General features: G+C 61.0%; 111 protein-coding genes, 6 tRNA genes and 1 pseudogene (1 of these 118 running past the window's edge). 46 read left to right on the top strand and 72 right to left on the bottom strand.

The annotated features are described in order from the left end of the window. Positions 1-388: 388 nt before the first annotated feature. The 4 genes from rlmB to ACWICV_RS16670 form a co-directional block, all read right to left on the bottom strand. Positions 389-1336 carry a 23S rRNA (guanosine(2251)-2'-O)-methyltransferase RlmB gene (gene rlmB / locus ACWICV_RS16685; protein ID WP_105658780.1) on the bottom strand — a complete coding sequence of 316 codons (948 nt, stop codon included), beginning with the start codon at positions 1334-1336 and terminating at the stop codon, positions 389-391. A gap of 50 nt (positions 1337-1386) precedes the next feature. Beyond that, a complete protein-coding gene (cysS, locus tag ACWICV_RS16680) occupies positions 1387-2838 on the bottom strand; it encodes a cysteine--tRNA ligase (protein WP_332499016.1) in 1452 nt (483 codons plus the stop codon). An 87-nt stretch (positions 2839-2925) separates the two neighbouring features. Continuing rightward, positions 2926-4167: a 2-C-methyl-D-erythritol 4-phosphate cytidylyltransferase gene (gene ispD, locus ACWICV_RS16675; RefSeq protein WP_454091366.1), complete on the bottom strand. Its 1242-nt coding sequence runs from the start codon at positions 4165-4167 to the stop codon at positions 2926-2928. A gap of 104 nt (positions 4168-4271) precedes the next feature. Next, the gene (locus tag ACWICV_RS16670; RefSeq protein ID WP_038993823.1) at positions 4272-4757 is read right to left on the bottom strand and encodes a CarD family transcriptional regulator; all 486 of its coding nucleotides are present in this window, start codon (positions 4755-4757) and stop codon (positions 4272-4274) included. A 353-nt stretch (positions 4758-5110) separates the two neighbouring features. On the opposite strand from ACWICV_RS16670, the gene ACWICV_RS16665 reads away from it, so the two are divergent. Then, complete coding sequence (locus ACWICV_RS16665; RefSeq protein ID WP_332488239.1) at positions 5111-5650, top strand: hypothetical protein; 540 nt, start codon at positions 5111-5113, stop codon at positions 5648-5650. 83 nt (positions 5651-5733) lie between these two features. On the opposite strand, the gene ACWICV_RS16660 is transcribed toward ACWICV_RS16665, so the two are convergent. Both ACWICV_RS16660 and ACWICV_RS16655 read right to left on the bottom strand, forming a co-directional pair. Continuing rightward, positions 5734-6414, bottom strand: a complete 681-nt coding sequence (locus ACWICV_RS16660) for a response regulator transcription factor (RefSeq protein ID WP_105658784.1) — start codon at positions 6412-6414, stop codon at positions 5734-5736. After that, the gene (locus ACWICV_RS16655; RefSeq protein WP_388024205.1) at positions 6411-7625 is read right to left on the bottom strand and encodes a sensor histidine kinase; all 1215 of its coding nucleotides are present in this window, start codon (positions 7623-7625) and stop codon (positions 6411-6413) included. The genes ACWICV_RS16660 and ACWICV_RS16655 overlap by 4 nt, the downstream gene beginning before the upstream one ends. 227 nt (positions 7626-7852) lie before the next feature. Here ACWICV_RS16655 and phoU point away from each other — a divergent pair, with 227 nt between their 5' ends. Beyond that, entirely contained in the window at positions 7853-8506 is a 654-nt protein-coding gene (phoU, locus tag ACWICV_RS16650) for a phosphate signaling complex protein PhoU (protein ID WP_133835063.1), read from the top strand. Between the two features lie 425 nt (positions 8507-8931). Here phoU and ACWICV_RS16645 read toward each other — a convergent pair whose 3' ends face one another. The 4 genes from ACWICV_RS16645 to ACWICV_RS16630 all read right to left on the bottom strand — a co-directional run bounded on the left by ACWICV_RS16645 (position 8932) and on the right by ACWICV_RS16630 (position 11853). Beyond that, on the bottom strand, positions 8932-9234 hold the full coding sequence (locus ACWICV_RS16645; RefSeq protein WP_038993831.1) for a DUF4193 domain-containing protein: 303 nt from the start codon (positions 9232-9234) through the stop codon (positions 8932-8934). Between the two features lie 198 nt (positions 9235-9432). Continuing rightward, entirely contained in the window at positions 9433-10179 is a 747-nt protein-coding gene (locus ACWICV_RS16640) for a phosphoglyceromutase (protein ID WP_332488251.1), read from the bottom strand. A 128-nt stretch (positions 10180-10307) separates the two neighbouring features. Further along, on the bottom strand, positions 10308-10625 hold the full coding sequence (locus ACWICV_RS16635; RefSeq protein ID WP_454091365.1) for a DUF2516 family protein: 318 nt from the start codon (positions 10623-10625) through the stop codon (positions 10308-10310). 70 nt (positions 10626-10695) lie between these two features. After that, positions 10696-11853 (bottom strand): trans-sulfuration enzyme family protein, encoded by a 1158-nt coding sequence (locus ACWICV_RS16630; protein ID WP_332727722.1) that lies wholly within the window; start codon positions 11851-11853, stop codon positions 10696-10698. Between the two features lie 147 nt (positions 11854-12000). On the opposite strand from ACWICV_RS16630, the gene tmk reads away from it, so the two are divergent. The 5 genes from tmk (at position 12001) to ACWICV_RS16605 (ending at position 16542) form a co-directional block, all read left to right on the top strand. Then, on the top strand, positions 12001-12654 hold the full coding sequence (gene tmk, locus ACWICV_RS16625; RefSeq protein WP_400291617.1) for a dTMP kinase: 654 nt from the start codon (positions 12001-12003) through the stop codon (positions 12652-12654). Next, complete coding sequence (locus tag ACWICV_RS16620) at positions 12651-13805, top strand: DNA polymerase III subunit delta' (protein WP_400291616.1); 1155 nt, start codon at positions 12651-12653, stop codon at positions 13803-13805. The genes tmk and ACWICV_RS16620 overlap by 4 nt, the downstream gene beginning before the upstream one ends. A gap of 23 nt (positions 13806-13828) precedes the next feature. After that, positions 13829-15364, top strand: coding sequence for an alpha/beta hydrolase (locus tag ACWICV_RS16615; protein ID WP_454091364.1), 1536 nt, complete (start codon positions 13829-13831; stop codon positions 15362-15364). Between the two features lie 82 nt (positions 15365-15446). Next, positions 15447-15518, top strand: a tRNA-Thr gene (locus ACWICV_RS16610). A 271-nt stretch (positions 15519-15789) separates the two neighbouring features. Further along, entirely contained in the window at positions 15790-16542 is a 753-nt protein-coding gene (locus tag ACWICV_RS16605) for a YqjF family protein (protein ID WP_400291612.1), read from the top strand. Between the two features lie 79 nt (positions 16543-16621). On the opposite strand, the gene ACWICV_RS16600 is transcribed toward ACWICV_RS16605, so the two are convergent. The 5 genes from ACWICV_RS16600 to ACWICV_RS16580 form a co-directional block, all read right to left on the bottom strand. After that, the gene (locus tag ACWICV_RS16600) at positions 16622-17464 is read right to left on the bottom strand and encodes an aldo/keto reductase (protein WP_105662502.1); all 843 of its coding nucleotides are present in this window, start codon (positions 17462-17464) and stop codon (positions 16622-16624) included. A 68-nt stretch (positions 17465-17532) separates the two neighbouring features. Further along, a complete protein-coding gene (locus ACWICV_RS16595; RefSeq protein WP_105662501.1) occupies positions 17533-17982 on the bottom strand; it encodes a hypothetical protein in 450 nt (149 codons plus the stop codon). A 153-nt stretch (positions 17983-18135) separates the two neighbouring features. Then, positions 18136-18327, bottom strand: coding sequence for a YbdD/YjiX family protein (locus ACWICV_RS16590; RefSeq protein WP_073707480.1), 192 nt, complete (start codon positions 18325-18327; stop codon positions 18136-18138). Between the two features lie 2 nt (positions 18328-18329). Then, positions 18330-20564, bottom strand: a complete 2235-nt coding sequence (locus ACWICV_RS16585; protein ID WP_454091363.1) for a carbon starvation CstA family protein — start codon at positions 20562-20564, stop codon at positions 18330-18332. Positions 20565-20673: 109 nt separating this feature from the next. Further along, complete coding sequence (locus ACWICV_RS16580) at positions 20674-21651, bottom strand: NAD(P)H-quinone oxidoreductase (protein ID WP_400291626.1); 978 nt, start codon at positions 21649-21651, stop codon at positions 20674-20676. Between the two features lie 62 nt (positions 21652-21713). Between ACWICV_RS16580 and ACWICV_RS16575 the strand changes: the two genes are divergently transcribed. Further along, a tRNA-Ser gene (locus ACWICV_RS16575) sits at positions 21714-21801 on the top strand. 49 nt (positions 21802-21850) lie between these two features. On the opposite strand, the gene ACWICV_RS16570 is transcribed toward ACWICV_RS16575, so the two are convergent. Continuing rightward, positions 21851-23866, bottom strand: a complete 2016-nt coding sequence (locus ACWICV_RS16570; protein ID WP_454091362.1) for an FAD/NAD(P)-binding protein — start codon at positions 23864-23866, stop codon at positions 21851-21853. A 56-nt stretch (positions 23867-23922) separates the two neighbouring features. Here ACWICV_RS16570 and ACWICV_RS16565 point away from each other — a divergent pair, with 56 nt between their 5' ends. Both ACWICV_RS16565 and ACWICV_RS16560 read left to right on the top strand, forming a co-directional pair. Beyond that, positions 23923-26010 (top strand): prolyl oligopeptidase family serine peptidase, encoded by a 2088-nt coding sequence (locus tag ACWICV_RS16565; RefSeq protein ID WP_454091361.1) that lies wholly within the window; start codon positions 23923-23925, stop codon positions 26008-26010. Positions 26011-26073: 63 nt separating this feature from the next. Beyond that, a tRNA-Ser gene (locus tag ACWICV_RS16560) sits at positions 26074-26165 on the top strand. A gap of 144 nt (positions 26166-26309) precedes the next feature. Here the strand turns inward: ACWICV_RS16560 and ACWICV_RS16555 are convergent. Next, positions 26310-27227 carry a hypothetical protein gene (locus tag ACWICV_RS16555; RefSeq protein WP_332498833.1) on the bottom strand — a complete coding sequence of 306 codons (918 nt, stop codon included), beginning with the start codon at positions 27225-27227 and terminating at the stop codon, positions 26310-26312. Positions 27228-27257: 30 nt separating this feature from the next. Next, positions 27258-29378: a RecQ family ATP-dependent DNA helicase gene (locus ACWICV_RS16550; protein ID WP_332498832.1), complete on the bottom strand. Its 2121-nt coding sequence runs from the start codon at positions 29376-29378 to the stop codon at positions 27258-27260. Positions 29379-29545: 167 nt separating this feature from the next. Between ACWICV_RS16550 and ACWICV_RS16545 the strand changes: the two genes are divergently transcribed. From ACWICV_RS16545 to ACWICV_RS16530, 4 genes are all read left to right on the top strand, one after another. Continuing rightward, complete coding sequence (locus ACWICV_RS16545; RefSeq protein ID WP_166650881.1) at positions 29546-30979, top strand: phosphomannomutase/phosphoglucomutase; 1434 nt, start codon at positions 29546-29548, stop codon at positions 30977-30979. A gap of 12 nt (positions 30980-30991) precedes the next feature. Next, positions 30992-31462, top strand: coding sequence for a hypothetical protein (locus tag ACWICV_RS16540; RefSeq protein ID WP_105658802.1), 471 nt, complete (start codon positions 30992-30994; stop codon positions 31460-31462). 77 nt (positions 31463-31539) lie between these two features. Beyond that, the gene (locus tag ACWICV_RS16535; RefSeq protein WP_105662496.1) at positions 31540-31998 is read left to right on the top strand and encodes an RrF2 family transcriptional regulator; all 459 of its coding nucleotides are present in this window, start codon (positions 31540-31542) and stop codon (positions 31996-31998) included. Positions 31999-32144: 146 nt separating this feature from the next. Continuing rightward, positions 32145-33320 carry a globin domain-containing protein gene (locus tag ACWICV_RS16530; protein ID WP_454091360.1) on the top strand — a complete coding sequence of 392 codons (1176 nt, stop codon included), beginning with the start codon at positions 32145-32147 and terminating at the stop codon, positions 33318-33320. A gap of 67 nt (positions 33321-33387) precedes the next feature. On the opposite strand, the gene ACWICV_RS16525 is transcribed toward ACWICV_RS16530, so the two are convergent. The 3 genes from ACWICV_RS16525 to ACWICV_RS16515 form a co-directional block, all read right to left on the bottom strand. Further along, positions 33388-34470: an alpha/beta fold hydrolase gene (locus tag ACWICV_RS16525; protein WP_454091359.1), complete on the bottom strand. Its 1083-nt coding sequence runs from the start codon at positions 34468-34470 to the stop codon at positions 33388-33390. Then, on the bottom strand, positions 34467-34994 hold the full coding sequence (locus ACWICV_RS16520) for a PadR family transcriptional regulator (RefSeq protein ID WP_105658806.1): 528 nt from the start codon (positions 34992-34994) through the stop codon (positions 34467-34469). Before ACWICV_RS16520 ends, ACWICV_RS16525 begins: the two co-directional genes overlap by 4 nt. 168 nt (positions 34995-35162) lie before the next feature. After that, entirely contained in the window at positions 35163-36995 is a 1833-nt protein-coding gene (locus ACWICV_RS16515; RefSeq protein ID WP_105658807.1) for a phosphoenolpyruvate carboxykinase (GTP), read from the bottom strand. A 317-nt stretch (positions 36996-37312) separates the two neighbouring features. Between ACWICV_RS16515 and ACWICV_RS16510 the strand changes: the two genes are divergently transcribed. The 3 genes from ACWICV_RS16510 (at position 37313) to ACWICV_RS16500 (ending at position 38202) form a co-directional block, all read left to right on the top strand. Further along, a tRNA-Arg gene (locus ACWICV_RS16510) sits at positions 37313-37389 on the top strand. 59 nt (positions 37390-37448) lie between these two features. Beyond that, positions 37449-38024 (top strand): GNAT family N-acetyltransferase, encoded by a 576-nt coding sequence (locus ACWICV_RS16505; protein WP_332488285.1) that lies wholly within the window; start codon positions 37449-37451, stop codon positions 38022-38024. Positions 38025-38125: 101 nt separating this feature from the next. After that, positions 38126-38202 (top strand) — tRNA-Arg (locus ACWICV_RS16500). Between the two features lie 77 nt (positions 38203-38279). Here ACWICV_RS16500 and ACWICV_RS16495 read toward each other — a convergent pair. The 6 genes from ACWICV_RS16495 to ACWICV_RS16470 all read right to left on the bottom strand — a co-directional run bounded on the left by ACWICV_RS16495 (position 38280) and on the right by ACWICV_RS16470 (position 46525). Beyond that, positions 38280-39293, bottom strand: a complete 1014-nt coding sequence (locus ACWICV_RS16495) for a LacI family DNA-binding transcriptional regulator (RefSeq protein WP_454091358.1) — start codon at positions 39291-39293, stop codon at positions 38280-38282. 100 nt (positions 39294-39393) lie between these two features. Continuing rightward, the gene (locus tag ACWICV_RS16490; protein ID WP_454091357.1) at positions 39394-40812 is read right to left on the bottom strand and encodes a GH1 family beta-glucosidase; all 1419 of its coding nucleotides are present in this window, start codon (positions 40810-40812) and stop codon (positions 39394-39396) included. Then, complete coding sequence (locus tag ACWICV_RS16485; protein WP_041648380.1) at positions 40812-41699, bottom strand: carbohydrate ABC transporter permease; 888 nt, start codon at positions 41697-41699, stop codon at positions 40812-40814. Before ACWICV_RS16485 ends, ACWICV_RS16490 begins: the two co-directional genes overlap by 1 nt. Further along, positions 41692-42855, bottom strand: a complete 1164-nt coding sequence (locus tag ACWICV_RS16480; RefSeq protein ID WP_454091356.1) for a carbohydrate ABC transporter permease — start codon at positions 42853-42855, stop codon at positions 41692-41694. The genes ACWICV_RS16485 and ACWICV_RS16480 overlap by 8 nt, the downstream gene beginning before the upstream one ends. A 96-nt stretch (positions 42856-42951) precedes the next feature. Further along, positions 42952-44280, bottom strand: coding sequence for an ABC transporter substrate-binding protein (locus tag ACWICV_RS16475; RefSeq protein ID WP_133835076.1), 1329 nt, complete (start codon positions 44278-44280; stop codon positions 42952-42954). A gap of 328 nt (positions 44281-44608) precedes the next feature. Further along, positions 44609-46525 carry an ExeM/NucH family extracellular endonuclease gene (locus ACWICV_RS16470; RefSeq protein ID WP_454091355.1) on the bottom strand — a complete coding sequence of 639 codons (1917 nt, stop codon included), beginning with the start codon at positions 46523-46525 and terminating at the stop codon, positions 44609-44611. Positions 46526-46746: 221 nt separating this feature from the next. Between ACWICV_RS16470 and ACWICV_RS16465 the strand changes: the two genes are divergently transcribed. The 3 genes from ACWICV_RS16465 to ACWICV_RS16455 are packed head-to-tail and all read left to right on the top strand — an operon-like array spanning position 46747 to position 50471. Next, positions 46747-47529, top strand: a complete 783-nt coding sequence (locus ACWICV_RS16465) for an ABC transporter ATP-binding protein (protein WP_454091354.1) — start codon at positions 46747-46749, stop codon at positions 47527-47529. A gap of 3 nt (positions 47530-47532) precedes the next feature. Then, positions 47533-49863, top strand: coding sequence for a YhgE/Pip family protein (locus tag ACWICV_RS16460; RefSeq protein ID WP_454091353.1), 2331 nt, complete (start codon positions 47533-47535; stop codon positions 49861-49863). Continuing rightward, the gene (locus tag ACWICV_RS16455; RefSeq protein ID WP_400291237.1) at positions 49860-50471 is read left to right on the top strand and encodes a TetR/AcrR family transcriptional regulator; all 612 of its coding nucleotides are present in this window, start codon (positions 49860-49862) and stop codon (positions 50469-50471) included. Before ACWICV_RS16460 ends, ACWICV_RS16455 begins: the two co-directional genes overlap by 4 nt. Here the strand turns inward: ACWICV_RS16455 and ACWICV_RS16450 are convergent. From ACWICV_RS16450 to ACWICV_RS16435, 4 genes are all read right to left on the bottom strand, one after another. After that, a complete protein-coding gene (locus ACWICV_RS16450) occupies positions 50468-52081 on the bottom strand; it encodes an ABC transporter transmembrane domain-containing protein (RefSeq protein ID WP_105658816.1) in 1614 nt (537 codons plus the stop codon). The genes ACWICV_RS16455 and ACWICV_RS16450 overlap by 4 nt on opposite strands. A gap of 8 nt (positions 52082-52089) precedes the next feature. After that, on the bottom strand, positions 52090-53217 hold the full coding sequence (locus ACWICV_RS16445) for a DUF1611 domain-containing protein (RefSeq protein WP_454091352.1): 1128 nt from the start codon (positions 53215-53217) through the stop codon (positions 52090-52092). Positions 53218-53444: 227 nt separating this feature from the next. Next, a complete protein-coding gene (locus tag ACWICV_RS16440; RefSeq protein WP_454091351.1) occupies positions 53445-53972 on the bottom strand; it encodes a SixA phosphatase family protein in 528 nt (175 codons plus the stop codon). A 69-nt stretch (positions 53973-54041) separates the two neighbouring features. After that, positions 54042-54827, bottom strand: a complete 786-nt coding sequence (locus ACWICV_RS16435; protein WP_105658819.1) for a winged helix-turn-helix domain-containing protein — start codon at positions 54825-54827, stop codon at positions 54042-54044. A 614-nt stretch (positions 54828-55441) separates the two neighbouring features. Between ACWICV_RS16435 and ACWICV_RS16430 the strand changes: the two genes are divergently transcribed. Next, positions 55442-56182 (top strand): response regulator transcription factor, encoded by a 741-nt coding sequence (locus ACWICV_RS16430; protein WP_105658820.1) that lies wholly within the window; start codon positions 55442-55444, stop codon positions 56180-56182. Next, positions 56179-57690: a sensor histidine kinase gene (locus ACWICV_RS16425; protein ID WP_105662484.1), complete on the top strand. Its 1512-nt coding sequence runs from the start codon at positions 56179-56181 to the stop codon at positions 57688-57690. The genes ACWICV_RS16430 and ACWICV_RS16425 overlap by 4 nt, the downstream gene beginning before the upstream one ends. Before the next feature lie 35 nt (positions 57691-57725). Here the strand turns inward: ACWICV_RS16425 and upp are convergent, their stop codons facing one another. Then, positions 57726-58373, bottom strand: coding sequence for a uracil phosphoribosyltransferase (gene upp, locus ACWICV_RS16420; protein WP_105658822.1), 648 nt, complete (start codon positions 58371-58373; stop codon positions 57726-57728). A gap of 169 nt (positions 58374-58542) precedes the next feature. On the opposite strand from upp, the gene tadA reads away from it, so the two are divergent. After that, on the top strand, positions 58543-59019 hold the full coding sequence (gene tadA / locus ACWICV_RS16415) for a tRNA adenosine(34) deaminase TadA (RefSeq protein WP_105658823.1): 477 nt from the start codon (positions 58543-58545) through the stop codon (positions 59017-59019). 94 nt (positions 59020-59113) lie between these two features. Beyond that, positions 59114-59204: transfer RNA gene (locus ACWICV_RS16410), tRNA-Ser, on the top strand. Positions 59205-59590: 386 nt separating this feature from the next. On the opposite strand, the gene ACWICV_RS16405 is transcribed toward ACWICV_RS16410, so the two are convergent. From ACWICV_RS16405 to ACWICV_RS16370, 8 genes and pseudogenes are all read right to left on the bottom strand, one after another. Then, positions 59591-59806 carry a hypothetical protein gene (locus tag ACWICV_RS16405; RefSeq protein ID WP_133835086.1) on the bottom strand — a complete coding sequence of 72 codons (216 nt, stop codon included), beginning with the start codon at positions 59804-59806 and terminating at the stop codon, positions 59591-59593. Positions 59807-59827: 21 nt separating this feature from the next. Next, positions 59828-60520 (bottom strand): hypothetical protein, encoded by a 693-nt coding sequence (locus ACWICV_RS16400; protein WP_402473632.1) that lies wholly within the window; start codon positions 60518-60520, stop codon positions 59828-59830. Positions 60521-60561: 41 nt separating this feature from the next. Further along, positions 60562-60999, bottom strand: coding sequence for a hypothetical protein (locus ACWICV_RS16395; protein ID WP_402473633.1), 438 nt, complete (start codon positions 60997-60999; stop codon positions 60562-60564). Positions 61000-61401: 402 nt separating this feature from the next. Next, positions 61402-61512 (bottom strand): annotated as a pseudogene (locus tag ACWICV_RS16390) (helix-turn-helix domain-containing protein); the annotation flags it as partial. A 331-nt stretch (positions 61513-61843) separates the two neighbouring features. Next, positions 61844-63046, bottom strand: coding sequence for a glycerophosphodiester phosphodiesterase family protein (locus ACWICV_RS16385; RefSeq protein ID WP_402473634.1), 1203 nt, complete (start codon positions 63044-63046; stop codon positions 61844-61846). 97 nt (positions 63047-63143) lie between these two features. Next, positions 63144-63686 (bottom strand): YaeQ family protein, encoded by a 543-nt coding sequence (locus tag ACWICV_RS16380; protein WP_402473635.1) that lies wholly within the window; start codon positions 63684-63686, stop codon positions 63144-63146. Positions 63687-63739: 53 nt separating this feature from the next. Continuing rightward, on the bottom strand, positions 63740-63895 hold the full coding sequence (locus ACWICV_RS16375) for a hypothetical protein (protein ID WP_365943103.1): 156 nt from the start codon (positions 63893-63895) through the stop codon (positions 63740-63742). Between the two features lie 461 nt (positions 63896-64356). Beyond that, positions 64357-64488 (bottom strand): hypothetical protein, encoded by a 132-nt coding sequence (locus ACWICV_RS16370; RefSeq protein WP_365943102.1) that lies wholly within the window; start codon positions 64486-64488, stop codon positions 64357-64359. A 43-nt stretch (positions 64489-64531) separates the two neighbouring features. Here ACWICV_RS16370 and ACWICV_RS16365 point away from each other — a divergent pair, with 43 nt between their 5' ends. Both ACWICV_RS16365 and ACWICV_RS16360 read left to right on the top strand, forming a co-directional pair. Further along, a complete protein-coding gene (locus ACWICV_RS16365; protein ID WP_454091350.1) occupies positions 64532-64840 on the top strand; it encodes a hypothetical protein in 309 nt (102 codons plus the stop codon). Positions 64841-64930: 90 nt separating this feature from the next. Beyond that, positions 64931-65686 (top strand): CPBP family intramembrane glutamic endopeptidase, encoded by a 756-nt coding sequence (locus ACWICV_RS16360; RefSeq protein WP_454091349.1) that lies wholly within the window; start codon positions 64931-64933, stop codon positions 65684-65686. Positions 65687-65769: 83 nt separating this feature from the next. Here the strand turns inward: ACWICV_RS16360 and ACWICV_RS16355 are convergent, their stop codons facing one another. The 3 genes from ACWICV_RS16355 to ACWICV_RS16345 form a co-directional block, all read right to left on the bottom strand. After that, positions 65770-66498, bottom strand: coding sequence for a glycosyltransferase family 2 protein (locus tag ACWICV_RS16355; RefSeq protein ID WP_402473637.1), 729 nt, complete (start codon positions 66496-66498; stop codon positions 65770-65772). Continuing rightward, positions 66483-67061, bottom strand: coding sequence for a hypothetical protein (locus ACWICV_RS16350; protein WP_365943098.1), 579 nt, complete (start codon positions 67059-67061; stop codon positions 66483-66485). The genes ACWICV_RS16355 and ACWICV_RS16350 overlap by 16 nt, the downstream gene beginning before the upstream one ends. A gap of 319 nt (positions 67062-67380) precedes the next feature. Further along, positions 67381-68496 carry a glycosyltransferase family protein gene (locus ACWICV_RS16345; RefSeq protein WP_402473638.1) on the bottom strand — a complete coding sequence of 372 codons (1116 nt, stop codon included), beginning with the start codon at positions 68494-68496 and terminating at the stop codon, positions 67381-67383. A 75-nt stretch (positions 68497-68571) separates the two neighbouring features. Between ACWICV_RS16345 and ACWICV_RS16340 the strand changes: the two genes are divergently transcribed. Continuing rightward, complete coding sequence (locus ACWICV_RS16340; RefSeq protein WP_454091348.1) at positions 68572-69429, top strand: glycosyltransferase family 2 protein; 858 nt, start codon at positions 68572-68574, stop codon at positions 69427-69429. Here the strand turns inward: ACWICV_RS16340 and ACWICV_RS16335 are convergent. From ACWICV_RS16335 to modA, 9 genes are all read right to left on the bottom strand, one after another. Beyond that, positions 69426-70370, bottom strand: coding sequence for a hypothetical protein (locus tag ACWICV_RS16335; protein WP_402473639.1), 945 nt, complete (start codon positions 70368-70370; stop codon positions 69426-69428). The genes ACWICV_RS16340 and ACWICV_RS16335 overlap by 4 nt on opposite strands. Before the next feature lie 116 nt (positions 70371-70486). Beyond that, positions 70487-71521, bottom strand: coding sequence for a glycosyltransferase (locus tag ACWICV_RS16330; RefSeq protein WP_402473640.1), 1035 nt, complete (start codon positions 71519-71521; stop codon positions 70487-70489). An 848-nt stretch (positions 71522-72369) separates the two neighbouring features. Further along, on the bottom strand, positions 72370-72807 hold the full coding sequence (locus ACWICV_RS16325) for an NUDIX domain-containing protein (protein ID WP_402473641.1): 438 nt from the start codon (positions 72805-72807) through the stop codon (positions 72370-72372). A gap of 133 nt (positions 72808-72940) precedes the next feature. Then, complete coding sequence (locus tag ACWICV_RS16320; RefSeq protein WP_365943092.1) at positions 72941-73528, bottom strand: DinB family protein; 588 nt, start codon at positions 73526-73528, stop codon at positions 72941-72943. An 87-nt stretch (positions 73529-73615) separates the two neighbouring features. After that, positions 73616-74494: an NTP transferase domain-containing protein gene (locus tag ACWICV_RS16315; RefSeq protein WP_365943091.1), complete on the bottom strand. Its 879-nt coding sequence runs from the start codon at positions 74492-74494 to the stop codon at positions 73616-73618. Further along, positions 74491-75738, bottom strand: coding sequence for a molybdopterin molybdotransferase MoeA (locus tag ACWICV_RS16310; RefSeq protein ID WP_454091346.1), 1248 nt, complete (start codon positions 75736-75738; stop codon positions 74491-74493). The genes ACWICV_RS16315 and ACWICV_RS16310 overlap by 4 nt, the downstream gene beginning before the upstream one ends. Next, on the bottom strand, positions 75735-76487 hold the full coding sequence (locus ACWICV_RS16305) for an ATP-binding cassette domain-containing protein (protein ID WP_102598590.1): 753 nt from the start codon (positions 76485-76487) through the stop codon (positions 75735-75737). Before ACWICV_RS16305 ends, ACWICV_RS16310 begins: the two co-directional genes overlap by 4 nt. Next, positions 76484-77290 carry an ABC transporter permease gene (locus ACWICV_RS16300; protein ID WP_400291220.1) on the bottom strand — a complete coding sequence of 269 codons (807 nt, stop codon included), beginning with the start codon at positions 77288-77290 and terminating at the stop codon, positions 76484-76486. Before ACWICV_RS16300 ends, ACWICV_RS16305 begins: the two co-directional genes overlap by 4 nt. Then, positions 77283-78053 carry a molybdate ABC transporter substrate-binding protein gene (modA, locus tag ACWICV_RS16295; RefSeq protein WP_454091345.1) on the bottom strand — a complete coding sequence of 257 codons (771 nt, stop codon included), beginning with the start codon at positions 78051-78053 and terminating at the stop codon, positions 77283-77285. Before modA ends, ACWICV_RS16300 begins: the two co-directional genes overlap by 8 nt. Positions 78054-78185: 132 nt before the next feature. Here modA and moaA point away from each other — a divergent pair, with 132 nt between their 5' ends. Further along, a complete protein-coding gene (moaA, locus tag ACWICV_RS16290; RefSeq protein WP_454091344.1) occupies positions 78186-79226 on the top strand; it encodes a GTP 3',8-cyclase MoaA in 1041 nt (346 codons plus the stop codon). Here moaA and ACWICV_RS16285 read toward each other — a convergent pair. Then, positions 79223-79768 carry a DinB family protein gene (locus ACWICV_RS16285; protein WP_365943086.1) on the bottom strand — a complete coding sequence of 182 codons (546 nt, stop codon included), beginning with the start codon at positions 79766-79768 and terminating at the stop codon, positions 79223-79225. The two genes, moaA and ACWICV_RS16285, sit on opposite strands and share 4 nt — an antisense overlap. Before the next feature lie 104 nt (positions 79769-79872). On the opposite strand from ACWICV_RS16285, the gene ACWICV_RS16280 reads away from it, so the two are divergent. Next, complete coding sequence (locus tag ACWICV_RS16280) at positions 79873-80835, top strand: helix-turn-helix transcriptional regulator (RefSeq protein ID WP_365943085.1); 963 nt, start codon at positions 79873-79875, stop codon at positions 80833-80835. A 330-nt stretch (positions 80836-81165) separates the two neighbouring features. On the opposite strand, the gene ACWICV_RS16275 is transcribed toward ACWICV_RS16280, so the two are convergent. From ACWICV_RS16275 to ACWICV_RS16255, 5 genes are all read right to left on the bottom strand, one after another. Then, positions 81166-81465 carry a hypothetical protein gene (locus ACWICV_RS16275; RefSeq protein ID WP_146041000.1) on the bottom strand — a complete coding sequence of 100 codons (300 nt, stop codon included), beginning with the start codon at positions 81463-81465 and terminating at the stop codon, positions 81166-81168. Positions 81466-81637: 172 nt separating this feature from the next. Next, positions 81638-82585, bottom strand: a complete 948-nt coding sequence (locus tag ACWICV_RS16270) for a DUF1963 domain-containing protein (protein ID WP_365943084.1) — start codon at positions 82583-82585, stop codon at positions 81638-81640. An 886-nt stretch (positions 82586-83471) separates the two neighbouring features. Then, entirely contained in the window at positions 83472-83888 is a 417-nt protein-coding gene (locus tag ACWICV_RS16265; RefSeq protein WP_454091343.1) for a hypothetical protein, read from the bottom strand. A gap of 48 nt (positions 83889-83936) precedes the next feature. Then, complete coding sequence (locus tag ACWICV_RS16260; protein WP_365943082.1) at positions 83937-84344, bottom strand: molybdenum cofactor biosynthesis protein MoaE; 408 nt, start codon at positions 84342-84344, stop codon at positions 83937-83939. Beyond that, positions 84341-85522 (bottom strand): ThiF family adenylyltransferase, encoded by a 1182-nt coding sequence (locus ACWICV_RS16255; protein WP_454091342.1) that lies wholly within the window; start codon positions 85520-85522, stop codon positions 84341-84343. Before ACWICV_RS16255 ends, ACWICV_RS16260 begins: the two co-directional genes overlap by 4 nt. Before the next feature lie 37 nt (positions 85523-85559). Between ACWICV_RS16255 and ACWICV_RS16250 the strand changes: the two genes are divergently transcribed. From ACWICV_RS16250 to ACWICV_RS16230, 5 genes are read left to right on the top strand one after another with little or no spacing between them, the layout of a single operon-like run. After that, entirely contained in the window at positions 85560-85811 is a 252-nt protein-coding gene (locus ACWICV_RS16250; protein WP_105658553.1) for a MoaD/ThiS family protein, read from the top strand. Positions 85812-85814: 3 nt separating this feature from the next. After that, complete coding sequence (locus ACWICV_RS16245) at positions 85815-87047, top strand: molybdopterin molybdotransferase MoeA (RefSeq protein ID WP_454091341.1); 1233 nt, start codon at positions 85815-85817, stop codon at positions 87045-87047. Continuing rightward, positions 87040-87516 carry a cyclic pyranopterin monophosphate synthase MoaC gene (gene moaC, locus ACWICV_RS16240; RefSeq protein WP_332487502.1) on the top strand — a complete coding sequence of 159 codons (477 nt, stop codon included), beginning with the start codon at positions 87040-87042 and terminating at the stop codon, positions 87514-87516. Before ACWICV_RS16245 ends, moaC begins: the two co-directional genes overlap by 8 nt. A 4-nt stretch (positions 87517-87520) precedes the next feature. After that, the gene (locus ACWICV_RS16235) at positions 87521-87997 is read left to right on the top strand and encodes a MogA/MoaB family molybdenum cofactor biosynthesis protein (RefSeq protein ID WP_286134334.1); all 477 of its coding nucleotides are present in this window, start codon (positions 87521-87523) and stop codon (positions 87995-87997) included. A gap of 38 nt (positions 87998-88035) precedes the next feature. Next, the gene (locus ACWICV_RS16230) at positions 88036-88245 is read left to right on the top strand and encodes a DUF1653 domain-containing protein (protein ID WP_013347838.1); all 210 of its coding nucleotides are present in this window, start codon (positions 88036-88038) and stop codon (positions 88243-88245) included. A 24-nt stretch (positions 88246-88269) separates the two neighbouring features. On the opposite strand, the gene ACWICV_RS16225 is transcribed toward ACWICV_RS16230, so the two are convergent. Then, the gene (locus ACWICV_RS16225; protein ID WP_133834408.1) at positions 88270-88701 is read right to left on the bottom strand and encodes a MarR family winged helix-turn-helix transcriptional regulator; all 432 of its coding nucleotides are present in this window, start codon (positions 88699-88701) and stop codon (positions 88270-88272) included. A 78-nt stretch (positions 88702-88779) separates the two neighbouring features. Between ACWICV_RS16225 and ACWICV_RS16220 the strand changes: the two genes are divergently transcribed. Next, positions 88780-89880: a hypothetical protein gene (locus ACWICV_RS16220; RefSeq protein WP_402473655.1), complete on the top strand. Its 1101-nt coding sequence runs from the start codon at positions 88780-88782 to the stop codon at positions 89878-89880. Between the two features lie 41 nt (positions 89881-89921). On the opposite strand, the gene ACWICV_RS16215 is transcribed toward ACWICV_RS16220, so the two are convergent. The 4 genes from ACWICV_RS16215 to ACWICV_RS16200 form a co-directional block, all read right to left on the bottom strand. Next, a complete protein-coding gene (locus tag ACWICV_RS16215; protein WP_133834406.1) occupies positions 89922-90215 on the bottom strand; it encodes a DUF6966 domain-containing protein in 294 nt (97 codons plus the stop codon). A 49-nt stretch (positions 90216-90264) separates the two neighbouring features. Further along, positions 90265-90915 carry an alpha/beta hydrolase gene (locus ACWICV_RS16210; protein WP_402697351.1) on the bottom strand — a complete coding sequence of 217 codons (651 nt, stop codon included), beginning with the start codon at positions 90913-90915 and terminating at the stop codon, positions 90265-90267. A 554-nt stretch (positions 90916-91469) separates the two neighbouring features. After that, positions 91470-91760: a hypothetical protein gene (locus tag ACWICV_RS16205; RefSeq protein WP_332487489.1), complete on the bottom strand. Its 291-nt coding sequence runs from the start codon at positions 91758-91760 to the stop codon at positions 91470-91472. A gap of 11 nt (positions 91761-91771) precedes the next feature. After that, on the bottom strand, positions 91772-92416 hold the full coding sequence (locus ACWICV_RS16200; RefSeq protein ID WP_454091340.1) for a hypothetical protein: 645 nt from the start codon (positions 92414-92416) through the stop codon (positions 91772-91774). Between the two features lie 510 nt (positions 92417-92926). On the opposite strand from ACWICV_RS16200, the gene ACWICV_RS16195 reads away from it, so the two are divergent. Continuing rightward, entirely contained in the window at positions 92927-93448 is a 522-nt protein-coding gene (locus tag ACWICV_RS16195; protein ID WP_402473657.1) for a CHAD domain-containing protein, read from the top strand. Between the two features lie 138 nt (positions 93449-93586). Next, complete coding sequence (locus tag ACWICV_RS16190) at positions 93587-94186, top strand: cysteine hydrolase family protein (protein WP_402697349.1); 600 nt, start codon at positions 93587-93589, stop codon at positions 94184-94186. A 13-nt stretch (positions 94187-94199) separates the two neighbouring features. On the opposite strand, the gene ACWICV_RS16185 is transcribed toward ACWICV_RS16190, so the two are convergent. The 5 genes from ACWICV_RS16185 to ACWICV_RS16165 all read right to left on the bottom strand — a co-directional run bounded on the left by ACWICV_RS16185 (position 94200) and on the right by ACWICV_RS16165 (position 98447). Then, positions 94200-94982: an IclR family transcriptional regulator domain-containing protein gene (locus tag ACWICV_RS16185; protein WP_454091339.1), complete on the bottom strand. Its 783-nt coding sequence runs from the start codon at positions 94980-94982 to the stop codon at positions 94200-94202. Between the two features lie 80 nt (positions 94983-95062). Beyond that, positions 95063-95719 (bottom strand): 3-oxoacid CoA-transferase subunit B, encoded by a 657-nt coding sequence (locus ACWICV_RS16180; protein ID WP_105658562.1) that lies wholly within the window; start codon positions 95717-95719, stop codon positions 95063-95065. Then, on the bottom strand, positions 95719-96390 hold the full coding sequence (locus ACWICV_RS16175; RefSeq protein WP_402473660.1) for a 3-oxoacid CoA-transferase subunit A: 672 nt from the start codon (positions 96388-96390) through the stop codon (positions 95719-95721). Before ACWICV_RS16175 ends, ACWICV_RS16180 begins: the two co-directional genes overlap by 1 nt. Before the next feature lie 19 nt (positions 96391-96409). Beyond that, complete coding sequence (locus ACWICV_RS16170; protein ID WP_402473661.1) at positions 96410-97621, bottom strand: thiolase family protein; 1212 nt, start codon at positions 97619-97621, stop codon at positions 96410-96412. Positions 97622-97796: 175 nt separating this feature from the next. Continuing rightward, a complete protein-coding gene (locus tag ACWICV_RS16165; RefSeq protein ID WP_454091338.1) occupies positions 97797-98447 on the bottom strand; it encodes a DUF6318 family protein in 651 nt (216 codons plus the stop codon). Between the two features lie 266 nt (positions 98448-98713). On the opposite strand from ACWICV_RS16165, the gene ACWICV_RS16160 reads away from it, so the two are divergent. The 7 genes from ACWICV_RS16160 (at position 98714) to pcaC (ending at position 105099) form a co-directional block, all read left to right on the top strand. Further along, on the top strand, positions 98714-99460 hold the full coding sequence (locus tag ACWICV_RS16160) for an IclR family transcriptional regulator (RefSeq protein ID WP_365943068.1): 747 nt from the start codon (positions 98714-98716) through the stop codon (positions 99458-99460). A gap of 218 nt (positions 99461-99678) precedes the next feature. Next, positions 99679-100875 carry a 4-hydroxybenzoate 3-monooxygenase gene (locus ACWICV_RS16155; protein ID WP_365943067.1) on the top strand — a complete coding sequence of 399 codons (1197 nt, stop codon included), beginning with the start codon at positions 99679-99681 and terminating at the stop codon, positions 100873-100875. Between the two features lie 40 nt (positions 100876-100915). Continuing rightward, on the top strand, positions 100916-101764 hold the full coding sequence (pcaH, locus tag ACWICV_RS16150; protein WP_454091337.1) for a protocatechuate 3,4-dioxygenase subunit beta: 849 nt from the start codon (positions 100916-100918) through the stop codon (positions 101762-101764). Position 101765: 1 nt separating this feature from the next. Next, on the top strand, positions 101766-102344 hold the full coding sequence (pcaG, locus tag ACWICV_RS16145; RefSeq protein ID WP_454091336.1) for a protocatechuate 3,4-dioxygenase subunit alpha: 579 nt from the start codon (positions 101766-101768) through the stop codon (positions 102342-102344). Positions 102345-102487: 143 nt separating this feature from the next. Beyond that, a complete protein-coding gene (locus ACWICV_RS16140) occupies positions 102488-103894 on the top strand; it encodes a lyase family protein (RefSeq protein WP_454091335.1) in 1407 nt (468 codons plus the stop codon). Beyond that, positions 103876-104673, top strand: a complete 798-nt coding sequence (locus ACWICV_RS16135) for an alpha/beta fold hydrolase (RefSeq protein WP_365943064.1) — start codon at positions 103876-103878, stop codon at positions 104671-104673. The genes ACWICV_RS16140 and ACWICV_RS16135 overlap by 19 nt, the downstream gene beginning before the upstream one ends. A gap of 18 nt (positions 104674-104691) precedes the next feature. Continuing rightward, on the top strand, positions 104692-105099 hold the full coding sequence (pcaC, locus tag ACWICV_RS16130; RefSeq protein WP_365943063.1) for a 4-carboxymuconolactone decarboxylase: 408 nt from the start codon (positions 104692-104694) through the stop codon (positions 105097-105099). Positions 105100-105115: 16 nt separating this feature from the next. Here the strand turns inward: pcaC and ACWICV_RS16125 are convergent, their stop codons facing one another. Both ACWICV_RS16125 and ACWICV_RS16120 read right to left on the bottom strand, forming a co-directional pair. Then, complete coding sequence (locus ACWICV_RS16125; RefSeq protein WP_332498987.1) at positions 105116-105907, bottom strand: aspartate dehydrogenase domain-containing protein; 792 nt, start codon at positions 105905-105907, stop codon at positions 105116-105118. A gap of 101 nt (positions 105908-106008) precedes the next feature. After that, a complete protein-coding gene (locus ACWICV_RS16120; RefSeq protein ID WP_454091334.1) occupies positions 106009-107304 on the bottom strand; it encodes a benzoate/H(+) symporter BenE family transporter in 1296 nt (431 codons plus the stop codon). Positions 107305-107495: 191 nt separating this feature from the next. On the opposite strand from ACWICV_RS16120, the gene ACWICV_RS16115 reads away from it, so the two are divergent. Next, on the top strand, positions 107496-108347 hold the full coding sequence (locus ACWICV_RS16115; protein WP_365943061.1) for a helix-turn-helix transcriptional regulator: 852 nt from the start codon (positions 107496-107498) through the stop codon (positions 108345-108347). On the opposite strand, the gene ACWICV_RS16110 is transcribed toward ACWICV_RS16115, so the two are convergent. Both ACWICV_RS16110 and ACWICV_RS16105 read right to left on the bottom strand, forming a co-directional pair. Continuing rightward, positions 108344-108775: an acyl-CoA thioesterase gene (locus ACWICV_RS16110; RefSeq protein ID WP_365943060.1), complete on the bottom strand. Its 432-nt coding sequence runs from the start codon at positions 108773-108775 to the stop codon at positions 108344-108346. The genes ACWICV_RS16115 and ACWICV_RS16110 overlap by 4 nt on opposite strands. A 49-nt stretch (positions 108776-108824) precedes the next feature. Then, positions 108825-109952, bottom strand: a complete 1128-nt coding sequence (locus tag ACWICV_RS16105) for a hypothetical protein (RefSeq protein WP_454091333.1) — start codon at positions 109950-109952, stop codon at positions 108825-108827. Between the two features lie 179 nt (positions 109953-110131). On the opposite strand from ACWICV_RS16105, the gene ACWICV_RS16100 reads away from it, so the two are divergent. Further along, positions 110132-110174, top strand: the 5' portion of a protein-coding gene (locus ACWICV_RS16100) for a calcineurin-like phosphoesterase family protein (RefSeq protein ID WP_365943058.1). Its footprint extends 1805 nt past the window's final position; 43 of the gene's 1848 nt are visible here — the first part of the coding sequence; its start codon is at positions 110132-110134; its stop codon lies beyond the right edge, outside the window.

Here is a 110174-nt window from a genome sequence, read left to right as displayed (position 1 = left end):
TTCTCAAACAACAAACACTCTCGACACCACAACCACCAATCCTTCGATGACTGCTTCGCTCCGGAGCAACTTTACAAGCTTACCACCAAGTTGACCGTTGTCAACTCGACATTTCAGTCTTGTTCACCCGCCGTTTCCGTTTCGCCCTTTCAGGCTGTCCGGATCAGCGGCGCGAGATAAAACTCTACACGGGTTCAGCCACGACGCAAAATCGGCCAGTTTCCATGCTTTTCTGCGCAGAATCCCCGGAATCATGCGGATTCCCTGCGGTCCAAGGTGAATATCGGCTAAAAACAACGGAAAATTGTTGTTATGAAGCAGGTCACCCCAATGAAAAGGGGCCATAACTTGCCTTGGCAAGTTATGGCCCCTTCACGGTGCTTGGAGACTACTTGGACTGTCCAGCGCGCAAACGCGATACCTCGTAGAGCGAGATGCCAACAGCCATCGAAGCATTCAGCGATTCCATTGCCGAGTCGATTGGAATCGAAACGATGGCGTCGCAGTTTTCGCGGACCAGCCGGGACAGGCCCTTGCCTTCGGAACCAACCACGATGCACAGCGGGCCGGTAGCCAATTCGAAGTTCGGAAGCTCCATGTCGCCACCGGCGTCGAGGCCGATCACGAAAATGCCAGCAGCCTTGATTTCTTTCAGTGCGCTGGTCAGGTTGCTGCACTTGGCTACTGGTACGCGTACAGCTGCACCGGCGCTGGTCTTCCATGCCGAAGCGGTCATGCCGACGCTGCGGCGCTCTGGAATGATCACGCCGTCTGCGCCGAAGGCCGAAGCCGAACGGACAATCGCACCCAGGTTACGCGGGTCGGTGATGCCATCCAGTGCCAGGAACAGCGGCTGGGTCCGGGTGTATCCCTTGTCGAAGTCCTTGATGGCCTTGGTAGCCAGCTGGACTGCATCCTTGTATTCGTATGGCGGGATCTGCAGGGCCATGCCCTGGTGGATCGCGTCATCGGTCATGCGGTCGAGCTCGGGCTTGGATGCTTCCATCAGCGGGATGCCCAGCTCGGCAGCCAGCTTCAGGGATTCGCGGACGCGGTCATCGACGTCGATGCGGATGGCAACGTGCAGCGCCTTGGCAGGGATGCCGGCGCGCAGCGCCTCAACGACGGAGTTGCGGCCGGTGACGAACTCGGCGTTGACCTTGATGCGGTCGGTTCGACGGCCGGTGCTGCGCTTGGCGGCCGAGCGCTCAGAGAGCTGCTTGGCACGGTAAGCCTTGTGGTACGGGCGGTCCTCCGCTTTGGGGGTCGGGCCCTTGCCCTCGAGGGAACGACGTCCCTTGCCACCACTACCCTTGGTTGGGCCCTTTTTGTTCATTGGTTCATGTCCTTTAGTTTTGAGTTCGTTGGTGCCGCGCGTGTTCGCGACTAGTTGTCCAGAGTCCAGCGAGCGCCATCGGCCGAGTCCGCCACGGTAATGCCAGCGGATGCCAGCGCATCGCGGATGGCGTCGGAGCGTGCCCAGTCCTTGGCAGCGCGTGCTTCGGCGCGTTCAGCCAACTGGGCCTGGATCAGCTGATCCAGGGCTGCGTGCTCTGCAGAAGATTTCGAGCTTTCATTGCTGCCGGCATCATCCAGGCCCAATACCTGGGTCATGGCCAAGACCTGGCCCAAGGCCTTGGCAGTGGCAGCGTCGTCACGGCTATCCAAGGATGCATTGCCCAGCCGCACGGTTTCATGCAGCGCGGCCAGCGCCATTGGAACGTTCAGGTCATCATCCATCGCGGTGCCGAAAGCTTCCGGAACCCCGGTGGCCACGATCGACTCGGCGACGGCACCCAGGCGGTAGCGCGCATTGGAGATGAAGGTGTCGATGCGTTCGACCGCTGCCCCCGCTTCGGTCAGCGAGTCCGGGCGGTAGTCGAGCATCGAACGGTACTGCGCCTGGCCCAGGAAGTAGCGCACCACGCGGGCGTCGGCCAGCGCGAGCATTTCTTCCGGGGAAATGGTGTTCCCAATGGACTTGGACATCTTCTCACCCTCATAGGTGACCATGCCGTTGTGCATCCAGAAGTTTGCAAAGCCGTGGCCAGCCGCGTTGGACTGGGCCATTTCGTTCTCGTGGTGCGGGAAGCGCAGATCCAGTCCGCCGCCATGGATGTCGAATTCGCTGCCCAGGTACTTGCCAGCCATCGCCGAGCATTCCAGGTGCCAGCCTGGGCGGCCGCGTCCCCAGGGGCTTGGCCAGGAAGCCGTCAGCGGATCGGTGCCCTTGTAGCCCTTCCACAGCGCGAAGTCGCGTGGATCCTTCTTGCCGCGCGGATCCGAATCCGGCGCGTCCTGCATATCGTCGATCTTCTGGCGGGTCAGTGCGCCGTACTGCTCATAGGAGCGCACGTCGAAATAGACATCTCCGGAGCTGTCGGCCGCCGGGTAGGCATGGCCGCGTTCGATCAGCTGTGCAATCAGCTCATGCATTTCGGTGATGTGGCCGGTCGCGCGGGGCTCGTAAGTCGGGCGTTGGACACCCAGAGCCTCGTAGGCCCGTGCGAATTCCTGCTCGAAGCGGTACGCCAGGGCGAACCATTCTTCGCGCGGCTTGTAATGGGCATCCGCCTCGAAGTCCTCGGCGAAGGATTTCGCCGACTTCTCCAGGATCTTGTCATCGATGTCGGTCACGTTGCGGACGGTGGTGACGGCAAAGCCGCGGTATTCGAGCCAGCGCACCAACAGGTCGAAGACAATGGCGCTGCGGACGTGGCCCACGTGCGGCATGCCCTGCACGGTGGCGCCACAGTAGTACAGCTTGACTTCGCCTTCCGCCAATGGCTGGAAGTCGCGTACGGATGCTGTTTTGGTGTCATAGAATCGCAGGCTCACGCCTTTAAGGTTATCCGATGGATGCACCCTTTGTACTTCACTTGTGACACTCTCGATGATCGAAGCCCCGCGGTTGCGCCAAGGGGCCTAGCCCGATACCGGGTAGACCAGTGCGGTGGCATAGGCTGTCACGCCCTTGCCTTCCCCCTCGTAGCCCAGCCCGTCGCTGGTGGTCGCAATGACGCTGACTGGGGCGCCGATAGCCTCGCTCAGCACTTTGCTGGCTTCTTCGCGGCGCGCGGCAAAGCGCGGGCGGCGGCCAACGAACTGCACCGCGACATTGCCGATTTCGAATCCCGCCTCCCGCACCAGGCGGGCGGCTTCTGCAATCAGGCTCACACCGCTGGCCCCGGCGAATTCCGGTCGGTCCACCCCGAAGTGCGTGCCCAGATCGCCAATGCCCGCAGCGGAGAACAGCGCATCGCAGGCCGCGTGCGCTACCGCGTCGCCATCGGAGTGGCCCGAAAGCCCGGTGTCTTCCGGGAAGTGCAGTCCTGCCAGCCACATTTCGCGAGTCGGGTCTTCGCTGACCGCGTGAACATCGATGCCGTTGCCGACTCGTGGCAGGATCATGGTTTCTTCCTTTGCGCTTGGGGTGGCCGCGGGCTGGTTCGCCGCGAGCTTGCCTGCCGCGTCGAGATCTCCGGGATAGGTGACCTTCATGGCTTGCTGCGATCCCGGCACCACATGGACTTCGGCTCCGAAAGCCCGCACGATCGACGCGTCGTCGGTAACCTGCTCCAGTTCTGCCTCGGTGCAGCCATCCAGTTGGGCGTGGGCATCGCGCAACAGCTGCGCGTCAAAGCCCTGCGGGGTTTGCACCGCGCGCAGGATGGAACGTGCCGGGGTTTCCTTGATGATTTCGTGCTCGCCGGCGGCATCGAGCTCCACCACGCAGATGGTGTCGGTGACGTTCAGCGCCGGGATGACGGCGTTGCACTGCTCGTCGGCCAGAGCGCCAAGCACTTGTTCATGCAGCTTCGCCGGGGCAAAAGCGCGGGCGGCGTCATGCACCAGAATGTTGGTGGCGGCGGAACTGGCTTCAGCCAGGCCGGCGCGGACCGACGCGGCGCGGCTGGCGCCACCGGGCACGGTGCGCACCTTGTCCCCGTACTGCGCCATGGCCGCGGCCAGGCGTTCGTCCTGCGGCGGGGTCACCACGATGATTTCGGTGATCTGCGGAATTCCCAGCGCCCGGTCCACGGCATGTTCAGCCAGGGATTTTCCGGCCACCTGGACCATCGCCTTGGGAAGGCCAGCGCCGAGGCGGGTTCCCATTCCAGCAGCCACGAGGATCAGGCTTGAGTTCTGCACTTCGCTTTGCTTCACAGCGCCCAGCTTATCGTGCCGCGCGGTTCGGCCTTGGCCGCTTTAACGCCAAAAGCCGTGAAACGCTTGGGAGCGTTTCACGGCGATGCGTTACCGGAACGGGGCTAGGCCGAAGCCAGAACCTCGTCCAAGAGGCCTTCTGCCTTGGCCTCGTCCAGATCCTTGGCCAAGGCCAATTCACTGATCAATACCTGGCGAGCTTTTGCCAGCATGCGCTTTTCGCCTGCCGACAGACCACGGTCATTTTCTCGGCGCCACAAGTCGCGAACTACTTCTGCAACTTTGATGACATCGCCGGAAGCGAGCTTCTCGACATTTGCCTTGTAGCGGCGCGACCAGTTGGTCGGCTCTTCGGTAAATTCAGCACGAAGGACATCGAACACATGGTCCAAGCCTTCCTGACCTACCACGTCACGTACGCCAACAAGATCAACGTTCTCAGCAGGAACCTCAATGGTCAGGTCGCCCTGAGCCACCTTGAGCTTGAGATACATTTTCTCTTCGCCCTTGATCTTGCGCATCTTGATCTCTTCGATCATCGCGGCACCGTGGTGCGGGTAGACAACAGTCTCGCCAACCTCAAAAACCATGTGGATAAACCCCTTTCCCACGCCCTAGTCTACCATGTTTGCTATTCCGGATCCTGCGACTGTGCCCCATATAACCGCGAATTCACGCGGAAATGCCTCTTCCACTTGCAAGAGAAACATGCTATGAAGAAGATAGGGCAGTCGACTGCGCACCACCCCCCTTCCCCGCATCGGTTGTCTACAACTTGTCGAAATGCGTGTGTTGCACGTCGCTAAATCGCGTCTTTGCGTGAAAAACAGCTAGGCTTAGAGGTAATCGTGGTCCAATTTTCGATTGCCCCTGCCCTAGGTGCATTCGATTAAGCAGGCCACGAACCGAAGCAACTCATTTTTCTCACCGAGGAGTTAGTGTCGTGATCACCGCACGCATGACCGCTGGACGTCGCATTGCCGCGTCCCTCGCTGTGGCTGCCCTGGCATTCGGTGTCACCAGCTGTGGCGCCATCAACGAGCAGGCCACCAACACCGACTACGCCGCCAGCGATGGCGTCAACGTCGATGTCGCAGACGCAAAGGTCCGCAACCTGATGTTCGTCACCAACAGCGACGACACTGAAGCCCGCCTGATCGGCTCCGTAGTCAACGCCGGCGATTCCGCGCTGACCCTGTCGGTCAAGGCTGACAACGCAGCACCTGTCTCCATCCAGGTTCCTGCAGACGGCACCATCAAGCTTGAAGAAGACAAGAACCAGCAGATCATCAAGAACATGGGCATTGCAGCTGGCGAACACGCCGACTCGGTCTTCACCGTTGCCGGTGAGAACGTGGAATTTAGCGTTCCAGTTGTCGATGGCACCCTGGCTGAATACCGCGACTTCGTACCAGGCGGTGCTGATCAGTCGGTTACCGAGCACCTGACTCCAGAAGAGACCCACTCCACTTCGGGCCACTAAGCTTCGCGCAAGACAAAACAAGAGCCTCGGACAGAATCGAAAGATTCTGTCCGAGGCTCTTGGCGTATCCTGGCTCTTTGGCTTTAGACCACGAACTTGTAGCCCAGCCCGCGCACGGTCACCAGGCGTTCGGGCACCGCCGGGTCGACCTCGATCTTGGAGCGCAGGCGCTTGACGTGCACATCCAAAGTCTTGGTGTCCCCCACGTAGTCGCTGCCCCAGACGCGGTCAATCAGCTGGCCTCGGGTGAGCACTCGACCGGCGTTGCGCAACAGCATTTCCAGCAGCTCGAATTCCTTCAGCGGCATGGATACCTCGGTGTTGTCGACCGAGACCACGTGGCGTTCCACGTCCATTCGCACCGGACCGGCGGTGACCACATTGCTGATCAGTTCTTCGCCTTCGCCCTGGCGGCGCAGCACAGCACGGATGCGGGCCAGCAATTCGCGGGAGGAGTACGGCTTGGTGACGTAGTCGTCGGCGCCGAGCTCCAGGCCGACGACCTTATCGATCTCCGAGTCCTTTGCGGTGAGCATGATGACCGGGACCTGGCTGTTCAGGCGGATCTGGCGGATCACTTCGGTTCCGGGCTGGCCCGGGAGCATCAGATCCAGCAGCACCAGGTCTGCGCCATGGCGTTCGAACTCGGTCACGGCCTTCAGACCGTCGTCGGCGATCCGGACTTCGAAACCTTCGCGTTCCAGCAGGTAGGACAGCGGGTCAGAGAGCGATTCCTCGTCCTCAACGATCAATATGCGGGTCATCGGCGTCCTCCTTCACGATCGGACGCATTCGTCTCGATCGTTCGTTCCTTCATCGTCTGGCCGGCAAGCACATTGCTGGTCGCCGGTTCTTCGTCCGCTAGGGGAAGTCTTAGGGTAAATGTGGATCCGTGGCCCGGCTGCGACCACAGCGACACTTCGCCGCCGTGGTTGGCCAGCACGTGCTTGACGATGCTCAGCCCCAGGCCGGTGCCCCCGGTCTGCCTCGAACGTGCGGAGTCCACGCGGTAGAAGCGCTCGAAAACGCGTTCCTGCTCTTCGGCCGAAATCCCGGGTCCCTGGTCGGTGACCGAGATCTGCGCATAGCCATCACGCTGCCGGATGCCCACGCCTACCGTGGTGTTCTCCGGGGAGTAGCGGATGGCATTATCGATCAGGTTGCGGATCGCAGTCATCAGCAGGTCCGCATCGCCCAGGATCGGCTCCTCGAGATGTCCGCCTACGGTAATGGCGATGCCCTTTTCCTCGGCAATCAGGTGGCTGCGGTCAACTGCCTCGGCCACGACGCTGTCGATATTCACTTCCTGGCCCTGCACGATGGCATCGGATGCCTGCAGGCGGGAGAGCTCGATAATGTCCTGGACCAGGGCGGCCAGGCGCCGCGATTCCTTGTCCATCCGGGTGGAGAAGCGGCGTACCGCCTTGGGGTCATCGGCAGCCTCGGTAATGGCCTCGGCCAGCAGGCCGATCGCGCCGACAGGAGTCTTCAGCTCGTGGGAAACGTTGGCCACGAAGTCGTTGCGCATCGCTTCGGTACGGGTGATTTCGGTACGGTCGTCGGCCAGCAGGAGAATGTACTCGTCGCCCAGCGGTGCCACGCGCACATGGACAATCAGCTGCCCGGCACCCAGCGTGGAGCGTTGCAGCTCGTACTGGCTTTCGGCAATCACGCCGTCGGCGCGAACCTGCCGCACCAGCGAGAGCAGTTCGTTGTGGACGAGCGTGTGTCCTCGCACCAGTCCGTAGGCGTAGGAAGCGGGGTTGGCTCGAACCACCCCGTCGACGTCATCAAGGATTACGAAGGCGCGTCCAATGACCGACAGGACGGCGGCGGCTCCCTCGGGGAGCACGGGTTCGTCGACCTGCGGCAGCTTCGAGGAGCGGTTCTGGGAAAGCCGGAAGGCGATGACGCCAACGATCCCCAGAGCCAGGCCGAGGACGCCGGCTATAAGAGTCGAGATCACTTCGTTCACATCTTTAGACTAGCTTCACCTTTGGGTGGCACCGGCCCTAAATGACGTGATTTAGTCGATTTCGGCGCGCTGTTCACCAAACGTTCACCTTTCGTGGCATATTCGTTAATCACCCGCTGACAAGCTGGAGCAAGACCCTCCACCATGCCACAAAACTGTTTCGGGGCGGTTGGCTGCCACGGCAGTCCACCATCCGGCATGGATACCGACACTCGAAAGGAACTGCTGTGCGTAAGGTATTTCAAGCAGACCTGCAGCAAATTGGCGAAGAACTCATTGAGATGGCCAACCAGGTCGCAACCGCAATGGATCGAGCTTGGGATTCGCTAGCCAACGTCGACGTCGATCTGGCCCAGGAAGTCATCGCAGCGGACGCGAAGATCGACTTCCTGCAGAACCAGCTCGATGAGCGCGCTATCGATACCTTGGCTTTGCAGGGACCGGTAGCCAGCGATCTGCGCATGATCGTCGGTTCGCTGCGCATGAGTGCTTCGCTGGAGCGCATGGGCGACTTGGCACGCCACTTGGCGCAGCTGGCCCGCCTGCGCTTCCCCAACCCGGCAATCCCAGCCAGGATTTCCGACACCTTTGCCCAGATGGCAAAGATCGATATTGACATCGCCAAGGCCGTTGCGCGTTTGCTCGACACCCGCGATCTGCAGATCGCTACCGAAATTATCGAGCTGAACCACCAGCTGGATCGCTTGCACTCCAGCGTCTTCACCCTGGTCGCGGCCGACGACTGGGATGCCAATGCACCCACCACCGTGGACGTATCGCTGACCAGCCGCTACCTTGAGCGCTTCGGCGATCATGGTGTGTCCGTAGCTCGCAAGGTCACCTATCTGGTGACCGGCGAATGGGACCCCACCGAGATCTAGGTCCGCGGACCTAAGCTATAAGGCTGCGCCTTGGCGCCTGCCATCCGGTACCACCGGATGGCAGGCGCCATTTTTGCTCTCCAGCTCATTCAGCACTGAAACTGGGTGTCCGGGGTCCGGGAAGCCTTCGCATCGCGGCGCGAACTGGGTACCGTGCCGTGGCCCGCGGCCCCGTTGGCATGGCAGTGCTGCGCCTCGTCCGGCCATGCAGCTCCACGCGCTCACGGTGAGCGCACGTCCAGCCATTGCCCCGGCAGGATGCCAGCGGACGCACGACGCAGCGCTGGGCACCCCAGGGACCGCCGTTGGAGTCCGGTCCCATCCGGGGAATCCAGCCCGTTAAACCAGCAGAGGGCAGTCCACCGATCGGTGGACTGCCCTCGCAGGTTGTTGGCGCGCAAGTGGCGCCAGCGTCTAGCGGGCTTCTAGCCTTCGCACTCGACGCAGAAGCCTACATTGCCCTCTTCGCGCACCAGCTGCGAACGGTGGCGAATCAAGAAGCACGAGCCGCAAATGAACTCGTCGTCTTTCTGCGGAATGACCGTAACGGTCAATTCCTCGTTGGATAGATCCGCACCTGGCAGATCCATGCCATCGGTGTGGTCGGTCTCATCGAGCTCGCGCACCACCGACTTGGCGTCCGGTGCGTTTGCGGACTTCACCGCATCCAGAGAAGCCTTACGTGCCTCAGCAACGTCTGGGCGGACTTCATCGTAATCAGTTGCCACGAATTGCATTCCTAACGTGAGCCATTGAGCCTATTCGAAATAGGAGATTACAGCATACTAATGCCAAAAATACAATCGTGCGCAGTTGTTTCGCTCACAGCCGGATGCTTGGCGTTACCTCGGCGTTAACAAGCGGACGGCGGCATCGCGAACTACTGGCGAGTAGCCAGCAGCCTCGATGCCGCCGAAAAGCGTGTCCTACTTGCGGCCTTGGTTGGCAACGGCCTCGATGGCGTCCGCAGCGGCTGCTGGATCCAGGTAGGTTCCGCCCTTGGTGATTGGCTGGAAGTTGTCATCCAGCTCATAGACCAGCGGGATGCCGGTTGGGATGTTCAGGCCAGCAATGTCTTCATCGCTGATGCCATCCAGATGCTTGACCAGCGCACGCAGCGAATTGCCGTGGGCGGTGACCATGACGGTCTTGCCTGCCGACAGGTCGGCCTTGATGTTGTTCTCCCAGTAGGGAAGCATGCGATCCAGCACGTCCTTGAGGCACTCGGTGCGTGGGGCGGAGTCGCCCAACGCCGCATAGCGCTCGTCGTTGATCTGGCTGAACTCCGAGGAATCATCCAGTGCTGGTGGCGGGGTGTCGTAGCTGCGACGCCATTCCATGAACTGCTCTTCACCGAACTCGGCCAAGGTCTGCGCCTTGTCCTTGCCCTGCAGCGCACCGTAGTGGCGCTCGTTCAGGCGCCAGTCGCGGTTCACCGGGATCCACGAACGGCCAGCGGCCTCCAGGGCCAGGTTCGCGGTAACAATGGCGCGGGTCAGCAAGGAGGTGTGAAGCACCTCCGGCTTGTAGCCAGCTTCGGTCAGCAGCTGGCCGCCGCGGGCAGCTTCAGCACGGCCCTTCTCAGTCAGCGATACGTCGTACCAACCGGTGAACAGGTTCTTTTCGTTCCATTCGCTCTGTCCGTGGCGAAGCAAAATCAAAGTGTGGCTCATGTAATCCATCCTAACCAATGCGCAAGCCTGCTCGTGCGAAAGTTAAGGCCCGTGATTAAAGTGCGAAGACCTGCAGTCCGCCAAGATGCGGATGCAGGTCTTCGGGAAAACTTGGTGCCTTGGCACGCCTAGTAGTTGTACCAGCCGCCGCCTTTGCCGCTGACGGCAGGCTTGACGTCCGCGAGGTACACGCAGGCGATGCAGGCGCCGATCAGCTGCAGGAAGCCGATTCCGCCCTGGCTGAAGATGCCAAGCAGTGCCACGGCGGTGCTGGCGACGGTCAGTCCAAGCCAGAACCCCTTGGTGCGCTTGCCTTCCTGGGCGAAACGATCTGCGCCATGACGCAGGCAATCAACCAAAGCCCAGACGGCGATCGCAACGATGACAATGCTCAAAGCGATCATCATGTAGTACTCGATTATTTGGGCCATGCGCAACATGTTCATGCTTGTACTCTACCTTTTTGGCGCAAATGATGGGCGCTGTGCCACGCGCGAAAATCAGCGCCCGCGGGCATCAAAGCCGGTCCAGCGCTTGCTGCAGATCGGCCCAGAGGTCTTCCACCTCTTCAATGCCTACTGACAGTCGGATCAGGCTGGCCGGGACGCTGGCCGGCTCCGAAGCGTGGCGGGCCCGGCGCTCAGCTAGGGATTCCACGCCTCCAAGCGAGGTGGCGCCGGTGATGAGCTGGAAGGCTTCCAGCACCCGGTCCGCTTCTTCGGCGGTGCTTCCCGCTTCAAAGGCGATCACCGATCCGAACCCACCCATGAGGTCCGCGGCGCGCGCGTGGCCCGGGTCGTTGGGCAGTCCCGGGTAGCGTACGGCCTGCACCTTGGGATGTGCCGCGAGGCGTTCTGCCAGCACCTGGCTGTTTGACTGCGAACGCTGAAGGCGCACGGCCATGGTGCGCACCCCGCGTAATGCGAGGAAGGTATCCATCGGGCCGGCGATCGCGCCATGCAAGGTCCGGTACCCATGCAGGCGGCTGTGGAGCTGCTCGTCGCTGGTGACCAGCGCGCCCATGATCACGTCCGAGTGGCCCGACAGGTACTTGGTCACCGAGTGAACTACAAGGTCGGCACCGTGGACCAGCGGCTGCTGGAGCAGTGGGGTGGCAAAGGTGTTATCCACGATGCTCACGACGTTCTTCGCTTTGGCGGCAGCCAGCAGGGTCGGCAGGTCGGCGACTTCCAGCATCGGGTTGGTTGGCGATTCCACCCAGAGCACATCGGCCCCATCCAAGGCAGCGAGCACTTCTTCGGTGTTGGCAATATCCACCGGGCGAATGCGCAGCCGTCCCGCATCTTGCAGCTCTGCGCTCAACGCCAGCGAACCGTTATAGGAATGCTGCGGCATCACCAGCACGCCGGCCTCTGGCACGATGCTCAATGCGGCGGCAATAGCTGCCATGCCCGAGGAGAACACCAGGGCAGGCAGCGTTGCCGCTTCGAGCTGGCCCAGTACTTCTTCAAACGGATCCCAGGTCGGATTGGAGAAGCGCGCATATACGCGTTCACCCGGCGCCGCCTGGCCTTTGGAATGGTAAGTCGAGGTGAAGGTTACCGGGTGGTTGACTGGAGCATCGTAGCCATGGGCCGGACGCCCGCCGGCAACGAGCAAAGTTTTCGGATCCCAGGCCGGATTGGCGCCTGATTCTGCGGTGCGGGGGTTCATGGAAAAAACTCTACGCTTCCTTTGACGCTGCCAGCCGGTGGATTTCACTACATTTCATCTGACTGATCCCCCACACTGGGCGCATTTTCGTTGCACATCCTGCCGTTGCAGCGCACATCTTTAAATGTCCTTGGATAGGCTAGTGGGGTGAGTATCGAATCGAGTACCCCAACCCGTGGCTTGTTCATCGTTTTTGAAGGCGGTGACGGCGCTGGGAAGTCCACGCAGGTCGCCCTGGCCCAGCAATGGCTGGAGTCCCGTGGCGCCAAGGTCACCACTACCCGTGAGCCAGGCGGAACCCAGATCAGCGAAGAGCTGCGTTCCTTGGTGCTCGAACATGGCCACGGCGAGATCGATGCCCGTACCGAGGCCCTGATTTACTCGGCGGCGCGTGCCGCCCATGTCCAGCAGGTCATCTCCCCCGCGCTGGATGCCGGAACCCACGTCATCTGCGACCGGTTTGTTGATTCCTCGCTGGCTTACCAGGGCATGGGCCGTGCCCTCGGCTTTGATGCCGTCGCATCGATTAACGACTTCGCAACCGGCGGACTGAAGCCTGATGCCACCATCATTCTTGATATCTCCGCCGCGCAAGGACGTGCCCGGCGCATTGCGGCCAGCGGCGGCGTGGAGGATTCGGATCGCTTGGAATCCGAGCCGGATGATTTCCATGAACGCATCCGCAACGCCTTCCTCGACTTGGCGGCCCGTGATCCGCAACGCTATCTGGTCCTGGATGCCACCGCCAGCGTGGAGAAGCTGCACCAGTCGGTTGCGCAGCATTTGGCAGGCTTGCTGTGACCCGGCCGGTCTTCGCAGAACTTGCCGGGCAGGAACGTGTCATTGCCACGTTGACCGCTGAGGTTGATCGCGGCAACCCGACCCATGCCTGGCTGGTCACCGGTCCCCCGGGTTCGGGCCGCACCACCGCGGGGCGGGCTTTCGCGGCAGCTTTGCAGTGCACCCAGGCCCCGGCCGGCTGCGGGCAGTGCGCCAACTGCAAAATGGTCATGAATTCGGAGCACCCGGATGTGTCCTTCGTATCCACCGACAAATTCGAGTACCAGATCGCTGACGTCCGCCATCTGATTACCCGTGCACAGGAAAGTGCTGGCACCGGCCGCTGGCGCATCATCATCATCGAAGATGCCGACCGCATGTCCGAGCGCAGCACCAACGTGCTGCTCAAGGCCATTGAAGAACCGCCCGCCAAGATGATCTGGATCCTGAGCGCCCCGTCTCCTGCAGATGTTCTGGTGACCATTCGATCACGGTGCCGCGCGGTAAATCTCTCCGTGCCGTCCACCCAGGATGTTGCCGATCTTCTGGTGCGCCGTGACGGCCTGGAACCGGAACAGGCGCTGTTCGCTGCCCGTGTCTCGCAGTCCCACATTGGCGTAGCCCGTTTGCTGGCCCGTGACGAGCAAGCACGCATCCAGCGTGAAAAAGTCGTTACCTTGCCGTTGCGCACCACCACCTTGCCGCAGGCGATGGCCGCTGCCGCAGAAATTTCCAAACTGGCCAGCGAGCGTGCCGAGAACATTACCGGCACCGATCTGCAGAACAAGATTGCCCAGCTGCGCCACGCCAACGGCTTGGGTCCAGAGGAGAACATCCCCGCTGGATTGCGTGGACAGTTCAAGGCGCTGGAGGATGATGCCAAGCGATTCGCTCGGCGTGCGGCTTTCGATGCCTTGGACCGTACCCTGACAGACCTGACCACATTCTTCCGCGATGTTTTGAGCATCCAGCTGAAAACCGGAATTGAGCTGATCAACGAGCACCTGCGCGAGCAGCTCGAACGTTTCGCAGCGGAACAGTCCAGCGAGAAGTCCTTGGCCCAGCTTGATGCCATCAATGAAACGCGCAGCCGCTTGGCTGCCAACGTCAACCAGCTCATGGCCCTGGAAGCACTCATGACCCGTTTGCTGCCTCAGCCGGGACGCCGTTAACCCATCACAAGGAGACACTAAAAGTGCCTGCACGCTCACCGATGATGCGCTTGGCCGCAGTGGGGACCGCTCTGGCTTTGACCCTGGCCGGCTGCTCTTCCACTACAGCGGATTCGCAGTCCGGCGCATCGGATGCGTCGCAGTCCGCGCCCAACGCCAGTACACCGGAAGGATTGGAATCCTTCTACAGCCAAGACCTCGATTGGGAAGAATGCGGCAGCATCATCGAATGCGCCACCATAGAGGTTCCGCTGGACTATGCCGATCCCGAAGGCGAGAGCATTGATCTGGCGTTGAACCGCCGCGCAGTGGACGGAGCGACAGGCAATCTGCTGGTAAACCCCGGCGGCCCAGGCGGATCCGGCCTGGATCTGGTGGCGTCCTCGGTACCAGGCATGTTCAGCGCTGACCTGCAGCGCACCTACAACGTCATCGGATTCGATCCGCGAGGCGTGGGAGAAAGCTCCCCGGTCACCTGCCAAAGCGGTGCCGAGACCGATGAGGGACGCCAGGAAAACCTGCGGGCTTGGGTTCCTGAAGACCAGGACGAAATTGTCGAGGATACCGAGGACTACGCAGCTGACTGCGCGTCCAATACCGGCGATCTCCTAGGCCACGTCGATACCGTTTCGGCAGCGAAGGACATGGACGTGATCCGTGCTGTGCTCGGTGATGCACAGCTGGACTACCTCGGTTTCTCCTATGGAACCTTCCTCGGAGCAACCTACGCTGATTTGTTCCCTCGGAATGTGGGTCGCTTCGTACTCGATGGCGCCATGGATCCAACCAGCACAGCTTCGGACCTCACCTTGGCCCAGGCCGTTGGCTTCGAGAAGGAGATCGACGCGTGGCTCGCCAATTGCCTTGAAAGCGGTGAGTGCCCGTTCACTGGAACCGTTGAAGAGGCCAAGGTGCAGCTGCAGCAGTTCTTTGCGCAGGTGGAGAACGAACCAATGACTGCCAGCGACGGGCGTGCAGTGCCGATCATCGACTTCATCAACGGCTTCATCTTGCCGCTGTATGACGATTCCAGCTGGCCCATTTTGACCGATGCGATGAACGCTGCCGTCAACGACGCGGATGTGGATATGATCCTCGGCTTCGCGGATCTCTCGGCGGACCGCGAGGGCGACGGCACGTATGCATCGAATTCCACCGATGCTTTCACCGCCATCAATTGCCTGGACCGTCCAATGGACGCCAGTCCAGAAGCGATGCAGGCCGAAGCAACAGAGTTGATGCGTGCGGCCCCGACCTTGGGCAAGTATCTCGCCTACGGCGGCATCACCTGCGAGGCCTGGGACCACGACGCCACTGGCAAGCCTGAGGTCCTCGACGCGGAAGGCTCGAATGAGATCCTCGTCATTGGCACCGTCGGCGATCCAGCTACCCCCTACGCATGGTCTGAGGCATTGGCGCAGCAGCTGGATAACGCGACCCTGCTGACCTATGAAGGCCATGGCCACACCGCATATGGACGCTCCAATGAATGCATTACCAAAGCGGTGGATGAGTACCTGATTGACGGCAAAGTCCCCGAAGCCGGCACCCGGTGCTGATTGGGCTTGATGATGTCGTCGCCGTTTTGACGTTCAGACAATTCCTCGGATAAAGTGACGTGGTGCCTGTTTGCAGGTACAGGCCTCCTTAGCTCAGGGGTAGAGCAGCTCCCTCGTAAAGAGCAGGTCGCCGGTTCAAATCCGGCAGGGGGCTCGTTGTGAAGAAAACCCCGGAATCGCGCTTGCCGCATGATTCCGGGGTTTTCGCAATTTTCAATGGATTTTCATGACTGGTCCCGGGGTCTTCGATTCCCACGCAGTCCATTCTTATCCCGCATCTTGCCCAACGGCGCTTTTGGATATTCAATTAGGCCAGAGCCGGCAAACGATTCTTCACTCCGCGATCAGCAGATCATCGATCCTGGTTCGCGACCGGCAATAGCGGTATAAGCCTTCGACAGCAATTTCCAAGGAATTCCAAACTGATGCAATCCTTGCAGTACTCCCCTGAACCGCCATCGCTAGGCGGCAACGCGATCATGCGCCAACGGTGGAGCGAAGTAGCGTTCCTGCATTGGCGGGTTAGCCCGGATGAGGTGGCGCCGTACATGCCCGAAGGATGCCGGCCAGATATTGTCGCCGGCAGCGCTTGGGTGGGCCTCGTCGCTTTCCAGATGTCGCGCAGTGCGTTCTTCTCCGGTCCTGCGATTCCGTGGTTGGGTGACTTCCCGGAGATCAATGTGCGCCTCTATTCCGTTGACAATCAAGGACGCCGCGCAGTGGTATTCCTGAGCCTTGAAGCATCACGCCTGCTACCTGTGCTCATGGCGCGGGCAGTCTTCGGGTTGAAGTACCAGTGGTCGTCCATGAAAATCCTGAAGAAGGCCGGCACGATCAGCTATGCAACACGGCGCATCGGAAATCCGAGCGCACGTTCCCGCATCGTCGTGCGTCCGGTAGAAGCTTCTGCCAGTGCCGGTCCAATTACCCCGGGTTCGCAGACCGCCATCGCGCTATCGGCACAGTGGGCGTTCCACCAGCGGCATCTTGGGCGCACCTTGCACTGCCGGAACCACCATGAACCGTGGCCGCTGCAACCTGCACAACTCGTTGAATTCGACGATGGCCTGCTGCGTGCCGCCGGTTTCGCCACTCTCGCTGATCGAGCTCCTGACTCGGTTCTGTACGCCGAAGGCGTCGATACGCTGTTCGCTGCACCAACCGTACTGGACTGCTAGAGGCCAGGCACAAGGCAGTTGCGGCAGAAGGCTCCCGGTTTCGGAAGAAACCGGGAGCCTTCTGTTCTGCCTAGCTTTTTTACTCGAAATCGGCGGTTGCCGGGTCAGCCGAGATACGGCCTTCCGCTCCGCGGTCCAGGGTAGCGATGGCAGCCAGATCTTCCTCGTCCAGATGCACGTTCAGCGATTCGAAGTTCTCGACGATGCGCGATTCGGTGGTCGACTTCGGGATGACCACGTTGCCTACCGCCAGGTGCCACGCGATGACTACCTGTGCCACCGATGCTTCATGCTTCTTGGCGATCTCCACCAGCACTGGGTCGCTGAGCAGTTCGCCGCCGTGGCCCAGCGGGGACCAGGACTGGTGCAGGATGCCGTGCTCGGCCTCGTAGGCGCGCAGCTCGCCCTGCGGGAAGTACGGATGGGTTTCGACCTGGTTGATCACCGGGCGGACGCCGGTTTCGGTGTAGAGCTCTTCCAGTGCTTCCTTGGTGAAGTTGCAAACGCCGATGGACTTGGCCTTGCCGTCCTTCTGCAACTGGATCAGTGCCTTCCAGGTGTCCACGTAGGTGCCGCGCTTGGGCTGCAGCCAGTGGATCAGGTACAGGTCGACGTATTCCAGGCCGAGCCGTTCCAGCGAGGCATCCGCTGCGGCGAGGGTCTTCTCGAAACCCTGGTCCGAGTTCCAGACCTTGGTGGTGATGAAGAGGTCTTCGCGTGGCACGGTGCTGGCTGCAACTGCGCGGCCGACGCCAGCTTCGTTGCCATAGATGCGTGCGGTGTCGATGTGGCGGTAGCCGGCGTCGATGGCCTGGCCAACGACTGCTTCCGCGTCCTCGTCGGCGACCTTCCAGACGCCGTAGCCAAGCTGGTCGATGGTGTTTCCGTCAAGGAACTTCAGTTCAGGAATTGTTTGGGTCATGCAACTAATTTAGTCCACTGATGCGCCCTGCGCGGTGGAACACCACGCGAGCGATCGGGAAAACCCAATTATTCGCTGGAAGCGAGCAATTGCACGGCCCGGCTGACGTCTTCTTTCACCAGCATGGCACGATGGCGCACGGCTTCGATATCGATCGGCTTGCCGGCTTCGGCCTGCATGCGCATCATCGCTACGACCTGTGCGGTCGTCGCCAAATCATTGGCGGCCTTAGTCAGCGAACGATGCGCCGCAGAGGTCAGCTGCGGGATCGTGTCGTCATTGCTCGGGGTGATCCGATGCGCCGCACAGCAAAGCTGGCGTACGGTCGGCAACAGCACAGCCATCTCATTGGCTTCTCGGACCAGCTGATTGTAAACCTGGTCATCGTTGATGCCCTCTACCACCTGGAAGACCCGGTCCAATGACCGCTGGAAACGGTCATGGGCGCGACGCCAGACGCCCTCGCCAAGTTCGCGAGCAGCAGCACGCTCAGCGCGCAGTCGTGAAAAGAACGCCATTACACTTCTCTGCCGGTGGATTCCGATGAATTACTGGTTCTAGCCTACCGGGATCACCGCAGTGTTCCCGGCAGCGGGGTCGACATAAAACGAAACCGGCCGCGAGCCCCATCCGCTTTCGCCAATGGTTCTCACGGCCGGTACCAGTCGCGTTCAGCAGCAACGCCCTTCAGGATTCTTTTCCTGCCAGTCGGTGTAGTCCTTCCAGAATTCGCGCTCGGTCATTGGCTTGGCGCCAGGATGATTGCGTTCGTGGTGTTCCAGGTAGTGCTGGTACTTGTCGGCCCCGAGCACCCCGTCGACAAACTTCTTGGCTTGCCCCAGGCGTTCCAACAGCGTCGCCATCGCTAGTGGCCGCCTCGCTGGACTTGGGCTTCGGCAGGGATTTGCTTCCAAGCCTTTTCAAGTTCCTTTTCGGCAGGCGACGAGATCAAGCCGGCGGGTGCGTACATCTTCGATGGCACGGCAGGATCCTCGGTGCTGTTGCCACCACCGCTCTGCTTGGCCTTGGCGGTTGCGACAACAGCCGATACCAGCACGATGGCGGTCAGTACCAGGAAGACCACGGACAGCCAGCCCTGGACACCGGTGTTGCGGACCACGGCCTCCATGGCTTCAACGCTGCCCGCCGAGCCGAGGGAAGTCTCGCCATTGGCCAGAGCTTCCTTGTAGGCGTTGTGGTTGGCGAAGTAGCCCACCTTGGTATCTGCGGAGAAGATCTTCTGCCAGCTCGCGACGAAGGTGATCACCACGGTGAAGGCCAGCGGCAGAGCCACGACCCATAGGTACTTGAAGTTGTTCTGCTTGGCGATGATGGTCATCACCACGGCCAGCGCTATCGCAGCCAGCAACTGATTGGCGATGCCGAACAGCGGGAAGAAGGTGTTGATGCCTCCCAGTGGATCTGTCACGCCGAGGATGAGGATGTAGCCCCAGCCGGCAACCATGATCAATGTGCACAGCCACACGCCCGGACGCCACGAGGTGTCCTTGAACTTCGGGAAGAAGTTGCCGATGGTGTCCTGCAGCATGAAGCGCGCAACACGGGTACCGGCGTCAACCGCGGTCAGGATGAACAGTGCCTCGAACATGATCGCGAAGTGGTACCAGAAGCCCATCATCGCGGTGCCGCCGAACCACTGGTGCATGATGTGCGCAATGCCCACAGCCAGGGTCGGAGCGCCACCGGTACGCGAGACAACCGAGCTCTCGCCCACGTTATTGGCAAGTTCGGTCAGCTGGTTTGGATCCAGGCTAACGCCGGCCAAACCCAGCGAGTTCACGAATGCCGCCGCGGTTTCCACCGTGCCGCCGGTAGCGGCAGCCGAGGAGTTCATCGCGAAGTAGATGCCGCGGTCGATGGAAATCGCTGCAACCAGCGCCATGATGGCCACCATGGATTCCATGAGCATGCCGCCGTAGCCCAGGAAGCGGGTTTGCTTTTCCTTCTCGACCAGCTTCGGGGTGGTGCCCGAGGCGATCAGTGCGTGGAAGCCCGACAGCGCACCGCAGGCAATGGTCACGAACAGGAATGGGAAGATGTGCCCGGCAACGACCGGGCCATCGGCACGGCCAGCGAACTCGGAGAAGGCCGGAACATCGATTTCCGGACGGACGACGATGATCGCCACGGCCAGCAGGCCGATGACGCCGATCTTCATGAAAGTCGACAGGTAGTCGCGAGGAGCCAGCAGCAGCCATACCGGGAGCACCGCGGCGATGATGCCGTAGATGATGATGGCCCAGGCGATGGTGGTGCGATCCAGGTGGAAGAACTCGGCACCCCACGCAGACTCGGCAATCCAGCGGCCGGAGATGATCGCGAACATCAGCAGCACGAAGCCGATGATGGAGATTTCCAGGACCTTGCCCGGGCGGATGAACCGCAGGTAGATGCCCATGAACAAGGCGATAGGGATGGTCAGGCCCACCGAGTAGACACCCCACGCGGATTCGCCCAGTGCATTGACGACCACCAGCGCCAAGATGGCGGTAATGATGATCATGATAGCCAGGGTGGCGATCAGGGCAGCGGTGCCGCCGATCAGGCCCAGCTCTTCGCGGGCCATCTGGCCCAGCGAGCGTCCGCCACGGCGCATGGAGAAGAACATGACGAGATAGTCCTGGACCGCTCCGGCCAGCACCACGCCCACGATAATCCAGATGGTGCCAGGCAAATAGCCCATCTGCGCTGCGAGGATCGGTCCAACCAGCGGACCGGCGCCTGCGATGGCGGCGAAGTGGTGGCCGAAGAGCACGCGGCGATCGGTGGGAACGAAATCACGGCCGTTATTGACCGATTCGGCCGGGGTGGCCCGGAAATCATCGGGTTTGGCGATCTTGCGCTCGATGAACTTCGAATAGAAGCGGTAGGCAATCAGGTAGGTCGCAGCAGCGGCGAAGACGAACCAGATGGCATTGATGGTTTCCCCGCGCGAGAAGGCGAGAATCGACCATGCGATTCCGCCGACCAGCGCGATGGCAACCCAGATGGCGATCTTGGCGGGGGTCCAACGCTTTTCTTCGCGTTCGGCAACCTCAGGATCGACACCCGCTGGTGGCAAGGTATTTTGGGTACTCAAATCGAGCAACCTCCTAGGAACAGTGCAAGTGATGTGCGCGACCAGCGGTTATTAGGCTAGTCACGCATTAATGACTACTGAGTCACCTTACAACTGGTTTCCCGCTGCTTTAAACCTCTATGACAACTTTTCCCGTATGTTCACCGGAATCGAAGTATTCGTGGGCAGCGGCCAGCTCCGGGAATCCAAAGGCCTTGGTGACGTTCAGTGCCAGTTTCCCCTGTTCCAGCAGCGGCATCACGCGGGTAATGGTCTGGCGAACGATCTCCGCCTTCTCATGCAGCGGGCGGGAACGCAAAGTTGTGCCGATGATCCGCGCCCGCTTGCTCATCAGCAGCCCCAAGTTCAGTTCTCCCTTGGCTCCGCCTTGCAGTCCGATGACTACCATCCGTCCGCCGACGGCGAGCGCCTTGACGTTCTCCCCCAGGTATTTGGCGCCCACGACATCCAGGATCAGATCCACGCCCCTGGCGTCGGTCAGTTCCTTGACGCGTGCAGAAAAGTCCTCTTCCCGGTAGTTGATCCCCTCGTCGGCGCCGAGGGTACGGCAGTAGTCCAATTTCTCTGCCGAGGAAGCGGTGACGATGACGCGGGCGCCAGCGGCTTTGGCGAGCTGTATGGCCATGGAGCCGATGCCGCCGGCTCCGCCATGGATCAACAACGCCTGGTCTTGGCCCAGTCCGCCTTCGATGAAGAGGTTGGAGACCACGGTGGCGGCGACTTCCGGCAACCCGGCGGCTTCGATGCTCGAAACCGTTTCAGGGATTTCGATGAGCAGTTCTGCCGGAACATTGACGTACTGCGCATACCCGCCAGCAGCGAGCAGGGCGGCAACTCGCGCTCCCGGTTTCCATCCGCTGACGCCATCGCCGATCTCCACGATGCTGCCCGAGACTTCCAGCCCGGGGATATCGCTGGCTCCGGGAGGTGGCGGATACACTCCCTTGCGCTGCTGCACATCCGCGCGGTTCAGTCCGAAGGCCTCGACCTTGACCAGCACTTCCCCAGCTGCGGGGACCGGCATTGGCCGTTGGACCAGTTCAAGGACTTCTGGCCCACCGGCACCGTTGTAGATATAGGCGTTCATAACGTCGTTCATGGCCTTCAATTCCTTTCAACAGGGGTTCATGCCGTATACTTTTTCGGGTTGGATGGTTGTCCGAGCGGCCGAAGGAGCTGGTCTTGAAAACCAGTAGGCGGCAACCCCGTCTCATGGGTTCAAATCCCATACCATCCGCGCTTTTCGAGTTTGGCGGGCTGATCCTTGGATCAGCCCGCCAAACTGCTTAATACTGCTCCGCGCTTAATCTTTCGTTGACGATCAGCCCCGCCAGGCGAGCCACTTCGTTCACTACGTTGGCTGCGTCTTGCAAGGTTCGGGCCGCGGGGTGGCGCAGGTCGCCCGCTTGCGCGGCAATAGCGGTCCCCCACTGCGCTGATGACAATTGCAATCCCAGCACGAATAGCCCGCGGTGCGCCAGCCCATCGCTGTTGACCAGACGGTATGGTTCACCGACCACGTCGAAACCGGATCCAGGCAGGCTTTCGCCTTCCGTGTTCTTCCAAGTGTGCACGCGCGCTACGTGATCTCCCAAGAGCTGCTTTATCAGTGCCGCGTTATTTTGCAGCACGCGGTTACTCGGCATCATCGCTTCGCACATGGTCTTCGCAGTGTGCACCTCCGCATCTACCCAGGGCGAGGAGGCGGTGAACTGCTCGGAAACCTCGTCGAAGCCGAACTCCGGGTCCGGGCCAAGGAAGGTTACGATCCCGGCGCGCGAGAGCGCCAGCAGCTGTTCAATGCGTTCGAGCGGCGGGCCTGAGGACAGTCCTTCGACCAGTGGCTCGAAGTGCGCTTGGATTTCTTCAATGCGCGACTGCTCGTCGATCACGCCGGAAGCAATCAGCTCCTTGACCAGCATGCGTCCGGCATTCATCGTCATGATGGCGCATGACAACGGGTCTTCTAGCCCGCCGGTGCTGTGCCGGGCATTGCCCACGAGGTAGTCGCGTACTGCCTGCTGGTATTGCTCATCGGAGCTGAACCCGAGTTCTTCAAATGGCCTTGCCAGCTTTGGCACATCGAGCCACTGCAACTGCGGGAACTGCCCGACGAACTTGCGCAGTTCGCTAAGCCACACTTGGCTTCCTTCATGGTGCTCCGCAGAGAGGATCGCTTCGAGCTGATCAACGAATTCTCGCTCATCGAGACCTTCCGGGGCACCATGCGCGCGAGCGCAGGTGCTGTAGTAGGCGAACAAGATGTCCCGGTGCAGCTTGGGCCAAATATGGCGTGAGAACACCAAGGAGGAGGCAGGGTTGGTGGCGCGTGCTTCGGCAAGGCGCCCGATGAGTTCCGGAGCGTCGAAGTAGCGTAGTTCAATTTCATCAGGAATGAACTGCTCCACTACTGGCTTGCCCCAGTAGGGGGTACCTCGGCGCGAAGCTACGATCAGTGCCGGCTCCCGGCCTGAGCCGATGTACTGCAGGCGATGCCCCGGCTCGGTGCTGGCCTCACGGAAAATCCCGCCGCGGCCTGCCGTCAGCTCGGCCATGCCGTCAAAGAAATTCAAGCCCAACCCGCGGATCAACGCAGGCTGGCCCTCCTTGAACTGGGAGTAGTCGAGGTCCGCTGGAACATTCGGTGGCAGGTAGGTGGCCCCGGCTTGGGAGGCAGCTTCCTTGAGCTGCTTCTGCCATGGGTTCAGTTCTGCCGGCTGGTGGCCTAAGGCCAGCACCACGGCGTCAGCGGCCAGCTGACGGGTTTCGGCGCCCTCCAGGATACTGCGGAAATCGACCTGATAGGCATTGCCGACGGGGCGGACCGCAATGACTTCTGCGGCTACGTGTTCGATGCTGAAATTCTCGTGGGTGGCAAGTATCGCTGCGCTGCGGCCATAGACGTGCTCGAGGTACTCACCGTAGATTGCGCGTGACGGATAGGATCCGGGTTCAATCTGCCCGATCAGCTTGGCATGCTCATCGGTGAGCTTGCGTCCATCACCGCGAAGAGCGACGAACTGGCGAAAGCTCAACCCCGGTTCATCGCCCAACCGTTCGGGGGCCACTGTCGGAAATGATGACGGGGTGTTCATCAGGAAATGCTCCGACTGTTTCGGGTTCCACACGTGGCCGGAGCCCGGAGGGAACGGATCAAAGACCGTAACTTTCAGAACGGTGCCTTGGGCCGGGAGTTTCAACGCCAAGTTAGCGAGTCTTTCAACCACGCTCGTGCCGCGTGGGCCTGCCCCGACAAGGGCCAGGCTGAACTCGTTCTTTGGTGTTGCTATCTCGCTGTTCACTCCTCTAGGTTATTACCTTTGGAACAGGGCATGGGCCAGACGCATAGACTATGGCCATGACTGAGCATGATTCTGAGGTTGCAAGCGCTGATCCGTATTCCTGGCTTGAAGGAATTCACGACGAAACGGCACTCGAATGGGTGCGGGATCAGACCCAGCGTACCGAGTCCGAGCTGTACGACGACTCGTTCCATGCTACTGCGGAGCGGATCAAAACGGTTCTGGATGCCCAAGACCGCATTCCCATGGTGACCAAGCGTGGCGATCACTACTACAACTTCTGGCGCGATTCCGCCCATCGTCTTGGACTTTGGCGTCGCACCACTTGGAATTCCTACCTCAGCGACGACCCGCAGTGGGAAATCCTATTGGATCTTGACCTGCATGCGCAGTTGGAAGGCCGCGAATGGCATTTCGCTGGTTCAGCACTCCTGCGTCCAGCGGCCGGCGGCGCCTACCAGCGGGCCCTGCTTCGCTTGAGTCCTGACGGCGGCGACCAGGTGCGCATTCGCGAATTCGATCTGACCTCCAAGAGCTTCGTTGCCGGCGGTTTCGACCTTCCCGTTGCGAAGACCCAAGCCTCGTGGATTGACCACGATACGTTGCTTGTCGGTTCCGCCAGCAGCGAGCAGTTCACGACCCGTTCGACCTACGCGAAGACGTTGCGAAGGCTCAGCCGCGGCATGGAGATCGAAGAAGCGCCAATTCTCTTCCAAGTCGATAGAGAACATGTCGCAGCCTTCGGCTACTTCGATTCGTCTCCGGGATTCGAACGCGTGGTCACCACTGATGCCATCGACTTCTACAATTCCACTGCCGGTGTCCTCATCGACGGGGAACACCATCTGATCGATGTTCCGACCGATGTGCAGGTCAGCCTGCACCGGCAGTGGGTCCTCTTTGCTCCCCAAACCAATTGGGAACACCAGGGCCAGAAGATCGCTGCGGGTTCATTGGCTATCGCCCGGCTGGATAGATTCCTCGAGTCCGGCAGCATCGAGAAGGTTCTCTTCGTCCCGGATGCGCACACTGCGCTGGAATCACTGAGCTTTACCGCCAATTATCTGCTGCTCACCGTATTGCATGATGTGGCTTCGCAAGTGCGCATTATTGATCTCGCAGATCATTTCAGCCAGTCGGACATGCCGCTGATGGATCCAATGCTCAGCGTCTCGGTGGGAGCCGTTGATGATGAGGACCCGGAGCATGGCGATGACTATTGGATGACCATCACCGGATTCATTACCCCTACTACCTTGTTGCGCGGCACAGTTGGTTCGGCAGCAAAGGTCGTGAAGAAATCGCCGGATCGCTTTGATGCCGGTGGTTTTGAAGTCACCCAGCATTTTGCGACCTCTGCGGACGGCACCAGGGTTCCATATTTCCAGGTCGCGGCATCCGACTTGGTTCACGATGGGAAGAACCCGGTGCTGATGGACGGCTACGGCGGTTTCCAGCACAGCATGACTCCTGGCTATGCAGCCGCCATGGGCACCGGTTGGTTATCGCGCCGTACCGTTGAGGGCCGCAAACCGGTATACGTCATGGCCAACATTCGCGGTGGTGGCGAGTACGGGCCGGATTGGCATCGTGCTGCCCTGCGTGAAAAGCGCCATCGTGCCTACGAGGATTTCGCAGCCATCGCCCAGGACCTGGTGGCTCGCCGGGTGACGTCCCGCGCGCATTTGGCCGCGACAGGGCGTTCTAACGGCGGGTTGCTCATGGGCAATATGATCTCTGGCTACCCGCACTTGTTCGGAGCAATTTCCTGCGGCGTTCCGCTATTGGACATGCAGCGCTACACGCAGCTAGCTGCCGGCCATTCCTGGATTGCCGAGTACGGCGACCCGCAGGTTCCCGGGGACTGGGACTTCCTGCGGACTTTCTCCCCCGTGCATCGACTCACCGACCAGCCTCATCCAGCCAATGACTATCCGGCCTCGTTGATTTGGACCACGACTTCTGATGACCGTGTCGGCCCTTCGCAGGCACGCATCATGGCAGCCAAAATGATGGATCTGGGCATTGCCAATGTGCGGTACCACGAGCCACAGGGCGGTGGCCATGCCGGGTCAACGGATAACGAGTCAACCGCCAACATGCTGGCGACCAGCTACGAATTCCTGTGGCGACAGGTGCGTTAGCTCTCTCGTTTTGGAACACGCGCCCATCTTCGGGTAGGCTAGATTCTGCTGGAAACAGCGGATGGACACGTGCCAGAGCGGCCGAATGGACTTCACTGCTAATGAAGGGTCGGGCTAAAACTCGACCGGGGGTTCAAATCCCCCCGTGTCCGCCAAGAACCCCCTACTCAGGTAGGGGGTTTTTCGTTCATATGGCACTTTTTCGACGAGAACGTTCCGAATACGGAAAATCCCCCGGATTCACCGATTTTTCGGTGAATTCGGGGGATTCTCAAAACTCCAGGACAGCAGTTTCTCCGCTACTGGTCGTCGCGCTTAACGAAGGTCCGCAGCATGTTCTGCACGATATCCTCTGGCAACGAGGTGTGGCGAACAATGATGTCCGACATCCGGTCCAGATCGGTATCGGCGATTGCGTCGAAGAGCGCTTCGCGGTCAGCTTCTGGAAGTTCGGCAGCATCGAAATGCACTGGACCATCCGGGCCCTGGCCTTCAAAGCGGAAGTCTGCAATATTGCCGTTGGCGCTCGCGCCAGACATGGGAGACGTCGCGATCATGCGTTCCAGGTCTTCGACCGGCAGATCCGTATAGCCGTGCAGGATCTTTGCCGCTTCTTCAAAATTGGAATCCCGCAGCATGGAGAATAGCTGGTCGTATTCATTTGCCGGCAGTTGTTCGCTGGAAAATTCGCGGTTCTCGCCATCAAGTTCGAACGCCATCTTGAAGTGCGTAGCACTTGGTTCCTGAAGGGAACTGAACTGCTCGCTCCATTCCTGGGGTACAACCCAAGTGTCATCGGCAGGTGCTGGTGTGGCATCCTCTGCGGCAGTGGCGGCCGCTTCACGATCTTCGCGCTCAACTTGAGCTTCGAGTTTGTCGCTCAAAGCCTTGATCTCGGCATCATCATTCGGCAATTCCTTGGCAGGGGCTGTCTGCGGGTACTTGTCGAGGCTGCGTACTGCAATCACGCAATCCTTGACCGAGTCGCCGGTAGCAGCGCGGAAATCCTTGACCGCGCCCATGACGTCGCCCTTGGCCAGATTGCGGTACACCGAATTGCGTGAAGCATCATCCAGCCTCGCGTTTGCCGCCTGCGCTGCTTCACGGGAAATCGCCTGCGCGATTTGCGCAGTGTTCTTCTTGCGCAGCGCTTGCAGACCGAAGTAGCCCAGGGCAATCACTGCGATGAGGACAACGAGCCAGATGAGAAATTCCATACTTCCAGACTACTTTGTTTAACTGTGCGATTACCCGGCTACGCCCAAAGTGAAAGGCATGACACCCGGTGCGCCGGCGATGCGCAGGGCCCGCCCAGCCATCGCCATGGACCACCGGGAATCAACCAGATCATCAACTAGCAGCACCGGCCCTGGAGCGTCGGCAATGAGCTGTTCGAGCTGCGTTGGAAGTTCAAAAGCATCGGCAACCGCAGCCACACGGAAAGCGGAATTCCCGCCCGGGCCATTCTGTGGTCCAGCACCGCGATATTCGAGCTGCCCCAGGTAGCGCAACCGTCCCACCTCAGCTAGGCCCTGAGCAAGGGAGGTGATCAGCTGGGGACGCTTATTCGATGGCATGGCTACAACGCCCACTGGACGTTCCTCCCAATTCCATTCGGCAAGCACCTTGATGCACGCATCGAACATCGCCTTGTCGATAGGGGAATCGGTGGGGTCGGCAAAGAGCTGGCGCAATCGGTTGCCCCACCCCAGGTCGGTCAGGCGAGCCAGCGCCCGGCCCGTGGCCACCTGCTCGTCAATAGCGATTTTGCCCTTGAGCGTGTACCCCAGCCGGTCCAGTCCCGAAGGGTACAGCTTGCGCGGTTCAATAGGAACTCCCACCCGTCCAAGTGCCGCCTGCGCGCTGTCCTTCGAATCGTCAGGAATATGGTCGTCAAACCAAACGCCAGCGCAGTTGTCGCACCGGCCGCAGGGAGCAGACTGGGGATCATCCAAGGCGTCGGTCAGAAACTGCATGCGGCATCCGCGAGTGTTCTCGTAACTGACCATGAGGTTTTGTTCATGGATTCGGCTCTGCGCCACTCGCTTGTACCGATCGGCATCATAGGTCCATGGCATGTCGGTGCGCATCCAGCCGCCGGCAACACGCTCCACCGCACCATCCACGGCCAGCACCTTCAGCAACAGCTCAAGTGGCGAGCGGCGAAGGTTCACGGCGCTTTCCAGCGCCGGGACACTCATCGCACCGTCGGTCTTGGCCAAGGCCTCGAGCACCTGGGTGGCGCGCACCTGGTCCGGCATGGAGCTGGTGGCGAAGTATTCCCAAATTTCCGAGTCGTCGGGCCCGGGCAGCAGCAGGACATCTGCGTTGATGCTCCCACGCCCGGCACGGCCCACCTGCTGGTAGTAGGCCACGGGCGAGCTGGGGGCACCGATGTGCAAGACGAAACCGAGGTCTGGCTTGTCAAAGCCCATGCCCAAGGCGCTCGTGGCGATCAGCGCTTTCACTTCGTTATTCTTCAACGCTTGTTCAAGGCGTTCGCGTTCTTCCAAATCGGTGCGCCCGGTGTAGGCAGCAACTTCGTGCCCGGCATCCTTGAGCAGGCGAGCAATATCCTCGGCCGCAGAAACCGTCAGGGTGTAGATAATGCCCGAGCCCTTGAAGTCCTCGATGTGGCTGAGCAACCAGGCTAACTGCATGCGCGGCGAAGCCAGACGCAGGACACCTAGGCGCAGCGAGTCGCGAGCCAGGGTGCCGCGCAGCGTGAAGACCTCCTCGGTGCCGCCGGCCAGCTGTTCGGCAACGTCCTGGACTACTCGGCTGTTCGCTGTTGCAGTGGTCGCCAAAACCGGGAGGCCCTGAGGCAATCGGGCGATCAGGTCCCGGATGCGGCGGTAATCCGGGCGGAAATCGTGGCCCCAGTCCGAAATGCAGTGCGCCTCGTCGATGACCAGCAGGCCCAAACGCTGCATCAGCATCGGCAGCTGCTGCTCGCGGAAGGATGGATTGTTCAAACGCTCCGGGGACACCAGCAGCACATCGAGCTCATTGCGTTGCAGCTTTTCGAGGATTTCACGCCATTCGAGCACATTGGCCGAATTGATGGCCGCAGCGCGGACTCCAGCACGCTCCGCGGCCGCAACCTGGTCGCGCATCAATGCCAGCAGCGGGGAAACGATCAGTGTTGGCCCGTAGCCCTGTTCTCGCAGCAGCAGGGAAGCGATGAAGTACACGGCGGACTTGCCCCAGCCGGTACGCTGGACGACCAGTGCGCGGCGCCGCTCGGCCACCAGTGCGCTGATCGCTTCATACTGGCCATCATGGAACTGCGCGTCCGGGTTTTGCACCAGTGCGCGCAGTTTCTGCAGTGCCAGCGTTTTCAGATCCACCTGCGTTGAGCCATCCATGCCTCCAGTATTTCAGTTCCTGCCCACGATTTAGCCCGTGGCGTCCGCTAATTGTGGATGAACTCTCGCAAGCTGCGGTGCCGACAGGGGAAAATAGCTGAAATGTTAGGCATTTCCCATCCGCAATCGCCTAGTTCTCAATGATTTGAATCAGTCAAACCGGTAGGCTGAAAGGCGTGAGTGAAGAAATTGATCTTAATCAGAGCTTTAAGGCCTACGACGTACGCGGCGTAGTCGGCGAGAACCTGGATGCCGAAGCAATTGAAGCCATCGGCGCGGCCTTTGTCGACGTCCTGTCCCTGTCCGGCAAGGAAGTACTGGTTGGCGGTGACATGCGCCCATCTTCCGCAGAATTCGCCCAAGCCTTCGCTCGTGGCGCCACCTACCGCGGCGCCAACGTGATCATGCTCGGATTGATCTCCACCGATGAGCTGTACTTCGCATCGGGCAAGCTCAATGCCGCCGGTGTTGTCTTCACCGCCAGCCACAATCCCGCCCAGTACAACGGCATTAAGATGTCCAAGTCTGGCGCCCGCCCGATTTCTTCGGCTACCGGTCTGTTCGACATTCGCGACCTGGCCCAGCAGTACCTTGACGAGGGACTGCCGGTCTCCGGTGACGCCCCGCAGGGCAGCATCAGCGAGCGCGACGTGCTGGCCGACTATGCAGCATACCTGCGAGAATTGGTGGACTTGTCGGGCATTCGTCCGCTGAAGATCGTGGTGGATGCCGGAAACGGCATGGGCGGCATGACTACCCCCGCAGTTCTTGGGGGTACGGTGCTCGCTGAGCTGCCGCTCGAAATTGTTCCGCTGTATTTCGAGCTGGATGGCACTTTCCCCAACCACCCGGCCAATCCGCTGGAACCGGAAAACCTCAAGGACCTGCAATCCGCAGTACTGGAGCACGGGGCCGATCTCGGCCTGGCTTTCGACGGCGATGCCGACCGCTGCTTCGTTATCGACGAGCGCGGACTGCCGCTGTCCCCTTCGGCTATCACCGCACTGGTCGCGGTGCGCGAAATCGCCCGTGTGCAGGCAGCTGGCGAAGAGTCCCCGGTGATCATCCACAACTTGATCACTTCCAAGGCGGTGCCTGAATTCGTCGCCAAGTCCGGAGGCGTTCCGGTGATGACCCGCGTAGGCCACTCCTTCATCAAAGCTGAAATGGCTTCGCAGGGCGCGGTCTTCGGCGGCGAGCATTCCGCCCACTACTACTTCCGCGACTTCTACAATGCCGATACCGGCATGCTCGCTGCCATGCATGTGCTGGCCGCCTTGGGCGAGCAGGAACTGCCGCTCTCCGAGCTGGGTGCCGAATACGAACCCTACGCTGCCACCGGTGAAATCAATTCAGAGGTCGAGGACAAGGCAGGTGCCACTGCCCGGGTCGTGTCGCATTTCCAAGACCAGCCAGTAGAAGTGATCACCATGGACGGCACGACCATTTCAGCGGCCGATGGCAGCTGGTGGATCAATCTGCGCCCATCGAACACCGAACCATTCCTGCGTTTCAACGGCGAAGGCCGGACCGCAGAAATCATTGAGCCCATCCGCGATGCCGTTCTGGCTATCGTGCGTGAAAAGAACGTCACCAACTAGCAAAGGGAAGACATGAACCTCGAAGAACTGGATGAGGGCGTCAAGGACGCGCTGAACAAGGTCTTGGGCACCGCCCTGGGCGTGGCCCGCGAACAGCTCGAAGAGCAGGGCGTGTTCCTGCCTTTCGCGATCGCGCTGGAGCCGAAGGAAGAGGAAGACGAGCCGGAGCTGCGCTTGATCGCTGTTCCGCCAACGGATGATCCTGAGGATCCGGAAGCCGACATCGACACCGAAGCCATGGTTGCGGACCTGATGCAGGTGCTGAACCAGCAGGGCACCCACTTCCAGGCGATCGCTGTCGCCTCGGATGTGCTGCTCCAGGAAAACGACCAGGATGCCATCCACATTGTGGCCGAGCACCGTGTCGGTGCGGCCTTGGCCATCGTGCAGCCGTACACCATGCCTGCAGAGCCAGGCGGCGAATGGATCTTCGACGAGCCAGCGGCAGAGTCGGCGGAAGCCATTTGGGCCAACGCGCTCTAGACCGCAGTTGGTAATTCCGGGGTCGGCATAGTCACTATGCTGACCCCGGAAGTCTTTTCGCACGTAAAGTAGGAATCATGAAACTCAGTGCCTTCACCGACGTATGCTTGCGAACCGTCATGGTCCTTGCAACGCCCGGCACCGGGCAACTGACCAGCCGCCAGATCGCCGAGTCCGTGGGGGTTCCCTACAACCACGTTGCCAAAGCCGTCCTGGAACTGCGCACGCTGGGAATCCTGCAGGTCACCCGCGGCCGCAATGGCGGCGCGCAGCTGAGCGATGGAGCACTGGATTTTTCCCTCGGCTCACTGCTGCGCAAGTTGGACAAGCGCACCGATATTGTGGATTGCTCCGATCATGACGCGCAATCCAACTGCCCGCTTTCGGGCAGCTGCCGCTTGCGGGCAGTCTTCCGGCAGGCCCGCGAAGCTTTCTACGCTTCACTGGACCCGCTGACCATCCAGGACATCTGCCCAGCATCATCCGCGATGCCCTTCACGGCGCTCCCCTTCCCTACGGTGCGCGCCCTTTCCTGATTCCCCTGCGCCCCCCGGGGGTCGCATCGCCGATTTCTGTTACGAATACCGGCCGGTGGATTTGCAATCCTTTTCTACTAGGCGTAGAAATGAATCATAAATCTTGTATCTGGAATACAAGTTATCGCCTACTCCAAGGAGACCCGATGCTGTCCACGAAGTCCTTCCCGGTCGTTGAAGCCACGTTGCCAATCATCGCAGAGCGCATTTCCAGCATTACCCCGAACTTCTACAACCGCCTGTTCACCGCTCACCCGGAACTGCTCGACGGAATCTTCTCCCGTTCGAACCAGAAGAACGGCACCCAGCAGCAGGCCTTGGCGGGATCCATCGCAGTCTTCGCAACCTACTTGGTCAAGTACCCGGGCACCACTCCGGAAACCATGCTCGCGCGCGTAGCCCACAAGCACGCTTCCCTCGGTGTCGCCGAGGAGCAGTACCCCATCGTCTACAAGCACCTCTTCGACGCCATCGCCGAAGACCTGGGCGAGGCGCTGACTCCGCAGATCGCCGAGGCCTGGACCGAGGTCTACTGGCTGATGGCCCACGCGCTGGTCAAGATCGAGAAAGGCTTGTACGCGCAGCAGGCCAACGCCGAGATCTACACCCCGTGGAAGCTTGTCGAGCGCATCGAAACCGGCGTTGATTCGGTCTGCTTCAGCTTCGAGCCAGCTGACCGGACCCCTGCCACCGTCGCCAAGCCGGGCCAATTCGTTTCGGTCCGCATGCCGATGGCCGACGGCCTGCGCCAGGTCCGCCAGTACACCTTGAGCGGCGACATCGAGCGAACCGATCGCCGCACCGTCACGGTCAAACTGGATGTGAACGGCGAATTCTCCCCGGTGATCCACCATGACCTGAAACTCGGCGACGTGGTGGAGCTATCGAATCCGTATGGCGACCTGGTCATCGATGACGATGGCCCGCCGCTGGTGATCGCCACCGCCGGAATCGGCTGCACCCCGAGTGCGGCCGCGTTGCAGACCCTGGCCGCACGCGGCTCCACCCGCAAGGTCACCGTGCTGCACGCAGACCAGACGGCCACCGCCTGGCCATTGCGCGAGCAGATGCTCGAATCCATCGGCAAGCTGCCAGAAGCCACCATCGGCACCTGGTTCGAACGCGGGGAATTGCCGGAGGGGCTGAACGCCACGTCCGGCTACATGGATCTCGCCGGCGCACTGACCGGGAATGCCCAGGTCTACTTGTGCGGCCCGCTGCCATTCATGCATGCAATGCGCAACCAGGCGCTGGAAGCCGGCATCCCGGCCGAGCGTATCCACTACGAAGTCTTCGGCCCGGATGTATGGCTCGCTGCCTAGCTTCCTGGTGACAGAGCCGTGCTGCAGGTGGATCGATGGGGAATCCGCCTGCAGCACTTTTTTGCCTTTATTTTCCGGTATCCGCAGGAGAATCCGGCTTGCCGCCCTGTTTCGGCGCCTTCTTCTTCAAATCGAACTTTTTCGGGTCCAGCTTTCGAGGATCGATTTTCCCGGCGAACCTGCCAGGCTTCTTCTGTCCGGCTTCTTGAGCTGGCGGCGGGGGCTCCCCGGCTTCCAGGTCCTGATTCGCCGGCGCTTCAGCGGCTTGTTCCACCGGTGTTGCTTTCGCGCCGGGTGCCGGCTTCGCAGCCTGCGGATCAACCAGGATCTGGTGCAGGCCCGCATCGGAAATCCACTTGCGCAGCACCGAGTTGAACAGGATCGGGTTCTCGATATTCCATTGGTGGTGCATGCCCGGAACCACGCGCGTGATCACCTGCGGGAGCCTTGCGCGCAGCGCGCCAAAGGATTTCTGCACAACTTTGGGCTCCTTGGCTCCAGCGAGGGCCAGTACCGGGCCCCGGTAGGAGCCGAGCTTCTGCGGCAATCCCCCCGGGTCCATCTCGTCCATGATGGCCCGCATGTTCTCGGCTTTGAGCTTCACGCCGTGCTCGGTGAACAGCTCGCGCTCATCATCCACCATTCCGTAGGCACCAGCCTGGAAACGCCAGAACCACTCGCTGCCAATGAGCTTGAGCTGCATCCGCTGGAAAGCCCGGGCCGCCTGCCCCACACCGGTCACCGGAGTGCCGGTAATCAGCACGGAGTCAACGAGCTCCGGATGCCGTGCGGCCACGTGCAAAGCAATCACTCCACCCAGGGAAATGCCAACCAGATGCACGCCGCCTTCGGAAACCTCGTCGGCGATCAAGGCGGCGACATCATCGGCGGCGGATTCCAGGCCATCCCAGGTTTCCTCGAACCGGGCACCAAAGGCCGGCAGGTGCAGAGTCAGGATGTTGCAGTCGCCAAAGGCCAGAACCTGCGGGTCCCAGCTCCAGTTGCCGACGTTTCCGCCGTGGAGGAAGACCAGGGTCTTCATCGACCGTTGCCCATCATGATGCCGCCCGGGATGCACTTCCGGATAATCGGTGGCATCGCGCCCGGCACCGCTTGCAGGGGTCTTGTTCTGGTCTTTGGCTGCAGTCATGGCAAGTACTCCAATACCGCGTCGAGCCATTCCAGCTCCGCGGCTTGTTGTCGGATTGCATGGTCAAGTGTGGCAGCCATCAGGAAGCTGCGACGGTCCGCAGCGGCTCGCATGTCAATGCCTTCGCGCTGGGAGAGGTAGTCATCGAGGATGAACTGCGTGGCTTGGCGGCGCTCCTCCAGCAAGCTCTGGATATCATCGCGTTCGAGTTCGGCGGCGAAGAACACCTGCCCCATGAAGGGATCACGCTCGGGAGACTGCACCGCACCAGCAGAAAGCCACTGGGCCAGTGCCGCACGTCCCGTTTCCGTGATGTGGTGTTCCTGGCGGTCAGGGTAATTCGACTGCGCGACGGTGCGCACGGTGGCATACCCCTTGTCCACCAGCTGCGCCAAAGTGCGATAGATCTGCGCCTTGTCTGCGTTCCAGAAGTGGTTAATAGAGGAGTCAAAGTGCTTCTTGAGCTCGTAGCCAGTCATGGGCGACAAGCACAGCAGCCCGAGAATCAATCGTGCCAAAACCATAGAGCAATCTTTTCATAAATAGTTGATTTTGCACCCACTTTGCCCCGGCGTGTGGAAACTGTACCCGGATTGTGACAATTCCTCCGTGGCGCACGAGAACGCCCCGGTGACTGGAATTCCAGTCACCGGGGCGTTCTCATGTGCGGATCTGCTGGAGATCCTAGTCAACTATGCGTTCAGGCGATCCTTCAAGCCGTCGAGCTCTGCACGCAGCGAAGCCGGCAGCGCATCGCCGAACTTGGCGTACCACTCTTCGATGGCCTCGACTTCGGTAGCCCATTCATCCTTGTTGACGGCTACTGCCGCTTCAACGTCGGCTGGGGTGAACCCTTCAAGGCCAGCCAAATCCAGGGACTCGCCGGTCGGGACGTTTCCGATGATGGTTTCCCGGGCGTCCGCGGTGCCTTCGATACGCTCGACAGCCCACTTGAGCACACGCGAATTGTCGCCGAACCCTGGCCACGCGAAGCCACCGTCAGCCGTGCGGCGGAACCAGTTGACCAGGAAGATCTTCGGCATCTGCTCTGGGTTGAGCTTGTTCGAGATCTTGTCCCAGTGGTTCAGGTAGTCGCCTGCGTTGTAGCCGATGAATGGCAGCATCGCCATCGGGTCACGGCGAATCACTCCGGTCGCACCTGCAGCGGCTGCGGTGGTCTCGGAGGAAAGGGTCGAACCCATGAAGATGCCGTTGGTCCAGCTGCGGGCTTCGGTCACCAGCGGAATGGTGGTCTTGCGGCGGCCGCCGAAGAGGATCGCATCGATCTTCACGCCGTTAGGCGAGTAGTAGTCCTCGGAAAGCATGTCGACCTGGTCGATCGGGGTGCAGAAGCGCGAATTAGGGTGCGCTGCCGGACGACCGGATTCAGGAGTCCAGTCGTTGCCCAACCAGTCGGTCAGGTGCGCAGGAGCCTCGTCGGTCATGCCCTCCCACCAGACGCCGCCGTCATCGGTCAGCGCAACATTGGTGAAGATGTTGTTGCCCTTGGAGATGGCGCGCATCGCGTTCGGGTTGGTGGACCAGCCGGTGCCTGGCGCCACGCCGAACAGGCCGTATTCGGGGTTAACGCCGCGCAGCTCGCCGTCCTTGCCGATGCGCATCCAGTTGATGTCATCGCCCAGGGTCTCAGTCTTCCAGCCTTCAATGGTTGGATCCAGCAGCGCCAGGTTGGTCTTGCCGCAGGCCGACGGGAATGCCGCGGCAATATGGTACGACTTGTTCTGCGGGCTGGTCAGCTTCAGGATGAGCATGTGCTCTGCGAGCCAGCCTTCATCGCGGGCCATCGCCGAGGCGATGCGCAGCGAGTAGCACTTCTTGCCCAGCAGCGCGTTGCCGCCGTAGCCCGAACCGTAGGACATGATGGCGCGCTCTTCGGGGAAGTGCACGATCCACTTGTCTTCGTTGCATGGCCAGGCAACATCTTCCTGGCCCGGCTCCAGGGGTGCACCTACCGAGTGCAGCGCTGGAACGAAGAATGCGTCCTCGGCTTCCATCTTGCGCAGTACTTCATTGCCGATCTTGGCCATGATGCGCATCGAGGCAACGACGTAGGCGGAATCGGTGATTTCCACGCCGTAGGCAGGCACTTCCGCGTTCAGCGGGCCCATGACGAATGGGATGACGTACATGGTGCGTCCGCGCATCGAGCCATCGAACAGGCCGCTGAGCATGGACTTCATCTTGGTTGGGTCTTCCCAATTATTGGTGAAGCCTGCATCTTCTTCCTTTTCGGAGCAGATGAAGGTGCGCTCTTCGACTCGGGCCACATCCTTGGGGTCCGAGAAACCAGCGTAAGAGTTAGGGAAGTTCGGATCGGTCAGCTTGACCAAAGTGCCGGCTTCAACCAGCTCGGCAGTCAGGCGATCATTTTCTTCAGCTGACCCATCAACCCAATAAACACGATCCGGCTTCGTCAGTGCGGCAACTTCCTCAACCCAGGATGCCAACTTCTCGTGCGAAGTAGGTGCTGCGCTGATAACGTTCTGATCCGAGCTCGTGCTCATTATCCATTCCCTCCATTGGGCTGAACTTGCAATAAATCAAGGCTATTAGGTGCTCAACTCCAGCGCCGTGTGATCGAAACCTCATGAAAGTGAAACCCGGAGGACCAGAAGGAAAAAATTCCCGAAATTCCGGGGGTTGATCTAAACGAATTGACTCGATTATGTGACGAAGGTCACGTAGACCGGTACCCTTTCAACGTCTTCACATAACCTTATGTTCATCTGGACCCACTAGCTTTGCCCGTCGATTTGTACAGCGCGAAATCGACCTGTATAGTTATTCGAGGTTCGTGAGAACAAGCCAGACAAAAGAATATGCGCCCATAGCTCAGCTGGATAGAGCGTCTGTCTACGGAACAGAAGGTCAGGGGTTCGAATCCCTTTGGGCGCACCAACTGAAAAATTCCCACTCGCTCGAGTGGGAATTTTTTGTTTCCCCCAAAGGATTGCCCGATGACACAGCTTGCTCTAGGCGGCCAGCTCAGCCTGCGCCTGCTGGAAGTCGCCGACGCAAAGCAAGTCGCTGAGTCCTACCAGCGCAATCGACAGCACCTGGAGCCCTGGGAGCCGGCTCGCCCCGCAGAATTCTTCACCGAGACGCGGCAAGCGGCACACCTCGCAGCCGCCTCAGAAGCTCGCCGAAGCGGATTGGCCTTTCCCTTCGGGCTCTTCGAACGGGATGCGCTCATCGGACGCTTTAATATCAGCGGAGTGGCCCGTGGCGCATTCCAAAGCGCCAGCCTGGGCTACTGGATCGATCATGAATACACCGGGCGGGGCTTGGCTTCCCGAGCCGTGGCCACCTTGCGCACGGTGGCGCTCAACGATCTGGGCTTGCACCGGCTGGAAGCCAGTACGCTCCCCCACAATTACGGCTCGCAGCGCGTTCTTGAAAAGAACGGCTTCGTCCGAATTGGCATGGCGCCGAACTATCTGGAGATCGAAGGACGCTGGCAGAACCACAACCTCTACCAAGCGATATTGCACGATCATTCGGCTTCCAATCCCAGTGATTCCGTAGTCGACTAGTTATTTTGTGAATCACGGCACTTTTTGCTGTTTTGGTTCTTGCTCCCCGGAAATCTCGTGTAAAGTTATTCAAGTCGTCAAGACTGCTAATAAATGAATATGCGCCCATAGCTCAGCTGGATAGAGCGTCTGTCTACGGAACAGAAGGTCAGGGGTTCGAATCCCTTTGGGCGCACCAACTGAAAATTCCCACTCGATCGAGTGGGAATTTTTTTGTTAAATCCCGGCGGGGAACGGCAGCGGTGCCGCAACAGACTAGTGCGAAGCGCGCAACACCAATTTCGTGTCCATGATGCTCCACTCGGGTACCTGTTCTCCGTTGATGCGTTTGATCAACAGTTCCGCCATGATTTCGCCCTGGCGCTCCGGGTTCTGCGCAATGGTCGTCAACGGCGGTGTCGAGCTTCGCGCGAAAGAGTCATCATCAACGGACGTTACCGAAATGTCCTCCGGCACTTTCACACCAGCTTCCCCTAGGGCCTGCAAAGCTCCGAAGCCCATCTGGGCACTGGCGGCAAACAGGCCGTCTACCGCAACATCCGCGTCCAGCAGCTGCTGCATGATGCGCCGTCCGCTAGCCGGGGTGAAGTCGCCGATCTCAATAGCCGCAGGCTCCAGGCCCGCGCGTTCAACTGCCTGCTTGAATCCCACCAAACGGTCCAGTCCCGCGCCCATGTCCTGTGGCCCGGCAATAATTGCCAGCTTGGTGCGCCCCTGGTCAATGATGACCTCAGTCGCTTGCCTCGCGGCGGCGATGTTGTCGATATCGACAACATAGATGTCCTTTTGATCGGTGCTCATGGTGCGTCCGCCATAAACCATGGGCAACACAGTTCCGAGATCCGCATAGGAACGGTCATCCGCGTGGTGCGAAAGCACCAGCGCGCCATCCACATTGCTGCCCTGCAGGTAACGGGTAGTTTTCACCGGATCCGCTTCGGTGGACAGCAGCAAGGTGAGCATGAATTCGGTATCGGCCAGGTACTGGGCAGCGCCCTGGACGACCTTGGCGAAGTACGGGTCTGCGAAGAACTTCGCGGTGTTCTCGGGAACCACCAAGGCGATGGAATTGGTCCGGCCCTGCGCCAGGGAACGGGCGGCACGGTTAGGCACGTAGTTCAATTCGCGGATCGCCAATTCAACAGCCTTGCGAGCCCCTGGCTTCACCCGATCCGAGCCATTCACTACACGGGAGACCGTGGCCCGTGAGACACCTGCGCGTTCTGCCACCAACTCGAGGGTCGGTTTCGGGCTCCGCGCTTCGTGCATGATCATGATCTTTATCCAGGTGCCTTGCAGTAGTCCGTCGGTGAAACACGATGATGGTCCGCAGCACCATCGGCAGGCTGCGGACCATCATGCTCAGGTGTTATGCCATTGTACGGTTTGCGGCAATCAACCCTGCGTAGGCCTTGCCACTATTCTTAATCGTTCGCACCTGGGTCTGGTAATCGACGTGGATAATGCCAAAGCGCTTCGCGTAGCCCCAAGCCCATTCGAAATTGTCCAGCAAAGACCAGACAAAGTATCCGCGGACATCCACACCGTCTTCTATCGCGCGGGCCACAGCATCAAGGTGGTTGAGGATGTATTCCTCGCGTTCGGGATCTTCAACGGTTCCGGCCTCCGTCACCGTATCGGTGTAGGAAGCGCCGTTCTCCGTGATGTACAGCGACGGAAGGTTAGCGTAGTCCCGGTTCAACCGGTTCAACAGCACGCGCAGCCCTTCAGGATTCACTTCCCAGCCCATGGCCGTGCGCGGCAGGTCGCGTGCCGGGAAGGTCACATACTCGCTGCCGACAAAAGGCGAAGACTTCGGCGAATCGGTAGGCACCACGGGTTGCGGCTGGCCGGCGGGCAGCGGATGGCCTGAAACGTTGTCATCGTGGTAGTGGTTCACGCCCAAGAAGTCGATTGGCTGCGAGATGATCTCCAGGTCCCCTGCTTCAATGACTTCAGCCAGCCCCAAACCCCGGACGTCTTCAAGCAGGTCTTCGGGATAGGAACCGCGCAGGACAGGGTCCAGGTACATGCGGTTCCACAATGCGTCGACGCGGCGCGCTGCTTCCAGATCCACCGGATCGCCGGGATTATTCGGAACCGCATTGGTCAGGTTCAGCGTGATGCCGATATGCTCCGCGCCCAGTTCGCGCAGTCGGGCGGTGGCCAACCCGTGGGCCAGATGCTGGTGGTGCACCGCTGCCAGCGCCGCTTGAGGTTCTTGGCGTCCAGGGGCATGCTCGCCGGCGGCGTAGCCAATCAGCGAAGAGCACAGCGGTTCGTTGAACGTCGTCCAGTGCTGCACGCGGTCGCCGAGCTTTTCATGCACAGCCTCCGCGTATTCGAGGAATTTGTAGGAGGTCTCGCGGTTGGTCCAGCCACCGCGCTCTTCCAATACCTGCGGCAGATCCCAGTGGTAGAGCGTCAGCCACGGCAGGATGCCATTCTCCAGCAGCTCGTCGACCAGCCGGGAGTAGAAATCCAGGCCTTCGGGGTTCACGGTGCGGCCCCCGGGGACCACGCGAGCCCAGCTGGTGGAGAACCGGTAGGAGTCCAGGCCCAGTTCGCGCATGAGCTGCACATCTTCGCGGTAGCGGTGGTAGTGGTCCACTGCGACTTCGAGGTTCTCACCTCCTGCGATGGCCCCTTCCTTGCGGGCGAAGGCGTCCCAGACCGAATCTTCCTTGCCGTAGGAATGGCCAGCGCCTTCGATCTGGGCTGCTGCCGTAGCCGAGCCCCACAAGAATTCCTTAGGCCACGCGAATTTTTGGGATAGGTGGTTCATCATTAGCCCTTTACAGCTCCTGCCATAATTCCGGATACAAGTTGTTTGCCTGCAAGTATGAAGAGCACCAGCAGCGGGATCGTGGCCAGCAGGGCCCCGGTCATCACGATGGTGTAGTCAACGTATCGGGCAGACTGCAGTTGGCTCAACGCCACCTGCAAGGTTGGGTTCTGCGGTGCCACCAGCATGGGCCACAGGTAGTCGGTCCAGGCGGTCATGAAGGTGAACAGCGACAGGATCGCCATCGCCGGGCGAGCCGCTGGAACCCCTACATGCCAGAAGGTGCCGATCATGGAGGCGCCATCCACGCGGGCGGCCTCAATCAGTTCATCGGGGATGTTCTCCACCAGGTACTGGCGCATGAAGAATACGCCGAAGGCAGTGACCAGGGTCGGGATGATGATGGCTCCCAGCGAGCCGGTCCAGCCGAATTGCTTCATCATCATGAACATCGGGATGATGCCCAGCTGGGTGGGCACGGCCAAGGTCGCGATCACGAAGACCAGCAGCCCCTGGCGTCCGCGGAAGCGCAATTTGGCGAACGCGTAGCCTGCCAGGGTGGAGAAGGAAACCACCGAGAAGGTGATTACCGAGGAGACGATGATGCTGTTGCCCAGGGCCGCCCAGAAATCGACGGAGTCCAGGACTTCGGCGACATTGGTCCAGAACTGGCCACCTGGCAGCAGCGGCGGGTACGCCGAGGCGAACACCGCACCGGTGGAGGAACCGATGACGAACGAATACCACAGCGGGTAGGTGCTGCCAATGAGGAAGGCCAGCAGGATTCCGTAGGTGAGGAAGCCAGGACGGCGGTCCATGGAGAAGTTCTTGCCGCGGCGCTGGGGCGCACGGACCTGGCGCGCGGGGCGTTCCACTGTTGCATTACTCATTTGCTGCACTTCCGCTCTGCGTTCCGTTGGCCGGCTTTGCTGCTTTGGCTTGGGCTCGGGCAGCTGCCCGACGTGCCGCTCGGGTTCTGCCAGTGCTGCCGGCGCCCTTCTTGTCGGCCGAGGAAGCGATGGATCCGGAGATCAGGAAATTGATCACGCCGATCACGATGATGATCAGGAAGAGGATCCAGGCCACGGCCGAGGCGCGTCCGAAGTCCCCGCGATTGAAGGCCAGGTCCCAGAGGTAGAGCACCGTGGTCTGGTACTGGCGGTCCGGGCCGCCTGGAACCGAGCTGCTGGGGTTGAACAGCTTGGGTTCGGTGAAGATCTGCAGGCCGCCGATAGTGGCAGTGATGATCACGAAGATCATCGTGGGGCGGATGCTGGGCAAGGTAATCGAGAAGAAGCGGCGGATCACGCCGGCGCCGTCGATGGCCGCCGATTCATGCAGTTCGCGTGGCACCGCTTGCATGGCTGCCAGCAGGATCAGCGCGTTGTAGCCGGTCCAGCGCCAGTTCACCATGGTCGCAATAGCCATATGCGACGGGAAGACCTCGGTCTTCCACGCGATCGGGTCGATATTCACGGCGGCCAGCAGGTTGTTCAGCACGCCATACTGCTCGTCGAATGCCGAGGAGAAAATCAGTGTGACGGCCACCGGCGTGACCACGTAGGGAACCAGCACGCTCATGCGCCAGAAGGTCTTGGCGCGGATGTTCTGGTCCAGCATGGCCGCGATGAACGTCGCGATCACCAATTGCGGGATGGCCGAAAGCAGGAAGATGCTGAAGGTATTGAACAGGGAATTCCAGAACAGCGGAGAGGTCAGTTCGGCTTTGTAGTTTTCCAGGCCGATCCAGGCTCCTGCTCCGCCGAGCAGATCCCAGTCATTGATCGAGACGACGAACGTGTAGATCAGGGGGAACAGGCCCACCAGGCCGAAGAGGATGAAGAAAGGCGAGATGTAGAGATATGGGGAGTACTTGAAATCCCACCGCCCGCGAAGGTGCCGGCGGCGCGTCCTCCGCTCGTCCCTGGTCTCGGCCGGCGTATCCCCGGCCGGAGCATTGTTCCCCTTGTTCCAACGCTGGGGCTGCGGACTGGGCGCGCTGGCGTCCCGGTCTTGTTCCGGGGCATCGTGTGTTGTGGTGCTCATCAGTGGCATCTTTCCTGCTGCAGTAGCTGTCCAGGCATGGGCCGCAACCTCGTTGCGTGCCGCGGCCCTTGCCTGGATTCGAAGCGGGCTACGGGATTACTTGATTTCCAGTTCCTGCAGGGTCGAGAGGGCCTTGTTCCAGGCGGTCTCGCTGTCGCTGCCAGCATCGATCGCCTTGATAGCCGGGCCGAAGACCTGCTCCTGGATCACCGAATCCTGAGGGCCCTTGTACTGGGCCTGGACGCCGTTGGCGCGGTTGCCCAGGATTTCGCCCACCGGTGCGTTATTGAAGAATTCGCTCATCTCATTCGTGCCGGTCACTGCATCGGACTTCTGCGCTTCCAGGTTCGAAGGGAACGTGCCGGCTTCCTCGAATGAGGTCGCCTGCGACGATGCGCTGGTCAGGTACTGGGCGAGCTTCGCAGCCTCGGCCGGGTGCTCGGAGGTGGTCGGCACGGTCAGGAACGAGCCACCCCAGTTGGCCGCGCCGCCCGGGAAGACATCTGCGAAGTCCCAGCCTGCGCTGGAGTCTCCGCCGGCACCCTCAACCTGGCCCTTGACCGTGCCAAGCATCCAGCCCGGGCAAGGCATGACGGCGAAGGAACCGTCAACGAAGGCCTGGCCCTTGCCCCAGTCCCACTGGGTCTGGTTGGCCGACAGCCCCTTGGACGCAGCATCGGAGAGCAGGTCCCAGCGCTCGCGCAGTTCAGCGTTGCCCTCGATATTCAGTGATCCGTCAGCCTTGTAGTAGCCCTCGTCGAGCTGATTGACCATGGAATTCCAGACGAAACCGGACTGGTCGTAGAAGGCCTTGTCGGTCTTCTTCACATACTCGTTGCCTGCCTTGAAGAAGTCTTCCCAGGTTGCGTCGTCGCCACCGAGCAACTCGGCAACTTCTTCGCGCTCGCTGGGCATGCCAGCGTCCTTGAACAGCTTGGCATTGAAGCAGATGCCCATCGGCCCAATGTCCGTACCGTAGCCAATGACGCGGCCTTCTGGGTCGGTGGCCTGCTTGACCTTCCAGTCAACCCAATCCCCCGCTACCTCATTGGCACCGAACTCGCGCAGATCGGTGAAGGAATCTGCAACCGACATCACCTGGCCCAGCCAGCCTTCTTCCACTGCTTGGACATCTGGCAGGCCGGCACCCGCAGCCTGCTTGGTCTTCCAGTCGGTCAACGCGTTGCCACCGGTGTCGATGTTGGTGGCTTCGATGGTGATTCCAGGGTTTTCCTTCTGGTACTTCTCGTACAGCGGGTCCAGTCCCTGGGTGCCGAAGGTCGTCACGGTCAGCGTGACCGGGTTATCAGCCGAGGCCGGCTGGGCATCCTTGCTTGCGTCGGCTGCGCAGCCGGTTGCTACCAGGGCGATGCTTCCGGCAACGGCCGTGGCCAGTGCCAGTGGGGATTTGCGTGAGGGTTTCACGGTGACTCCATTTCGGATATGAATCGTGCGAGCGGGCGAGCGCCAACAAGTTTGAGAGCGCTCTCAAAATACGGCAAAAAAGAAAATTCCTGCGATTTCCTGGATGCCTGAAACGATGAAAGCGACTCTGCCAAACATTTTGTGAGCGCTCTCACAAATCTTCTCCAACAATTCTCCACGATGGAAGTTTTCTGTCAAGCCTTTTCCCCCAAAGAATTCTCCGCCCCGCAGCCAGCACCCCTTTGGGTTCCCCAAAGCGGGTTAAAAGAAGGTGGCCAGGCGCTCTTCAGGGAAGAAGAGCGCCCGGCCACCGCGCAGGCGGGAAAAGTCAGTTTTTCTTATCCAGCTGCAGTCCGACGAGCACCGGGTCATGATCCGAGGAACGGTACTGGTCAGCCGCGAACAGGTTAGTGATGTTGTTGTTGTAGCGGCTGTATTCGTAGCCCACGGATTCAAGGGCGTTGATGTTCCAGATGTCTTCTCCAGTCACCTTGCCCGCCAGCTTCTCCGAAGCGAAGATGTGGTCCAGCGAGCCCACCAAGCCGTCGTAGAGGTAGCTCTGGGAATCGGCTGCGGCGCCGAGGTCCACGTACCCGGCTTCAACCAGAACCTGCATCGGATCTTCAGCCGAATAGGAGTTGAAGTCCCCCGCCAGCAGCACCTGGTCGGTATTGCGCGATTTCTTCAGATCGTCCGCGAAGCCAACCAGCGCTTCCGCCTGGCCGACACGGGCTTCGTTCCAAGCGCCTTGGCCATCGCCGCTGTCGGCATTGCCCGATCCATCAGCAGGATCCGAGCCCTTGGACTTGAAGTGGTTGGCAACGACCAGGAAGCGGGTGTTCTGGTTTCCGCCGACACGCTGGAAGGCCTGGGCCAGTGGATCCCGGGCGTTCACGAATGCTGGATCGTCGAGGATGACCGACTCGTCGATGGGCTTCACTGACTTGTCGCGGTAGATGATCGCGGTGCGGATAACATCTTCGTCAGCGGGCACAACCGATGGGGTCGGGACATAGCTCCAAACCTTCTGGCCAGCTTCCTGGTTCAACTCGTTGACCAAGTGAGCCAGGGCGGCATCGCGGTTCTGTCCGAAGCGTGCCGAGTTCTCGATTTCTTCCAGGACCACCACGTCTGCGGTGAACTTGCCCAGTGCGGCAACGATCTTGGACTGCTGGCGCTCAAAGCTTTCAGCGGTCGCCGCGCCGCGCGCATCGCAACCACCGCGGACATTGATTGGATTGCCCTCGCGGTCGGTGTAGTACGAGCACCCATCGAGCATGTCGCCGGTAGTGGTGAAGTAGTTCAGCACGTTGAAGCTGCCAACGCTGACATTGCCGCCCACCTCTTGCGGAGCGTCGTTGTCGACCTGCTCGAAGTTCACGGCGATATCGGCATCATCGGCGCCGACCACCTGGCCCTGCGGCTGCAAACGCCACATATCGTAGCGGTAGTCCAAAATGACCGGTGCGATGAAGGATGCGTCAGCGCCCACGGTGACGCGCTGCTGCGCGTCGATGTACGGCAGGGCGATCTGCTTGTTCTTGCTGGTGGAGAAGTTCAGCGTGGCCCCGTCATCGACCACGATCGAGCGCTGCTCGTTTTCCGCCGCGAGAGCCTTGGCCTGGGCACTGCCCGGCTTGAAGACATCGGTTGGCTGGCGCAGCAGCCGTTCGCCGGGCAGGATCTCGCTGGTGCCCATGGCCAGGCTCAGCTCGCCGTACTGGTTCAGCGAGTAATTGTCCGAGACGGTGAACTCGCCCTGCGGCTCGATCAGCATGGATTCAAAGCGCTCGCGCTCGGCATCGCTGCTCGGCAGTGAAATCGCCAGCGGCTTGACGCCCTGCGCCGGTTCATCGAGCACCTCGACGCTGCCGGCCTTGAGCTGGGTCAAGCCATAGTATTCGGACACTTCGCCAGAAACCTGGACATGGTCGCCGACGCTCACCGAGGAAACCTCGTCCGGCGCGTACACGAAGATCGCCGAGCTCGCCTGGCCCGAGGCATCTACGCCGCTGCCAGCGCTCTGCAGATAGAAGCCGCGGAATCCGCCGTCGGCGTAGGCTCCGGTGACAACACCGCGCACAGTTGCGTCCCGGCCAGCCATGGGTGAGCTGTCGCCGGTCCCCTGGATCTGTTCGATGGGGGTGATTTCGGCAGTATCGGCGTGCGCCGCCGAGAAGCTCGAAACCGCAAGCGCGGTTCCCAGCACCGCGGCAGCGATGCGAGTGGGACGTCTATTGATCATGTTTTTCCCTAGGTAGATATTCAAGCAGCGGCGGCCCTGCCGCGTGCATGGGCCTGGTTCCAAGGTAAGCAAAGCCCGATTAACTGCACCTGAACTCTGCCCCGCTTTTTCGTGACGTACCCAACAACCATCAAAGGTCATCAAACGCTTTACGTCCAGTAGTGATTAAAGGAACCTTTTCACTAATTGAACTGACCGGTCAGTTCAATTAGTCTTTAACTGTGCTTACCGCAGATTCCATTACCGTCAAGGGACGCCACGACCAGCTCGTGGGGCCCACCTCCGTGCAACTGCAAAGAGGTGAACTGCAGCTGCTGGTATCCGAGCCGCAGATTTCCCGGACCGCGCTGGCCCTTGTACTGAGCGGACGCATGGCACCCAGCTCCGGGACGGTGGTGTGGAATGCGGATCCGAAGCTGCGAACCCTGCGCAAGCACAGCGCTCTGGTCGATTCGCCGGGGATCAATGAACCCGAATCCCACTTGAAGGTTTGCGATCTTGTCGCAGAAGATCTGGGGCTGATCCCGGGGCCAAGCTGGCGCAAGCCCGGCGCCAGGAAGTGGATGGCGCAGCATGGATTCGACGATATCGCCAGCTGCTGGAGCGATGCCATCGATCCGGGCCGCCTCTTCGAGCTCCAGCTCCTGCTGGCTGCCGAGAATCCCCGTCCTGAATTGCTCATCGTCGATTCACCGGACCGGCACGATCTGGAAGACGAGCATTGGCTCGAGACCCTGGAGAACTTCGCTTCCTCGCATCGGGAATTCGCAGTCCTGGCTATCGTCAGCCGGCTGCCCCAGTGCTGGCAGCCGCAAACCGGGCAGGCCGCCGACCCGGAACCAGCAGTGCTCCCGCTGCCCGATCCATCCACCGGGTTCATCCAAGGCGAACTCGATCTGGGCCTGGATCACCTGGCCATGGCCGAGGGCATCGCGGACAACCAGGATTTCTTCCTCCCAGCCGACGAACTTGCTGACGCTGTTCAGTGCGAAGCAAAGGAATAGACCATGACAACTTTGCGACTTGCCCTCTCCGAGCTCAAGCGGATGAGCCGCGGCACCTTGCCCAAACTGGCGCTCATCGCGGTCACCTGCGTTCCGCTGCTCTATGGCGCGCTCTACCTCTACGCCAACTGGGACCCCCAGGGAAACCTCGACAAGGTCACGGCCGCCGTGGTCAATCTGGATGAAGGCGCCGAACAGGACGGCGAGAAAACCCGAGTCGGCGACGACGTCGTCGAGGAATTGGAAGACGACGGCACCTTCAGCTGGGCGCACGTGGATTCCAAGGCGGAAGCCGAGCAGGCCGTGGCCACCGGCCAGTACGCCTTTGCGCTGATCCTGCCCGAGGACTTTTCCTCGGCCCTGGTCTCGCCGGGCGATTTCGATGATGCCGAACAGGCCAATATCGAGCTGCTGACCAACGATGCCAATAACTTCATGGTGTCCAACTTCGCCAAAACGCTGGCTACCACGGTGCGCACCTCGGTCGCCCAGGAAGTGGGAACCGAAACGGCTTCGGCGATGATCGCCGGATTCGTGGACATCCACGATTCGATGGGCGAAGCCGCAGACGGCGCCGGGAAGCTCTACGATGGCACCCTGCGACTGGGCGATGGCGTGGTCACCTTGGCCGATGGCACCACCAAGCTCGTCGATGGCAGCACCGAGCTGAACTCGGGCACCAAGACCCTGAAGAATGGCACCGCCGACCTGTCGGGAGGGTTGGGCCAACTGGTCGACGGCCAAACCCGGCTGCGCGACGGCAGCGCCGAACTGGCCGACGGCACCGCGCAGCTGGCCGACGGCAGCAAAGAGCTGAGCGACGGTCTGCACACCTTGAAGACGCAGACCAAAGCGCTGCCCGGTTCCGTCTCGAAGCTGGATCAAGGCGCCGCCAGCGCGAAAGAAGCCGCCGACCAGCTTGCTGCCGGTTCACAGCAGGTCGCAGACGGCAACCAGCAGCTGGCCAGCACGGCAGATGAGGCCATCGCGGTAATCGACCAGCTGCAGGCCAACACGAAAACGCAGCTGGATAGCGTCAAGGAAGATACGCAGCAGCGCCTGGACGAGTTGGTCAGCAGTGGCGTGCTCACCCAGGACCAGGCTGATTCCATCCAGAGCACGGTCAGCCAAAGCGTGCAGAATTCTACGCTCGGCAATGCCTTGGATACCAAAGTGACCCAGGTCAATACCGAGTTATCTACCCTGCAAACGCAGCTGCACACCCTCGCCGACGGATCGGCGCAGGTAGCCGAAGGAAACCAGCAGCTGGCCACCGGCCTGGGCACCCTCGCGGACGGCACCAAGGCGTTGGATGACGCCATGCCTGCACTCGCGAAGGGCATCGGCTCGGCAGCCCAAGGCTCGGCGAAGCTCGCCTCCGGCGCCGCCGAAGCCCACACCGGGGCAAAGACCCTGGCCGAGGGCCAGCAGTCCGCATTGAATGGCGCCACCGACGCGGCTGACGGCGCAAGCCAACTGGATCAGGGTGCCGGCACGCTGCTCGCCGGCACCGGAGCCCTGCACAACGGACTGGTGCAGCTCTCCGATGGAGTCGGCGAGCTCTCGGACGGCACCGAAGAACTGCAAGACGGTTCAGATGAATTGGCCGCCGGCCTGGAGGACGGCACCGGGAAGGTGCCGAACCCCGATGAGTCCACCAGCGGGCAACTGGCCGAAGTCATGGGCAATCCGGTAGCTGTCTCCAATAGCAAGCAGGCCGAAGCGCAGGCTTATGGCGAAGGCCTTGCCCCCTTCTTCATGACCCTGGCGACCTTTATCGGCGTGCTGATCCTGACCCAGGTGATGCGCCCGATGACCAAGCGCGCGCTGGCTTCCAACGGCAGCAACTGGAAAATTTCCATCGGCGGCTGGTTGCCCTTCGCCGCCATCGCAGTGCTGCAAACCAGCCTGCTCTACGCGGTGGTGCGATTCGGGCTGGGACTGCATGCCGCCCACCCGTGGCTGATCTGGGCTTTGCTGGCCGGTTCTGCCTTATGCTTCAGTGCGCTGATCCAGGGGTGCTTCGCGCTGCTGGGCACCGCTGGAAAGTTCGTGGTGCTGGTACTGATGGTCCTGCAGCTGGTCACCTCAGGCGGCACCTTCCCCTGGGAGACCTTGCCTGATTCGCTGCACCTGCTGCACCGGATCCTGCCCATGAGCAATGTGGTGATCGGCATGCGCCACCTGATGTACGGCGCGGATCTGGGAGTGCTGCCATCGGTTGCCGGTTCGTTGCTGCTCTACACCGCCATTGGACTAGTCTTGAGTATGCTTGCGGTACGCAAGAACAAGACCTGGAGCTTGAAAACACTGCAACCGGAGCTGAAAGAATGACAACGCCAACGGGCCAACGCCGCCGTGTGCGGGCCACGGATTCGAAGGAGAAGCTCTTCGAAGCGGCCATGCAGCTGCTCGGTTCGCGCTCCCCCGAGTCCGTCTCGGTGGACGAGATCGCGGCCGCGGCCGGCGTTTCCAAGGGCACGGTCTACTACAATTTCGGTTCCAAAGACGAGCTGGTCAGCCAGATCCTCAGCTACGGCGCGCACAAGCTCATGGGCGAACTGGCACGTGCGGCCTCCGGGGAAGACCCCTACCTTGCGCTGAGGCAGATGCTTGAATTCTCCATGGACTTCGTCGCCAGCTACCCATCCTTTGCCCATCTGTGGATGCAGGAGCAGCTGAGCGCGGACACCGCCAATGCGTTCGCCAGCACCCCGCTGCACACGCAGGTGACCGGGCTGATCATCGAGGTGCTCGAACGCCTGGTCGTGCTCGAGCCCGACCAGAAGCTCTCGGTAGCCACCAGTATTTTCGGTGCGGCCTTGTTTACTGCCCGGATGCGCGCCTCGGGGCAGACCGGCCTGGATCGCGGGCAAACGGTGCGCGCCGTGCTGCTCACCGTGGATGGGCTTCGCGCTACCCGTCCGGCGGCCGGCTCCTAGGCCTGCGCGTCCCAGCTGGCGGTTTCCCTGATGCCAGGCAGTCCGGCGCTGAAGAGCAGCACCCCGGGATAGCCGTTGAGCAGTTCGGCCACGTCGCCGTAGGCTCCATCGGGCAAGCGGGTCAGCAGCGAATCGACCACCAGCAAGGGCGGTTCGCGCAACAGCGCCCGTGCCACCAGCAACGATGCTTGCTGCCCGGAACTAAGCGGTTCGCCGCCCCGGCGCAAGCGGGCTTCCGCTCCACCGGGCAAATCGGCCATCTTCAAACCGCAGGTTTCAGCCAGCGCCACGGCCTTGCGCAGCGAAGCGCCCGGATGGCGATACCGCAGCGCACGGGCGACACTTCCGCGCTCGGGAACCATGGATTCCAATGCGGAGCCCACGAGCTTGCGGCGGCCGGCAGCAGGCAGATCCTCGCTGCGCCCCTCGGCGATCCACACCCCGGCCTGCGGGTCGGCGCCGTGCACCAGGGCGCCGGTAGCAATGGCCGAAAGCAGCGCCGCGCATTGGCCCTGGCTTCCACGCAGCGCAATTCGCTCCCCGGGCTGTGCCCGCAGGGTGGAAAACTGGTCGGCCATCCCTGCGGGCACCTGGATGCGCACCGAGGAAGGCTGGAGCATTAGCTCCTTGGCATCGCGGGTGCTTGCCGAAGATTCTTCGCGGGCCCGCCAGCGTTCCTGCTCGGCCAGCAGCGGCGCGATGATTCGCCGGCCCGCCTTGTAATTCTGCCGGTACTCCACCACGCGGCCCCACTCGCCCAGGGTTCCTGCGCAAATTCCCATCAGCGTCAGGGCGGTCGCCACGGCGGCTGGCGGAAGCTGCGCCATCGAGGCCGCCGCCACAACCAGCGCGGTACCCAGCAGCGGAATGGCCAGCGCCCCGCCACGCAGGGCGGCGGCGAAACGGGCGCGATGCACCGAAGCATCGATCACCTTCTGCGAGGAGTCCTGCACCCTTTGCACTTCACGTTCCACGCCGCCGCCGGCCGCAATAGCTGTCCGCGCCGCGACGGTATCGGCAATGCGCGAGGCCAGGCTTCCACGGTGCCGGCGCAAGGTCCTGGCGCTCAGGAAAGTACCCCCGGCCAAGGCCGCCAGCAGGACGCCCTCGAGCACCAGGGTCGCGGCCAAGCTCAGGGCCAGGAGCGGATGCAGGAACCACAGGCCCGCACCGCTGACAATCAGCAATGGCAAGCCGGCGACCAGCGGGACCATGCCCTGCACAATCCAGTTGCGGATCGAGGACAGGTCGTTGGTGGAACGGGCGATGGTGATGCCCATGGACGGACCGCGTGCACTGCGCAAAGCGTGCGTGACCAGCCCGCGGCGCAGCTGGGCCACATAATGCTGGCCGAGCTTCTCGGCCAGCACCCGTTCAGCGTACTTGGCCAGGAAGAAGCATCCCACCAAGCCCAGGACCGCGCCAAGAGCTGCCCAGCTGATGCGGGCCGAGAGCTGTCCGATCAGCCAGCCAATGGCAATCGAGAGCAAGCCGGCGAGAATGCCCAGGCTGAGCAATCCGGCCAGCAGCATCCGCCGCCCGGGCGCTACCAGGGCCGGGAGGCGCCCAGGCTGCGCCGGCTGCTCAACGGCGATCTTCTGGTCCAGCATCTTGGCTCCTAGCGGGTTGGCAGCAGGGCGGCGGCAACCTCTGCCTGGCACAGGTCGAAGGTCCCGACGACCGGGGTGGACAGCTGCGCCTGGGCTTCCATCGCGGCCAGCGGGGAGGCCGTGAGCACCCCGGAAACCGCGGCAACATCCAGGCCTGCTTCGCGCAGGATCCGCTCTCCGGCCTGGGCGCCCAAGGCGTCCTGGGCGCTGAACAGCACGCGGTCTACATGCTCGGCGAAAATCGGGTCGCGCAACAAGCGGGAAGTTTCGCCCTGGAACAGCCCGTCGGCGATCTCGATGACCACTGCGTCTGCGCCGGTGGCGCTTTGCTCGCGGATCATCGCCACCAGCAAGTCGCGCACGGTTTCGTAGTCCAAGCGGTAGGTGGTTGGGAAGCCGAAGTCGGTGAAGTCGCAGACGCTGAAGGCGCCGGCATCGGTGAACAGGTTCGGATCATTGCCGGCACCCGTGCCGGTGGCCTTGCCTGCGGCAACTTCCATGCCGGAGTTGACCAGTCCGTTGACCAGGCATCCCAGGGTGGTGGACTTGCCGGAGTTCATCGAGGTGCCCAGCACTGCGATCACCGGCGGGCGCGGCGCGGCAACCTGCGCTGCGCGCGGCGATGCGTTCTCGATGCCCAGGGGAGCGAAGTCCACCAGGTTCACGACCTTGCCGTGGCGCATCAGCAGGCCTGTGGGCTGCAGCTGTGTCGCCATATCGATCGAGGCGTGCTGTTCGATGACTTCGCTGGCGACACCGCCGCCTGCAACCAGCTGGCATGGACCCAGGTTATCCGGCACATGGGCCAGGAACTGGTCTGGTGCGTAGCGGTGGCCGTAGGCGACCATGATTTCCTGTCCGACGAACATCAGCTGGCGTCGGGAAACCGGGGACTGCAGGCGCGTGTGCTTGCCTAGCTCGGTCACAGCCGCGATGACGACGTCACCGGCACGCGGCACCATGTTTGCGCGGCGCACGATCTCGAAATCCTGCGGATTGCGCTGCAGCTCGGCTGCAACGAAGCGGGTGGTGTAGGCAGCGCGGATGGTGCGGGCGCGCTGTGCATCGATCTGCTGCTGCACTTCATTGCGCGCTGCGGGGGTCTGCGTTGGAAGTGATTCTGCGATGATGGCCATCTGCCTGTTCCTCTTTCAGTGTTTCCGGCCCGCCGTTGCGGTTTGCCGGTGCTGGCCGTGCTGCCAACGATTCCCAGTGAAACGAGCAATGGTTAACTGAAAGTGAACGGTTCATGAGGTGGCGAGGTGTATTCGATGAGAGGCCTATCATCTGCTTCTCATAAAGGCAGATCACCGCTTATTTACAGGCTGACTAGTGCATTAGAAAAAACTTGATGAGACTTCTCTCATGCGGGCCGCGGTGCGGAGAAATGCGTGACGCGCGCATCACGGGCATCCAGGTGCGAGTACGGATGCTTGGTTTCCAGCACCGTGGTTCCCAGGGTCGGATAGTTCATCGCCAGCTCGTAAACGGCTTCTTCATCCGAGTCCATTGCCGCCAAGCGCAGCGCCAATTCCTGGAGCACCGGCTGGTGCCCGATCACCAGCAGGTTGCTGACCGTATCGGGAACTTCATTGATGATGGAGCACAACTGCGAGGCTCCTGCGGTGAAAATGCGCGAATCGACATAGGGGGTCGGGCCCTTCTCGCCGAGTTCGGAAAGCACCCAGGCGCAGGTGGAGCGCGCACGCAGCGCGTCGGAGCAGATGATGTAGTCCGGTATCAGGCCATTCTCCACAAGCCAGGCTCCGGCGGCCGGGGCTTCGCGGTGCCCGCGGGCCGCCAGCGGCCGGTCGTGATCCGCGACGCCCAGCGGGTAGTCGGCTTTGGCGTGGCGCATCAGCATGAGCTTGCGGGAATGCATGGTGTTCATTGTTCCAGCTTAAGACAGCAGTGTCGGGCAAACCGAACCCGGTTTGCCCGCCACTGCTGCCAGCTGATGCTAGATGGAGTATTCCGGAGCTGCCCAGACAACAACTTCTGGGTGCTCGTAGAAGCGGTAGCCCTGGCCACGTACGGTGCGCACGGTATTGGCCAGGCGTCCCAGCTTGGAACGCAGACGACGGATATGCACGTCGATGGTGCGTTCGTTAGGGACTTCTTCGGCATTGCGCCACAGGTTTTCCAGCAGCTCTTCGCGGCCTACGGTGCGGGTGCCGTTTTCCACGAGGAAGTTCAGCAGCTCGAATTCCTTGAAGGTCAGGTTCAGGGTTTCGCCATCCAGGTAGACTTCGCGGCGCGAGAGGTCGATCAGCACGCCAGATGGGCGCGGGGTGGATGGACGGGCTTCAGCGCGTGGCCGGCGGGAAATCGTCGGATCGCCCAAAGCCTGGCGAACTACATCGATGGGCTCACCCTGGGCGCTAGTTGGAGCCAGTGCCACGGCGGCATGGGTCTGCGCTTGCGGCGACAAAGTGGCCAGGAAGGCGCGGACCTGGGTGGCCAGCTTGCCCAGCGAGGTGCCCTGCGCCTGGGCGGCAGTTTCATCCAGGCCCACGTAGAGCACGAAGCCGCGTGCGGAGGTGTCGGCGCTTGGCTGGCCTGTTGACTGCACTGGAGTGCTAGCCGGCTGATGCGATGCATCACGTGTTTCATGAACATTGGAAACCGCGCGCAGCGGACGGTAACCCGCTGGTGCATAGCTGCCAGAAGCTGAACGCTGCGCAGCTGCTGCGCGGTTCTGCGCATTGCGAATTGAAACGTGGACGTATCCGGAACCAGCCGACATAATCTTTTCCTCTTTTAGTGCGAAGGCCAAGTGGTTTGGCGCTCATGCTTCGGGTTTTGCTTGCGCTGTTCGCGGCCTTCGTCCACGTTCAGCAGTTGGGTTTCCCGTCAATAACTCCCAAAATCGGATTACAAATCACTCATAATTCGGCTTGGATGCCATGGACGCCGAGCATTCGTTGAGGACGATCTTGGGCAACTCGATGTTGGAATCCGAGGTGCTTTTACCGTCCTGCGCCGTACTCACACCTCTAGTTTCCTCGTAACATTGGCAACTTGCAAGTAACAATGAACACCTGCGTCCACATAATGAGACGAATGTTTCCAAACGTGACGCACAACACTTTAGACAATTCTAGGCTACCTAAGCGCTTAACTAAACAATATGGTCAACATATCAATAGAACTTCGTCATTATGTCCGGTCCATTCATAGGCCTGAATATTCATTCATCACTATGGTCCGTCCACGCTTCAATCATTCGTCGTTCTTAGGGGTTGACCAAATTAACCACTATCGGTTCGGGTTTTCCCCGCATAAAATCGACTTATAGTCATAGCTGGCACACAGCAAAAACATATTCTCGGCCCATGGCAATAGGACAAGCTGATTAACATGAATGAATCACGATTCTCCCCTTCGCAATTGCCCCGGCTGACTCACCCTGATGGCACGGCAATCAAAGTTCTCGTGGTCGATGATGAACCTTCATTGGCGGAATTGGTCGCCATGGGAACCCGCATGCTCGGCTGGGAAGCCACGATGGCCCACGATGGGCCCGAAGCAGTAGCCACCGCTCGCTCCCTGGCGCCGGACGTACTGGTTCTCGACTGGATGCTGCCTGGGTTCGACGGCCCCGAGGTGCTGCGCAAGGTGCGCACCCACTTCCCTGAAATCCCCGTACTTTTCCTCACTGCCAAGGACGCGGTTGAAGACCGTATCGAGGGCCTGGGGGCCGGTGCAGACGACTACGTCGCCAAGCCCTTCAGCCTCGAAGAGGTCCTGATCCGATTGCACCGACTCGTGGAACGTTCCGGTGCGGCCACTGCGGATTCCGCTGAATTGGTCGTCGGCGATCTGGTGCTGAACATGGACTCGCACGACGTATCCCGCGCAGGCCGCGAAATTTCGCTGACCGCCACCGAATTCGACCTGCTCAGCTACCTGATGAACAACGCCCGCCGTGTGGTATCCAAGTCGCAGATCCTGGACAACGTCTGGCACTACGATTTCGACGGCCAGGCGAACATCGTCGAACTGTACATCTCGTACCTGCGCAAGAAGATTGACGTTGACGCGGAGCCGATGATCCACACCGTGCGTGGCGTTGGCTACGTGCTGAAGCCGGCTGCATGAGTTTCTTTTCCCCGAATACCAGGGTGAGCTCGCCGCACGCGCTGCAGCGCAAACTGCTGCTCATCCTGCTGACCTCGGTCACCGCCGTATCTGTCTTGCTCGGCCTGCTCTATAACGCGGGCATGCGCCAGACCTTGATGGACCAGCTCAACAGCCAGCTGCGGCTCACCACCGAACGCGCGCTGAATTATTCGCAGGGTGCACCAGCGGTGAACTCCCGGCTTGATGCCCCCGGCCAGTCCGCCGGCACGCTGACCGCGCGGTTCGTCGACAAATACGTCTTCAACGGCGGGGTGCTGGACGAACGCACCGGCGTGCTGAAGCAGCTGAGCCAGGAAGATGCCATCCCGATGGTGGATCTGGAGCTGAGCACGTTGCGTGCCGGCGGGCAGTTCAAGCCGGTACGTGCCCACCTGACTGTGGGCGACTATTACCTCGTCGCAGTCAAGGACTCTGGATCCAACGGCATCCTGATTGTCGGTTTGCCCCTGCACAGCACCGATCTGGCGTTGCGCGGCATGGCCTGGCTGACGCTGTTCATCGCCTTGATCCTGATCGCCGGTGCGGGCCTGGCCGGTTCGTGGCTGATCTCCCGCTCGCTTGCCTCGCTGAAGCGCGTGGCCACCGTGGCTGCTTCGGTTGCCGCCGAAGAGCTTGATTCAGGAAAGGTGGACCTGACCCAGCGCGTCCCGGCGCAAGATGCAGTCCCCGGTACCGAGGTGGGCAATGTCGGCAATGCGCTGAACGCGATGATCAGCAACGTCTCCACCGCGCTGACCGCCCGCGAGAAGTCCCAGGCCCAGATGCGCCAATTTGTCGCCGATGCCTCGCACGAACTGCGCACTCCGCTCTCGGCGATCCGCGGCTACACCGAGCTGCTCTCGGCCACTGAGCATTTCTCCCCGGACGGGCAGCGCTCGGTGGACCGCGTTCTGCAGCAAAGCAGCCGAATGAGCTCACTGGTTGAGAATCTGCTGCTCCTGGCTCGGCTGGATGAGGAGAATGCGTTCAAGCGCAGCGAAATTGACCTGTGCTCGCTGACATCGGATATCACCGAGGACTTCAAGCTCACCGCGAGCGACCACCATTGGGAGTTCGACTGCCAGGCGCCGCAGACCATTGTCAATGGCGACTCGGCCTCGCTTCGCCGGGTGATCACCAACCTCTTGGCCAACGCCCGCAAGCACACGACGGCCGGAAACACCGTCACCGTTTCGGTGGACCAAGACGAAGACACCGATGAAGCCATCATCCGGGTTCACGACACCGGTGAGGGCATTGCCCCGGAATTCCTGCCTCGGGTCTTCGAACGTTTCACCCGCGCCGACAAGGCGCGTTCTGGCTCCGATGGCACGACCGGGCTGGGCCTGCCGATCGCCAAGAGCATCGTCGAAGCCCACGGGGGCACCGTCACGGTCACCTCCCAGCCAGGAGATACCGTCTTCGAGGTCCGGCTTCCGTTGGACACGCCCGAAACCGGTGAAGAAACGCCGAAGGCTGCGGTGTAGTCACCGCAGCCTTCGGGCACATCGCTTAGCTGGAACTAGGCAATGGGCGGGGTCACGCCATACAGGCGGTCGCCGGCATCGCCCAGGCCTGGGATGATGTAGGACTTCTCGTCCAGCTTTTCGTCCATCGCTGCCAGCACGATGTGCACGCGATGATCGCCACCGTGGATTTCCTTCAGACGCTCGATGCCCTCAGGGGCAGCGATCAGGCAAATGCAGGTAACGGATTCTGCGCCGCGTTCGAAGATGAACTTGATGGCCTCGGCCAGGGTGCCGCCGGTGGCCAGCATCGGATCCAGCACGAACACTTGGCGGCCGGCCAAGTCATTTGGCACGCGGTCAGCGTAGGTGATGATGTCCAGGGTTGCCTCGTTGCGGGCCATGCCCAGGAAGCCGACCTCAGCGGTCGGAACCAGGCGGGTCATGCCTTCGAGCATGCCCAGGCCGGCGCGCAGGATGGGGACAACCAGCGGGGTCGGCTTGGCAATGGAGGTACCGGTGGTGGTGGCGACCGGGGTCTGCACCTCAACGTTTTCGGTTTTCACCTCGCGGGTTGCCTCATAAGCCAGCAGGGTGACCAGTTCGTCGGTCAGCTGGCGGAAAATCGAGGATGGGGTGTTCTTATCACGAAGAACCGAAACCTTGTGTGCCACCAGTGGGTGGTCGACTACCTGTACGCGCATAAGTAGAAATCTATCAGCACCGACTCAGGCAAATCGAGAGATATCCCCGATTTCCCGCCGTTAAAGCACTTTGGTGTGCCCAAGGAAACAGCAAACTTCAGTGCAGTGCGCAGTGCACCACACTCCGAGCACCCGGCTACCGTCCCAAAACACGTAAAGTGAAAGCACTATGGTGCACGAATTTGATGCTTGGATGGACCTCGCCTTGGCTGAAGCGCGCGAAGCGCTGGCTACTGATGACGTACCCATCGGCGCCGTCATCCTCTCCCCCGAAGGCGAAGTCCTGGCCACCGGACGCAACGAGCGCGAGGCCATCAAGGACCCCACGGCGCATGCCGAGGTGGTCGCCATTCGCAATGCGGTCAAGGCCTTGGAAGCCAAGGGACAAGATGATGGCTGGCGCTTATCCGACTGCACCCTGGTGGTGACCCTTGAGCCCTGCGCCATGTGCGCCGGGGCAATAGTCCTTTCGCGCATTCCCAAATTGGTCTTCGGGGCCTGGGACGAGAAGGCCGGCGCGTGCGGCTCGGTCTTCGATATCGTCCGTGAACCGCGATTGAACCATTGGGTCGAGGTGTACTCGCGGGTCAAGGAAGAAGAATGCGGTGACCTGTTGCGTGAATTCTTCCGGAGCAAGCGCGGCTAGAAACCGACGTTGATGTGTTTCGGAACACTTCAGGCCAAAAACAGCGCTCTCGTTTTTGTTTTCGCCTGATGTTCGTTATAGAGTTATCAGGTCTGGTGACGTGTCCGAGCGGCCGAAGGTGCAACACTCGAAATGTTGTGTACGGTAACCCCGTACCGTGGGTTCAAATCCCACCGTCACCGCCAATGAAAACCCCTGGTCAGCCAGGGGTTTTCTTCTTTTAAAGATTTGACATGGTGCACTTATGGTGCATATTTCACCGGAGGGTAGTTACGACATGCCCATCCTTCGTTGTGAACACGGCTACCACCACCATGCAGGCCCGCACGCCTGCGACTGGGTGAACCACAACGAAGAATGACCATACTGGGCATCGCGCAAGCAGGACGAAAAAGATCTCTAGCCTCCCGCCGGCTGCCGCACCTGCTGCGCGCGCTTGCCCTCAGGAAGCCGGGCACAGAGAAAGGTCCCCCTGCTGCTGTATGCGGCAAGGGGATCTCTTCGGGTTAGGCTCAGCGGATCTGGACATTGCTCGTCTCGGCTCATTCGACGAACGAGCCGGCGTTACCTACTATCGTGAAGTGCTGGTCTTCGAGTGGTGGCGGTAGTTGGTGAACGCCAGGATCAGCGCTGCTAGCAGCAGTACTCCGCCAACAGCCCATCCAACCACGGCGTAGTCGGTAAGCTGAGGGACCCGTGGCAGGTTGATCGCGGCTACCGCAAGGAACAGAAGCACCACTACGGTGCTCTTCCTGGCGGCAGACGAATTGCTAGGTTGCTTTGTCATTTGCCGTTTCCTTTCTCGTGCCTAGCTGGCACCGCTCAGGCACTGTCCTACGGATGCGCCAGCAACAGCGGTGAAACTAGCCACGCAGATGATGCAGCCTGTTCCCACGGTAACAGCACAGAACGCCGCACAGGTGGAGATGATCACGAGCGCCGCCATGGTGGAGATGCCCAGCGCGTTGAGGCACTTGATCACACCTTCGTTGCCAGCGGCCGCAACGCCCACCGACGAGCCTTCAGGAGACATGGCGCTCAAGGCTTTCGCAGCCCGAGCTTCAGCTTCGGGAGTAGCTTCAACAGTCCACTGCTTGAGCAAACTCCCATCGACCCACTGCTTCACCTCGGCAGTGCTGTCGCTGGTGTACGTGGCTTGAACCTGTGCGAAGCTCTGGACAACGTCTCCAGCAGCGTCAACCACGGCAACGGCGAAGGAGCCCTCGTCGTGGCCGTCCCCAGACGTAGCCGCTGCCACCATCAGCGAACTGGAGCCATTGATCCGGGCGACGTTTGCCTGCTTGATATCGACTTCTGCACCGTTTCGCAGCTGAGCATCGAAACTCGGTTCGGCACTTGCGATCGCCCGCTCGACAGCTGACTCCGAAAGCGGCTCGTTGTTTAGGAACGAACCTTCGGAAGCGTTGACCGGACTAGCAACCGCGAAGAGCATCGCCCAGCCTGCAACCATCGCGATGATTGCTTTCGAGATCTTTTTCATGTTGACCACTTCCTATTTCTGGGCCTGGTCGATGCAATATCCTACCTGACCGCCCCATACGCCCGCGGCTGCGGCGATGCAAGGCAGTTGTTGAGCTTGTCCCAGAAACCGGCATATGTGGTGACGTTGTTTTCCGCGCCAGCTGTGGTCAATTGCTTGCCCATGGTCAGATTTCCGTCGACCCACATGCGGGCATGACCAGATACGTCGTCGCCAATGAAAGCCATCTCTGTGCGCTGCGCAACGTTGCCAGACTTATCAAGCAGCGCACCGACTGTGGCGAGCTGAACGCCGTCGCCAACGAGCGGGTAACTGACATACGATGTCCCGTCGGACATCGACCATGCCTGAACGTCTGAACGATCGACCTTCAGGCCTGAGAGCGACTCCGTTGGAAGATCAGCGCTGTTGGCCAACTGAACAGCCTCGGACTTTGGCAGACTCTCGGCATTCTCGCCAAAGCTGGCAATGCTGGTCACGGCCGGAGACGAAGCGGCCGCCGCTGGCTTCGTCAATGCAGTACTCAGAGTCAGGACCAGAGAAGCGATTGCCACGAACGCGATCGCAAGGTACGTGACCCCGGAGCGGAATTGTTGTCTTGATGTTGGGATTGGAATGCAGTGGTCGTCATTTGACCGGACCGCAATCGAGTGAAGTTTAAGCTTCACGACTATCACCTTTTGAATGAATCGAAATCTACATCCTCGTAAAGATCGGCGCATCATCTGCCGTGCCAAGCGGGGGTCGACCGGAATCGCGCCACCGAATCAAAAGTCCTCGCTCTGGATCGGATCTCCCCAGAAACGAGCACGTTTAATAATCATCATTAAATAAGAACGGCGTAAATACTACTTAAGTAGGAGGGCAAAACCCGCCTCGGATTACTCGATGGTCGGCAGAAGGGCAGATGGATGCTCGCCGAGACCACGGGCAATCTTCACGATGGTGTCCAAGGTGGGATTCCTGCGACCACGCTCGATTCCGCTGACATAAGTCCGGTCGAGCTCAGGATGGTTGGCAAAGGCTCCTTGCGACGTAAACCCTTGGCTTTCCTCAACTCTCGGACCCGGTCGCCAAACGCGCGTCGATGCTCAGGAATGTTCATATATCAAGCTTTTTGATTATGATGACCATGAGACAACGGACTATGAGTCACAAGCACGAACATCTACGCTAGGAAGCCATGGCATCGATCACCATGCCGACAAAACGAATCCGAGCCCTGAGAGTACTCTCACGGACTGCTAAAGGTTTCAAATCCCACAGTCACCGCCAGAAAAACCCCGGGAATCAATGATCCCCGGGGTTTTGCTGTGCCTAGAGCTAGTTCGCGAAGGTATCGGTGAGCTTGCCCTTGGCATCCCACAGCGCCAGCGAGTCGCCACCGTTGTTCAGGATTCCCGGTCCGTCCACGTAGTAGGCTTCTTCGCTGTTGGTACCCGGACCCGAGTACACGCGCAGCTGATCGCCTGTCTCCAGCTCGTATCCTTCGCCAATTTCCAGGATGTTGTTAGCGGCATCGCGAATGATGTAGCCGCTGACATCGATGGTGCGCTTTCCGGTGTTCTCCAGGATCACGTGCTCGCCATTTTCTGGGGCGATGTCATCTCCCGGCACGTCATTGATCGCGTTGGCAATCACCACGCCATTGTTGGCAGGGAAATCCTTCTGGCCAGCGATGTGGCGGTTCACCTGTGCTGGGAAGTCGCCGGTGATTCGCTCGACACCCAGGGCCAGTGCAGCATCGGTTGCTTCGACGGCGTTGACGGTGTAGACGCCCAGGCCCAAGCCTGCGTCCTTCACGCGCTGCGCACCGGCGGCGTCAAGGGTGCGGTAGCTAGTGCCGAAAGAATCCGCGTAGGTCGCGTAGGTTGCCAGTTCCGCGGCAGAAGGCACGGTTCCGGCCAGCTGCTGCAGTGGTACTTCAGGTGCCAGTTGGGCAAAGATCTGGTTGGATGCTGCGTCGAAGCTGAGGACCTCGATCTTGTTGGCCTCTGCCAGTGCCTTCCATTCAGGATCCTCAGCCAGCGCGTCGGCTACCAGCTTCTCCACGCCAGGAGACTTGGCTGGATCTTTGATTTCGATGAATACTCCCGTGCCACCGGTCAGTACACCTGGAACCTCATCGAAATGGGGAATTTTCGTTCCCTCGAACTCGTCTGAGAAGTAGGAACCGGCATCGAGCTGCTGCAGTTCTTCCCAGGTAAATGACGTGATGGGGTCATTGACGCGGCCAGGGAAGACCTCTGCCACGTTCGTGGTGCGGGAGGGCGTACCGTCGTGGAAGATGAACGGTACTCCGTCCTTGGACAGCTGCACATCGATTTCGATGAATTCAGCGCCGGACTGGCTGCCTGCCTTGATGGCAGCCAAGGTGTTCTCCGGTGCCACGCCTGCTGCTCCGCGGTGGCCGATGATCAGTGGATCAGATCCAGTCGGTTCGATCTGAGCAGCCACGGCGGGAGCTGCCAGGGTGACGGCCAAAGCCAGAGTTGCCGTGCCAAGGGTGATATTGCGCAGTTTCATGGAGCACTTCCGTCGGTGTCATTGGTGTACACCGGCCATGTTTCCGCGCGCTGATGACTGCGACCCCACACTGAGCTGAATCAGAGATTAAGCTTTTCTACTCAATCTCATGCGTGCTGAACTGGGTTTCCAGATTCGTCCCGTTCAATTCAAGGTAGATTTGCCCCTCGGTCACCGAGACGGACATGGCATTGCGGCGCGTCAATGCTTGGGCCGCTGCATCAATGAATTTGGGGTCGAAGGAGCGCACCATGATCTCCTGCGACTGGTGGATCGTTTTGCCACGCCAAGAAGCCAGGAGCTTGGCAGGATCGCGGTGCGTGTAGACGGCGGTGCGGTCTGCCCGCTTGCTGCCCAAATGCAGGCGCTGGGCATCAGGGGCGCCGACTTCAATCCACGCGGTAATGAGTCCGGTCAGGTCCTTGACCAAAATGGCTGGCTCTTCCCCGGTGGAAACGCCTCCGGCCGAGAAGGCGATGCCTTCTTCATATTCGAGGCAGTAGGCCAGCACACGGGTGACCATGTAGGCATCGGTTTCTGATGGATGCTGCGCAACACGGAGCGAAAGATCCTCGTAAACCCCGCGATCTACATCAGCAAGTTGAACTTCAAAGGTGTGTATAGTCGCGCCGATAGCCATAGTTCTCGAGTTTACCGTGAACGCCGCAGCTCCATCGACGAGAGGTACGTGCGCTAAGCCTTCGCCTCGCAGTTTCGAACCACGAAGAATCCTGCCAGCGATGACAAGCTGGCCACGGCCGCAAAGATGCCAACCATTGGATTTCCGCTAAAGGAAAGCACCGAACAAGCAGCAAAAAGAATGGCAGAAACAACGAACAAAGTCTTCATAAATACATCCTATTTGATACAGCTCGCGGATAAAAGACATATCTAGGGGTGGCAGTTTTCTCACTCAGCCCCTTGAGCCACTGGCAAAGGAGCTCAACAGTTCGGGCATGCAGCTACCGGGACTCCGTTCAATATCATCTGGCAGCCCGCGTCGCGCTATCCACCGGCGAATACCGAAAAGCCCGGTACGAGGTGCACGCGCACCTCGTGGTGCGCTCGCCCCAAGCACACGGAACCGCTACCGACGCCACGATTCTTCTTGGGCTTCACGTCCCGCCAGCACGGTCTTCCTTGAGACCCACCGGCCACCTGCTGGGGATCCGACGCCGGAGAGTTGCTGGATAATCTTTCGCCCGTTGCACTGCCTGGCGCAGATGTACGATTCCGGAGTGAAGACTGTGCGTTGGCCGCTGGCCGGATTCAACTGGGGCGCCGTATCCGCTGCGGTGCTCATCGGCCTGTCATTCGTCCCCGGGCTGGTACGGCAGGGCCTTGAGCTGGCGGACTCCCCCGATCACCCGCTGAATCTGCTTGGCATAGTGCTCGTGGTGTTCCAGGGCGGCTCGGTGGCAGTACTGCGCCACTGGCCGCATTGGTCTTTGACCCTCGCCTTCTCGTCGTTTGCCGCTTTACCAATTGCTCGAATTTCCCACCACATTCGCGGCTCTCGGTCTGCTGGTGGCCCTGGTAGGTGCCGGCGCGCTGGTGCAACGGCACCGACCTCTGGCCGTATCGCTGTTCCTTGCCGGCTACGTCCTGCTTGTCGCGGCCCTGATTCGGATTGACCCCACATTCACCGTGCCCGACGCCTTCGTCTTCGTCTTCGGAGCGTTGCTGGCTGCGCTGTGGATCTTGGGCTCGTGGCTTCGCGCGCAGTCCGCGATGCGGGTGATTTGTCCCGCGCCCCAACGCCGTAGCGTCTTGTTCACACCCATTAACGGGTAGCGAACAAGGAGCAAGAATGACAGAAGCTACCGAGAAATCCCCCTCCCTCAGGCAAAAATCTGGATCTCCACAACCCTGATGGTCACTGGAATGGCCATAGCAATGCTGATGGCCATTGCCCTGGCCGCGTGGCCACGCAATCCGGTGGCAGCCCTGATTATCGGACCCATCCTGGCCGTGGCAATGATCGGCCTGTTCAGCATTGCGGGACAACGAGTCGAACACCGCAAGGTAAAAGAATTCCCGAGGAGCAACGGCGTCCGCCATGTGCTGGTCGGGACAGGGCTCGGGGTGCTGATGTCCGGTGCCACAGTGGGCTTGCTTGCCCTCTTCGGCGCCTACGCGATCACCGGCTGGGGCTCTGTTTCCGGGATGCTGGCCGTAGCCGGAATGATGTGCGCTATCGCGGTGTCAGAGGAAGTATTCTTCCGCGGCGTCGTCTTCCGCTTGCTGCGCGGCCTCTGGGGCACAACGGTGGCGCTGGGTATCTCGGCCGTCCTCTTCGGACTGGTCCATCTGGTGAATCCGGATGCCTCATTGTGGGGCGCCTTCGCCATCATGATCGAAGCAGGAATCATGCTGGGCGCCGCATACCTGGCTACCGGATCCCTCTGGCTGGCCATCGGCGTGCACTTCGGCTGGAACTTCGCGATCACCGGCCTGTTCGGATCGGTCACCTCCGGCTCCGAAGCCCGCGAATCGCTGGTCACCGCGACCAGCAGCGGACCGGACTGGCTGTCCGGGGGAAGTTTCGGGCCAGAAGCCAGCATAGTGGCCATCTTGGTGTGCTCGGCAGCCATCGTCGTGTTCCTGGTTGTCGCCCGGAACCGCGCCAAAGCTAACTGAGGATTTCCAGCTCGCAGTTCGGAGGGACCCAACCCATGCCAGCCGCTGCCGAGAGGCCGCGCCGGCGCAGGGACCAATATCCATCAAGGATGGAACCCGAGCACAGCACTCCAGCGGTTGATGATTCCCTTCAAGCCTCCATGCCTCGCCAGAGTGTTCAGCGCTACCTTGCTGGAAGCCCTGAGTCCGGCCGGCCGCGCGTAAACCCGTCCTGCTGCCTCCACACGCAAAGAGGGAACGAATTTCAGGACGAAACTCCCCTGCGAAGCACAACTCAAATCCAAATCATCATGGATCGCAGATCCCTCGCGACATACTTCATGGCTCAGTTCTTCCCACAGGCTGCTTCTGAACGCCATATTGGACCCCCATAGCGGAACGGTCGCAAGAGCTGAACCCAAGCCGGCAAAATATCCGAAAGCGTAAACGACCGAGCCGAGTGTCCGGAGGCCCCGCGGAAGGTCGTAGAAATAACCGGGGCCGGTCAGAGCATCAATAGCGGGGTTCCCGGCGAATTCTTCATGGACCTTCTCAAGCCAATTGTCCGGCGGGATCGAATCGGCATCACACCTCACAATGATCTCCGCCGAGGTTTGGTCGTAACCGGCACTTGCGGCGGCGGGGATGCCTCTAGTTCTCTCAACAATGACTTTTGCCCCGGCGGAACGAGCGATTTGAGCACTATCATCGGTGCATCCGTTATCAACCACAATGATCTCGTCTGCTTGCCGCGTCTGCGACGCAAGCTTTTCCAGTAGCGTTCGGAGATGGTGCTCGTCGTTCAGCACCGGGACTACTACGCTGATTCGCATGCGCGTCCGAAGCTCCTTATCCGCTTGATCCAGCACACTGCCAGGACAATGCCCAGCATGCCGGCGAGTAAATCAGTAATGCTGTCGCTGATTCCGACCCCGATACTCCGGGAAATCAAGAAGTAGCCAGCCCATTCTCCGATTTCCCACAGAACAGCCGCTAAGGTGCCATTCACCAGCAGCCAGCCTGCTATTTTGTGTTCTTCAGCCGAGTTTGAAGGCGGTCTTAGAATCTTTCGATGAGTTGCGACGTCAAAGAGCAGGAGGGTGACAGTGGCCGTGGTAACGAAGTGGACTGCGAGGTCCAGCCACCAGATCACTTGGTACACGTCAAACGCGCTGAAAGCTCCAGCGGCTATGAAAACGAGTTGCCCCATCACATCTTGAGTACGCGACGCGGCATAGTACCGGAGCAACCAGGTCCCACCAGAAACCAGCGCCATCGCTGCCGCCGCGGCTGATCCGGCTGCCAGCAAAACAACTGGTATCAACACGAGCGCAGCTGCGCGCAGCGAATCACTCGTGTGCAGTCGAAAAGTCGATTCGTAACCTGTCGCTGTCACTTATTTCCTCCCACCACGCTGTTTGCCGGGCCTTGCAATTTGCAGTAAGGATACTGGTTTCGATGAGCCTTCACTAATTCCGGGGATTGGCCCACAACCCGCGTCATGCAGCCCGGCATCCGCAAACCCAGAAGGCACGCCATGCTCCGGACATGAGTCCTAATACCTGAATCGATGCCATCGACGGTTCATGCCACCTAGGCACCCGATCCTGGCCCTTGTGTACCCCGAGCCTGGGGCAGAATATACGAGGGCCCCGTTAAAGGAGCGCCTCGGCAAGATTACGATGATCGTCTGGAAATACACTCTAGTGAAGATCTCAGTTAGCCAGCAGCCCTGTATATATGCGACGGTGCGCTTCAGATAATGCCTGTCGTTGGCTCCTGCGCGCCTCCACATCCAGCCCGGGAATTTGCCGCAACTTCAGCTGATGCCGCACTGCCCTATTCAGGCTGGATTCATCGATCATTTCTCCATTCCATCTATATGGTTCCACGGAGGGATGCTGCCCCAGATAATGCCCGCAGTCTGGAACAACGACTGCGGCGCCAGCATCCAGGGCCGCTTCCAGCCATCCGGAGTGGGTGCCGAAGCGGTACGGCAGTACGCACACCTCCAAAGATCCCAAATAAGCGAATAACTGCGCTTCGGTGAAGTATGAGTGCGCTTCGAGTTCCCAGTCTCCCCGAGCGTGTCCGTCTATGAGTTGGCGTGCCAGGGCTGGCTGGTACTCCCGATTCTGTGGATCCAGGACTTCTTGATGGATATTGACCTGCAGGACTGTGCCGGGGATATCGGAGACGATGCGGGCCAGAGGCTGGAGCACAGCCGGGGAAATATTGGCTCGGACTTCCTTGAGATGCACACCCACTCGCCGCGTCCGCGACCCGGACTGACGTGGCTGTTTCTCACGGCGTTGGCGCAGCTCTCCCATCGTTGGAAAATCAATGACGTGCGGATGAGGCAGCACATGGGCAGTGCGTTTCCACTCAGCCGCAATCTGCGCGGCCGCTCCGTCGGTTAGGGTGATCAGCTCGTCAGCTGACGGAATAAGCACATCCAGCAATGCCCGGTGTGCGCGGGGGTCCGGTTGATGCGGATTTACCAGATCATGGACCGTATATACTAGGGGTTTCCCGGTTTCTTTCAATGCGCCGATTGTTTCTTCCATGCCATTCGGGTCCAACGCGTCAAATCCGAAATGGATGTGCATCAAGTCGAACTGACGCTGATTCTCCACAATCCACTGTGAGTTCAGCATTGCAGGTGGCCACCAAGCAGATTGGATGCTTTGTCCGCCATCGACCGGCCGCGGGTCGGGCAACCGCGCGATGTCGTACTCCTGGCCCTCCAACGGTTCCAGATGACGAATATAAACTTGGTCGTGGGGTACCGACGCTATACGAATGATGTTGGAAGCCTTCTGTGAAATCATGCTCAGTCCTCCTTTGGTGGTAGCTCTTCGATAGGGTCGAAGGCGAATGCGAAATTCCTATGCGAATGGTGCCTGATGCAATTCTCGATTCTGGTCATTGCCCACCGCCGTGCTGGGCACCTCCAACGGCTGTTGGATGGGGTCCAGCGCAGCTCGATGAAGCCCCAAGAGGTTGTGATTGTCTATATGGACGATCCTGCTCCTGCGCCGGTGGAATCCAGCCTTACGGTCAAGACTTTTCATCTACGGTCCTTGCCTGGCGAGCGCGGCTTGCCTCTGGCCCGCGCGAGGAATACTGCTGCACGAAATGCCCGTACGGAGAATCTGGTATTCCTGGATATCGACTGCATACCGTCCAAAGAGTGCTTCGCCGGCATGCTCCGTACCCTCGCCTCGCAGCGTGCTCTGGTGATGGCAGAACCGAGATACCTGCGATCTGCTCTTCCTGCAGGAGCACCTCCGGAGGATTCGAAGTTGAGTGAACTGTCCGAGTCTCATCATGCTCGGTCCGGCCTCCCTCGGAATGTGCCCTGCCAGCTGCATGAAATGTTCTGGTCGCTGGCCTTTGCCATTAAATCTGGAGATTTCTCTGTATTGGAGGGGTTCTCCGAAGAGTACGAGGGGTACGGGGCCGAAGATACTGATTTCGCTTTCAAGGCACGCGAGAGCAATCTTCCGGTAGTTTTCATTCGGGAAACTGTATTCCACCAGCACCACGGAGTATTCAAACCGCCTTTGAACCACTTTTCGCAGATTGTGGAAAATGCCCAACAGTTCCGCCACCGGTGGGGAACATGGCCTATGGAAGGCTGGCTGGCAGCCTTTGCAAGCATGGATCTGGTTGCCTGGGACCGGGCAGCTGCCGATTTGGAAGTGCTTCGCGAACCGACATCTCTGCAAATCGAACGCGCTCGGAGCGACGATGCCTACTAGCATGGATGCTTCGTTACGCTAGCGACCATCCCGTGCAAGGCATCGGCAAATCCGTCATGGTCCCCAAACAACACCATCGCCAAGGCATCCGGGTTCTTGGAAGCAGCCACTGGCAAGAGTGCGTTCCAATCCACTGGCGTATTCCACGAAGCGAGCATCGGGTATCCGGTAGCACGGTGGAGCATGCGTGCATAGGCCATCTGTTCGCCAAACGGCCTTTCTTCCGGAATCAGCAGCGCAGGCTTGCGACAGCTCGCCGCCGCGACGACGGCATTGTGCCCTGTTGAAGTTATGATGACATCGGCATCGGCCATCCATTGTTCAGGGTTGGAAACTGTGCCGTGGCTGCGCAAATTATCGGGCATTGCGCCGGTAGCGCGTTGTACAGAACCCAGCACGTCCCAGGACCAGCTCGGCGCTGAGGCAGCGGCACGTGCAATTTCATCAAGGCTGATTGCCGCACCCAGTGAAGTTTGGACGGCAACCTTCCGGGATGCCTCCCGAGGGAAGCTCGTTCGGGGCCCAGGGTCGGAATAACCTACAGGGTCAGGGGACGGAAGGTAATAGCTCTTGCTCCCGTACCGTTGGAGATGGGAAGCTTCTTCAATGGATTCCGGGTAATAGGCGAACAGCGCATCTGCAATGCCATACCCCAATTCGTGCGCTTGATCTGTGCGTTGTCCTGGCATCCGGCGTAGTGCGACGCGGTATCCGCTCAGCCGGGCAAAAATAGCCACCTCCACAGAGACATCGACCATGACCAGATCCGGAGCGAATTGATACCACGCCTGATTCAATGTGGAAAATCGTTTAGTAATCCGAATGTCTGCCGGAGCATAGTGGAAGTAGCCGCCGGCTGTAATCTCACCAGCATGATTTTCCAAGATATCCGACGCCAATGGAACGTAATTCGTTCCTTCTGGAAGCAGCGCCTGGTTCATCGGTCCTGTGCTCGCTACCTGGACGTCAAACATCCTAGTTTCAACTATTCTGCGCGCATGGCGCAGATGCCCGGAGCCCATATGGTGTGCGTAGTAGGAAATTCTTGGTAATCTGCTCATCTGCGGCGATTTTCAGCAGAGGTCTTCAACGCGATTTCAACAAGTGCTTGTTCATATGAGTCGAGCATTCGATCATGTGAAAAACCGGCCGCTCTCTGGAACACAGCATCTCTGTCAAGAGTTCTTGCCCGCTCGATCGCTTCTACAAGGGACGCTGTATCGCAGCGCTCGGCTACGGCACCACCAGTAGGGCCGATAAGACCAGCCATTGCTCCAGATGGCAGGGCGGCAACAGGAGTGCCGCATGCCATCGCTTCCAAGGTGGTCAACCCGAAAGGCTCCTCCCAAAGCGGGGTGGAGAGAAACACTTCGCTCATGCTGATCATCTTGCTGAGCTCAGTGTGTGTCAGATGACCACGGTATTGAATCTGTTCATCAAGTCCAGGGGCGATCAGCTTGTCAAAATATTCCTGGTCCTGGATCGGGCCCGCCATAACCAATTGCATGCCAGCGGCACGAGCGGCCGTAATGGCGATGTGGGGACCTTTTTCCGGTGTAATCCGGCCGCTCCATGAAGCCAAGCCCGAGCGATATGACGTTTCACGGGCCGACGACCAGCTGGCGATGTCAATTCCGTTTTCGATTATGTGCAGTTGTGGGATCCAAGTTTTCCACGCTCGGGCATTGGAGCTCGATACAGTAGCGAAAAGGTGCCTGGTATGGGGATTTCCCTGTTGCTCCAGGACCCTGACGATCCGTGGCAGAGGGGGAGTGTGCAGAATGTGAAAGGTCGGGATGTCCTGAAGCTGCTCATGCGGAACAGGACTGAGCGAATTATTGATTACGACGTCGAAATTTCCCGCATGGATTCTATCGATAGCACTTTGCATAGCACCATCCAAAATCTGATGCTGCATATTCGTCAGGTCGTCATCGGGATACCCGCGCACTACATAGGACTCTGGAAGCATTGGTTCAAGTTCTGCGTTCGCCATTACGTCGAACTCATCGCTGCCCGCCTTGGCGAATAGGCGAACAGAATGTCCTCTCGATGCCAAACCGGCAACGAGATGTGCGGTATGCGATTCCATACCACCAGCAAAAGGCGCCCGAATGGGGTGATGCAGGTGCGCAAGCACAGCGATTCGCAGAGTCGCTGGCGAACCGAATAACTGAAATGCCATCTCCGGTTTAGCCTTTCGGATTGCTTTCAAGGGCCATCTGACTATGGATCGAAGAATATCTTTCTTCCGCTCTCGTCGTTGCGCTTCTTCGTATCTCCCAGCAATCGTCAGGTTTCATGATCTTGCATTGTCCGCACTTCTCCGGATTGCGCCTTGCAACATCCGTCGAAATACTCTTGGGATGCGCCCACCAGCATGGCAACCGGGACAGAGCATCGTTCGATAAGTCGATCACACGTATCCAATATTGGCGTTCTCACCATCACGTCGTGCGCGCTATCCAACTGATGCTGTTGGCCATGAATCAGTTGCGGATCTGCGGAATCCTGCGGACGGCGAAAGCGTCGGGAAGAGCCGCCCGTGCGAGATGGACGATGTGGCTAGTTACCGGTTCGCCGGCTTGGCCGCTTGTACCTGAGATAGCGGCGCATCCACCTGTCGACACCCAGAAGGACCCTGGCCCCAGATCGACACCCACGACGGATAGCAAGTGCGAATGAACCGCAGCAGCCGGCGCCGGTGGCCGATCAGGCAGTCCGCGTGAACGGCTGGCTCCATAATCCGCGTCAGGTTGGTCCACGCTGTCGCTGAAAGAATGGTTCGCGAATGAGTCCAACCGAGCGGCCGTCCACGAGTTCCGGACATCCCGGAACCGAGTCCAAATGTGCCGGCCTCGCTCGGTTCACTAGGGACTTGTCCGTGTGCTGCCGATGGGATGTGCATCCAGGTACACGCCGTGGAAATACGAGTCGTTTCTACATTGAGTCCGGCCGATCAGCGAGTTGCCCGAGCATCGCTCCCAGCCCTGCGGCCAGGACATGTGCTTGCTCCAAGGGCATCCACCAGCATTCCCAGGACTCAGCTGCGCCGCCGTGCGCGGGATCTGGTTCACCGGCAATCCAACGCCGTGCAAGATCTTGCCGGGCAACCTTGAGCTGGAAGTAGTGGCGGTTTGCGATTTCATCTCTCATGGGCCGCACGTCGTAGGCCAAGATTCCCAGTTCCCGCGTGATGATCCCTGCCAGCCCAGTTTCTTCCAAGAGCTCGCGTCCGGCTGCTTCACGAGGGGTTTCACCCGGTTCGATGGTGCCGGCAGGTACTTGAACCCCGGTGACATGCATGGGGTGCTGCAAGTGCGTGAAGACCAGCAGGTGGTTATCTTGGACGACGTAGCAGACAGCTTTTTCTTTCACGCGCGGCATTGCTTGAGAATACCAGCAGAGCCAGCACCGGCCAGAGCCCTAGCCTTGGCACCTGTCCGAGGCATTTGGGGCCGCAGCAGCGCAGCGCCGTTCCGGGGAAAAGCTCTTGGGCATGCAGGCAGCCTTAGACGCTGTCTGCTAGAGATTTGAGCTTCAGGCGTTGCTGCTCCCACTGACCGGGAGTGAGCTCTGGCAGGTTAGGCGCTGAAGGGCGCAGACCAATGAAACCGTCCAACCGCTCGCGGACGATATCCAGGTGTCCGGCATGACGGTGCGATTCGGCGATCATATGCACCAGAAGCCGTTGCACCGTGGTGTGCCGATGCTTATTCCACCACGGCACCACCGCTGGCGAATCCAGCTCCAGCTCATCGAGAACACCATCGGCTGCGGCAATCGTTTCCTTGTATAGGGATATTGCATCATCCAAGGACATCCCCGGTGGCGGCAGGAAGTCTGCCTGCTCATCTTCGGAATCGATAATGCTCCGGAGGACCGGATCCTGGATTTTCCGGCCCAGGCAGGCAATGAAGTATCCGGCCTCGGTGACGGCCAGATGCAGCAGCAGCCCCATGACGTGGGTACCTGTCGAGGACATGGGAGTCCGCGCCTGGGCATCGTCCAGACCTTCGCATTTCCACAAGACCGCTTCGCGTGCGTCATTGAGATATTCGCGCAGCAGCGCCGAGCTATCGAGTGTTCCGATTGGCATGAGCCGAGTCTATTACTTCACCGGACACAGGAACATAGGCAGATCAGGACAGGTTGAGGTCTGGGTTCCAGCAAGGGAATCTGCGGCTTAAGCTGTTCCTTCAGGATGCTCGTCGGCCCAGCGATGGGCACGTGAAACCAGCTGCTCGGATAATCCTGCAAGCTCTCCCTTGCCGCTGCCCATGGCCAATCCCAGCAAGAAGGTGCTCAAGGGCGCTGCCGGGCGGGCAACCTCATGGGCCACATGCTTGGCGGCATCCAGCACGGTAGCAATATCCACTTCGCTGGAGTCCAAGCCCAATTCCTTGGCGGCGGCTTCCAGCCAGTCGTTCAGTGCTTCTGGTGGCAGGTGCTGTGCCATGCGCGTCCTTTCGTTGCGGCGGGCACTTTCCAGCGCCTGCGGGGTATCGATATCGCTGCTTGTTTCATCATCCACCGGAACTTGTGCCAGGTGAAGCTGGTTCAATGCGCGCCGTACCGGCGCGTTGACGAGGTTCTCGCCAAGTGCGTCGCAGACCGAGGCCAACGCCGCGGTGCGGTAGATCCCGGCCAGCCATTGGGTGTGGCCTTGGGCATCAACCAGCAGCAGGCCATCAGTCTCCCGCCGCTCGAAGTTCTTGGTCAACGTGGTGGCGACCGCGACCGGGCGCTGCAAATCGCAGGCCAGGACCATGGTCCATTCGCTCGCGGTTTCACCGCTGAGTTCCTTCAACCCCGCGGCAATGCCTGACAAGGGGCCGGCAAATGGTGGGTCTTCACGCACTACAGCATCGGCTTTGGTTCCCGCAGTATCCGGGCCAACCACGATAACTCGGGCGGCTCCCGCCTTGCGGGTCGCTGCCACCACACGGTCCACCAGGCGCTGGCCATGCAATTGCAGTTCCGCCTTGCCCGCACCGCCCAAGCGGGTGCCTCGTCCCCCGGCAAGGACCAGGGCGTCGAAGCCGATGGCGTTCGAATTGCTCATGGAACCATCCTCAGGACTTCGACCTCATCGCCGGGATTGACCTGGGTGATCCCAGCCGGGACCAGGGCGTAGCCCTGGGCCGCGCCGAAACCGCCTACCGAGTGGGAAATACTCTGTGCCTGGACCGCCGGTGCGCATCGCAATTGCTCTCCATGTTCGAATACGACCGGGATGACCTGGACGCGTTCTGCGGCGGCTCGCCAACCTACCGCGGCCACTGCTCGCAAGGTGGGACGCAGCACGTCGCGGTGGCCCTGCATGGCACGCAGGCATGGTCGCACGAACAGCTCGAAGCTCACCGCGGCGCTGACCGGGTTGCCCGGCAGGGCGAAGACCATCGCGCCGGCTGCCAGCCGTCCGGCGCACTGCGGCTGGCCCGGACGGATCTTCACCCGCACCGCCTGCACTTGGGGTTCTGCTTCCAGCGCTTGGCGCATGACGTCATAGGCGCCCGGTCCCACTCCTCCGGTACTGAGCACGGCATCGTGGGTGGCGCCAAGGAGCGCCAGCTGCTCGCGCACTGCTTCAATGTCATCGACGCAGTGCACTACGGTAGTGGCCTGGATTCCTGATTCTGCCAGCAGCCCCGCCATCAGCAAGGAGTTGGTTTCCGGGATCTGCCCGCGCGTCAGCGCTTGGCCGGGAGTATGCAATTCTGCTCCGGTGATCAGTACCGCCACCTTGGGCATGGTGCGCACCTCCAGCGTGCTGGATCCGGCTGCGGCCAAGGCTGAGAGCCGGGCCGCGGTTAGTTCCTCGCCGGCGTAGGCCATCGGTTCCCCGGCATTCTTGTCTTCCCCGCTGCGGCGGATGTCCTTGCCAGCAGGAACCTGCACATTGACCTGCACGGTCTTCACATCCCAGCCATCAACCGCGGCCGAGGTGTCCTCGATGCGCACCACTGCGTCAGCATCCGACGGGATCGGGGCACCGGTCATGATTTTCACGCACTGGCCTGCCTCCAGCACCGGATTCCAGCCGCTTCCAGCCGGCACTTCACCGATCACATCCAGCGCCGCCGGAGCAGTTGCGGTATCGGCCGAGCGCACCGCGTAGCCATCCATGGCCGAGTTGTCCCACAGCGGCAGCGGGTGCGCTGAGGCAACATCCTGGGCCAGCACTGCACCATGCAATGCGGTGAAACCGCCGGCCACCGCAATCCGTTGCGGGGCCACGGGCACCACCTGCGAGAGCAGCCGCGAACGGTGCACTTCAAGTTCTATGGGGTCATTTCCGGTGCTCATGATTGCTCTTCCTGAATGCTTATCGGGTGCTGCGCGGGCAGCGTGGCCACCACGGCGCGCACAAAGCGATTGGCCGGGGCGGCAAAGACCTCGGCCACGGTGCCCTGCTGGATGATCTGTCCGCGCTCAAGCACCAGCAGGTCATCGGCGAGCGCCAAGGTATCGGCGGCCGAATGCGAGACCACGATGGCGCTGGTTGCGGTGCGCGCCAGCTCTTCGCGCACCAGGGCGCGCATGTCCATGGCGGCCTCGACATCCAGCGAAGCGAAGGGTTCGTCGATGAGCAGGATCTTCGGCTTGGCGGCCAGGGCGCGCGCCAGGGCGATGCGCTGCCGCTGTCCGCCAGACAGTGCCTCGGGCCGGTGGCTGGCGATTTCTTCCAGTCCCAGTCTCGCGAGCCATTCGCTGGCGGCGGCCGTGGCCGCGGACTTCTCCAGTCCCCCGGCCCGGGCGCCAAAGGCAATGTTCTTCAAAGCGTCCAGGTGCGGAAACAGATGCGGGTCCTGGCCCAGCAGCCCGACTTCGCGCAGGTGCGGGGGACGGTGCAGCTTCGCATCGGCCAGCACCGTGCCGGACAGTTCGATGCGCCCCCGGGTGATCTTCTGGATCCCGGCGATGGCGTGGACGATGGTGGACTTGCCCGAACCGCTGGGGCCCATCATTGCCAGCGTGCTACCGGCGGGCACCGCGAATTCAACGTCCACGTCGAATCCGGTGCGCGGCACCTGCAGGTTTACCTTGAGCGTCATTTCAGTGATCCCGGGCGCCAGGCACGCACCAGCAGCAGCACCAGAACTGCGGTGGCCAGCAGCAGCAGCGAGAGTGCGACAGCCGAGTCTCGTCCGGCCCCGGCACCGTTGAATGCGGTGTAGATGGCCAGCGGCATGGTCTGGGTGACACCCGGCGCATTGCCGGCAAATAGCGCGGTGGCGCCGAACTCGCCGATGGCCCGCGCGAAGCACAGGATGATGCCGGCGACCAGGCCCGGGGCGGCCAGCGGCAGGGTGATGCGGGTGAGCACCATCCAGCGCCCTGCGCCCAAGGTGGCGGCTGCCTGCTCATAGCCTTGGCCGGCGGCACGCAAGGAGCCTTCGACGGAGAGCACGAGGAATGGCAGTGCAACGAAACTTTGTGCAATCACCACCGCGGCGGTGGAGAACGGCAGGGAGATCCCCCACATGGAATCAATGAACTGGCCAATGGGGCTGGTGCGCCCGAACAGGAAGAGCAGTGCGACGCCGCCTACCATCGGCGGCAGCACCAGCGGGACGGCGATCAAGGCCCGCAATAGCTGGGCTACGCGGGTGGAGCTGCGGGCCATCAATACCGCCAGTGGCACGCCGAGCAGCACGCACAGCACGGTGGCGGCCACCCCGGTGCGCAAACTCAGCCACAGTGCGGCGAGCGCTTCTTCACTGGTGGCATCGGCCACCAGCGTGGACCAGCTGGCCCGCGAAATCAGTGCGAGCAGCGGAAGCACCAGCAGTGCCACGCCCAGCAACGCCGGTGCAATGGCGAAGCCTGGAACCCGTACCCCGGTATCGCTAGCCATTAGCCTGCGCGGCCCCGGTACCAAAGCCGTGCTCCTCCAGAATCTTCTGGCCGCGCTCGCTGCTCACGAAATCCACGAAGGCCTGCGCGCCAGGATTTTCACCCAGTGCTGCGATCGGGTAGGTGTTCACAATGTCTTCTGCCCCATCGGGCACGATCGCCGCAACGTTCCCGTCATCGAGTACGTCGGTGGCGTAGACCAGCCCGGCATCTGCTTCACCGGCGGCCACCTTCTGCAGCACCGCGGTGACATTGTGTTCCTGGCTGGCCGAGGTGACTTGCACGCCGCTGGCTTCAAGCAATCGCTGCGAAGCCGCGCCGCAGGGTACCTGTGGTGCGCACAGCACCATAGTGGCCTGTGAAAGGTCCTGCAGGGAATCGATATCCGCCGGGTTATCCTGCGGCACGGCGATCACCAAGGTGTTGCTGGCAAAGATCACCGGCTCGTGGCCGAACCCGGCTTCAGTTACCTCTGACATGTTGCGTTCATCGGCCGAAGCGAAGACATCCACGTTGGCGCCTTCGAGGATCTGCGTGGCCAGGGTAGAAGAGCCGTCATAGGTGATGCTGGAGATCTGCACTTCGGGGTGTTCGGCTGTGAATTCTTCGGAGATCTGCTCGAAGGCACCTTGCAGGGAGGCTGCTGCCGCAATGGTGATTGGTTCCCCGGTGCTGTTGCCGCTCGCCGAGCAGCCAGTCAGGAACAACCCGGCCACGGTGGCTAGCACCGTGCCGCGAAGGGCCAGCGGCCAACGTACGCGCATGAATTCTCCAGAAATTGTGCTTTAAGCCCATGCTACAACCGCGCTGAGGTCTACCGGCTTATTTTACGCACTGATTTGCGCTTTCAGACGACTCCCTATCGCCTAGGACCCAACCGGGTTAAGCTGGGAAGCATGAAACCTCCATTGGCAGGGGAAATACTGGATGCCCGTTCTCGGCCCCTGCATGACTTGCGGATTTCGGTCACGGACCGCTGCAATTTCCGGTGCGTGTACTGCATGCCCAAGGAAATTTTCGGCCGTGACTTCCAATTCCGCGAGCGCTCGGAGCTGCTGAGTTTCGAAGAGATTGAGCGTCTGGCTCGCATTTCGGTTTCTCTTGGCGTGACCAAGCTGCGCCTGACCGGTGGCGAACCATTGCTGCGCCGCGGCATCGTGGATCTGGTGGCAATGCTCTCCAACCTGCGCACGCCCGAAGGCAAACGCATTGACCTGGCAATGACCACCAACGGCTCGGCGTTGCCAGTGCTCGCACCTGCCCTCAAAGAAGCCGGCCTGAACCGCGTCACCATCTCGCTGGACTCGCTGGATGATGAAAAGTTCAAAGCCATCAATGACGTGAATTTCCCTGTCTCCAAGGTCTTGGAAGCCATCCAGGTGGCCCGCGAGGTCGGCCTGGGACCGGTGAAGATCAACACCGTGATCAAGCGCGGGGTCAATGACAGCGAGATCCTTTCGCTGGCCGAGCATTTCCGCGGCACCGGGAACATCCTGCGCTTCATTGAATTCATGGACGTCGGCACCACCAATGGCTGGAAGCTGGATGAAGTGCTCCCATCTGCTGAAGTGGTCTCCATGATCAACGAACGATGGGCGCTGGAACCAGTCACCAAGACCGAACCGGGCGAGACCGCCAACCGCTGGCGCTACAAGGACGGGGCCGGGGAGATCGGCGTGATTTCCAGTGTCACCAATGCCTTCTGCGGCAACTGCTCACGCGCTCGCGTCTCGGCCGAAGGCCAGCTCTACACCTGCCTGTTCGCCGGCTCCGGCTACGACCTGCGCCAGCTGATGCGTGACGGGATCAGCGATGAGGATCTTGCCAAGACACTGACCGGGCACTGGCGCAAGCGCGATGACAACTACTCGGAGCTGCGCGCCGCGCTGACCCCAGGCAACCGCAAGCGCATCGAGATGTCCTACATCGGGGGCTAGCCCATCGATTTCTGCCCGTCCAGGGATTCGCGGATGATATCCGCATGCCCGGCATGCTGCGTGGTTTCTGCGATGATGTGCAGCAGCGTCCGGCGCACCGACCAGTGCGTGTCGGTGAACCACGGGGCAGAAGGAAGCTCATGGGTGGCGTCCAGATCCGCTTCTGCCAACAGGGCATCGGTGCGGGCGGCTACCTGCGTGTAATTCTCCAGCAGCTCATCCAGGCATTCGTCCTGCTGCATGCGGAATTCGTTGTTGAAGGCTTCGATCGCTTCGGGTGGCATCTGGCTGAAATCCGCTCCGTCCCAGGCCATGGCCGCCCGGCCCATGACCATGAATTCCTGCCACTGCTTTTCCACGGCGCTCACATGCTTGATCAATCCCCCGAGGGTCAGCTCGCTCACCGTGGTGCGTTGCGCTGCCTGCGGATCACTCAGCCCCTGGACAGTGAAACGAAGGAAATGCCGGGCGTTGGCCAGAGCCTGGAACAGGTCCGCGCGTTCGCCGGTGAGGGTGGTGTTGGTTATGGCCATGGTGCTCATGATTGCCTCCTGGCATAAGCTGCAGCCGGTATTTCCAGCTGGTAATAACCAGAGTAGAAGTGAAAAGTGCCAGTTTTTGTCCTAAATCGAGGCAGACTTATTGCATGAGTACCAGCACCAGATTCTTGCGCCTGCTCTCGCTGCTGCAGACCCATCGCTATTGGTCCGGGGACGAGCTCGCCGAACGCCTTGACGTCAGCCTGCGCACCGTTCGCCGGGACATCGACAGGCTGCGCGATCTCGGTTATCCTGTGCAAGCTGATCGCGGCGTAGGCGGAGGCTACCAGCTGGCCTCCGGCACCGCACTGCCTCCCTTGGTGCTCGACGATGAGGAAGCTGTGGCATTGGTAGTCTCATTGCAATCCACCGTGCACAGCGGATCTTCCGCGCTGGCCGAGGCCGCACTGCGGGCGATGGGAAAAGTTGTGCCCGTGCTGCCAGCCAGATTGAGGAAGCGGGCGCAGGCGCTGACCGCGAGCACTGTCCCGCTCAATTCCCAGTCCTCCGCAACGGATCCGGTGGATCCAGCGGTACTGGTGGCATTGGCCCAGGCGTGCCGCGATCATGAACGAATCGCCTTCGACTACAAGGATGCCAAGTCAGCAGAAACCTCGCGCCGGGTAGAACCGGTCCAATTAGTGAATGTGGGCAACCGCTACTATCTGGTGGCCTTTGATCTGGACCGCGATGATTGGCGCAGTTTCCGGGTGGATCGCGCATTGAACCCCTCACCCAGGGCATTGCGGTTTGCGTCGCGTGAAGTGCCAGGTGGCGACGCAGCGGCCTTTGTGCGCGCAGGATTGCGCGGCAGCGGGCAACCAGAAGTGAGCGCCCGGATTCAGGCCAGCGCCGAAAAGCTGGAGCCTCTCATTGGCCGCTGGTTCCAGATCCAGCAGATCGATGAGAACAGTTGCCTCGTGCGCACCGAGAATATGGATCTGCGCTGGGCGGCGTTCGGCCTTGCGATGAGCGAGGCAAAGGTCAGCGACGTTCAGCCAAAAGAATTGCGTGCGCTATTGGATTCCTGGATTTCGAACCTCGCACCGATGTTGAGGAATGACGAATAAATACCAGTCGAAGTACATTCATGAAGACGGGCAGTTCCTCGCCAGCGGGTGGACATTCCGTTCTCCTGCGGGCTCGACAACAACGTATCTACTCAGGCGCGGGGAAGTTTTCGTGGCCTTCGCTGCCCATATCTATGGCCTTTAACTAGGCGTCAACATAACTCCATTAACAACTACCGACAAGATTGATTATGTAGATTTAAGGCTGTTGAATTGTCAGATCTTGCGGACTCACTATCCCTAGAATCGGCCCAGTCAGGCCGTCACCTAGTTAAACGAGAGAAGAACCCCCTAGCATTGCTAAGGCTCCCTATCAGATGACACCTAGGCCTACTGCTGAGTGCTATCCATGCTCCTGGCCAGCGCCCGGCGCAGGACGTAGCCAACCACCAGCGGAACGCCTGCCATCAGCGTGTATTGCAACCACAGCGGGTTGATCAACGCCGGCTCAACGAGGATGAATGCGGTGCAGACGGCAATGAAAAGCATCATGAGCGCGGTGAGTGCCACCGAAGTTGCACTCTCTTTGTGGGATCCTGGCCCGGTCTCGTGTAAGCCTGCAATGAAAAACCCAAACAGGAAAGTGGAAACCACGATCCCGAGGGCTGCTAGAAAGGTCATGAACTCCACGATTACCTGGCTCTCCCGCTTGGATGTGTGTTTACGCTCATCAGATCGCTATCTTCGTTTGAGGTGAGCATAACAGGATCCCAAACCGAGGATTGTGTGAACGATAAAAAGCTCACCGAAACCTAGCGCGACGGAACTCGATGCGCTTTCTAGATCGTGCAGGGCTTACCTGCTAAGCGTCAGTGCGGATCAGGCACCACACATGATCGAAATTCCTCGCGTCTAGATCTGTCCGGCGGATCCATACCTGAACCGGCCGCTCGTGGAACCAACCAGGTGTCGGGAAAGTCCTTGGATTGATCTCGAAAAGCAAAACATGTTCATCCGAGGCATCCGTGAGCGGCAACAACGTGGCCAGCTGCCCGTTGTACTCCTCACGGATTTCACACGCACTCCAGCCTGACATCCTGCTGATGCGTTCATCCGGGATGAAATCTGGATGCTCCGGGCGATGATCCGGAAGCCGGGCCTCGAACCTTAACAACCTGTTGTAGATCTCGAACTCGGTAAGCTCTACGAAATCCGCATAGAGATCAGCTTCTTCCTCGGATCTGAAATCGACACTGAACTGATCCTTGAGATTCATGAACCCGTCAATGTCCAGCGGCATCAACGGAATCGAGAGTATTGCATCACCAGAAGATTCCATGAATGCGAAGGTTTCGACCTCGTCATTTTCGGGTACGAAGTACCGAATCGCCCAAGGCGGATTCAGAAGGTCTTCCACGTCTTCGGGTTCGCCCATGTTCTGCGTGTCGTGGAAGAACTGGATGATGCCTTCGTTCGGAAGACCCGTGGGGATGAATCCAGGATCTCCCACGTTCATGGATTCGTATCCGAGGTCGACTTGGGCAATGTGCGTGAGCAGTGTCCCGTCGGAACTTCTCGGCCATTCCCGGCCATTCTCAAAGGGTTGACCGCCGAACCAGGAGGCCCCAAACCGTGTAGGTTCCTTATCCAGTTCCTTGCGCATTCTCTTTGGCTTTTTGAACTCCATGACGCCAAGTCCAAGAGAAACCTTAGGTTCAATCTGGATGCTGGGGAACTTCGACCGAACCGAAGACAGGTATTCCTCGGGGTCATGCAAGTACAGATAGGGATCCGGCAGTACTTCAGTCATAAGGACCTCGCAGTCAAGTATGGAATTACTTGTTGTGACTGTACCTACCCGACCTTGACTCCACAAAAACTCACAAGTTCCATACCCAAAAGTATGTGCAGCTCGCTCACGGTAACGTGCAGTATGTAACTATGCTTCGCTGCTATGTTGAAGAAAAGAGTGGCCATGGCACTTTCGACATGTCTTAGCCTTCAATTTCGATCCTCATGCTTGCCCCGTACATGATTCCTCGTGAACCAGTGAAAGTGTGAAGGGCCGCTATCAATTCCGAGAATGCATATTGCTCACCACCAGTGAATCCACGTGGCATCCTAATCCCATTCAAGCTGGCAATGTCTTTTTCTGTAACCCGCCATTTAACGATCGCACGGCCATTATCGTCAAAGTTCGGAAATTCAATACAGATCCCCACGGCGTTATGTGAGCTTCATACCCATATTCATCCACCAAGGAGTCAACATAGTTTTGGCGCTTGGAAGTCTCCATAAGCCAACCCTAGTGCGAATGGGTAGACATAAAATAGCGCTGGCCTCGATGTTTAAAACTGTCGGACAGCGGAAAAAGTTTAGGGATGAAGCGTCATGCCGAAAGACGAGAGGCTTTCACTCTCACTACGTCTTCCCTGTGGAAGGCAGAGAATGCCGTGGCGGCAAACAGGATCGCCAGGACGTCCAAGGCGATGATGACCAGTAGTGAACCTTGAGCCGCGCCCCACATCAATTTGCGTCCTCGAGCAGTTACCCTGGTTGAACCGCGGAGCCGGATTCCCTTCGGCGAATCGCTGCGCTATCCGCGTTCTGCCACAGTGCGTAGAACATAAAGAAGCAAATATTCATTGATAGCAGTACCAAAGCGACGATGGTCGCAAAAGTTTTTCGAATCGGCACTAGCATTCAAAACCTTCTAACAGTGCTTCGGCAGATATACTCTCGAGCCAAAAATACGCATGAATCGCAAGCAAGACGTCGTCTATTGTCTGCGCTGTTCGCGGAGCACCATGAAAAGAAAGGACCGCACTCGCGACATTCGATATCGCGGAGTTCAGGCTGGTCCTGTCGAACTCAACGCTGGGCAAAGCCAACAGAAAGTCGTGTGTCAGTTTGCGTAGCTCTCGCTTGGAAAGCATCTTCTGCGTCGAAAATTCCAGAGCGTGTTGCATCGACAAGGTCGCGGTTTCCACATCCGGAAGCGGCAGACATTGTTGTCGAAACCTGGACACCAGGAATTCATCGCGAGGAATTTCTCCCGGCATGATTTCCCTATAGTCGGTCTTGCTCCCTACGCCAGGAGAATAGTCAGTCACAGGCAAGCCCGGCTTTCCATTAGTTGCATATGTGAAGCAGTATCGAGCCTACAGGCCAACCCATTCTGAACTGCCGGAAGAGAAGTGCTGCTTCTTCCAGATCGGGACCTCGGCCTTGATGCGTTCCACCAGGTTCTCAATGGCATCGAATGCTTCCTTGCGGTGGGCTGCTGCCGAAGCAGCGACCAGCGCGGCGTCGCCAATCTTCAAGGGACCCACGCGGTGCACTGCGGAAAGCTTCAGCCCGGTGCGTTCTTCTTCCTCGGCAATGATTTTCTCCAGGAAATCCTGCGCCTGTGGGTGATGCGAGTAGTCCAAGGAGTTCACCGACTGGCCGCCGTCGTGATTACGAATAATTCCGTGGAAGAGCACCACTGCGCCTGCAGTATCGGACTGCACTGCATCGCGCACTGCGACCTCGTCGATAGGTTCTTCGGTAATCAGCGCATAGCTCATAAGCGGTTTCCTTCGATAGATGCGGGTTCGGCCAGCAGCTGCGGTGCCACCGCGGCCAGTGCGGGAAGCCCGCCTTCAAGATAGTTTGTTTTGATGCCCCGGCCAGCGAGCAAGGCGGCAGCGCGTTGCGAGCGAGGACCGCGTGCGCAATAGACCGTTACCCGTGCCGGGATCTGCTTCAGATCTGTGCCGGATTCAATAGCTGCTTCCAGCTCAGGAAGGGGCAGATGCAAGGAACCGGCGATGTGCTGTTGTGCGCGTTCGTCATCATTGCGCACATCCAACAAGACAAGAGCAGCGGAACCAGCCAGCGACTGGGCGAGCGCCTTGGCATCGATGCCTTGGACCTCGGGCAGAGAACCGGAGCAGAAGAGCACGTAGTCAATCAGCTCGGTGACTTCGCCCGCTTGGGGATCACGGGAGAATTCGAGGGTGCGGGTGCTAGCCGCCAACGCATCGTAGATCAGCACCTTGCCCACCAGCGGGGCACCGATTCCGGCGATCAGCTTCAAGGCTTCGGTAGCCAGCAGCGAACCGACGGTTCCGCATAATCCAGGCAATACTCCCCCGGCCGCGCAATCCGGCACGGTGCCCGGGGCCGGCGGATCCGGGAACAGGTCTCGGTAGCCCGGGCCATGCTCATGCCAGGCCACGGAAACTTGTCCATGATGCTGCAGGATCGATCCCCAGATCAGGGGAATGCCGGTGAGCTGCGCGGCGTCATTGGACAGGTATCGGGTTGGGAAGTTGTCGCTGCCATCGATGACGAGGTCATAATTCGCAAAGATCTGAAGCGCGTTCGATGAATCCAGGCGCAGGTTGTGCTCGATGATCTTCACATTGGGGTCCAGCGCCGTAGCGGCCTGCGCCAGGGAAGCGGTCTTGGCCAAGCCGATATTAGCGGTGGTGTGCGTGACTTGGCGGTGCAGGTTGGATAGCTCCACCACGTCATCATCCACGATGCCGATGGTGCCTACTCCCGCTCCGACCAGATACGGGACGCTGGCGCTGCCTAGTCCGCCCGCGCCGATAACCAGTACCCGGGCGGCAGCCAGCCTGCGCTGCGCAGTGTCATCAAATCCGGGCAACGAGAGTTGGCGTGCAGCGCGAGCAGCCTGTTCGCCGCTCAGTGGCGGCCCGGGGGCCACAAGCGCGGGAAAGTCGCGTTCGCTTTTCATCGTGCTCCTTATCGCCTAGGCGCGATAGCATGAAGTCATGTCGAAGATTACGATACGCTACTTCGCTGCCGCGGCGGCAGCAGCGGGCTGCGAGCAGGAGAGCTGGGAACGCCCCGATACACTCGCCAGGCTGCGTAGCGAACTGATCGATTCCTACGGACCTGAAATGGCCCAGGTTTTGCGCGCCGGAAGTTTCCTGATCAACGGCGTGGTGCGCCGCGATGCCGGCGAGCTGGGCACTGCCGACGATCTGACCGTGGATGTCCTGCCGCCGTTCGCAGGCGGATAGTCCATGTCCTGCACTCTGGAAAGCCATCGCGCGGAACTTGAAGAGCTGCTGTCCCCGGTCTTCGCCTGCCTGGACAATGAAGTGCTGCCCATCGATAGCCCTGAGGCCAGCGATCGAATCCTCAGCGAGGACCAGTACGCCCTTTTGCCCATCCCTGCGTTCACCAATTCGCAGATGGATGGCTACGCTGCGCGCAGCGCGGATCTGGCAGCAGCCTCGCTCCGCTCCCCCATCGCTTTGCCATTGGGTTTCACGGCTGCTGCCGGCGACCGGCAAATATCCCTGGCTGAAGGCACGGTCAGTCCGGTGATGACCGGTGCGATGATCCCGCTGGGTGCTGACACCGTCATCCCCATCGAGGAAAGCGGCTCTGGCGCTTTCCCGGAATTGGTTCGTGCCGGCTTTGGCACCCCCAGCGGCCACGCGGAATTCTCGGCCCCCAGCGCCGCGGGCCGCTTCATCCGCCCCGCCGGCGGTGATCTCGAAACCGGCGCCTTGGTGGCCAAGGCCGGAACCCGGCTGACCCCGACCATGATTGCTGCACTGGTTTCCAGCGGGCTGCGTGAAGTACCGGTGCGCCGGGCCTTGAAGGTGGCCGTGTGCACTACCGGCGATGAGCTCAGCGATGGGCAGCGTTCCCAGGGCCAGATCCCGGACTCGAATTCCCCTATGCTCGCAGCCTGGCTGCGCCGCTATCAGGTGCAGGTGCGCACCTTGCAGCTGCCCGATGATCCGCAGCGCTTCGCCCTGGCCATCGATGTCTTGCAGGAACAGGTTGACCTGATCGTAACCGTGGGCGGTATCAGCGCCGGAGCTTACGAGGTGGTCCGCCAAGCGCTGTCGCCGCTAGGCGGGGTTTTCCATCATGTGGCCATCCAGCCCGGCGGTCCGCAAGGCTTCGCCCGACTGGCCAAGGCAGCGGTGCTGTGCTTCCCGGGCAACCCGGTCAGTGCCCTGCTGTCGGCAGAACTGTTCCTGGCCCCGCTGCTGCGACAGCTCAATGCCCTGCCAGAGCCCTTGCCCAGGCACTACCCGCTGGCAGCCGATGCCAGTTCCCCCGAGCACAAGCACCAGGTGCGCCGCGCGCTGATCCGCGATGGCCAGGTCACCATCCTGGATCCGGGATCCCACCTGGTCCACGATCTGGCCCGCGCCGATGCGCTGGTGCATATCCCGGTAGGCGTCAGCCAGTTGGCTGCCGGCCAAAGCATCGAAACTTGGAGCATGAATGTCTGAGAAACTCACCCACCTGCGCGAAGACGGCAGCGCCCATATGGTCGATGTCAGCGACAAGGCCGTCACCAAGCGCGTGGCCACCGCAGAAGCCATCTTCGCCACCCGCCCGGATGTTGTCCCGATGCTGATGACCGGGCAGTTGCCCAAGGGCGAGGCGTTGGGCACCGCAAGGGTCGCTGGCATCATGGCGGCCAAGCGCACCTGGGAACTGATTCCGCTGTGCCACCCGCTGCCGATTTCCAAGGTGTCCATTGATTTCACCGCCGAGGAATCCGCGGTGCGCGTCACCGCCCAGGTGACCACCAAGGGCGTCACCGGGGTGGAGATGGAAGCGTTGACCGCGGCCAGCGTTGCGGCTCTGACCCTCTACGACATGGTCAAGGCCGTGGACAAGCACGCCGAGGTCCGCTCGGTGAAGGTTTTGGCGAAGTCCGGCGGCAAGAGCGGTGACTGGGTTCGTGGAGACTAGCCGCATGGCGGCCGTGGTGGTTGCTTCGACCAGCGCCGCAGCAGGCACCGCCGAAGACAAGACCGGTCCGCTGATCACCCGGTGGCTGTCCGAGCGCGGTTTCGAGACCGGCGAGCCGACGGTGGTGGCCGACGGGCAGCCGGTGCGTTTTGCCGTGGATGACCTGCTGGCCAACGACGCGCAGGTCGTGATCGTGACCGGCGGGACCGGGGTCTCACCCGATGACCAGTCCCCCGAAATGGTTGCCCCGCTGCTGGATGTCCAGCTGCCCGGAATCATCGAGGCCATCCGCCGGCGCGGAGAAGCGACCACCGCGCTGTCCATCATTACCCGCGGGGTCGCAGGATTCTCCGGCAACAGCTTCGTCATCACGTTGCCCGGGTCCACCGGCGGAGTGAAAGACGGGCTGGCCGTCCTGGATCCGATCCTGGAGCACCTGCTGGTCCAGCGCAGCGGCGGCACCGGGCACGGCCCGCGGTAAGTTCTCCAGTACCATCATTGATCAGAAAGGCCACCAGGTTGAGCATCGAACCCGGAATTTACCAGCATTTCAAGGGCCAGCGCTACGAGGTGCTGGCCGTGGGGAAGCACAGCGAAACCGAAGAGCCGCTGGTCTTCTACCGCAAGCTCTACGATGACTACAGCTTCTGGGCTCGGCCGCTGGAGATGTTTGCGGAGCACGTTGAACGCGATGGCTACAACGGCCCGCGTTTCGCCAGGATCGCCTAGGGCAAGTTGCAGATTTCCCTGGACCTACTGCGAGTCGGCAACGTTATAGCGTTCCAAGGCTTCGGCAAAGGCCGAGATCTGCTCTTCGCTCCAGCCCTCTAGACGATCGGTTACCGCAGCGCGGTGCACGGCGGCGGAAGCCTGAAGCCGCTCGCGGCCCACGCCAGTCAGTTCCACTACGCGGCCGCGCCCGGATTCCGCATCGTCATAGGCGATATATCCCAAGTCCAGCAGCGTGCCTACCTGCCGGGAGACTGTCGAGCGGTTCAGCGAGAACGCCTCGGCAATGTCGGTGGCCCGGGTTCCGGGAGTATCGGCAATGAAGCGCAGCAGGGAATGCTCCACGAGTGTCAGCGGCTCGGCCAGCTGGCGTGAGCGCGTATTGGCACGTCGGGTAATCATTTGCATGTGATGGAAGATCGATTGGATATCGGCTTCCCGCTGTTCCTTGCCCATGTTCCGAGTCTAGTACGCAGGGCTTTGCCGGGCACTCAATGTTGCATCATGCAACATTAAGCGTATTCTTTAATGCTGATGACTCTCACCGACAACGCCCCGCGCCAATCCTCCGATTCCAAGCATGCCGTCAACCCGGCTGCAAAGAAGTCCCCCGCATCCAAGCCGGCACCGCTGGGCTGGGGAAAGCTGGTGCTGACCATGCTGATCCCGTTCTTCCTGTGCGCAATCATGGGATTGTTCTACCTGGGGGCCTTCCACGCGCCCAGTCCGCACAACGTGCAGGTGGCAGTAGTGGGCGATTCCGCGCAGTCCAAGGTCTTCGCCCAGACCCTGCAGGATGGGTCCGACGGGGCATTGAACGTGCGCACCGTCGCCGATGCGGACCAGGCCCGGAAACTGGTCGAGCAGCGCGAGCTCGTGGCCGCCTACGAAACCAGCGGCGGCACGGCAACGCTTTACAGCTCCAGCGCCGCGTCGGAAACTTCGGCGAATATCGCCCAGAAAGTCTTCTTGGACGTGGCCTACGAACAAGGCCAGCCATTGCGCATCGAAGATGTCGTGCCCACCGGCGAGCAGGACACCACCGGGCAGGGGCTGTTCTTCCTGCTGGTCGCCTTGAGCATTGGCGGCTACGCCAGCGCCGTGCCGCTGGCCGGGTTCATGGGCAAGGTCAAGCTACCCGTGCGCTTCGCCATGGCGGCGGTTGCCGCAGCGGTGGTTGCCACAATCGCGGTGCTGATCGCGGGCCCGGTCTACCGGATCATCGAGGATCATTACGCGGGCATCTGGCTGATTTCCTGGGTTTACGCCGCCGGCATCAGCCTGCTGGGCCTGGGCCTGCATCCACTGCTGCGCCACTGGACCACCCCGACGCTGACCTTGTGCTTCGTCGCACTGAATTTCACCAGTTCCGGCGGGATCTTCCAGCCGCAAATGCAGCCGGGATTCTACGGTGCACTCAATACCTTCTGGAATGGCGCCGGGTGGCTGCACGCAGTGCAGACCCTCGTCTACTTCCCCGGGCAGTCCATCGGCATGGATCTCCTGCGGCTAATCCTCTGGCTGATCCCCGGCATCCTGCTGGTCATCCTGACCCACGCGTGGAGCGTGCGCAAAACCCGCGTGGCCGATGAAAATGCCAGGATCCGGGACGTCGAGGAAACCGTCGCCGCGTAGCGGCACGCGCCGCGTGGATTGCTCCCTGCCAGATGCCGCTCCTAGCTGCGCAAGAGCCAGGAGCGCGCGGAGCCCAAGGCTCGGCGCAGTCCGCTCACCGCGTCATCCATGACCGCGGTTCCCACATCCTGGAAGGACCCCATACCACCGCGGTAGAGTTCCAAGGCCTTCCGGGCAGCCTCTCGCAGCTGCTCTCGGCTTTCAATATTCTCGAAAAGGCCTTCGAGCCAGCGTGCCGCATGGGCGCGTTGCGCGTCATGGTCCTGGGCCGCTGCGAGATGCAGCTTCTCGATCGCCGCGCGGATTCTGCTCAGTGACTGCTCGACATTGTCCATGACACAAGGTTATCCCGGCCGTCGGGCACTGCTGCCCGCCAGCCGCGCTTCAGGACTTGCCCAGCGGTATCAGGTCAAGTTGCGCGGTGATATGGCTGCGGACGTCGTTCAGTTCATCCATGTTGATCCCGTGGGCCAACCCCGGGTAGGTGTGGGCGGTCAGGGTCGAATGCTCGGGCAGGAACTTGGCGGTGCGTTCAATGGCGACCGGGGCAATGACCCGGTCTTCGGTGCCACGGCCCCAGAACACAGTTGGACGCTGCGCGGCGATGATTTCATCGGCTGGCTGGGTGCCGCCTAAGACGAATCCGCCCAGGATCGTGGTGGCCAGCACCCGCTCGGGCCGGGTGCGCAGCAGCTGGCTGGCCATCAACCCGCCCTGGGAGAAACCGATTGGAATGATCTTGGTGGCGGTGTCTACATTTGCATCGATCCAGGCCCAGATCGCCGCGGTGGCCGCTTGCACCGGCGCCGCGTCGGGGACGCCCGGAGTGGTGATCTGGAACCAGGCGGCCCCGCCGTGGCCCAATTCCAGCGGAGCGCGCAGCGAAGCCCAAGGCAGATCCAATCCCAGCGGTTCGGCGAGCGAGCCCAGGTCGTGTTCATTGGAGCCGAAGCCATGCAGGAAGACCAACACGGCACCGGATTCCACGGCGTCATCCCAGTTGGAAGAACGCACTTCGCTCAACAAGTTGCTCATGGCAGGTCAACTCCTCATCAGTTGCCGGTGACGGTGCCCTGGGGAGGAATTGCGGATTTCGCTTCTCCCCGGCAAAACTCAATAGTTCAAGCATACTGCAATTTGTTGAAGATACAAGTAAATTCTGTCACTTAAAATTCGTCATCCCGGCCGTCACATACTCCCGCCAAGGCCCATTCGGAATTTCTGAAGCGATCTACGCCGCGATCGAGTTCACCCCCCGCCAAGAGTCGCGAGGCAGAAGCGCGAACCAGCTGGTCAACAAAGATAATCGCGGGCCGGAATCGACCCCAGCCCAATGCGAAAACTTGTGGATTTCCTTTGGAGGAATCACTGATTCCGGAGGCATCCCGTCCCACTTCACGCAAAAATTTGGCGACAGAATCCACGAATCTCAAACTCAGGATCACGGACCGGGGCATTCGTAAATTCCGCGCAACATGGTCATTAACGCTTGAGAACCACACTCTGGACCAGACTGCGGTTCTCAAGTTCACATTATATTATTCCGGATTCATAAACGGCGCTGAATCTTGTCGCCGTGATTTGAGAATTCACCGGTAGGAGCGAGTGATGATTATCCGATATTCATCGCCCAGGGCTTCCACGAGTTGCCGCCGGAGCACTTCACCTTCGGCCCAGTGAACCGAACTTAGATCTTGCTCTGTCCAGCCAGCAACTTCGTCATACTTATCGATAAATCTTTGATTCCATTGAATCAAACGATTCGCAATGTCCTCGGGAACCATCGGAAGTGGATCACCGCTAAAATATCCTTGTTCATAGGGCATTTCAATGGGCAAAATGTTCGTCCACTGGGGAACGATCATGAGAGTTTTCGTCATGCGTTATCTCCTCACCTGCACGCCGGCTTAGAACTTGGATAAGACGTTATAACCAACTTGTTCGTTTTCGAAATAACGACGGTCGGGTTGAAAGTTACCTTTTTTGTACGTTTGGCATTCGTAAGCACAATCGGTGCGCTATAACAGAGCTTTCCGCCGCCCGCATTGCGAATCATCGCAGGATTTTTCAGAATGCTGCGCGTTGCGTAATCCATAAAATCATCCCAACGCCCATATCCTCCCACAGAACCAATACGCTTGGCCCACTCATATGCATGTCGAGACTTTATGTGCAAGTATCCAGAGGTGCTAGACGTTCCACACTTCAGATTAACTTTTCCGCCAGCAAACGCACTATAGCCCTTAGCTGTGTAAGAAGTTACATTCCAACCTCTATTACGAGAGACGTTACAATTGAAGCTGTCTATCGCGCCCAGTAGCGCTGGATTTGCTACCTGAAGTCCGCTTGGCGACTCTGCATCTGAAGCTGGCGGGAAAATCAGCGAACTGTGCTCGTTCAATTGTTCCACCGATATTTCCGTGATCGTCGAATCTGTCGTTACCACAGTGTTTAGCGGTTGCGCATTTGCAACGACCGTTGAAGACATTGCAAGTCCCACAACGGCAATGACTGCCAAAATCTGCCTAAACTTCACTTTGCTTTGTCCTTTGATAGTCGATTTTTCTACTAACGATGGTAATCATAACTCACTTGGATTATTGAAATTACGTTTGGAAGAAATATTTTCAATTAGTTCGACAGCCGTAGGCAGCCGCACGCCAGTAATTTGAGACTAGAACCTTGCATAAACTCGCAAAGGGCAAGTCCAAGCTCTTGAGCTTGCATGCGCCGGCCAGCCAACCGCTCACACGGGATGCTGTGTGTACCTTGTCTTTTCTGGGCACCGCACGCGGCTGATACCCGCCGTCGTATTCTAGATCCGTTTCTTTCCTGTCAAGGACGGGCAACCATGCCCGCTTAGGTCAGCGCCTCCGCCATAGATCCACAGGCCCACCCCGGCGTCAAAGACTGGCAAACTGCCGACTCACTCTTTGTCGACCAATGGTGGGAATCTGCCTGGCCACTGCCGGATTTTATTGCTGCGGGTGTCACTGCAGATGCAACGCCGGTGCACGCTTGCTGTTTTAACCAAGGCGAACAGGAAGTGCGCAACGCCCTGGACAGCGAGCGTTTCCGGGGTAAGCTGGCCATGCTGGACCAGTTGCCGTCCGTCATTCGGGCCTCAAAATCAGAACAGCGCCCGGCCGCCGGTGAGGCCGAAAGGCTGCTGAGCGCGTCGATCCGCTCCCTGGAAGACGCCCACCACGACTCCGGCGAGGCCGCCGCGGGAGCCGTCCGCGACGAGGCACTGCACCAGGAGCGCAAGGCAGCCAAGGCACTGATGCATCTGGCCGAGTCCCTGGCCTACGGAGGGCTTGATGGCGCCGGTGCGCTGCTGCGGCACGTGCGCAAGCTACAGAGAATCCTAGGCCGGCACCAGGACAGCGCGATGCTGCGAACTTACCTGGACTCGGTTGCCCAACGGGACGATTCCTCCCTCAAGCTGCTCAAGGCCTGCTGCAAGATGCTGGACGCCGAAGAAGCCATCTCCGCCGCCGTGGTCCGCGATTATTCCAAAACCTGGCATGATGCTCAGCTCTCTGGCCTGGCCGCACTTCGAGACTAGGCAGGCGAGCATGGAGATCCTTCCAGCCGGGATCCGCGCGAATCCCGTCAATAAGCGCTGGCCTGCGCGGCTCGCTTCATGGCAAGCTGAAATCGAGCGCTGCTGAAGAGGTCAGCGGCCTATGGGAAGGGGCATCCCATGATTTTCGACCCGTCCAGGACCGCAGTGGTGTCCATCCACAACCAGGGGGACATCATCGGGCCCAATGGCGCCTTCGCGGACATGTTCCACGAGCAGATCACCCGCCGGAACGTGGTGGGCCAACTGGCCGGGCTGCTGGAGCAGGCCCGCACGGCCGGCGCCCCCATCATCTACACCCGCATCGCCTTCGCACCGGACTATAGCGATCTGGTGCCCAATTCCCCGCTGCTGCAGATGGTGCAGCAGGCAGGCTGCCTGGTGGACGGCACCGAATCGGCGGCCATCATTCCGCCGCTGATCCCGAGCCCCGGCGATGCTGTCATCACCAACCAGCAGGTCGGCGGCTTAGGCACGGAACTGGCTGAATTGCTCCGATCCCGCAACATCGGCACCCTGCTGATCGCCGGGGTAGCCACCAATATCTCGGTGGAAAGCACGGCCCGGGCTGCTGTGGACCACGGCTACCGGGTGGCGATCGTGGAAGATGCGTGCTCGGCGGCCACCGAAGCGGCCCATGCAGCGAGCATCGAGTCACTCGGGCTGCTCGCCACGATCCTCACGTGCGACGAAATCCAGTGGGATCCGGCCGTCGCGTGATCCCCTGCGTGTGCTAGCGGCTAGAGGCCAGCGCCTCGCGCACCTGCTGCGCGGCCTCGAAAAGCCGCGGCAGCACCGCTTGGGCTGCCTCCTGCGCGCTGTCGCTGGTATTCGGACGCACGCTCATCGACACGTTCATCGCGGCGACCACGGTGCCATCGGCACTGAATACCGGCACCGCCACCGAGCGCAGGCCGATCTCCAATTCCTGGTCCACCACGGCATAGCCCTGGGTACGGATCCGATGAAGTTCAACGCGTAGCTGATCCGGGCCATCGATCCCCAGCCCGGTCATTGAATGCACGCCGGCGGCGATCACCGCCTCGCTGATTTCTTCGGGCTGGTAGGCCAGCAACACCCGGCCCATGGAGGTGTTGGCCGCCGGGAAGCGGGTGCCCACCGAAATGCCCACGCGCATGATCGAACGGGTATGCACCCGGGCGATGTAGACGATCTGCGATCCGTCCAGGATGGAAGCGGAGGCCGATTCATGCACAGCAGCCGAGAGTTCCTCAAGCACCGGTTCGATCAGCTGCGGCAAGGTGGCGCTGGACAGGTACGAGTACCCCAGCTGCAGGACCTTGCTGGTCAGCTCGAAATGCTTGCCGTCGGTGCGCACATAGCCCAGCTCCACCAGGGTCAGCAGGAACCGCCGGGCGGTGGCCCGGGACAGGGCAGTGCGTGCGGCGACCTCGGAGAGGGTCATTGACGCGTGATCGGCATCGAAGCTGCTGATGACCGCCAAGCCGCGGGCCAGGGACTGGACCGATGTGGTTGTTGCTGCCTGCTCGCTCACCGTGCTCCTTGCGCGCTGGAAATGATTGCGGGGTGCACTTCCGGGACTCGGATGCGCACCCCACTAATCTACTGGGTCTTCTAGGCCTGGGTCAGTTCCACCGGGACCTTGGCGGCCAGCTCCTCGAAGCTGATGCCATGGGTGGAGCGCACGAAGACCTTGGCATCGCGCAGCTCGAAGACGGCCACTTCGGTGTAGATCCGCGAGACGCAGCCCAGCCCGGTGACCGGATAGCTCAGCGTTTCAACCAGCTTGGATTCCCCGGCCTTGGTGAACAAGCTCATCATCACCCAGGTCGCCTTGGCGCCGATAGCCAGGTCCATGGCGCCGCCCACAGCAGGGATGGCACCTTCGGCACCGGTGTGCCAGTTGGCCAAATCGCCATCCTTGGAGATCTGGAAGGCACCGAGCACGCATACATCCAGGTGGCCGCCGCGCATCATCGCGAAGGAATCCGCGTGGTGGAAGAAGGAGGCGCCGGGCAGCTGCGTGACCGGGATCTTGCCTGCATTGATCAGATCCGGGTCGATGTCCTCGCCGGTGGCGACCGGGCCCATGCCCAGCATGCCGTTCTCGGTGTGCAGGGTGACGCCCTGTTCCTTGGTGAGGTAGTTCGAGACGTTGGTCGGCTGGCCGATTCCCAGGTTCACGAATGCTCCGGCCGGGATGTCCGCGGCAACGAGCTGCGCCATTTCATCGCGGGTGAGCTTTGCTTCGGTGGTGGTCATTGCGCTCATTACTTTTCCCCTCCCAGTTCCACCACGGTATCCACGAAGATGCCCGGGGTGATGACGTTTTCCGGATCGATGGAACCGGCCTGGACGACCTCGTCCACCTGCACGATGGCCGACTTGGCCGCGGTGGCCATGATCGGGCCGAAGTTCCGCGCGGTCTTGCGGTACACCAGGTTGCCCAGCATGTCGGCCTTCAGTGCCTTGATCAGCGCGAAATCGGCGTGGATCGGGGTTTCCAGCACATAGCCCTTGCCATCGATCACGCGGGTTTCCTTGCCCTCGGCCAGCAGCGTGCCGTAGCCGGTGGGGGTGAAGAACCCGCCGATGCCGGCGCCGGCGGCGCGGATGCGCTCGGCCAGGTTGCCCTGCGGAACCAGCTCCAGCTCGATTTCCCCGGCCCGGTAGGCCTCATCGAAGTGCCAGGAGTCGGACTGGCGCGGGAAGGAGCAGATGATCTTCTTGACCCGGCGTTCCTTGATCAGCAGGGCCAGGCCGGCGTCGGCCTGCCCGGCGTTGTTGTTCACGACCGTCAGGTCCTTCGCGCCGCAGTCCATGAGCGCGTTGATCAGTTCCATCGGCTGGCCGGCGTTGCCGAAGCCGCCGATCAGGACGGTGGCGCCGTCGGTGATCTCGGCGACGGCGTCCGCGGCCGAGGTGGCAATGCGTGGTGCCATGATGCTGCCTTTCTATAAGCTACTTGGTTGCGTTCACGTTTTCGACGACGACGGCCAGGCCCTGGCCGACGCCGATGCAGATCGCGGCGAGCCCGTAGCGCTCGCCGGATTCTGCCAGGCGGCGGGCGACGGTGCCCAGGATGCGCAGGCCCGAGGCTCCCAGCGGGTGGCCGATGGAGATGGCCCCGCCCCAGGCATTGACGATGGCCGGGTCGATATCCCAGGCCCGGATGCAGGCCAGGGACTGGGCCGCGAATGCCTCGTTCAGCTCGACCGCGGCGATATCCGACCACTTCAGGCCGGCCTTGGCCAGAGCCTTGTTGGCGGCTTCCACCGGGGCGAAGCCGAAGAACTGCGGATCCAGCGCGGCAGCGCCGTTGGAGACGATGCGGGCGATCGGATCGGCACCCAGCAATTCGCCGCCGCGCTCGGAACCGATGAAGGCCGCCGAGGCGCCGTCGCTCATCGGCGAGGCGTTGCCAGCGGTCACCGTGGCATTCTCCCCGGTGCGGAACACGGTGCGCAGCTTGGAGAGGGTCTGGGCAGTGGAATCGGCACGGATGGTTTCGTCGCGGGTGACTTCGGTGCCGCGCTTGTTCGCCGGCGGAACCGGAACTACCAAGTTGTCGTACTTTCCGGCCTCCCAGGCGGCCGCGGCTTGCTGGTGCGATGCCGCGGAGAATTCATCCTGGTCTTCGCGGGAGATGCCGTGCTTCTCGCGCAGCTGCTCGGTGGCCTCGCCCAGCGATACCGTCCATTCCCCCGGCATGGCCGGGTTGACCAGGCGCCAGCCCAGGGTGGTGTTGGCCAGTTCCAGATTGCTCATCGGGAAAGGACGCTCGGTCTTGGGAAGCACCCATGGAGCACGGCTCATCGATTCGACGCCGCCAACCAGGACCAGGTCCGCGTCGCCGGTGGCGATCTGGCGGGAAGCCGCGATCGAGGCATCCAGCGAGGAGCCGCACAGGCGGTTCATCGTGGTGCCCGGCAGCGAGGTCGGCAACCCGGCGAGCAGGGTGGCCATGCGGGCCACATTGCGGTTTTCCTCGCCGGCGCCGTTGGCGTTGCCGAAGATCGACTCGTCGATATCCGCGACATCCAGCTGCGGCGCCCGGGCGACCAGCTCGCGCACCACGTGGGCGGCCAGGTCATCGGGGCGGTGGCTGGACAGCGCGCCGCCGATCTTGCCGAAGGGGGTGCGGATTGCGTCGTATAGGTAGGCCTGCTGCATCGTCTCACTGCTCCATCGCTGCGGTCTGTTCACATCGTGAACTTATGTTCGTAGAATGAACTTTAGCAGCTGATGTCCGTAGCTTCAATAGATTTCTGTTGCGGTCCACCCGGTTCCCCGCACAAAAATGCCCCGGCTGCCGAAGCAGCCAGGGCACTCTCCAAGGCGAATATTGCTATTGCGCGTTAACCGCGACATTCAGCGGCTGCCATCCGGAAGACTCGTCGAACGCCGGGTCCTGCACAGCTAGCGAGCAAATGGATCCAATGAAGTTTCCATCCTCGTCATAAGCGATCTCATCCCAATTTTCTTCAAAATCCATGCAGGAAACCGGCTCAATTTCGCTGGTCGCCTTTCCATCTGCACCGAGGACTTGGCCAACGGCTCGCTCTATTCCAAAGCTGGCAAACACAACCTTGGGCTCGCCCGGCGATGCTCGATACTTGTCCAGGGTGCTCATGGTTTCAATAACCCTGAATTCGCCTTCGTCAATGCTTCCGCCATTGGCATAGGCCTGGTCGGTCTGGGCGATTAGCTCCTGGCACAAGGTGCAGTCCGCTGCCGAGAAGCCCTTGAGTGCGGCGGTGTCACCGCTCGCCACCGCATAGTTCAGCAGCTGTACCCAATACTCCACGGCACCTTCCAGCCCTTCCTCGGATTTCTCGCTGAGGACCGCCGGGCGCTGCGGAACTTCGGCATTTTGCTCCGTGGAGCTCGGCGCAGGCGACACCGTGCCAGCAGAAGGATCACCGGCCCCTCCCTGGGATGCACTGACGCAACCGCTGGCTGCCAGCGTCAGTGCAGCTATCAAAGCTGCAAGCTTCACTTGATGATTCCGAACCATTGCCGCCGCCTTCTTGGAGTTTATTCCGCGTTCGAAAACGACCTTACATCAAGCATTTCGATAATACGACCACTATTCAAATAACGTTTTCGCTACTCTTTTCAATGAAAATCGCTGGAAAAATTCCACGTTAACTCTGGATGAACAAGGGAAATTCGGCGCGATAGCGAACCCTGCTTGCACTAAAGCGCAGAGCCACTCACCTGGATGCAGGAGAAGCGAAGCAGCCACTGCCCTAAAATAGTTCCATGGCCAATTCGCCCAGTGGGGACTCTATGCTGGACCGCTTGGTTCGGATCCTGAATTCTTTTGATCTCAACAATCAGTCGCTCAGCGTCAGCAGCCTGGCCCGGCGTGCCGACATCCCCAAAGCAACCATGTACAGGTTGCTCGATGAATTGGTATCCCATGACTTGCTGGCGCGAGACGGATCTGGCCAGGTGCGGCTGGGTTTGCGCCTTTGGGAATTAGCCAATCGAAGCGCTGCCACCCAGGACCTTCGCACCGCGGCATTGCCGTTCATGGAGGACATCAACCAGCTGCTGGGGCAAAATACCCAGCTCTCGGTACTGCACCAGGACGAGGTGCTGATCATCGAGCGTCTCTCGCGGCCGGGCTCCGTTGTCAATCAGGCGAATGTCGCCGGACGCATGCCTGTGCACCGAACCTCGATGGGCATGGCACTTTTGGCCTTTTCACGGCCGGAAACCATTCACGGGTTCCTGGAACGCCACCACGAACTGATGACCGCCACCCATCCTGAACTCCGCGCAGAAATGGCGGAAATCCGACGCAACGGATTCGCCTCGTTCGACGGATTCATCGACCCGGAAACCACCGGTGCCGCCGCCCCGATCCTCGACGAGGCAGGCTATCAGGTTGCCGTAATCTCGGTGGTTGTCCCCCGCGACTCTGGAACACTGCAGTCCGCAGCCCTGGCGCTACGCACCGCAGCCCGGGGCATCGCTCGCGCACTGCGCCTCGACAACATCTAGCGACCAGAAATTGCAAGGCCAGCACCCTGTTGCGCTTGACCGGTGCGGCATAGATACGCAACCCATTTTTCCCATTCATTGAGAATGCGCCTGTCTGCCGGGTCACATGCACCGCATCCTGATGGAAGTTCTTCTTACTTCCTTAGACCACATGCATCGGTCCGGCAACGCAGCCGGGCGCCCGGCTTCTGGTCCAGACGACAGCAAGGCAGGGTCCCATGGTTCAGAATCCACGCATCCTCAAGACCAAGGTCGGCATCATCGGCGGCGGTCCAGCCGGGCTCATGCTTTCGCATCTGCTGGCCAAAACCGGCATCGAGAACATCGTCGTGGAAATGCGCGACCACGAGGCCATCCGCAACACCCACCGTGCCGGAATCCTCGAAGCCCAAGCGGTCAAGATGCTCACCGAGTCCGGCGTGGATGGACGGGTCCTCACCCACGGCGACGAGCACGCCGGCATCGACCTGCGCTTCAACGGCGAATCCCACCCGCTGGACTTCCGCGACCTGGTCGACGCCACCGTCACCCTGTACGCGCAGAACGAGGTCTTCGTCGACCTGGCCGCGGTACGCCAACGCGACCAGGGCGACGTGCGGTACTCCTGCGAAGTCACCGAGATCCTGGACATGGAGACATCCACCCCGAAGTTCCGCTTCACCGATGCCGAGGGCAACCTCTTCGAGGTGCACGCGGATGTCATCGTCGGCGCCGACGGCTCGCGCTCCTTCGCCCGCCGCCAGATGCCCGAAACCCTGCGCAAGGACTTCAAGGTCACCTACCCCTTCGCCTGGTTCGGAATCCTCACCGAAGCACCGAAATCCGCCCCGGAGCTGATCTACGCGAACTCCCCGCACGGCTTCGCGCTGATCTCCCAGCGCAGCGAAACCGTGCAGCGCATGTACTTCCAATGCGACCCGAACGAAGACGTGAACGCCTGGAGCGATGACCGCATCTGGACCGAGCTGCAAAAGCGCGTGGACGGGCCGGATGGCTTCCAGCTGAAAACCGGGGAGATCTTCGACAAGACCGTGCTGGGCTTCCGCTCCTTCGTGCGCGAACCGCTCTCCCACGGGCGGATGTTCCTGATCGGCGATGCCGGGCACACCGTCCCGCCCACCGGAGCCAAGGGCCTGAACCTGGCCTTCGCCGATGTGAAGGTGCTCTTCGAGGCCCTGGACTCCTACTTCTCCACCGGCAGCGAGCAGCTGCTGGACGGCTATTCGGACCTGGCGCTGAAGCGCGTGTGGAAGGCGCAGAACTTCTCCTACTGGATGACCTCCATGCTGCACACCCCGGTTGGCGGCGACCCGTTCATGGCCAAGCGCGCCCTGGGCGAGCTGGAAACCGTCACCTCCTCGCGGTTCGGCCAGCAGTACCTGGCCGAGTCCTATACCGGCTGGCCCCACGCCTAGAACCTCTAACCATCCTCCGCACCTTAGAAAGGAGCCCGCAATGAGCACCGAAACCGCACCGCAGGACCGCACCGAAGCCGAGTCCTTCAACAACTCGCATCTTCTGGACCCTGCGGCAACCACCGCCAGCCAGGAAGAAATCAGCGGCGAGATCGCCGATCTCCACGAGGCCTACCGCCAGGAGGTCCTGGCCGGCAAGAAAGCCGAAACCCAGCCGCGCATCGACTTCGCGCCCTACCGCTCCTCGCTGCTGCGCCACCCGACCAAGAACCTGCACCACGCTGACCCGGAAACCATTGAGCTGCACTCCCCTGCCTTCGGCCAGCGCGACGTGCATGCGCTGGAATCGGATCTGACCATCCAGCACAACGGCGAGCCGATCGGCGAGCGCATTGTCGTTGCCGGCCGCGTGCTCGATGGCGATGGCCGCCCGGTGGCCGGCCAGCTGGTGGAAATCTGGCAGGCCAACGCCGCCGGACGCTACATCCACAAGCGCGACCAGCATCCGGCCCCGATCGACCCGAACTTCACCGGCGTGGGCCGCGCGATCACGGGCCCGAACGGCGAATACTCCTTCACCACCATCAAGCCGGCACCCTACCCGTGGAAAAACCACCACAATGCCTGGCGCCCGGCGCACATCCATTTTTCGCTGTTCGGCACCGACTTCACCCAGCGCATGATCACCCAGATGTACTTCCCGGGCGATCCGCTGTTCAGCCTCGACCCGATCTACCAGGCGATCACCGACAAGGAAGCGCGCGACCGCCTGGTCGCCAGCTACGACCATTCGCTGACGTCCCATGAATGGGCCACCGGCTACAACTGGGACATCGTGCTCACCGGCTCGAACCGCACCTGGATGGAAGAAGAAGAGGGAGATCACTAACATGGCTCAGGCACCAGAACTGAAGCTCGCCCCCACCCCGGGGCAGACCATCGGCCCATTCTACGGCTATGCGCTGCCCTTCGAGAAGGACAATGAGCTGCTCAACCAGGCACATCCGAACTCGGTGCGCCTGCACGGGGTTGTCTGTGACGGCAACGGCGAGATCATCCCGGACTCCCTGCTGGAAATCTGGCAGGCCGACGAGCACGGCAACGTAGTGTCCCGCGAAGGTTCGCTGGTGCGCGATGGCTACACCTTCACCGGCTGGGGACGGGCAGCGGTGGATAACGCCGGGCATTACACCTTTACCACAGTGAATCCGGGCGCCACCGATGAGGGCAAGGCCCCGTTCATCATGCTCACCGTATTCGCCCGTGGCCTGCTCAACCGGTTGTTCACGCGCATCTACCTGCCCGAGGACACCACGGCGCTGGCCCGTGATCCGCTGCTCGTATCGCTTTCCGAGGCTGAACGCTCCACGCTGATCGCCACCCGCGAGGCAGATGGCTCGCTGCGATTCGATATTCGCCTGCAAGGAGAAAACGAAACAGCGTTCCTCTCCTACCCGCGCGAAAGCTGATTACCAACGCACTGCCCCGCAGGTGCGCGCCAATGTCCGTACTGTTACAGACGTTAAAGCGCCCCGCGGGGTATTGCCCGTTCACGGGCATTAGAGTTCTAGATCAGGGGCAGCTGCCCTTTTGCTAAGAATTGAGGGATGCAATGGACGGTGCCGACTACGGTGTACTGGCCCCCACCTGGGCAGGCACCCCCGCTGCCGCATTCGCCAGCGATACCGCCTTTGTCCAGGGCATGCTGGATGTCGAGGCCGCGTGGGTCCACGTCCAGGCCGAGGCCGGGCTTTGCAGTGCAGAAGATGCCCAAGCTGTCCAGGCCGTAGCCCAAGTTGAGCGCTACGACCTCCCTTTGCTTGCCGCCAAGACTCCCGACGGAGCCAACGCGCTGATCCCGCTGCTGGGCATGATGCGCGAACTGCTTTCCCAAGACGGCGCCGCGAAAACCGCTGGCGCAGCCCTGCACCGCGGAGCAACCAGCCAAGACATCATCGACACAGCCATGATGCTGGTGCTCTCCAAGACCACCGGCTTGGCGCTCGCCGACCTGCGCAGCACCGCGCACGGACTGGCCAAATTGGCCGGCGAACACCGGGGGACGGTATGCATTGCCCGTTCGCTGACCCAGCACGCCTTGCCCACCACACTGGGGTGGAAGGCCGCCAGCTGGCTTTCAGCCATCCTCGACGCCGAGCAGCAGCTTCAATCGGCAACCAGCGCCCTGCGCCTGCAGTGGGGTGGCGCGGTAGGAACCTTGGCATCACTGGAGCAGTTCCTAGCTGGCCATAGTGAAAGCACTAAGACCAGCGCAGCACTCAGCGCCCAGCTGGCCGCCCACCTGGGATTGCATGATCCTGGTACCCCATGGCACACCAACCGCATGCCGATTCTCCAGCTTGGCTCCGCACTGGGTGCGGCCATTGCCGCGCTGGGGACCCTGGGCGCTGATGTGCTCACCGCCTCCCGTCCGGAAATCGGCGAGCTGTCCGAACCTCGCGAGGCCGGCAAGGGCGGCTCCTCGGCCATGCCGCAGAAGCAGAACCCGGTGCGCTCGGTACTGCTGCGCAATGCGGCATTCAGCGCCCCCGGATTGCTCTCCACCCTGTTCACTGCTGCCGGCACCGCGGTGGATGAACGCCCCGATGGCGGCTGGCACGCCGAATGGAGTGCCCTGCGCGAACTGGCCCGGCTGGCATCAGGGGCGGCATTCCACGCTTCGTTCCTGGCCAACGGCCTGGGAGTGGATCGCGCTGCCATCGAGCGGAACCTCGCCCTGGGCGGAGATGCCGTGCTCTCCGAACGACTCGCTGCCGCCCTGGCTGACCTGGTGGTCGGCGGAAAACCGGCCATCCAGGCATTGGTGCGCCGCAGCCTCGACGAGCGCATTTCCCTGCGCGATCTGCTGCGCCTGGAAATCTCCGTGCATGACTTGAACGACCAGGACCTCTACGAATTATTTGATCCAGCTGGCTACCTCGGTGCCGCGGATCGCTTCACCGAAACCGTACTCGCCGATTACTCGGCACGGAAGGAATCATGGCAGTCCCGCAACTAACCCCCTCCTTGCTGCACACCGACAAGGCACTTCCCACCCTCATCGTCGGCCCCTCGCTGGGCACTGCGGCCCTGCCGCTGTGGGCCCCGGCCTTGCCTTACCTCAAGGACAAGTTCCAGGTCATCGCCTGGGACCTGCCGGGGCACGGCGAAAGCAAGCCGTCCACCGAGGCATTCTCGCTGGCCGAACTGGCTACCGGCGTCACCAAGGCCGTAGGGGCGCTGCGTGCCGACGGCGTCATCCCCGAGGACGGCAAGCTGTACTACGCCGGAGTGTCGGTTGGCGGGGCCACCGCCCTGCAGCTGGCCGTAGACCACGCCGGCTTCTTCAACGCGTTGTCCTCCATCTGCTCTGCCGCGAAGATCGGCACCCCCGAAGGGTGGACCGACCGTGCCGAGCTGGTCGCCAAGGCCGGCACCCCGACCATGGTCGCCGGTTCTGCCGAACGCTGGTTCGCGCCGGGATTCATCGAGAAGGAACCGGTGATCAGCACCGAGCTGCTGCACAGCCTGCAGAACGCTGACCGCTTCGCCTACGCCCACGCCTGCGGCGCCTTGGCAGGATTCGACGTGCGCGGGCAGCTGGCTTCAACCAGCGACCCGATCATTGCCATCAACGGCGCACAGGACCAAGTGTGCCCTCCGGCAGACGCGGAGTTCATCGCCGAAAATGCACCCCGCGGAACCATGGCGGTCATCGATTCGGCCGCCCACCTGGCCCCGGCCGAAGCACCCGAAGAGACCGCGGCCTTGCTGGCCGAGTTCTTGCTGGCCAACTAGAAGCGAGGACCTGCAGAAATGGCTGATTCACCGCGCCTTCCCGGCGATACCTATGATGCCGGCATGGAGGTACGCCGCCAGGTGCTGGGCAACGAGCACGTTGAGCGTTCCACCAGGAACTCGAATGAGTTCACCGACGAATTCCAGGAAATGATCACCCGCTACGCATGGGGCACCATCTGGACCCGCGACGGCCTGCCGCGCACTACCCGCAGCGCCATCACGCTGACCGCAATGATCGCCGGCGGCTACTGGGAAGAACTGGAAATGCATGTGCACGCGGCCCTGCGCAATGGCATGGCTCCCGAAGAAATCAAGGAAGTTTTCTTGCAGTGCGCCATCTACTGTTCCGTTCCGGCAGCGAACGTTGCGTTCAAGATCGGCAAGAAGGTGCTGGAGGAGTACGCGGCAGCCGAAGGCCACTAGCCGTGGCACCGCGCCGCTAGCGGCGCGCCGCCGCGGCTTGCCGGATCGAGTGCAGCAGGGCCCACGGGACGATGCCGCTGGTGCGCGGGTTGCGTGGCGAGGGGTGGTTCTTGATCGAGAAGCTGTACTCGCCGGCTGGGCCGCGCGCCTCGATGCGGTGCTCGGTCAGGCCTGCCTCCGGGTCGGCGATCAATCTGGCTGTCACCGCATCCCAATCCCCCACAGCCAACGCCACCGCCGCGGCCACATTCAATGACTTCGGGAAGTCCTGGGCCGCTGCCGCGGCTGGACCGCGAAATACCTCTACCGGTCCGGCGGCCTGCTCCAATTCACCGCGCCGCTGCGCATCCATCCACGGCTGCACCAAGGTGGCCGGCAGCTTGCGCGTCGTCACCAGCACCTGGTCGATGCCGCCCATCCGGGCAGCCGCGCCCAGCAGGTCCAATCCGCCGATGGCCCCGGCAGTGCTGGACAAGCGTCCCGGTCCGGCGGCCTGCACTTGCGCGGCGAACTCCGGGTCAGCCAGCGCCCCCATGGAACTGGCCAGCAGGTCAACCCCGCAGGCCAGGATGCGCACCGCATTCTCGCGCAGGGCTTGCTGGCCCGCGCATTCGACCACCAGGTCGCAGCGCTCCAGGGCCGACTCCCAGCTCAGCTGCTCATGCTCCAGCCCGGTTTGCGGCCGGCGCAGGATCACCCCTTCGAGCTGGGCACCGTGCACCGTCCCGGCTGCCAGTTGCTCCGCCACCACGGAGCCGATCGCCCCGTGGCCCAGTACTCCCACCCGATACATGCTGCCCGTGGCCATGCCCGTCCTGTCCGAAAAGATCGATGTAAGCTACCGCCAGCTTAGGCCAGCTCGCGGGCTCGGCACGAACTGCCAGCTGGCCAGTGTGCGGGCCATTGCCGCTAGTGCCGTGAAGCGGTCGAATGGTCCGTGCGTTCCATGAGCCGGGAGACTCCATATCCGATGAGAATACCCCAGAAGGCGGCATGGATGTTGAACAGGTCCAGACCGGAAATGGTTACCACGAACGTCACGAGGGCGCCCAGGGTGAATTTGGTGGCGAAGGCCGTCACAAAGGCCTGCTGCAGGGCCTTGAGCATGGCGATGCCTCCCAAGGCCAGCACGAAAGCCTCAGGGGTGGCCAGCATTAAGCGCGTCAGCGTTGGAGCGAACAGGGCGAAGAGCAGGGACAGGAAGCCATAGACCACCGCTGCGGTGTACTGGCGGTGCTTTTCGCCAGATGATGTGAGCAACGCGTTGGTTGGCCCGGTGACGCAGGCGGACACCGCACCGAAGCATGCGTTCAGGATCGAGAACCCGCCCGAGGCCAGCGCAAAGGCATTGACCGGGGGACGGTGCCCGGCAGAGCGCAGCACCGCGACACCCTGGCCGTTCTGCACAATCAGCACGGTGATGGCCAACGGCACCACCAGCTCCAGCTGCGCAGCCCAGGTGAATTCCGGAGCGGTGAACACCGGGGTGGCCAGCACGGGCCCGCCAGCTGCGTCCAACGCGAACTGGCCACTGGCTGCCACCGCGATGGCCCCGGCGATCAGCGTGCCCAGCACCGGGGGAATTCTTCTGCCCAGCGCCGGCACCGCAGCGAGCAGGACGAAGACCAGCACCATGGGGCCGGCCACCACCGGGTTGGCTTGGGTGGACGAGACGATGTCGGTGCCGAAGCGCAAGAAGACCGCGGCCACCATGGCCATCACAATCGGCATGGGTATGGCCGCCATGATCCGGCGCACCACCCCGGTAGCGCCCAAGGCCAGGACCAGTACCCCGGAGACGAAGAACGCCCCGACCACCTCGGGGAAGGACAGGTGCTGCAGCGAAGGGCCCAGCAGCACCGTGCCGGGGATGGACCAGGCGAATCCCAGCGGCTGGCGGTAGAGCAGGGACATCACGATGGTCGCCAACCCGGCGGAGAGGAAGATCCCGCAGACCCAGGAAGCCATCTCGGCCTGGGACAGCCCGCCAGCGGCACTCACCGCAAGGGTGACCGCGATGGGGCCCGAGGCGGAGAAAACCAGCCCGATCACGCCATTGCTGGCATATACCCCGCCCACGTCGCGCAGCAGGTCGCGGATTCCGGCAGGCCGCTGCTCGGCCCGCTCCAGCAGCGGTTCGCGTGGTGCTCGCGCAGCTGCTGGAGCCGATTCGCGGGTGGGCAGGTTATCGGCGGGTTTGGGCATGTGCGCTCCTGGGCGATGGTGGCAGTGGCATTAATAGTCCACCACCATTGCACGGCTCCAGGGGCCGTGGGACGTGGCGCATTGATCCGGGGTATGGCAGTCCTAGGATAGTTCGGGCTGCTAGCTGCCACTGCACGCAGGGCTAGGATAAGACCGGGGCGATGCGGCCCGCGGATGAAAGGAATGCAGGGATGAATTCCAATACCGAGCTCGGCGAATTCCTCAAGGCACGGCGGGCCCTGGTCAGCCCGGCAGGCGATGGCGGTCCCCGGCGACGCGTGCCTGGCCTGCGCCGCGAAGAGGTTGCGGTCCTGGCCGGCGTGAGCACCGACTACTACACCCGGCTGGAACAGGGCCGGCACAAGCGCCCTTCCGAATCCGTGCTCGGCGCGTTGGCCAAGGCCCTGGAACTGGATGAGACGGCGGCCGGGCATTTGTTCAATCTGGCCCGGTCGGTCTCCGGTTCCGGGCGCAACAACCCGTCGAACAGCATCCAGCGGGTACGCCCGTCATTGCATCAGCTGCTGGATTCCTTCACCGGGCATCCGGCCTTCATCCGTGGGCGGCGTACCGAGGTGCTGGGCATGAATGCGCTGGCCGCCAGCCTGCTCACCGACTTCCTCGCCAAGCCGGTGCGCCACCGCAGCCTGATCCGCTGGGCCTTCCTGGATCCCGAAGCCAGGCAGCGCTACGCCGACTGGGAGCAGATCGCCGCCTCGATGGTCGGCACCTTGCGCCTGGATGCCGGGCGCCATCCGCACGATCCGCTGCTCGCGCAGCTGGTCGGAGAGCTGTCCATGAACAGCGAAGAATTCCGCACCTGGTGGGCCGATCACCGGGTGGTCGAGCGGCGGGACGGGATCAAGCGGTTCAACCATCCCCAGGTGGGCTATCTGGAGGTCAACTACGAGGCCTTGGACGTGACCGGGGCACCAGACCAGACCCTGTTCATCTACACCACCGACCCGGGCTCGGACTCCGAAGCGAAGCTGCGCGATCTGGCCGCGCTGCTCAACGGCCAGGGACCGGCACCCGAAGCCTAGCTGCGTGCTGGGATCTGCGATTTGCCGAGCCAGCTGCGCTCCAGCTCGTTGAGCGGGCGCGACGAGACGCCATCGGCTGCCAGCGGCACCATGACCGTGGTCGAGTCGAATACCGGCTGCCCGTCCTGGTAGCCGATGCCCCGCACGGTGAAGGACTTGTTGCCCAGCCGGCTGATGCCCATGCGGATGAGCATCTCGGGCTGGTAGTACAGCGGGCGCAGGTAGTCGATCTGGATCGATGCCACCACGGTGCCGAATTCGAAACGGCCTGTTGTCCCGTCCTCGCGCGTCCAGCGGATGCGGGCTTCTTCCATCAGGGTCACGATGCGCGCATTGTTCACATGTCCCAGGGCATCCTGGTCCGACCAGCGCAGCTGCAAGATGACTTCGGTAGCCGCGGCCAGTTCATCGTTTGTCGTTTCACTCATGGAACCCATTGCACCAGAAACCCGGGCTGGCTACTGCGCCCGTGACGGCTCATGAACTTGGGCCATCGCCGGAAGGCACCCACCGTGCATCCTCGTTGTTGGCGTCCAGACAGATCCATTCCTGTGCAGGCCCGTAGCACCGCAGCTCATCGGTGAACCAGAACGTCTGGTCCGGGTCCCACCCGGCAATCACGCTGGCGTATTTATCATCGATGTCGAGGCATTGCCCGGCGAGCGCCAGATAGGCGCCGATACCCAGATGCACCCCGTCGTAATCGCGCGCCACGGCCAGCCAGTCGGGGATCTTCCATGCGCCGTCGCGCCCGGTGGACAGGTACCAGTCGTGGCGCTTGTGCGCGGTGACCTCGATGCCGTGCTCGCGGCAGAGCCGGATCCAGTCCTCGGCCGTGGCGATCTCCAGCACCTTGGCTGCGGGAGGCACGCTCGTGAACCTGACGCTGGCTTGCTCCCATCCGAAACCGTCCTCCACGCAGCTCAGGCCCACTGGCTCCCGGTCTGGGAACACACCGGTAGTGGAGGGCAGGCGGCTGCTGGGCTTGGACCACCATTCCCCGCTGAAGCTGCCCAGCGGGGTGCTACTCATTTCGGCGGCATCGCGGGCTTCGGTCGCCAGGATGCCGGCCCTCCACTCCTGCAGTAGGCCCAGGGCATTGCTGCCGGGAGCCTGCGTCCTGCCCTGCGGGTCATGCTGGTCGAATTCGACCTGGAATTGGTTGCGCAGATCCACGGGATCCAGCCACACGGCCGCGAGCCCGCTGTCCGCCAGGTGCCGGGCCACGCGCTCAAGCGGCGCGGCCAGTTCCGGCAACGCCAGCAGGGTGTCTTCCCCATCCGGTTCCTGCCAATAGCGGGCACTGTCGACCGAGCGGACCAGCGCTTGCTGCAGCAGCGCTGCGGTGGCCGGAACCAAAGTGGTGCCGTCCAGGCGCCGGGCGATCTGCTGGACACTGGTTTCGGGCATGCTGGATTCATCCGCGCCAAACAGGCCAACGCTTTCGCCGCGTTCTACCGCTACGTGATACGCGGCGTAGAACATCGCCGCATGCAGCGGATGCTCCCCGAACGCCGGTAGCAGCTTCTCTTCGCTGGCAGTGGCGAACTCCCACAGCATCCTGCGCCCGCGCGCGCCTGCCATGAGCGCCTGCACTAGTTCCATCCGCGCCACTTCATTTCACTGGTTCGAAAACAGTAAATCCCGCCAAGACAGTCGATAACTATTTACGGGATCGATTATTAGACATTACCTGAGCAGGGGTTGCAATTCACCTGCCATTGGCACCGTGGAAGACGGCCGGCCAAGGGGCCGGCAGATTGTCCCCACCCGGAGGAACGTTCGTGAAAATCTTCGCTCGACCCGGCAAAACCAATCATCTCACCC

Source organism: Glutamicibacter sp. NPDC055354 (assembly GCF_053644955.1).
This window is presented reverse-complemented; position numbering and strand designations above follow the sequence as displayed.

What these genes read in the sequence shown, in the direction of transcription:
- ACWICV_RS16385 (WP_402473634.1), bottom strand. Translation starts at nt 63,046, where the DNA reads ATGAAACTGCGCAATATCACCCTTGGCACGGCAACTCTGGCTTTGGCC.
- ACWICV_RS16445 (WP_454091352.1), bottom strand. Translation starts at nt 53,217, where the DNA reads ATGGCCATCATCGCAGAATCACTTCCAACGCAGACCCCCGCAGCGCGC.
- ACWICV_RS16535 (WP_105662496.1), top strand. Translation starts at nt 31,540, where the DNA reads ATGAAACTCAGTGCCTTCACCGACGTATGCTTGCGAACCGTCATGGTC.
- ACWICV_RS16225 (WP_133834408.1), bottom strand. Translation starts at nt 88,701, where the DNA reads ATGGGCAAGGAACAGCGGGAAGCCGATATCCAATCGATCTTCCATCAC.
- ACWICV_RS16440 (WP_454091351.1), bottom strand. Translation starts at nt 53,972, where the DNA reads ATGAACACCATGCATTCCCGCAAGCTCATGCTGATGCGCCACGCCAAA.
- ACWICV_RS16480 (WP_454091356.1), bottom strand. Translation starts at nt 42,855, where the DNA reads ATGAGCACCACAACACACGATGCCCCGGAACAAGACCGGGACGCCAGC.
- ACWICV_RS16245 (WP_454091341.1), top strand. Translation starts at nt 85,815, where the DNA reads ATGTCCTGCACTCTGGAAAGCCATCGCGCGGAACTTGAAGAGCTGCTG.
- ACWICV_RS16630 (WP_332727722.1), bottom strand. Translation starts at nt 11,853, where the DNA reads ATGAACCCCCGCACCGCAGAATCAGGCGCCAATCCGGCCTGGGATCCG.
- ACWICV_RS16515 (WP_105658807.1), bottom strand. Translation starts at nt 36,995, where the DNA reads ATGAGCACGAGCTCGGATCAGAACGTTATCAGCGCAGCACCTACTTCG.
- ACWICV_RS16105 (WP_454091333.1), bottom strand. Translation starts at nt 109,952, where the DNA reads ATGGAACTAGTGCAGGCGCTCATGGCAGGCGCGCGCGGGCGCAGGATG.
- ACWICV_RS16305 (WP_102598590.1), bottom strand. Translation starts at nt 76,487, where the DNA reads ATGACGCTCAAGGTAAACCTGCAGGTGCCGCGCACCGGATTCGACGTG.
- ACWICV_RS16355 (WP_402473637.1), bottom strand. Translation starts at nt 66,498, where the DNA reads ATGCGAATCAGCGTAGTAGTCCCGGTGCTGAACGACGAGCACCATCTC.
- ACWICV_RS16110 (WP_365943060.1), bottom strand. Translation starts at nt 108,775, where the DNA reads ATGAGTGAAACGACAAACGATGAACTGGCCGCGGCTACCGAAGTCATC.
- pcaC (WP_365943063.1), top strand. Translation starts at nt 104,692, where the DNA reads ATGGCTGATTCACCGCGCCTTCCCGGCGATACCTATGATGCCGGCATG.
- ACWICV_RS16335 (WP_402473639.1), bottom strand. Translation starts at nt 70,370, where the DNA reads ATGAACCAGGCGCTGCTTCCAGAAGGAACGAATTACGTTCCATTGGCG.
- upp (WP_105658822.1), bottom strand. Translation starts at nt 58,373, where the DNA reads ATGCGCGTACAGGTAGTCGACCACCCACTGGTGGCACACAAGGTTTCG.
- ACWICV_RS16255 (WP_454091342.1), bottom strand. Translation starts at nt 85,522, where the DNA reads ATGAAAAGCGAACGCGACTTTCCCGCGCTTGTGGCCCCCGGGCCGCCA.
- ACWICV_RS16505 (WP_332488285.1), top strand. Translation starts at nt 37,449, where the DNA reads ATGACACAGCTTGCTCTAGGCGGCCAGCTCAGCCTGCGCCTGCTGGAA.
- ACWICV_RS16485 (WP_041648380.1), bottom strand. Translation starts at nt 41,699, where the DNA reads ATGAGTAATGCAACAGTGGAACGCCCCGCGCGCCAGGTCCGTGCGCCC.
- ACWICV_RS16530 (WP_454091360.1), top strand. Translation starts at nt 32,145, where the DNA reads ATGCTGTCCACGAAGTCCTTCCCGGTCGTTGAAGCCACGTTGCCAATC.
- ACWICV_RS16405 (WP_133835086.1), bottom strand. Translation starts at nt 59,806, where the DNA reads ATGACAAAGCAACCTAGCAATTCGTCTGCCGCCAGGAAGAGCACCGTA.
- moaC (WP_332487502.1), top strand. Translation starts at nt 87,040, where the DNA reads ATGTCTGAGAAACTCACCCACCTGCGCGAAGACGGCAGCGCCCATATG.
- ACWICV_RS16605 (WP_400291612.1), top strand. Translation starts at nt 15,790, where the DNA reads ATGCAATCCTTGCAGTACTCCCCTGAACCGCCATCGCTAGGCGGCAAC.
- ACWICV_RS16550 (WP_332498832.1), bottom strand. Translation starts at nt 29,378, where the DNA reads ATGGATGGCTCAACGCAGGTGGATCTGAAAACGCTGGCACTGCAGAAA.
- ACWICV_RS16490 (WP_454091357.1), bottom strand. Translation starts at nt 40,812, where the DNA reads ATGATGAACCACCTATCCCAAAAATTCGCGTGGCCTAAGGAATTCTTG.
- ACWICV_RS16425 (WP_105662484.1), top strand. Translation starts at nt 56,179, where the DNA reads ATGAGTTTCTTTTCCCCGAATACCAGGGTGAGCTCGCCGCACGCGCTG.
- ACWICV_RS16320 (WP_365943092.1), bottom strand. Translation starts at nt 73,528, where the DNA reads ATGCCAATCGGAACACTCGATAGCTCGGCGCTGCTGCGCGAATATCTC.
- ACWICV_RS16260 (WP_365943082.1), bottom strand. Translation starts at nt 84,344, where the DNA reads ATGAGCTATGCGCTGATTACCGAAGAACCTATCGACGAGGTCGCAGTG.
- ACWICV_RS16175 (WP_402473660.1), bottom strand. Translation starts at nt 96,390, where the DNA reads ATGGCACCACGCATTGCCACCTCGGCCGCGGACGCCGTCGCCGAGATC.
- ACWICV_RS16470 (WP_454091355.1), bottom strand. Translation starts at nt 46,525, where the DNA reads ATGATCAATAGACGTCCCACTCGCATCGCTGCCGCGGTGCTGGGAACC.
- ACWICV_RS16235 (WP_286134334.1), top strand. Translation starts at nt 87,521, where the DNA reads ATGGCGGCCGTGGTGGTTGCTTCGACCAGCGCCGCAGCAGGCACCGCC.
- moaA (WP_454091344.1), top strand. Translation starts at nt 78,186, where the DNA reads ATGAAACCTCCATTGGCAGGGGAAATACTGGATGCCCGTTCTCGGCCC.
- ACWICV_RS16435 (WP_105658819.1), bottom strand. Translation starts at nt 54,827, where the DNA reads ATGTCGGCTGGTTCCGGATACGTCCACGTTTCAATTCGCAATGCGCAG.
- ACWICV_RS16430 (WP_105658820.1), top strand. Translation starts at nt 55,442, where the DNA reads ATGAATGAATCACGATTCTCCCCTTCGCAATTGCCCCGGCTGACTCAC.
- tadA (WP_105658823.1), top strand. Translation starts at nt 58,543, where the DNA reads ATGGTGCACGAATTTGATGCTTGGATGGACCTCGCCTTGGCTGAAGCG.
- ACWICV_RS16580 (WP_400291626.1), bottom strand. Translation starts at nt 21,651, where the DNA reads ATGAACGCCTATATCTACAACGGTGCCGGTGGGCCAGAAGTCCTTGAA.
- pcaH (WP_454091337.1), top strand. Translation starts at nt 100,916, where the DNA reads ATGAGCACCGAAACCGCACCGCAGGACCGCACCGAAGCCGAGTCCTTC.
- ACWICV_RS16140 (WP_454091335.1), top strand. Translation starts at nt 102,488, where the DNA reads ATGGACGGTGCCGACTACGGTGTACTGGCCCCCACCTGGGCAGGCACC.
- ACWICV_RS16125 (WP_332498987.1), bottom strand. Translation starts at nt 105,907, where the DNA reads ATGGCCACGGGCAGCATGTATCGGGTGGGAGTACTGGGCCACGGGGCG.
- ACWICV_RS16375 (WP_365943103.1), bottom strand. Translation starts at nt 63,895, where the DNA reads ATGAAGACTTTGTTCGTTGTTTCTGCCATTCTTTTTGCTGCTTGTTCG.
- ACWICV_RS16220 (WP_402473655.1), top strand. Translation starts at nt 88,780, where the DNA reads ATGACTCTCACCGACAACGCCCCGCGCCAATCCTCCGATTCCAAGCAT.
- ACWICV_RS16160 (WP_365943068.1), top strand. Translation starts at nt 98,714, where the DNA reads ATGGCCAATTCGCCCAGTGGGGACTCTATGCTGGACCGCTTGGTTCGG.
- ACWICV_RS16520 (WP_105658806.1), bottom strand. Translation starts at nt 34,994, where the DNA reads ATGGTTTTGGCACGATTGATTCTCGGGCTGCTGTGCTTGTCGCCCATG.
- pcaG (WP_454091336.1), top strand. Translation starts at nt 101,766, where the DNA reads ATGGCTCAGGCACCAGAACTGAAGCTCGCCCCCACCCCGGGGCAGACC.
- ACWICV_RS16250 (WP_105658553.1), top strand. Translation starts at nt 85,560, where the DNA reads ATGTCGAAGATTACGATACGCTACTTCGCTGCCGCGGCGGCAGCAGCG.
- ACWICV_RS16595 (WP_105662501.1), bottom strand. Translation starts at nt 17,982, where the DNA reads ATGGCGTTCTTTTCACGACTGCGCGCTGAGCGTGCTGCTGCTCGCGAA.
- modA (WP_454091345.1), bottom strand. Translation starts at nt 78,053, where the DNA reads ATGCGCGTACGTTGGCCGCTGGCCCTTCGCGGCACGGTGCTAGCCACC.
- ACWICV_RS16170 (WP_402473661.1), bottom strand. Translation starts at nt 97,621, where the DNA reads ATGCAGCAGGCCTACCTATACGACGCAATCCGCACCCCCTTCGGCAAG.
- ACWICV_RS16330 (WP_402473640.1), bottom strand. Translation starts at nt 71,521, where the DNA reads ATGGAATCGCATACCGCACATCTCGTTGCCGGTTTGGCATCGAGAGGA.
- ACWICV_RS16300 (WP_400291220.1), bottom strand. Translation starts at nt 77,290, where the DNA reads ATGGCTAGCGATACCGGGGTACGGGTTCCAGGCTTCGCCATTGCACCG.
- ACWICV_RS16285 (WP_365943086.1), bottom strand. Translation starts at nt 79,768, where the DNA reads ATGAGCACCATGGCCATAACCAACACCACCCTCACCGGCGAACGCGCG.
- ACWICV_RS16360 (WP_454091349.1), top strand. Translation starts at nt 64,931, where the DNA reads ATGGCCATAGCAATGCTGATGGCCATTGCCCTGGCCGCGTGGCCACGC.
- ACWICV_RS16120 (WP_454091334.1), bottom strand. Translation starts at nt 107,304, where the DNA reads ATGCCCAAACCCGCCGATAACCTGCCCACCCGCGAATCGGCTCCAGCA.
- ACWICV_RS16640 (WP_332488251.1), bottom strand. Translation starts at nt 10,179, where the DNA reads ATGAGCCACACTTTGATTTTGCTTCGCCACGGACAGAGCGAATGGAAC.
- ACWICV_RS16380 (WP_402473635.1), bottom strand. Translation starts at nt 63,686, where the DNA reads ATGGCTATCGGCGCGACTATACACACCTTTGAAGTTCAACTTGCTGAT.
- ACWICV_RS16155 (WP_365943067.1), top strand. Translation starts at nt 99,679, where the DNA reads ATGGTTCAGAATCCACGCATCCTCAAGACCAAGGTCGGCATCATCGGC.
- ACWICV_RS16525 (WP_454091359.1), bottom strand. Translation starts at nt 34,470, where the DNA reads ATGACTGCAGCCAAAGACCAGAACAAGACCCCTGCAAGCGGTGCCGGG.
- ACWICV_RS16115 (WP_365943061.1), top strand. Translation starts at nt 107,496, where the DNA reads ATGAATTCCAATACCGAGCTCGGCGAATTCCTCAAGGCACGGCGGGCC.
- ACWICV_RS16280 (WP_365943085.1), top strand. Translation starts at nt 79,873, where the DNA reads ATGAGTACCAGCACCAGATTCTTGCGCCTGCTCTCGCTGCTGCAGACC.
- ACWICV_RS16135 (WP_365943064.1), top strand. Translation starts at nt 103,876, where the DNA reads ATGGCAGTCCCGCAACTAACCCCCTCCTTGCTGCACACCGACAAGGCA.
- ACWICV_RS16215 (WP_133834406.1), bottom strand. Translation starts at nt 90,215, where the DNA reads ATGGACAATGTCGAGCAGTCACTGAGCAGAATCCGCGCGGCGATCGAG.
- ACWICV_RS16210 (WP_402697351.1), bottom strand. Translation starts at nt 90,915, where the DNA reads ATGAGCAACTTGTTGAGCGAAGTGCGTTCTTCCAACTGGGATGACGCC.
- ACWICV_RS16660 (WP_105658784.1), bottom strand. Translation starts at nt 6,414, where the DNA reads ATGACCCGCATATTGATCGTTGAGGACGAGGAATCGCTCTCTGACCCG.
- ACWICV_RS16600 (WP_105662502.1), bottom strand. Translation starts at nt 17,464, where the DNA reads ATGACCCAAACAATTCCTGAACTGAAGTTCCTTGACGGAAACACCATC.
- ACWICV_RS16540 (WP_105658802.1), top strand. Translation starts at nt 30,992, where the DNA reads ATGAACCTCGAAGAACTGGATGAGGGCGTCAAGGACGCGCTGAACAAG.
- rlmB (WP_105658780.1), bottom strand. Translation starts at nt 1,336, where the DNA reads ATGAACAAAAAGGGCCCAACCAAGGGTAGTGGTGGCAAGGGACGTCGT.
- ACWICV_RS16180 (WP_105658562.1), bottom strand. Translation starts at nt 95,719, where the DNA reads ATGAGCGCAATGACCACCACCGAAGCAAAGCTCACCCGCGATGAAATG.
- ACWICV_RS16670 (WP_038993823.1), bottom strand. Translation starts at nt 4,757, where the DNA reads ATGGTTTTTGAGGTTGGCGAGACTGTTGTCTACCCGCACCACGGTGCC.
- ACWICV_RS16270 (WP_365943084.1), bottom strand. Translation starts at nt 82,585, where the DNA reads ATGACTGAAGTACTGCCGGATCCCTATCTGTACTTGCATGACCCCGAG.
- ACWICV_RS16565 (WP_454091361.1), top strand. Translation starts at nt 23,923, where the DNA reads ATGACTGAGCATGATTCTGAGGTTGCAAGCGCTGATCCGTATTCCTGG.
- ACWICV_RS16635 (WP_454091365.1), bottom strand. Translation starts at nt 10,625, where the DNA reads ATGAACATGTTGCGCATGGCCCAAATAATCGAGTACTACATGATGATC.
- ACWICV_RS16345 (WP_402473638.1), bottom strand. Translation starts at nt 68,496, where the DNA reads ATGATTTCACAGAAGGCTTCCAACATCATTCGTATAGCGTCGGTACCC.
- ACWICV_RS16370 (WP_365943102.1), bottom strand. Translation starts at nt 64,488, where the DNA reads ATGCGGCCAGTGGCGCAGTACTGCCACCGAGCCGCCCTGGAACACCAC.
- ACWICV_RS16555 (WP_332498833.1), bottom strand. Translation starts at nt 27,227, where the DNA reads ATGGAATTTCTCATCTGGCTCGTTGTCCTCATCGCAGTGATTGCCCTG.
- ACWICV_RS16450 (WP_105658816.1), bottom strand. Translation starts at nt 52,081, where the DNA reads ATGCTGGACCAGAAGATCGCCGTTGAGCAGCCGGCGCAGCCTGGGCGC.
- ACWICV_RS16400 (WP_402473632.1), bottom strand. Translation starts at nt 60,520, where the DNA reads ATGAAAAAGATCTCGAAAGCAATCATCGCGATGGTTGCAGGCTGGGCG.
- ACWICV_RS16455 (WP_400291237.1), top strand. Translation starts at nt 49,860, where the DNA reads ATGACAACGCCAACGGGCCAACGCCGCCGTGTGCGGGCCACGGATTCG.
- ACWICV_RS16315 (WP_365943091.1), bottom strand. Translation starts at nt 74,494, where the DNA reads ATGAGCAATTCGAACGCCATCGGCTTCGACGCCCTGGTCCTTGCCGGG.
- ACWICV_RS16460 (WP_454091353.1), top strand. Translation starts at nt 47,533, where the DNA reads ATGACAACTTTGCGACTTGCCCTCTCCGAGCTCAAGCGGATGAGCCGC.
- ACWICV_RS16590 (WP_073707480.1), bottom strand. Translation starts at nt 18,327, where the DNA reads ATGGCGACGCTGTTGGAACGCCTGGGGCAAGCCAAGAAGTTTGTCGAC.
- ACWICV_RS16340 (WP_454091348.1), top strand. Translation starts at nt 68,572, where the DNA reads ATGCAATTCTCGATTCTGGTCATTGCCCACCGCCGTGCTGGGCACCTC.
- ACWICV_RS16205 (WP_332487489.1), bottom strand. Translation starts at nt 91,760, where the DNA reads ATGACGAAAACTCTCATGATCGTTCCCCAGTGGACGAACATTTTGCCC.
- ACWICV_RS16310 (WP_454091346.1), bottom strand. Translation starts at nt 75,738, where the DNA reads ATGAGCACCGGAAATGACCCCATAGAACTTGAAGTGCACCGTTCGCGG.
- ACWICV_RS16190 (WP_402697349.1), top strand. Translation starts at nt 93,587, where the DNA reads ATGATTTTCGACCCGTCCAGGACCGCAGTGGTGTCCATCCACAACCAG.
- ACWICV_RS16495 (WP_454091358.1), bottom strand. Translation starts at nt 39,293, where the DNA reads ATGCACGAAGCGCGGAGCCCGAAACCGACCCTCGAGTTGGTGGCAGAA.